Origin of the sequence: Colwellia sp. KU-HH00111 (genome assembly GCF_040362745.1) — a bacterium.
Taxonomy (GTDB): Bacteria; Pseudomonadota; Gammaproteobacteria; order Enterobacterales; family Alteromonadaceae; genus Colwellia.
This window is the reverse complement of sequence record NZ_BAABWO010000001.1, coordinates 230,687-346,029: the sequence shown is the minus strand read 5'-3', so window position 1 is coordinate 346,029 and position 115,343 is coordinate 230,687. Positions and strand designations below refer to the sequence as shown.

At 39.1% G+C, this 115,343-nt stretch carries 92 protein-coding genes, 2 pseudogenes and 2 riboswitches (2 of these 96 running past the window's edge); of the genes and pseudogenes, 54 read left to right on the top strand and 40 right to left on the bottom strand.

Translation table 11 applies throughout. The features are described 5' to 3' along the window. A protein-coding gene (gene murJ, locus ABXG98_RS01390; RefSeq protein WP_353536891.1) for a murein biosynthesis integral membrane protein MurJ crosses the window boundary here: on the bottom strand, positions 1-1,092 show its 5' portion. It extends 531 nt beyond the left edge of the window; 1,092 of the gene's 1,623 nt are visible here — the first part of the coding sequence; its start codon is at positions 1,090-1,092; the stop codon falls past the left edge of the window. A gap of 283 nt (positions 1,093-1,375) precedes the next feature. Here murJ and rpsT point away from each other — a divergent pair, with 283 nt between their 5' ends. Then, positions 1,376-1,636 carry a 30S ribosomal protein S20 gene (gene rpsT / locus ABXG98_RS01385; protein WP_353536890.1) on the top strand — a complete coding sequence of 87 codons (261 nt, stop codon included), beginning with the start codon at positions 1,376-1,378 and terminating at the stop codon, positions 1,634-1,636. Positions 1,637-1,883: 247 nt separating this feature from the next. Beyond that, positions 1,884-3,584: a dipeptidyl-peptidase 3 family protein gene (locus tag ABXG98_RS01380; RefSeq protein WP_353536889.1), complete on the top strand. Its 1,701-nt coding sequence runs from the start codon at positions 1,884-1,886 to the stop codon at positions 3,582-3,584. Positions 3,585-3,683: 99 nt separating this feature from the next. Here the strand turns inward: ABXG98_RS01380 and ABXG98_RS01375 are convergent, their stop codons facing one another. The 3 genes from ABXG98_RS01375 to ABXG98_RS01365 form a co-directional block, all read right to left on the bottom strand. Next, positions 3,684-5,261 (bottom strand): alpha/beta hydrolase family protein, encoded by a 1,578-nt coding sequence (locus ABXG98_RS01375; protein ID WP_353536888.1) that lies wholly within the window; start codon positions 5,259-5,261, stop codon positions 3,684-3,686. A 20-nt stretch (positions 5,262-5,281) separates the two neighbouring features. Continuing rightward, positions 5,282-5,551 (bottom strand): hypothetical protein, encoded by a 270-nt coding sequence (locus tag ABXG98_RS01370; RefSeq protein WP_353536887.1) that lies wholly within the window; start codon positions 5,549-5,551, stop codon positions 5,282-5,284. Between the two features lie 246 nt (positions 5,552-5,797). Beyond that, positions 5,798-5,986, bottom strand: coding sequence for a hypothetical protein (locus ABXG98_RS01365; RefSeq protein ID WP_353536886.1), 189 nt, complete (start codon positions 5,984-5,986; stop codon positions 5,798-5,800). A gap of 425 nt (positions 5,987-6,411) precedes the next feature. On the opposite strand from ABXG98_RS01365, the gene ABXG98_RS01360 reads away from it, so the two are divergent. Both ABXG98_RS01360 and ABXG98_RS01355 read left to right on the top strand, forming a co-directional pair. After that, positions 6,412-8,019 carry a GMC family oxidoreductase gene (locus ABXG98_RS01360; RefSeq protein WP_353536885.1) on the top strand — a complete coding sequence of 536 codons (1,608 nt, stop codon included), beginning with the start codon at positions 6,412-6,414 and terminating at the stop codon, positions 8,017-8,019. Between the two features lie 102 nt (positions 8,020-8,121). Beyond that, positions 8,122-8,622 (top strand): TlpA family protein disulfide reductase, encoded by a 501-nt coding sequence (locus ABXG98_RS01355; RefSeq protein WP_353536884.1) that lies wholly within the window; start codon positions 8,122-8,124, stop codon positions 8,620-8,622. Between the two features lie 72 nt (positions 8,623-8,694). Here the strand turns inward: ABXG98_RS01355 and ABXG98_RS01350 are convergent, their stop codons facing one another. From ABXG98_RS01350 to ABXG98_RS01340, 3 genes are all read right to left on the bottom strand, one after another. After that, the gene (locus ABXG98_RS01350) at positions 8,695-10,491 is read right to left on the bottom strand and encodes an acyl-CoA dehydrogenase C-terminal domain-containing protein (RefSeq protein ID WP_353536883.1); all 1,797 of its coding nucleotides are present in this window, start codon (positions 10,489-10,491) and stop codon (positions 8,695-8,697) included. A gap of 214 nt (positions 10,492-10,705) precedes the next feature. Beyond that, entirely contained in the window at positions 10,706-12,724 is a 2,019-nt protein-coding gene (locus tag ABXG98_RS01345; protein ID WP_353536882.1) for a BACON domain-containing protein, read from the bottom strand. 100 nt (positions 12,725-12,824) lie between these two features. After that, a complete protein-coding gene (locus ABXG98_RS01340; protein WP_353536881.1) occupies positions 12,825-13,250 on the bottom strand; it encodes a DUF3010 family protein in 426 nt (141 codons plus the stop codon). Positions 13,251-13,331: 81 nt separating this feature from the next. Between ABXG98_RS01340 and ABXG98_RS01335 the strand changes: the two genes are divergently transcribed. The 4 genes from ABXG98_RS01335 (at position 13,332) to ABXG98_RS01320 (ending at position 15,779) form a co-directional block, all read left to right on the top strand. Continuing rightward, on the top strand, positions 13,332-13,679 hold the full coding sequence (locus tag ABXG98_RS01335; RefSeq protein ID WP_353536880.1) for a putative quinol monooxygenase: 348 nt from the start codon (positions 13,332-13,334) through the stop codon (positions 13,677-13,679). A 61-nt stretch (positions 13,680-13,740) separates the two neighbouring features. After that, positions 13,741-14,265: an S-ribosylhomocysteine lyase gene (gene luxS, locus ABXG98_RS01330; protein ID WP_353536879.1), complete on the top strand. Its 525-nt coding sequence runs from the start codon at positions 13,741-13,743 to the stop codon at positions 14,263-14,265. A gap of 43 nt (positions 14,266-14,308) precedes the next feature. Then, complete coding sequence (locus ABXG98_RS01325; protein WP_353536878.1) at positions 14,309-15,076, top strand: NRDE family protein; 768 nt, start codon at positions 14,309-14,311, stop codon at positions 15,074-15,076. A 208-nt stretch (positions 15,077-15,284) separates the two neighbouring features. Beyond that, entirely contained in the window at positions 15,285-15,779 is a 495-nt protein-coding gene (locus tag ABXG98_RS01320) for a DUF4389 domain-containing protein (RefSeq protein WP_353536877.1), read from the top strand. A 25-nt stretch (positions 15,780-15,804) separates the two neighbouring features. On the opposite strand, the gene ABXG98_RS01315 is transcribed toward ABXG98_RS01320, so the two are convergent. Beyond that, the gene (locus ABXG98_RS01315; protein ID WP_353536876.1) at positions 15,805-15,978 is read right to left on the bottom strand and encodes a hypothetical protein; all 174 of its coding nucleotides are present in this window, start codon (positions 15,976-15,978) and stop codon (positions 15,805-15,807) included. A gap of 105 nt (positions 15,979-16,083) precedes the next feature. Here ABXG98_RS01315 and ABXG98_RS01310 point away from each other — a divergent pair, with 105 nt between their 5' ends. From ABXG98_RS01310 to ABXG98_RS01280, 7 genes are all read left to right on the top strand, one after another. Next, positions 16,084-17,310 carry a threonine/serine exporter family protein gene (locus ABXG98_RS01310; protein WP_353536875.1) on the top strand — a complete coding sequence of 409 codons (1,227 nt, stop codon included), beginning with the start codon at positions 16,084-16,086 and terminating at the stop codon, positions 17,308-17,310. A gap of 224 nt (positions 17,311-17,534) precedes the next feature. Continuing rightward, complete coding sequence (locus ABXG98_RS01305) at positions 17,535-19,601, top strand: M13 family metallopeptidase (protein WP_353536874.1); 2,067 nt, start codon at positions 17,535-17,537, stop codon at positions 19,599-19,601. Between the two features lie 384 nt (positions 19,602-19,985). Beyond that, positions 19,986-20,795 carry an ABC transporter ATP-binding protein gene (locus ABXG98_RS01300; protein ID WP_353536873.1) on the top strand — a complete coding sequence of 270 codons (810 nt, stop codon included), beginning with the start codon at positions 19,986-19,988 and terminating at the stop codon, positions 20,793-20,795. Further along, positions 20,788-21,774, top strand: coding sequence for a FecCD family ABC transporter permease (locus tag ABXG98_RS01295; protein WP_353536872.1), 987 nt, complete (start codon positions 20,788-20,790; stop codon positions 21,772-21,774). The genes ABXG98_RS01300 and ABXG98_RS01295 overlap by 8 nt, the downstream gene beginning before the upstream one ends. Before the next feature lie 50 nt (positions 21,775-21,824). Beyond that, positions 21,825-22,451, top strand: a complete 627-nt coding sequence (cobO, locus tag ABXG98_RS01290; RefSeq protein ID WP_353536871.1) for a cob(I)yrinic acid a,c-diamide adenosyltransferase — start codon at positions 21,825-21,827, stop codon at positions 22,449-22,451. Positions 22,452-22,500: 49 nt separating this feature from the next. Beyond that, positions 22,501-23,361: a cobalamin-binding protein gene (locus tag ABXG98_RS01285; RefSeq protein WP_353536870.1), complete on the top strand. Its 861-nt coding sequence runs from the start codon at positions 22,501-22,503 to the stop codon at positions 23,359-23,361. A 95-nt stretch (positions 23,362-23,456) separates the two neighbouring features. After that, positions 23,457-23,654: riboswitch (cobalamin riboswitch) on the top strand. 65 nt (positions 23,655-23,719) lie between these two features. Next, positions 23,720-25,534 (top strand): TonB-dependent receptor domain-containing protein, encoded by a 1,815-nt coding sequence (locus tag ABXG98_RS01280; RefSeq protein ID WP_353536869.1) that lies wholly within the window; start codon positions 23,720-23,722, stop codon positions 25,532-25,534. Between the two features lie 120 nt (positions 25,535-25,654). Here the strand turns inward: ABXG98_RS01280 and ABXG98_RS01275 are convergent, their stop codons facing one another. From ABXG98_RS01275 to ABXG98_RS01260, 4 genes are all read right to left on the bottom strand, one after another. Then, positions 25,655-26,071 (bottom strand): hypothetical protein, encoded by a 417-nt coding sequence (locus ABXG98_RS01275; protein WP_353536868.1) that lies wholly within the window; start codon positions 26,069-26,071, stop codon positions 25,655-25,657. A 13-nt stretch (positions 26,072-26,084) separates the two neighbouring features. Beyond that, positions 26,085-28,499: a reprolysin-like metallopeptidase gene (locus tag ABXG98_RS01270; protein WP_353536867.1), complete on the bottom strand. Its 2,415-nt coding sequence runs from the start codon at positions 28,497-28,499 to the stop codon at positions 26,085-26,087. Positions 28,500-28,608: 109 nt separating this feature from the next. Next, the gene (locus ABXG98_RS01265; protein ID WP_353536866.1) at positions 28,609-31,845 is read right to left on the bottom strand and encodes an efflux RND transporter permease subunit; all 3,237 of its coding nucleotides are present in this window, start codon (positions 31,843-31,845) and stop codon (positions 28,609-28,611) included. Positions 31,846-31,847: 2 nt separating this feature from the next. Continuing rightward, the gene (locus ABXG98_RS01260; RefSeq protein WP_353536865.1) at positions 31,848-33,071 is read right to left on the bottom strand and encodes an efflux RND transporter periplasmic adaptor subunit; all 1,224 of its coding nucleotides are present in this window, start codon (positions 33,069-33,071) and stop codon (positions 31,848-31,850) included. Between the two features lie 399 nt (positions 33,072-33,470). Here ABXG98_RS01260 and ABXG98_RS01255 point away from each other — a divergent pair, with 399 nt between their 5' ends. The 3 genes from ABXG98_RS01255 (at position 33,471) to ABXG98_RS01245 (ending at position 37,697) form a co-directional block, all read left to right on the top strand. After that, positions 33,471-33,938 carry a tellurite resistance TerB family protein gene (locus tag ABXG98_RS01255; protein ID WP_353536864.1) on the top strand — a complete coding sequence of 156 codons (468 nt, stop codon included), beginning with the start codon at positions 33,471-33,473 and terminating at the stop codon, positions 33,936-33,938. 74 nt (positions 33,939-34,012) lie between these two features. Continuing rightward, positions 34,013-34,879 carry a CvfB family protein gene (locus ABXG98_RS01250; RefSeq protein ID WP_353536863.1) on the top strand — a complete coding sequence of 289 codons (867 nt, stop codon included), beginning with the start codon at positions 34,013-34,015 and terminating at the stop codon, positions 34,877-34,879. A gap of 403 nt (positions 34,880-35,282) precedes the next feature. Further along, positions 35,283-37,697 (top strand): TonB-dependent receptor, encoded by a 2,415-nt coding sequence (locus ABXG98_RS01245; RefSeq protein ID WP_353536862.1) that lies wholly within the window; start codon positions 35,283-35,285, stop codon positions 37,695-37,697. A 74-nt stretch (positions 37,698-37,771) separates the two neighbouring features. Here the strand turns inward: ABXG98_RS01245 and ABXG98_RS01240 are convergent, their stop codons facing one another. The 11 genes and pseudogenes from ABXG98_RS01240 to dapA form a co-directional block, all read right to left on the bottom strand. Further along, the gene (locus tag ABXG98_RS01240) at positions 37,772-37,924 is read right to left on the bottom strand and encodes a hypothetical protein (RefSeq protein WP_353536861.1); all 153 of its coding nucleotides are present in this window, start codon (positions 37,922-37,924) and stop codon (positions 37,772-37,774) included. Positions 37,925-38,074: 150 nt separating this feature from the next. Next, the gene (locus tag ABXG98_RS01235) at positions 38,075-39,178 is read right to left on the bottom strand and encodes a M14 family metallopeptidase (protein ID WP_353536860.1); all 1,104 of its coding nucleotides are present in this window, start codon (positions 39,176-39,178) and stop codon (positions 38,075-38,077) included. Then, positions 39,175-40,656, bottom strand: coding sequence for a glutamate-cysteine ligase family protein (locus ABXG98_RS01230; protein WP_353536859.1), 1,482 nt, complete (start codon positions 40,654-40,656; stop codon positions 39,175-39,177). Before ABXG98_RS01230 ends, ABXG98_RS01235 begins: the two co-directional genes overlap by 4 nt. A gap of 137 nt (positions 40,657-40,793) precedes the next feature. Next, positions 40,794-41,357 (bottom strand): class I SAM-dependent methyltransferase, encoded by a 564-nt coding sequence (locus tag ABXG98_RS01225; RefSeq protein WP_353536858.1) that lies wholly within the window; start codon positions 41,355-41,357, stop codon positions 40,794-40,796. Positions 41,358-41,391: 34 nt separating this feature from the next. Further along, positions 41,392-41,859, bottom strand: coding sequence for an HAD family hydrolase (locus ABXG98_RS01220; RefSeq protein ID WP_353536857.1), 468 nt, complete (start codon positions 41,857-41,859; stop codon positions 41,392-41,394). Between the two features lie 187 nt (positions 41,860-42,046). After that, a complete protein-coding gene (locus ABXG98_RS01215) occupies positions 42,047-44,539 on the bottom strand; it encodes a TonB-dependent receptor (protein ID WP_353536856.1) in 2,493 nt (830 codons plus the stop codon). Positions 44,540-44,630: 91 nt separating this feature from the next. After that, positions 44,631-44,966: a hypothetical protein gene (locus ABXG98_RS01210; protein WP_353536855.1), complete on the bottom strand. Its 336-nt coding sequence runs from the start codon at positions 44,964-44,966 to the stop codon at positions 44,631-44,633. Positions 44,967-45,020: 54 nt separating this feature from the next. After that, positions 45,021-46,175: a succinylglutamate desuccinylase/aspartoacylase family protein gene (locus ABXG98_RS01205; protein WP_502901528.1), complete on the bottom strand. Its 1,155-nt coding sequence runs from the start codon at positions 46,173-46,175 to the stop codon at positions 45,021-45,023. 99 nt (positions 46,176-46,274) lie between these two features. Continuing rightward, on the bottom strand, positions 46,275-47,501 hold the full coding sequence (locus ABXG98_RS01200) for a PLP-dependent decarboxylase (RefSeq protein WP_353536853.1): 1,227 nt from the start codon (positions 47,499-47,501) through the stop codon (positions 46,275-46,277). Between the two features lie 35 nt (positions 47,502-47,536). After that, the gene (locus ABXG98_RS01195) at positions 47,537-48,286 is read right to left on the bottom strand and encodes a 2,3,4,5-tetrahydropyridine-2,6-dicarboxylate N-succinyltransferase (RefSeq protein ID WP_353536852.1); all 750 of its coding nucleotides are present in this window, start codon (positions 48,284-48,286) and stop codon (positions 47,537-47,539) included. A gap of 59 nt (positions 48,287-48,345) precedes the next feature. After that, a pseudogene (gene dapA, locus ABXG98_RS01190) lies at positions 48,346-49,224 on the bottom strand (4-hydroxy-tetrahydrodipicolinate synthase); the annotation flags it as partial. Positions 49,225-49,389: 165 nt separating this feature from the next. Further along, positions 49,390-49,645, bottom strand: a riboswitch (Lysine riboswitch). A gap of 161 nt (positions 49,646-49,806) precedes the next feature. Between dapA and ABXG98_RS01185 the strand changes: the two are divergent. The 3 genes from ABXG98_RS01185 to arcA all read left to right on the top strand — a co-directional run bounded on the left by ABXG98_RS01185 (position 49,807) and on the right by arcA (position 53,360). Then, positions 49,807-50,859, top strand: a complete 1,053-nt coding sequence (locus ABXG98_RS01185) for a methyltransferase (protein WP_353536850.1) — start codon at positions 49,807-49,809, stop codon at positions 50,857-50,859. Positions 50,860-50,907: 48 nt separating this feature from the next. After that, on the top strand, positions 50,908-52,536 hold the full coding sequence (locus ABXG98_RS01180; protein WP_353536849.1) for a sensor histidine kinase: 1,629 nt from the start codon (positions 50,908-50,910) through the stop codon (positions 52,534-52,536). Between the two features lie 116 nt (positions 52,537-52,652). Beyond that, entirely contained in the window at positions 52,653-53,360 is a 708-nt protein-coding gene (gene arcA / locus ABXG98_RS01175) for a two-component system response regulator ArcA (protein ID WP_353536848.1), read from the top strand. 31 nt (positions 53,361-53,391) lie between these two features. Here the strand turns inward: arcA and ABXG98_RS01170 are convergent, their stop codons facing one another. Then, entirely contained in the window at positions 53,392-53,748 is a 357-nt protein-coding gene (locus ABXG98_RS01170) for an Hpt domain-containing protein (protein ID WP_353536847.1), read from the bottom strand. A 274-nt stretch (positions 53,749-54,022) separates the two neighbouring features. On the opposite strand from ABXG98_RS01170, the gene folE2 reads away from it, so the two are divergent. From folE2 to ABXG98_RS01145, 5 genes are all read left to right on the top strand, one after another. Then, a complete protein-coding gene (folE2, locus tag ABXG98_RS01165) occupies positions 54,023-54,946 on the top strand; it encodes a GTP cyclohydrolase FolE2 (RefSeq protein WP_353536846.1) in 924 nt (307 codons plus the stop codon). Positions 54,947-55,492: 546 nt separating this feature from the next. Continuing rightward, entirely contained in the window at positions 55,493-60,100 is a 4,608-nt protein-coding gene (gltB, locus tag ABXG98_RS01160) for a glutamate synthase large subunit (protein ID WP_353536845.1), read from the top strand. 20 nt (positions 60,101-60,120) lie between these two features. Further along, positions 60,121-61,608 (top strand): glutamate synthase subunit beta, encoded by a 1,488-nt coding sequence (locus tag ABXG98_RS01155; protein ID WP_353536844.1) that lies wholly within the window; start codon positions 60,121-60,123, stop codon positions 61,606-61,608. 502 nt (positions 61,609-62,110) lie between these two features. Continuing rightward, complete coding sequence (gene gltB / locus ABXG98_RS01150) at positions 62,111-66,571, top strand: glutamate synthase large subunit (RefSeq protein WP_353536843.1); 4,461 nt, start codon at positions 62,111-62,113, stop codon at positions 66,569-66,571. 23 nt (positions 66,572-66,594) lie between these two features. Continuing rightward, entirely contained in the window at positions 66,595-68,025 is a 1,431-nt protein-coding gene (locus ABXG98_RS01145) for a glutamate synthase small subunit GltD family protein (RefSeq protein WP_353536842.1), read from the top strand. 220 nt (positions 68,026-68,245) lie between these two features. Here ABXG98_RS01145 and ABXG98_RS01140 read toward each other — a convergent pair whose 3' ends face one another. Then, complete coding sequence (locus ABXG98_RS01140; RefSeq protein WP_353536841.1) at positions 68,246-69,796, bottom strand: Na+/H+ antiporter NhaC family protein; 1,551 nt, start codon at positions 69,794-69,796, stop codon at positions 68,246-68,248. Further along, entirely contained in the window at positions 69,786-70,331 is a 546-nt protein-coding gene (folA, locus tag ABXG98_RS01135; protein ID WP_353536840.1) for a type 3 dihydrofolate reductase, read from the bottom strand. The genes ABXG98_RS01140 and folA overlap by 11 nt, the downstream gene beginning before the upstream one ends. Before the next feature lie 153 nt (positions 70,332-70,484). Here folA and ABXG98_RS01130 point away from each other — a divergent pair, with 153 nt between their 5' ends. Then, a complete protein-coding gene (locus tag ABXG98_RS01130) occupies positions 70,485-72,224 on the top strand; it encodes an ABC transporter substrate binding protein (protein WP_353536839.1) in 1,740 nt (579 codons plus the stop codon). A 5-nt stretch (positions 72,225-72,229) separates the two neighbouring features. On the opposite strand, the gene ABXG98_RS01125 is transcribed toward ABXG98_RS01130, so the two are convergent. Together ABXG98_RS01125 and ABXG98_RS01120 are read right to left on the bottom strand one after the other, a co-directional pair. Continuing rightward, positions 72,230-73,543: a M28 family metallopeptidase gene (locus ABXG98_RS01125; protein WP_502901527.1), complete on the bottom strand. Its 1,314-nt coding sequence runs from the start codon at positions 73,541-73,543 to the stop codon at positions 72,230-72,232. Positions 73,544-73,695: 152 nt separating this feature from the next. Next, positions 73,696-74,193 carry a DUF1353 domain-containing protein gene (locus ABXG98_RS01120; protein ID WP_353536837.1) on the bottom strand — a complete coding sequence of 166 codons (498 nt, stop codon included), beginning with the start codon at positions 74,191-74,193 and terminating at the stop codon, positions 73,696-73,698. Between the two features lie 127 nt (positions 74,194-74,320). On the opposite strand from ABXG98_RS01120, the gene ABXG98_RS01115 reads away from it, so the two are divergent. Further along, on the top strand, positions 74,321-75,667 hold the full coding sequence (locus ABXG98_RS01115) for a magnesium transporter (RefSeq protein ID WP_353536836.1): 1,347 nt from the start codon (positions 74,321-74,323) through the stop codon (positions 75,665-75,667). 122 nt (positions 75,668-75,789) lie between these two features. Here ABXG98_RS01115 and ABXG98_RS01110 read toward each other — a convergent pair whose 3' ends face one another. Continuing rightward, positions 75,790-76,758, bottom strand: a complete 969-nt coding sequence (locus ABXG98_RS01110) for a magnesium transporter CorA family protein (RefSeq protein WP_353536835.1) — start codon at positions 76,756-76,758, stop codon at positions 75,790-75,792. A 227-nt stretch (positions 76,759-76,985) separates the two neighbouring features. Here ABXG98_RS01110 and ABXG98_RS01105 point away from each other — a divergent pair, with 227 nt between their 5' ends. The 4 genes from ABXG98_RS01105 (at position 76,986) to ABXG98_RS01090 (ending at position 79,531) form a co-directional block, all read left to right on the top strand. Further along, complete coding sequence (locus tag ABXG98_RS01105) at positions 76,986-77,774, top strand: DUF432 domain-containing protein (protein ID WP_353536834.1); 789 nt, start codon at positions 76,986-76,988, stop codon at positions 77,772-77,774. A 10-nt stretch (positions 77,775-77,784) separates the two neighbouring features. Continuing rightward, positions 77,785-78,627, top strand: coding sequence for a mechanosensitive ion channel family protein (locus ABXG98_RS01100; RefSeq protein ID WP_353536833.1), 843 nt, complete (start codon positions 77,785-77,787; stop codon positions 78,625-78,627). 414 nt (positions 78,628-79,041) lie between these two features. Next, a complete protein-coding gene (locus ABXG98_RS01095) occupies positions 79,042-79,263 on the top strand; it encodes a hypothetical protein (protein ID WP_353536832.1) in 222 nt (73 codons plus the stop codon). A 22-nt stretch (positions 79,264-79,285) separates the two neighbouring features. Beyond that, positions 79,286-79,531: a hypothetical protein gene (locus tag ABXG98_RS01090; protein WP_353536831.1), complete on the top strand. Its 246-nt coding sequence runs from the start codon at positions 79,286-79,288 to the stop codon at positions 79,529-79,531. Positions 79,532-79,697: 166 nt separating this feature from the next. Here ABXG98_RS01090 and ABXG98_RS01085 read toward each other — a convergent pair whose 3' ends face one another. After that, positions 79,698-80,546 carry a LysR family transcriptional regulator gene (locus ABXG98_RS01085; protein ID WP_353536830.1) on the bottom strand — a complete coding sequence of 283 codons (849 nt, stop codon included), beginning with the start codon at positions 80,544-80,546 and terminating at the stop codon, positions 79,698-79,700. Between the two features lie 141 nt (positions 80,547-80,687). Between ABXG98_RS01085 and rimK the strand changes: the two genes are divergently transcribed. The 4 genes from rimK to ABXG98_RS01065 are packed head-to-tail and all read left to right on the top strand — an operon-like array spanning position 80,688 to position 84,019. Next, positions 80,688-81,593 carry a 30S ribosomal protein S6--L-glutamate ligase gene (rimK, locus tag ABXG98_RS01080; protein WP_353536829.1) on the top strand — a complete coding sequence of 302 codons (906 nt, stop codon included), beginning with the start codon at positions 80,688-80,690 and terminating at the stop codon, positions 81,591-81,593. Between the two features lie 14 nt (positions 81,594-81,607). Then, entirely contained in the window at positions 81,608-82,678 is a 1,071-nt protein-coding gene (locus ABXG98_RS01075; RefSeq protein ID WP_353536828.1) for a succinylglutamate desuccinylase/aspartoacylase family protein, read from the top strand. Positions 82,679-82,691: 13 nt separating this feature from the next. After that, positions 82,692-83,123 (top strand): ATP-dependent zinc protease family protein, encoded by a 432-nt coding sequence (locus ABXG98_RS01070; RefSeq protein WP_353536827.1) that lies wholly within the window; start codon positions 82,692-82,694, stop codon positions 83,121-83,123. Between the two features lie 23 nt (positions 83,124-83,146). Next, positions 83,147-84,019, top strand: a complete 873-nt coding sequence (locus ABXG98_RS01065) for a mechanosensitive ion channel family protein (RefSeq protein ID WP_353536826.1) — start codon at positions 83,147-83,149, stop codon at positions 84,017-84,019. Positions 84,020-84,354: 335 nt separating this feature from the next. Here ABXG98_RS01065 and ABXG98_RS01060 read toward each other — a convergent pair whose 3' ends face one another. Then, positions 84,355-84,966 carry a LysE/ArgO family amino acid transporter gene (locus ABXG98_RS01060; protein WP_353536825.1) on the bottom strand — a complete coding sequence of 204 codons (612 nt, stop codon included), beginning with the start codon at positions 84,964-84,966 and terminating at the stop codon, positions 84,355-84,357. Positions 84,967-85,061: 95 nt separating this feature from the next. Between ABXG98_RS01060 and ABXG98_RS01055 the strand changes: the two genes are divergently transcribed. Next, on the top strand, positions 85,062-85,958 hold the full coding sequence (locus ABXG98_RS01055) for a LysR family transcriptional regulator ArgP (RefSeq protein WP_353536824.1): 897 nt from the start codon (positions 85,062-85,064) through the stop codon (positions 85,956-85,958). A 91-nt stretch (positions 85,959-86,049) separates the two neighbouring features. Then, positions 86,050-86,442 carry a hemerythrin family protein gene (locus tag ABXG98_RS01050; RefSeq protein WP_353536823.1) on the top strand — a complete coding sequence of 131 codons (393 nt, stop codon included), beginning with the start codon at positions 86,050-86,052 and terminating at the stop codon, positions 86,440-86,442. Between the two features lie 53 nt (positions 86,443-86,495). On the opposite strand, the gene ABXG98_RS01045 is transcribed toward ABXG98_RS01050, so the two are convergent. Further along, a complete protein-coding gene (locus tag ABXG98_RS01045) occupies positions 86,496-87,398 on the bottom strand; it encodes a LysR family transcriptional regulator (protein ID WP_353536822.1) in 903 nt (300 codons plus the stop codon). Between the two features lie 99 nt (positions 87,399-87,497). On the opposite strand from ABXG98_RS01045, the gene ABXG98_RS01040 reads away from it, so the two are divergent. Further along, positions 87,498-88,247, top strand: a complete 750-nt coding sequence (locus ABXG98_RS01040) for a hypothetical protein (protein ID WP_353536821.1) — start codon at positions 87,498-87,500, stop codon at positions 88,245-88,247. Beyond that, a complete protein-coding gene (locus tag ABXG98_RS01035) occupies positions 88,247-88,528 on the top strand; it encodes a hypothetical protein (RefSeq protein ID WP_353536820.1) in 282 nt (93 codons plus the stop codon). Before ABXG98_RS01040 ends, ABXG98_RS01035 begins: the two co-directional genes overlap by 1 nt. Positions 88,529-88,672: 144 nt before the next feature. On the opposite strand, the pseudogene cgtA reads toward ABXG98_RS01035, so the two are convergent. The 3 genes and pseudogenes from cgtA to rplU form a co-directional block, all read right to left on the bottom strand. Continuing rightward, positions 88,673-89,803, bottom strand: a pseudogene (cgtA, locus tag ABXG98_RS01030) (Obg family GTPase CgtA); the annotation flags it as partial. Positions 89,804-89,969: 166 nt separating this feature from the next. Then, complete coding sequence (gene rpmA, locus ABXG98_RS01025) at positions 89,970-90,227, bottom strand: 50S ribosomal protein L27 (RefSeq protein WP_353536819.1); 258 nt, start codon at positions 90,225-90,227, stop codon at positions 89,970-89,972. Between the two features lie 16 nt (positions 90,228-90,243). After that, a complete protein-coding gene (gene rplU / locus ABXG98_RS01020) occupies positions 90,244-90,555 on the bottom strand; it encodes a 50S ribosomal protein L21 (RefSeq protein WP_242284241.1) in 312 nt (103 codons plus the stop codon). A gap of 294 nt (positions 90,556-90,849) precedes the next feature. Between rplU and ispB the strand changes: the two genes are divergently transcribed. The 3 genes from ispB (at position 90,850) to ABXG98_RS01005 (ending at position 92,789) form a co-directional block, all read left to right on the top strand. Then, the gene (gene ispB, locus ABXG98_RS01015) at positions 90,850-91,836 is read left to right on the top strand and encodes an octaprenyl diphosphate synthase (protein ID WP_353536818.1); all 987 of its coding nucleotides are present in this window, start codon (positions 90,850-90,852) and stop codon (positions 91,834-91,836) included. Between the two features lie 20 nt (positions 91,837-91,856). Continuing rightward, positions 91,857-92,261, top strand: a complete 405-nt coding sequence (locus tag ABXG98_RS01010) for a VF530 family protein (RefSeq protein ID WP_353537446.1) — start codon at positions 91,857-91,859, stop codon at positions 92,259-92,261. 117 nt (positions 92,262-92,378) lie between these two features. Further along, complete coding sequence (locus tag ABXG98_RS01005) at positions 92,379-92,789, top strand: bacteriohemerythrin (protein WP_353536817.1); 411 nt, start codon at positions 92,379-92,381, stop codon at positions 92,787-92,789. A 106-nt stretch (positions 92,790-92,895) separates the two neighbouring features. Here the strand turns inward: ABXG98_RS01005 and mdh are convergent, their stop codons facing one another. Continuing rightward, a complete protein-coding gene (gene mdh / locus ABXG98_RS01000; protein ID WP_353536816.1) occupies positions 92,896-93,831 on the bottom strand; it encodes a malate dehydrogenase in 936 nt (311 codons plus the stop codon). Between the two features lie 243 nt (positions 93,832-94,074). Here mdh and argR point away from each other — a divergent pair, with 243 nt between their 5' ends. Further along, positions 94,075-94,548: a transcriptional regulator ArgR gene (gene argR, locus ABXG98_RS00995; protein ID WP_353536815.1), complete on the top strand. Its 474-nt coding sequence runs from the start codon at positions 94,075-94,077 to the stop codon at positions 94,546-94,548. Between the two features lie 7 nt (positions 94,549-94,555). Here the strand turns inward: argR and ABXG98_RS00990 are convergent, their stop codons facing one another. Further along, positions 94,556-97,888: an ATP-binding protein gene (locus ABXG98_RS00990; protein ID WP_353536814.1), complete on the bottom strand. Its 3,333-nt coding sequence runs from the start codon at positions 97,886-97,888 to the stop codon at positions 94,556-94,558. A gap of 88 nt (positions 97,889-97,976) precedes the next feature. Continuing rightward, positions 97,977-99,386 carry a PhoH family protein gene (locus ABXG98_RS00985; RefSeq protein WP_353537445.1) on the bottom strand — a complete coding sequence of 470 codons (1,410 nt, stop codon included), beginning with the start codon at positions 99,384-99,386 and terminating at the stop codon, positions 97,977-97,979. A gap of 187 nt (positions 99,387-99,573) precedes the next feature. Here ABXG98_RS00985 and ABXG98_RS00980 point away from each other — a divergent pair, with 187 nt between their 5' ends. From ABXG98_RS00980 to ABXG98_RS00965, 4 genes are all read left to right on the top strand, one after another. Further along, complete coding sequence (locus ABXG98_RS00980) at positions 99,574-100,341, top strand: substrate-binding periplasmic protein (protein ID WP_353536813.1); 768 nt, start codon at positions 99,574-99,576, stop codon at positions 100,339-100,341. Between the two features lie 120 nt (positions 100,342-100,461). Next, positions 100,462-103,374 carry an RNA polymerase-associated protein RapA gene (rapA, locus tag ABXG98_RS00975; protein ID WP_353536812.1) on the top strand — a complete coding sequence of 971 codons (2,913 nt, stop codon included), beginning with the start codon at positions 100,462-100,464 and terminating at the stop codon, positions 103,372-103,374. A gap of 100 nt (positions 103,375-103,474) precedes the next feature. Continuing rightward, entirely contained in the window at positions 103,475-104,173 is a 699-nt protein-coding gene (locus ABXG98_RS00970) for a pseudouridine synthase (protein ID WP_353536811.1), read from the top strand. Positions 104,174-104,231: 58 nt separating this feature from the next. Beyond that, positions 104,232-105,206, top strand: coding sequence for a DUF3530 family protein (locus tag ABXG98_RS00965; RefSeq protein WP_353536810.1), 975 nt, complete (start codon positions 104,232-104,234; stop codon positions 105,204-105,206). Between the two features lie 2 nt (positions 105,207-105,208). Here the strand turns inward: ABXG98_RS00965 and djlA are convergent, their stop codons facing one another. Next, positions 105,209-106,030 (bottom strand): co-chaperone DjlA, encoded by an 822-nt coding sequence (gene djlA / locus ABXG98_RS00960; protein WP_353536809.1) that lies wholly within the window; start codon positions 106,028-106,030, stop codon positions 105,209-105,211. 153 nt (positions 106,031-106,183) lie between these two features. Here djlA and ABXG98_RS00955 point away from each other — a divergent pair, with 153 nt between their 5' ends. The 6 genes from ABXG98_RS00955 (at position 106,184) to ABXG98_RS00930 (ending at position 114,890) form a co-directional block, all read left to right on the top strand. Then, positions 106,184-108,457 carry an LPS-assembly protein LptD gene (locus ABXG98_RS00955; protein ID WP_353536808.1) on the top strand — a complete coding sequence of 758 codons (2,274 nt, stop codon included), beginning with the start codon at positions 106,184-106,186 and terminating at the stop codon, positions 108,455-108,457. Between the two features lie 30 nt (positions 108,458-108,487). Beyond that, complete coding sequence (gene surA / locus ABXG98_RS00950) at positions 108,488-109,798, top strand: peptidylprolyl isomerase SurA (RefSeq protein WP_353536807.1); 1,311 nt, start codon at positions 108,488-108,490, stop codon at positions 109,796-109,798. Then, positions 109,798-110,799: a 4-hydroxythreonine-4-phosphate dehydrogenase PdxA gene (gene pdxA, locus ABXG98_RS00945; protein WP_353537444.1), complete on the top strand. Its 1,002-nt coding sequence runs from the start codon at positions 109,798-109,800 to the stop codon at positions 110,797-110,799. The genes surA and pdxA overlap by 1 nt, the downstream gene beginning before the upstream one ends. A gap of 22 nt (positions 110,800-110,821) precedes the next feature. Further along, complete coding sequence (rsmA, locus tag ABXG98_RS00940) at positions 110,822-111,709, top strand: 16S rRNA (adenine(1518)-N(6)/adenine(1519)-N(6))-dimethyltransferase RsmA (protein ID WP_353536806.1); 888 nt, start codon at positions 110,822-110,824, stop codon at positions 111,707-111,709. Positions 111,710-111,759: 50 nt separating this feature from the next. Next, positions 111,760-112,593: a symmetrical bis(5'-nucleosyl)-tetraphosphatase gene (locus tag ABXG98_RS00935; RefSeq protein WP_353536805.1), complete on the top strand. Its 834-nt coding sequence runs from the start codon at positions 111,760-111,762 to the stop codon at positions 112,591-112,593. Between the two features lie 278 nt (positions 112,594-112,871). Further along, on the top strand, positions 112,872-114,890 hold the full coding sequence (locus ABXG98_RS00930) for a methyl-accepting chemotaxis protein (RefSeq protein WP_353536804.1): 2,019 nt from the start codon (positions 112,872-112,874) through the stop codon (positions 114,888-114,890). A 329-nt stretch (positions 114,891-115,219) separates the two neighbouring features. On the opposite strand, the gene ABXG98_RS00925 is transcribed toward ABXG98_RS00930, so the two are convergent. Beyond that, a protein-coding gene (locus ABXG98_RS00925) for a TonB-dependent receptor plug domain-containing protein (protein ID WP_353536803.1) crosses the window boundary here: on the bottom strand, positions 115,220-115,343 show its 3' portion. It continues 2,459 nt past the right edge of the window; the window shows 124 of its 2,583 coding nt (coding positions 2,460-2,583); its start codon lies off the right edge, out of view; the stop codon is at positions 115,220-115,222.

Genomic DNA, 115,343 nt, shown 5'->3' with positions numbered 1-115,343 from the left:
CATAATAATAGGTTGTGCCAATACCATTAACCCAGCTAAAGCCGGCCAACCAAATAGACAAATAACTTTAATTCCCCAGTCTAAGGTGGCTTTAAATTGCTTAGGATCATTTTTACTATGTAACTTAGATAAACTGGGCAACACCACAGTTGCAATACCGATACCAAACAAGCCTAACGGAAACTCAAGTAGTCTGTCAGCATAATAAAGCCAACTTATTGAACCTGTTATTAAAAAACTGGCAATTAAAGTATCTAGCAATAGGTTGATTTGTGTGACTGAAACACCAAATAATGCTGGCACAATTAACTTTCGGATTTTACTAACCCCTCGGCTATGCCATGACCAACAAGGCTTAACGAGCACATTAGCTTTATATAAAAAAGGCAGTTGAAAAAGAAACTGAATCAAACCACCTAAAAACACTCCCCACGCTAACGCATAGGCAGGGTTTTCAGTGTAATCTGCACCATAAATTGCCATTAAAATAATAACAATATTCAGTAGTACTGGCGTAAATGCAGCAACAGCAAACTTTCCCATAGTATTAAGCACTGCACCAGCAAGGGCGGTAAAACTAATAAACCATAAATAAGGAAAGGTAATTTTCAATAAGCTTGACGCTAGTTCAAACTTTTCGCCACCTACACTACTAGTACCATTATTGAGCCAATCAACAAACCAACCACCACCAAATAGAATAACAAACAAGGGCGAAGCCAGCATACCAAATAGCGTTACTAGCGTTACTATAACGCCTAAAGTCCCTGAAACTTGTGAAATTAATCGCCTGGTTTCATCAAGCGGCACAGCAGCTGAGGGCATGTGTTGGTTTTTAGCTAAGTGTTGAGCATTATTTTCGTCGTTGCTATGGTATTCACTTAATACAGGAACAAAAGCTTGAGCAAAAGCTCCTTCGGCAAACAAACGCCTAAAAAAATTGGGAATTTTATTGGCAAAGAAAAACGCATCTGCCATAACCCCTGCCCCCATCATATTGGCAATGACCACATCGCGCACTAAACCCAAAACACGAGACATCAGGGTCATCACGCTAACAATTACCCCTGATTTAATTAATTTTTTACTCAAAAACAACACCCTCGAAAAACTTTCTGACGAAATAACACTATTATGTGATGATTTTATCTATTTAAACAATGTATACTTAGCGTTGTTCACAACATATTTGGTTAACTATTTTACTAGTTGCACCAACAAAATTCTGTATTATTGCGATTAGAAGCGCTATTAGCGACTTTTTTCTGGCTAATTTGCTAGCGAGCAATTAAAACATTTGACAAACAGCTAAAAAACAGGCATATTTCGTCGCCTTAAATTTAAGCTTATATACTACATATTCTAGGAGTTCAACTTGGCTAACTCAAAGCAAGCTAAGAAGCGCGCAGTACAATCTGAAAAGCGCCGTCAACACAATGCAAGTCGCCGTTCAATGATGCGTACTTTGGTAAAAAAAGTAATCGCAGCAATCAGCTCTGGTGACAAAGAAGCAGCAACAAAAGAATTAGCGGCTGCTACACCAATTTTAGATCGTTACGCAAGTAAAGGTCTTATTCATAAAAACAAAGCTGCTCGTAGTAAGAGCCGTTTAAATGCTGCAATTAAAGCCTTATAAGACTTCGTTTTATATTGCTCTACTTTAACAGTAGGCACATTGAGTTTTTTGAAAACATTATACCGTTTAGGTGAATGTAAAAACCGACAATTGTCGGTTTTTTTATACCTAAAATCCGCTAAAACCAGCAAAACCCCCGTTTGTTTACACTCTCTTCATACTTTTATTTGGCTTTGCTATTGCACTTGCTAGCATTTTTTTTTAGTCTCCATGCCAACAATAAGTAAAATAACTGTTGAGAACCATCATGATCACGTTTAACACACAACGCACAACAATTGCTGCATTAGTACTAGCAGCCGTAACCACATTAACCGCTTGCAACAATGAACCTAGCTCAAACGCAACAACTGCTGATACCGCAACTAAAAACAAACTCGTTGCCCCACAACTATTGCCTGAATTTAAAAGCCGATTAGATATATATAAAGAAGTGACACTTTCTACTGATCTGAGTCACTTGTCCATGAATCAAAAACAAATGCTAGCGCTATTAATTGATGCGTCTAAAATCATGGATGATTTATTTTGGCAACAGGCGTTTTCACAAGATAAAAAAACATTTTTAGCCGCCATAAAAGATGAAAAAACACGTCGTTTCGCAGAAATAAACTATGGGCCTTGGGATAGATTAGACGGTGACAAAGTCTTTTTAACACAACATAAACCCAAAGCTCATGGTGCTGAGTTTTATCCTAGTGATATGACTAAAACTGAGTTTGAACAGGCAAAATTATCTGAAAAAGATGGCTTATACTCTGTCATCAGCCGCAATGACGAAGGGCAATTAATAACGATTGCGTATTCTGAAATCTATGAAGATGAGCTTAACCGCGCTGCCGCTATTTTAGAAAAAGCAGCCACCTTTGCAGAAGACAAAGAGTTTGCTAATTACTTGACCATGCGTGCAACTGCTCTTCGTACAGACAATTATCAAGTTTCTGACTTTGCTTGGATGGATATGAAAAATAACCCAATTGATGTGGTTATTGGCCCAATTGAAACCTATGAAGATCAATTGTTTGGCTACCGCGCAGCTTTTGAGTCCTATGTATTAATTAAAGATTTATCTTGGAGTGAAAAACTCGCTAAGTACGCGCAATACTTACCAGAACTCCAAAAAGAATTACCCGTCGCCAAAAAATACAAAGCCGAAGTGCCTGGCTCGGATGCTGATTTAAATGCTTATGACGTTATTTACTATGCAGGACACTCTAATGCTGGTAGTAAAACTATAGCGATTAATCTCCCTAATGACGAAGAAGTCCAATTAAAGAAAGGCACAAGACGCTTACAGCTTAAAAATGCCATGCGTGCAAAGTTTGATACAATTATGCAGCCAATTGCTGACACTCTGATTGTTCCTGAGCAGCGTGAAAACGTAACTTTTACCGGCTTCTTCGCCAACACTATGTTTCACGAAGTTGCTCACGGTTTAGGTATTAAAAACACCATCAATGGCAAAGGCACTGTTCGCCAATCGTTAAAAGAACATGCCAGTGCCCTTGAAGAGGGTAAAGCCGATATTTTAGGCTTATACATGATCCGCCAATTACTCGAAAAAGGCGCAATAACTGAAGGTAAGCTTGAAGATTATTACACCACCTTTATGGCCGGTATTTTCCGTTCAGTTCGCTTTGGCGCAAGCTCTGCACACGGAAAAGCTAATATGGTGCGCTTTAATTACTTCCAAGAACAAGGTGCATTTAGCCGAAACGAGCAAGGGTTATACAGTGTTAATATAGCAAAAATGACTGCTGCTATTGATTCACTTTCTGAACTGATTTTAACATTACAAGGGAAAGGGGATTATCAAGGTGTAGATGATTTAGTTGCCAGTAAAGGGGTTATTAGTGAAAGCCTGGCTGCTGATTTGGCGCGTTTAGAAACCGCTAATATTCCAGTAGATATTGTCTTTAAACAAGGCAAACAAGTGTTAGGGTTATAAGGTAATTATAGGCAAAGGTGTAAAACATACACCTTTGCCTTAGAAAAAGCATTCTTTATAAATAACTTTTAATTAATTCAACGCTTGATTTTGCTTCAGCTATACGCCAATGTGTTTACTTAAAAAAGAAAGTATTTTTTTATTGGCTTTCAATATATTAGCTTCATCGTAAAACCCATGTCCTTCTTTATCAATTACTAACCACTCATATTGATGATCAAGCTTATCAAGCCCTTCTTTTAATTTTTCTGCATGCTTCAATGGCGCTCTTTGATCGTCTTCACCATGGATAATTAATACTGGGGCTTTTAATTTATCCACATGATAGACCGGAGATTGTATGCGTTGTTGCTCCGCATCAGTACCTAAGGTTTTGTTTAAAAATGCATCTCCCCATTTAATCGAGGTTATATCTCCTTCTTCGTATAACATGGGCAAGTCATATACACCTGCGTACCCTATCGCACATTTAAATAGTTCAGGAGTTTGAATCGCGCTTTGCAAAGCGCTGTAACCGCCAAAACTTGTGCCAAAGATACATATTTTATCTTTATCCGCAACACCTTGTTGAACTACATATTTTGTGGCGAATACAATATCATCTTGAATTTTGCTTCCCCAATGTTTATAGCCTGCTTCCATAAAGGCTTTGCCATACCCTGTTGAACCGCGAAAGTTAACCTGTACAACCGCATAACCAGCATTAGCTAACATTTGCACTTGGGGGTCATATCGCCAATAATCTCGTGCGTGAGGGCCACCATGAGGTAAAATTACCGTTGGTAGTTTTTCTCCCTTATTATTTTTTGGGAGTGTTAAATAGCCATTTAAGATCAAACCGTCTGGGGTCTTCATTCTAAAAGGTTCAACTTGAGACATTTCTTGAGGTTTTATCCATTCTGCGCTATTAAATAAATGCTTTGCGCGCATTGTTTCGGTATTAAACAAATAAAAAGCACCAGGGTTAATATCACTATTAACTTTAACAACTATTTGCTTGCCGTCCGCTGTATCACTGGTAATGGCAACATTTGCCCCCTTAAAAGCACTGTATAAGGCTTTATGCAATTTAGCTTCTTTATTATTGTTATCAAGATAAAAATAACTAGGATAATCTTCATCTAAACGTAAACCATATACGCTATTGAGGTTAGATTTTATGACATAGGTGGGATCAACCATGTCACTTTGATAAAGCAATGTTTCTTTCTTGGTTTCAAGATTATATTTATATAAGCCTTTGGTTTCACCATTTTTAGATTTTAATGCATAGATGCTTTGATTATCTTGAGAAAAAGTAACTGGGGTAAACTCACCATCAAACTCATTTCCAAAGGCTTGCCACTTATCACCCTTGCCTTCTGAATAATAAAGCTTTGTTTTATAGTTTTTATCAATGCCTGCAACAAAGCGCGGTTGACCATGATTATCGATAAGAAATTGACTATAAGGAACAGGCGCACTTCGTATTTTTTTTTCTTTACCTGAATAAATATTTAGCTTAACTACTTTAGGTAAAACATCAGACTTACGCGATAAAAGTTGCTTGCGAATTAACACATGCTTATCATCTCCTTGTAAGGTATCAATTAAAAAACCAGCATCCCCTGATAGAACTATGCCGCCTTTTGAGCGATAACCAAAGATCATCCGACCTTTTCTGCCATCATAGTTCACAGCATACAACTCACCATAATTTAGTGGTTTTTCCAGTGAACCACGTAATTGCTCAACTTGAATGATGACTCGCTCATTATTAACCCAATAATAATCTGACGGTTGGCTTTTTTTCCTGAATTCAACGCGTATGTGATTTTATAAGTTTCTGCATCAAGAAAAACCAAGCTTTTACCACCATCAACATTGACCAATGCAGCCAAGTGCTTTCCATCTGGCGATATTTTTATATTGTAATATTGAACATGACGAGAAAAGTCATCAACAATTGCGGCGTTCAGTTTGGTCATATTTATACAAACAAGAACGAGTGATAATTTAAAAAAGTACTTTATAAGTGTGGTTAATAAAAAGCTTTCTGGTGTTCGCTTCCGCTGGCAATACATTGTTTACTTTCCTCTTTGATTTATAATTATAAAACTCTAACAACCCTTGAATATTAAGGATAAATGGCATTATCGCTTTACTGAAAACTTACAAGATAAACATAAGGCTCTTTTTTATGAAGTTTAGTTAGTTGTGTCAAAACAATACCTTCAACTCGCTGTCTGAGAACAAACTTCAGTTAAATTCTGCAAAGCCCCATTATCCAAGTGATAAACTTGCTCTGCCATATTAATCGTTTCTTGCCGGTGAGCAATCATAACTCGCGTCATTGGTAAGTGCTGAATTTTATCAACCGATAAGTTAGTCCCCATATCCCCAACTAATGAGTTGTAACCCATGGTCATTCTGTTTATATCGCCATGAATAGCCGTCAAGTGAGAACAGTTAGTTTAAGAAGGGTTGAGCTAAGGTGATAGCACCAGTTAAACGCTCACTTTGATGGGAAACAGCTTCCTTTCTAAATAACGACATATCAATACCTGAATATTTAATGCGGGCATTCTATTAAAGAAAGAAAACCTGTCAAGCACTTTTTTTAGAAAACATTGATTTATCCCTCCTCTAAAAAAAACAGTTAACAGGCTGTTTTAAATATAGTTATTTTAGATTTTTGTTTTTAATGAAAAATAATTTCAGGAAACATGGTGCTAGTCAATTTATCGCAATGAATATCATTGACATATCCAAGGTTTTTTATTGCGCTATTGAAAAGTAACCTTAGATAACTCATAGTAAGTGGTCTGACTTCTTTAAAGGAAATAACATGAACAATTTTGATTTTATTATTATTGGCGGCGGCTCAGCTGGTTGTGTATTGGCTGATAAACTTTCTGCTTGCGGTAAGTATCAAATTTGTTTGTTAGAGGCCGGCCCAGCCGATAAGCACTGGAGCATTCACATGCCAATTGGTGTGATCGAGTTAATGAAAGATAAAGTGCATAACTGGCAGTTTAACTCTGTACCAGAGCCTAGCCAAAACAACCGCAGAATCTTTAACCCTAGGGGAAAAACGTTAGGCGGCAGTAGTTCAGTAAATGCCATGCTATATACTCGTGGTCAAAAAGAAGATTATGATCATTGGGCTGAATTGGGCAACAAGGGTTGGTCTTTTGATGAGGTGCTTCCCTATTTTAAAAGCACACAACACCAAGAGCGTGGAGAAGATGAATTTCATGGTGTAAACGGGCCGTTGAATGTTGCTGATTCTCGCTCAAAACCGCCAGCTCATGACAGTTTTATTTTATCAGCCCAACAAGCAGGCTTTCAATTAACCGATGACTTTAATGGTAAAAACCAAGAAGGTGTCGGTTATTATCAAGTGACTCAAATTAATGGTCAGCGTTGCAGTGCAGCCAAAGCTTTCTTAACTCCAAATTTACACCGCACTAACTTGACAGTGATTACCAGCGCACAAGTCGAAAAGATCATCACTAAAGACAAAATAGCCACTGGTGTTTGTTATAAAGTTAATGGCAAAAGCCATCATATTTTTGCTAAAAAAGAAGTGCTATTAAGTGCAGGCGCTTTCAACTCGCCACAACTTTTAATGTTATCTGGTATAGGTCCCAAAGAAGAGCTAGAAAAACACGGTATCCCTTTAGTGCATGAGTTAGCCGGTGTTGGTCAAAACTTACAAGATCATCCTGATAGCGTAGTTGTGAATCATCACAACAGGAGTGATTTGTTAGCCTTTAGACCCAAAGCTGCTTGGTGGTCATATAAACAAGCGCTAAAATACTTTAAGAAAAAACGCAGTGGTATTTTAACTTCTGTCGTTGCTGAATCTGGCGGTTTTATCAAATCAAAACCTCATTTATCGCGGCCCGATTTACAGTTACATTTTATTCCGGCAGCCTTTGATGATCATGGCCGAAACTTAAAAATGTTATTTAATTACGGCATATCTTTGCATGTCTGCTTATTACGCCCTAAAAGCCGAGGTAGTGTTACCTTGTATGGTGATAACGCCAATTTACATCCTAAAATCACCTTAAATATGCTTGAGCATGAAGAGGATCAGCAAGACATGATCCAAGCGGTAAAAGTTGCTCGGTCAATATTATCCCAACCTCCCTTGAGCGAAAAAAACGGTAAGGAAATATTTCCCGGCAATAACTGTCAAAGCGATGCAGAGATATTGGCGTTTTTGAAAAACAAAGCCAATACTATTTATCACCCAGTAGGCACTTGTAAAATGGGAAATGATGACATGGCTGTGGTCGATATTCACTTAAGCGTGCATGGTATGCGTAATTTGCGTGTAATAGATGCCTCTATTATGCCAACACTGATTAGCGGTAATACCAATGCGCCAACCATCATGATTGCCGCTAAAATTGCCGATGAAATTTTGGCTGACTACGCCGATTAAATGGTAATTTGATATTAACATTATTACTTTTTGTGATTGCTGCAATATATCATTGAGTTGTAGGGTCTTATAGATAACATTCTATAGAGATAAAATTCACCAATGAATATGTTAATAGCACTTAAACCATTACCACTGTTGTTGCTAATCAGCCTAATATGGACGGTTAGCGCTAATTCCGCTGATTATCCAACGGCCCCAGCTTGGCAATTAACCACACAAACAGGCCAGAATATTTCCCTTGCCGATTACCAAGGAAAACCGATTATTTTGCATTTTTGGGCCACTTGGTGTCCATATTGTAAGAAGCTTCAACCTAAATTAGTGGAGCTTGAGCAGAAATATCAAGCATCTGGTATTGAAATTATCGCGATTAGTTTCAACGAGGACGATGGTGCATTACCTCAAGATGAAATAAAGGCCAGAGGCTATGATTTTATTACCGCGGTTAATGGTGAGTCTGTCGCAGCGTTATATCGTGTACGGGGAACGCCAACAACATTTTTTATCAATCGACAAGGTAAGGCTATTTATAAGTCAAGCAGCTCTGACATCAACAATCCCAAACTAGTGTTAGCTGTAAAAGAGATTATTAAACCCTAATTATCTACATTAAAGTCACGAAAAAGGGAAGCAAGTTGCTTCCCTTTTAATATAACTCTCAATTATTAATGACTAAAATTCAAAGTCATCTGCATCTAAAGCCATCATTGAGTCTGCTCCATTTTCAACACAGGCTGCATGACCGTTTGCACGTGGTAAAATACGTTGAAAATAAAAACGAGCTGTTTTAATTTTGGCTTCGTAGAACGCTTTATCATCATCACCAGCAGCTAACTTGTCTTGCGCTACTTTCACCATTTTCGCCCAGAAATAAGCTAGGGTTAAATAACCAGAATACATTAAGTAATCCACTGATGCTGCGCCCACTTCATCTGGGTTTTGCATCGCTTTCATTCCTAGTGTTTGAGTCATTTTTTGCCAGTCACCACCAAAGGTCATAATAGGCTGAATGAACTCTTGTATTGCTTCATTGCCGGCATTTTCAACACAGAATGCGGTAACTTCTGCGCCAAATGGTTTTAAAATCTCACCTTTTGAGCCTAAAATTTTACGCGCTAATAAATCAAGTGCTTGTATCCCGGTAGTACCTTCATACAAACAACTGATCTTAGTGTCACGCATCAATTGCTCCATACCCCACTCTTTGATAAAGCCATGGCCACCAAATACTTGAACGCCATGACTAGTACACTCTAAGCCAAGCTCAGTTAAAAAAGCTTTGGCAATAGGTGTTAATAACGCCATGTTAGTTTCTGCATTCGCTTTTTCTGTTTCATCAGTGCTAGCATGCCCAATATCAACTAACTGTGCTAAATAACCAATTAATGCGCGACCCCCTTCAGCAATTGATTTTTGTGTTAATAACATACGTCTTACGTCAGGGTGTACAATAATAGGATCAGCAGGCCCTTCAGGATTTTTCACACCTGATAACGAACGCATTTGTAATCTGTCTTTCGCGTAAGCTAAAGCACCTTGAAAAGACGCTTCTGCAGCGGCAACCCCTTCAGAAGCAACGCCTAAACGCGCAGCATTCATAAAGGTAAACATACAGTTTAAACCACGGTTTACTTCACCAATTAAATAGCCTTTGGCGCCATCAAAGTTAATTACACAAGTCGCGTTAGCGTTAATACCCATTTTGTGTTCAATTGAACCACAAGATACGGCATTTCTATCGCTTACTTCGCCCGCTTCTGTAACATTGAATTTAGGTACGATAAAGAGTGAAATACCACGACTTCCTTCTGGAGAGCCAGGAATTCTTGCAATAACAATGTGTACTATGTTGTCAGATAAATCATGCTCACCTGCTGAAATAAAGATTTTAGTACCGGTAAGTGAGTAGCTACCATCCTCATTAAGTTCGGCTTTAGTGCGCAACATACCTAAGTCAGTACCACAGTGAGGCTCTGTTAAACACATGGTACCTGTCCAAGTGCCTTCAACTAACTTCGGCATAAAAGTATTTTTTTGCTGCTCGCTACCATGGGCTTCAATAGTGGCTAATGCACCGTGACTTAAGCCAGGGTACATCGCAAAACTGTGATTAGCTGCTGACGTTAACTCACCAATGGCAATATTTAATGAATGAGGTAAACCTTGACCGCCAAATTCTTCTGATTGAGATAACGTTGGCCAACCGCCTTCAACATATTGTTGATACGCTTCTTTAAAGCCGTCAGGTGTTGTCACTACGCCATCGTTCCAGGTACAACCTTGCGCATCACCACTTTGATTAATAGGTGCAATGACTTGTTCAGTAAATTTTGCCGCTTCACTGATAATTGCATCAACCATATCAAGACTCGCATCTTCATAACCTAATTTTTGATAATGGCTATCGCAATCAAGTAATTCTTGCATGACAAACTTCATGTCTCTAATCGGCGCTTTATATTCTGGCATAGTATTCTCCATTATTAATTGAGTTGTTTTACGAAAATCAATGCAACCAGCAAGTGGTCAGACCTCCAAACAGGTGTTTGATTAAATCATGTTCTTAGCATTTTGAAAAGAAATTTTTTATGAATTTACAGATAGTGTAGTTTGAAAAACCAAAAAAGGAGCATAAATGCTCCTTTAAAATGCTACCGCGACACAAACTTTCGTTTAAAAAAACTTACTGTGACAAGGTTTTCAACTCAACGTGAGGTGTAACAGCTGCGTCATTTGAGGTATCAACATTGAGCAACAACCTTTGATTATCACCAGATAGCTTAATACGAGAAGGCTGACTTTGACCAGTGAAGGTAGTATGTAAAACCGTCTGTTGCGCATCATAACTATTCAAGTAAAAACCTAGCGCATTAGTGGTGTTAATTCGAAAATAATTAGGCTGGCTATCATTACCTTTTACTAAAAATAATGTCACCACATCGGAGTTGGCTTCTAACAAACCATTATCGACAAAATTTTCACCATCAAAGCTGATCCATTCACTAGTTTCACTAATTGCATAAATATTTTTTTCATCATTGGAGACAATAAAATCTCTAATATATTGCGCTTCACCTAATAGCTGAGGATGATACTCATCGGTTAAAGTGATAGATATTTTTTCATCACCAAAGTCATTTGCTTGAGGAATATAACGCTTTAAATTTGCAAATTTGGTGGTGGTATTGTTATCTAAAGCAAAAAAGGTATCCGCCTGCGCAGCAACGTCAATGTCACTGGCAAAATACGCATTAGCCCCATCCCAAAATAATACTTGTAGGTTTTCGTCTGCAAATTCTAATGCTTGAGTTATCACAAAATATCGCCCTGACAAACGAACAATAGCTGTTGGTTCATAAGAAACGCTTGTGTCAGAATCCGCTAATTCAGTTACGGTGTAATCAAGCAAGTTTACGCGATAACGGTGTGGTATTTCTTTGGTTTCCTCTTCCCCGGTATCAACGTTAGCTTCTGTGATTGTTTCAATGGCTTTTGCTAGCAAATAATCTCCCGCTGGATGCATTATCAATTGCTCTAAAACTGTGCCTTCTGGTGATACAACTAGGTTTGATTCAAGCTCCCCTGAATATTGATGATAGGTCTGTAATTGATTGCCCACAGCAACATAAAATTTAGGATATAAAGGAGAAGCCAGAATTTCATTGCTATTAATAGCTAAAGCATCAAGCACTTTATCTTCAACGACTACTTCAGTGTTGAAAAAATTCACCTTGATACTATCACTGATCACCTCTTGATTTTCACTTGCAGAAACAAGCACTTCTGCGAATGAATTTTCGTTCATCGGTGCACTGTTTGGATCAGCGGTAATGTGCAGTTGATTAGTATTTGTTTTTGTAACAGTGAGCCAATCTGCCGTGGTTGATGCTTGCCAATCAACCGCTGAAATTCCATTATTACTAACAGCAACAGTCGTTGATAAAACTGAAATATTTGGGGTAGATGTTAAGGCAACCGCAGGGCGTTCAGCAAATAAATAGATATTATCGAGCGCTAACTCAACTGGAAGCAATTTAGTGTCGCCTGAAGTCACTTCCGTTAACACAATATTAGCTTGTTGTAGGCCAGAGGCTAAAAACGAGCTAATATCTGGCGTTACCTCGATAGCGCCATCGCCGGTGCCAGAGATAACATCGAGTGATAACCAGTCAACATCAGCACTTGCTGTCCACACATTGCTTTCACTACTAATACTAATAGTTGTTGAGGGGATTTGACTAACGCCAAAGGTTGCACTGAAATTAATTTTTGCTCTATCCGTCGTTAACTCCCAAACAAATAATGAGACATCAATATCTTGAGCAGCAAACTTACTGGCATCATCATTGGTGGTGGCAATACGAATTTTGGTAGTGTGGGTATCAACAGCTAAAAACTGCGCATTAGTGACCTCAATATAAACAGTCGCTGAGTTATCAGTGACGTTTTCTGCACGATAACTTAACCATCCAACGGGTTGTTCATCAGGCGCAAATCCCACAATTAAACCATCACCCTCAAAGTTTACTTGTATGGCAATTGTGTCTGTAGATTCTTGTAAGAATTCATGACTAAACTCTGCTTTGGTCACATCAGCGACTATAGAAAAAACTCGTTTGTCTTCTGAGCTACCGCAGGCTTGTAGTAGCAGCGTTGTAATAACGAATACCACTACACCAAGGTGACGTAATTGTTCCTTCATAATAATTCCTAAGCTGAGTTCAAAATTGACATGATTTTTTTAGTATTGTCGTTGTGCCAATGACAAAAGTTAGCATAATCCTATATATGATAAAACTCTTTTAATGCTTCTCTAAAAAGGCAAATACAGTATCAAAGGCTTGTTCTTGATATTGCTTTAACCCTGTATCGCGAAAGTCTATATTAACTTGGCTTTTCGCTAGTTCTTTTTTTATAAAACTACCCGCAAGAATTTCAACTGTAAGGTCTGAAATCAACTGAATTGCCGCTTCTATTTTAAAGCCAATCGGGCCACCGGCAAATTTACCTTTTAACGCACGACCTTTAATAAAGACATGCGTAACCTGATAGTCTTGCATTAACTTATTGAAAGTAAACTGAAACTTTTGCACTTGCTCAGCATCACCTGCATTATCTAAACTTACTTTTTGTACGCGTGTATGAGGGATATCATACAAACCATTCTCTTTTGACATAATACAAATTATTGCATCATTACCTTTTATTTCTACACCACATGCTCTCATAACAAAATCTCTTTAAACTAAGTGGAAGTATTATATACTTAATCACTCTTTTATTTCACAACTTTTATATTGGAACACATCATGTCACAACGCGTTTATGTTTTAGCACAATTTCAACCCAAAGCAGGGAAAGAGCAAGCGCTTTTTAATACCTTAAAAGCTTTAGAACCCGACTCTTATCGTGAGCAAGGCTGCATTCAATATACCGTTACTCGACAAATTGACCATGAATCTGCTAGTCGTAATAACTTTTCGATAGTATTTAACGAAATTTGGGCCAGTGCACAAGACTGGGCGGCACATGGTCGTCGTCAACAAATACAACAGTTTTTTGAAAATGAAGTCACCAACCCTGAAGGTTTAGTCGCTGATGTTATGGTGACAGCGTACACTGATGAAGGTGTTGATTTTGATGCGCCAGTTTATTAGTCGTTTCCTGTACGACTGTGATAAAATCCCTTGCAATTGTTAACATTTATAGAGAACCACTATGCCTTTACTAGACAGTTTTACCGTCGATCACACGATTATGAATGCTCCGGCTGTACGTATAGCCAAAAAAATGAGCACACCTAAAGGTGACACCATTACAGTATTCGATTTACGCTTTTGCACACCTAATGTTGATATTATCAGCGAAAAATCTATTCATACCCTTGAACATTTATTTGCCGGCTTTATTCGCCAGCACCTTAATTGTGAAAACATTGAAATAATTGATTTATCACCAATGGGCTGTCGCACTGGGTTTTATATGAGTCTAATTGGCACCCCAACCGAGCAACAAGTAGCTGATGCTTGGCTTAAATCTATGCAAAATGTGATAGATGTTGCCAGTCAAGATGATATTCCTGAGCTTAATTTGTACCAATGTGGCACTGCTGCAATGCATTCCTTAGAAGAAGCTAAAGAAACTGCTGCACTTATTATTAAACAAGGTGTCGGCATCAATTTGAATAAAGATATTTCGTTAACTGACGAGCAATTAAAACAATTAGCCCAGAAAACACTTTAACAGAACAGCGCTTTACATAAGTTAAACACTAAACGGCTAATGTATGTGTATTTTATTTTTTGCCATTAACCAACATCCCCAATATCCAGTGATCATTTGTGCCAACCGTGATGAATTTCATCAACGGCCCACACAAATGATGCATTGGTGGCCTAATCATGGCAAGCAGTCTCCCATTTTAGCAGGAAAAGACCTGCAAGCCGGAGGCACTTGGCTAGGTTTAAATCAGCACAAACGTTTCAGCGCATTAACCAACTATCGCCAACCACAGCTTTTTGACAAGCAAAAACGCTCTCGGGGTGACTTGGTTTTACAAGCTTTAGCGCAAAACGATAATAAAATCACTACCCTGTTAAACAAAACAGCGGATCATTACAATGGCTTTAATTTAGTCTTTGGCCAGCTAAACAACTTAATATGCTTTGACAGCGTCACCAAAAAACAGCAGCCATTAACCACGGGCTTTCACAGTTTATGTAATGGCGCACTTGATGATATATGGCCGAAAATGGCACAAGGACAAAGCCAACTTGCTCATGCCATAGGTGCTGCTGAAGATCACCCATTAAACATCGATAAATTATTTGCTTTAATGCAAAATAGTCAACAAGCAGCAATACAAAACCTTCCCAATACCGGTGTCCCCTTAGATTGGGAACAATTACTCAGCTCAATTTTTATCGTTTCTTCCCAGTATGGTACGCGTACCACCAATATCATCGTTCAAGATATCAAGGGAAATATTTCAATCTTTGATCGTAGCTATAATGATCAAGGGCTCTGTATAGCGCAACAACAATTCTCGATATAATACCAAGTCAAAAAAACCAACTAGTAACCAAATTGACTACTTTTTAGTTTTCTCATTATTCAGGGTAATAACGAATGAGCTTAACCTGCTGAAAATAAAATACATTTTCTCTGGCATTGTCTTTGCTATAACTATATCAACCAACAAACCAAATTAATTAATCGTTTGGCAAATAGCACAAATTGAATGTCACAAAGAGGAAGAAGATATGAACCATAATGAAGATAAATCAACCACACCACAAGACAATGATGAGGTGACTCATAATGCAGCGCAAGCTGATGTGTCAAATGAATCAACAGAACAAAACACGGCTGATGCGCACGCAAAAGCACAAACTGCTAATAAACAAACTTCATCTGAGTCATCAATTAATGAACCTCAGCAAGCTACGGATTCGTTTGATGACACTAATACTGCTGATGAGGTTGAAAAAACCTGGCATAATAAAAATGCGCTTAAACGTGGTATTGCCATGCTTGGTTATGGTTTCATAGCAGGCTTTGTTCGCTTAGGTATTACTATTATTGCCGTTTTTCAATTTTTTTCTTTGCTATTCGCCGAGAAACCCAATCAGCCTTTGGTAAAATTTGGACAAAACTTAAATACCTTTTTATATCAAATCAATCAGTTTTTAACCGTGAATTCTGAAGTGTACCCTTTTCCTTTCGCTGATTGGCCAAACTCGGCACCTAAAGGGTAAACTATAATTACTATCATTCTCTCACTTACATCATTTCTCTGATAATGGCAGCGAGTAAAATAACAAATACTAATATCCATGATATTTTACTAAATTTTGCTTGTTGCCCTTCACTCATTGGCTTTGCATATCGCTCACCCAATATCACCATAAGTGCAACCACCCCAAAAACACTTGCTAAAATAATCAATAATGTCATTGTTACTTCCTGATACATACTTCCTGATAAATTTAAGGGAAAAACTATACAATTGCTAAAAATCAATTAACATTAGCAAAGCTATTCTCATTATTCATTATTTCTATGACTCAAACACCTGATTTTTATAAAAAGCGGCGATTTATTATTCGACTGGGTAAGGCGCTACATCAACTCGGTTCAACTGCTTACCGTTTAGAAGATAATTTACTCTCGATTGCCCACTTTTTGGATCTTCGAGCTTCATTTATTATCACGCCGACAGCCTTAACCTTTATTCTATCTGACGATGATGATGATCAACAATACAATCACTTATTGCGGGTTACACCTGGTGAAATTGATCTCGGCTCATTAGCGCGTATAGATGAATTAGTTGACGAATTAATTAATGGTGAACGTAGTTTAGATGAAGCACTGGAACGATTAAATGAAGTAAACGCAAAACCCGCGCCCTACGGTACTTTCTTAACATTTTTGGCTTTTGGCGCATCCAGTGGTGCCTTTGCCATGCTGATGCATACCAGTTGGCATGATGTTTTTTGGTCAACTATTTTAGGCTTCATTGTATTTATTTTTGTTAAGTGGGCTGAACGATCGCGTCGGGTTACTGAAATGCTAGAGCCAATGGCCGCACTGATCACCTCAATGCTTGCTTCATTAATCTCCATGTTTGATCCTAGCATCAACCTACCTATGGTTATTTTATCAAGCATTATTGCTTTCATCCCCGGTTTATCGCTGACAGTAGGTCTATCTGAGCTTGCCGCTCGACATTTAATGTCTGGCACAGCGCGCATTATGGACAGTGTTATGGTGCTATTTAAGCTGTATTTTGGTGCCGTGTTAGGCATGGCTTTTGGCAAACTCATTTGGGGTGAAGTCAGTTTTGTTGCCCCTGACACTATGCCGGTATGGACATCTTGGCTAGCTGTTACCACGCTTTCTATCGCGCTGGTTATTTTATTTAAGGTTCGTTTAAAAGATGCCCCTTGGGGAATGATCGCCGGTTACATTTCCTTTAGTGCGAGTATTTGGGCCAGTACTTATTTAGGTGTGGCTTTAGGTGCTTTTGTTGGCGCTTTTGCATTAGGTGTGTACAGTAATTTATTTTCGCGCATTATGAATTTACCCTCATCGATAGTACGGTTGTTAGGGTTAGTGGTATTGGTACCCGGTAGTAAGGTCTATATTGGCTTAAACAGCCTAGTCTCGGGACAACATATGTTGGCGGTAAATGATTTAGGCTCACAAACCTTTCTTATTTTTATGTCGCTTGTCGCCGGTATTATTTTTTCAAACGTGGCGATGCCGCATCGAAAAACACTATAGTAAAGTGATTAACACAGGTTAATTAATCAAGCGGTTACTTTTGTCGCTCTTACTAAATGTAAAAAATATGTAAATAGATGTTTCGTTCTCTAGAATTTACGGTCAATTCCCCGTAACATCAAAGCATAGTGCTTTTTTCGCACCTGATAATTAACATATTTTAAAAATAGACATTAAAAGTCACATTAATAACCATATTAAAAAAATACAACGAGAGCCAAATAATGAAAGCGATTTTAACAAGCGCAGTTTGTTCATCTTTACTACTACTGTCAGCATGTAGTAATAGCGATGACTCCACGGCAGCAACCAGTATTACTGCTCCACAAAAAACACCATTAGCATCAGGTATTGAACAAGCTAATATTGATAAAAGCATTCGTCCCCAAGATAACTTTTATCGGTATGTTAATGGTGGTTGGATGAATAGCAATGAAATTCCAGGTGATAAAACAGCAATAGGCTCTTTTTATGACTTACGTGACAAAGCCGATGATGATGTAAAAGCCATTATTGAAGGGCTTGCAGCAACTAAAGGGTTGAAAGTTGGCTCTGACGAACAAAAAGTTGCCGATTTATTCCGTTCGTACATGGACACAGAAAAGCGTAATGCTGACGGCATCACACCAATCAAGTCATTGTTAACTGAAATCAATAACATTAAAAGCAAAGATGATCTAGCTAGCTTCTTTGGTAAGCATTCAAGCACTGGGGTAAACAACCCATTAGCACTTTATATCAGTGTTGATGCTAAAAACTCATCCAGTTATGCCATTCACATTTGGCAAAATGGTTTAAATTTGCCTGATAGAGATTACTATTTTAATGACGCTGAACGTTTTGTAAATTTACGTAGTGGTTATCTTGCTCATATTGAAAATATCTACCAACTTGCTGGAATAGCAAAGGGTAAAGATGCTGCCAAAAATATTATGGCGCTAGAAACCAGTTTGGCTGAACATCACTGGACCCGCGTACAAAGCCGTGACAGTGAAAAGCGTTATAACAAATTTGCTACCAACAACTTAAACAGCATTACTGATAAATTTAACTGGCAAGCCTTTTTAACAGCAGAAGGCGTTGAAGCGCAACAAGACATAATTATCAACCAACCTGATTTTATTGCTGGTTTTGGTGAAATATTTGCTGAAACACCACTAGCTGTATGGAAACAATACTTAACCTTTAATACATTAAGTGCTTTTTCAAGCTACTTAACTGCTGATTTAGATAATGAAAATTTTGATTTTTTCTCTAAACAATTAAATGGTTTAAAAGAGCAACGTCCACAGTGGAAACGCGGCGTGAGCGTGGTAAACAGAAATTTAGGTGAAGTCATTGGCAAGGTTTATGTAGCCCGCCATTTCACCCCTGCAGCCAAATCTCGTATGAGCCAATTGGTTGAAAATTTACGCAGTGCTTACGGTGCAAGTATCAATGATTTAACTTGGATGTCAGCAGATACTAAAAAAGCAGCACAAGTAAAGCTTGCCGCCTTCACTCCTAAAATTGGCTATCCAGACAAATGGGAAGATTATTCTGCATTAACCATTGCTTCTGACGATCTGGTTGGCAATATTATTCGTTCACGTAAAGTCGCAAGTGAAAAAGAAATTGCTAAGTTAGGCGGTCCAATACGCAAGTGGGAATGGGGAATGACACCGCAAACAGTCAATGCCTATTACAACCCAACTGTAAACGAAATTGTCTTCCCTGCCGCTATTTTACAAGCACCATTCTTTAATATGCAAGCCGATGACGCGGTAAATTACGGTGGAATAGGTGCCGTTATTGGCCATGAAATGGGTCACGGCTTTGACGATCAAGGTAGTAAATATGATGCTACAGGTAATTTACGTAATTGGTGGACTGAGCAAGATCTTAAAGAGTTTGCCACACGCACTAAATCATTAGTTGAGCAATATGCCGGTTATCAAGTATTTGACGATTTACACGTCAATGGGGAATTAACCTTAGGGGAAAACATTGGTGATTTATCGGGTGTAACTATCGCTTATAAAGCATATAAAGCATCACTTAACGGTAAAGAAGCCCCGGTAATCGATGGTTTAACCGGTGATCAGCGCTTCTTTATGGGCTACGCACAAATTTGGCGTTCTAAAATTGTTGAAAAATCAATGCGTAACCGTGTAGCAACTGACCCTCATTCACCGGGCGAGTTCCGCGCATTAGGTTCGCTTTCAAACATGAATGAGTTCTACCAAGCATTTGATGTTAAAAAAGGCGATGCCATGTATATTGCACCAGAAAAACGCGTTAAAATTTGGTAGTAATTGCAATATTGGCAATGATAGAGTGAATAAAATTTGCCCTATCAGCACATACATTATGAAAATAACAAAAGCAGCTTCGGCTGCTTTTATTATTTTGGGTGTTTTGGTTGCTTTAAAACCTAGCTCATCTTTAATTTTTAGCCATCTAAACCCCTAAAGCTTGCTAATCAGCGAATCTAAGCGTAGAATCTCTGCCTGAAGCTAGGGAATGGGGTGTAATATCAACCTTGATATGAGTCCTCAACTGTACCCGCAACTGTAAGTTATTAATTTATTGAGCTTAATTTCAATAACCAGCAATAATAAGTCAGATAGCTAGACTTCAAATACTACTAACATTTACAACAATGAATTTTGTGTGCGGGAAAACACCAGCTAATTATGTCAATACAATTACAGATTGATCAGCTCTATTGGCAGATTAACAATAAAACCATTTTAAAAAACATCACCTTTGACATAAATAAAGGCGAAGTCATCGGGATTATTGGCCCCAACGGTGCAGGTAAAACCAGTTTATTACATTGTATAACTAATCAACAGAAACAAAACAAAACCTCTCAGCTTAACGGCACGGTTCGTCTTAATAATAAATTCATATCCAGTTACAGCGCTAAAGCGCTAGCACAGCACTTCTCTCATGTCGCACAAAAAGCTGAAGCTATATTTTCTTTAACGGTTATCGATATTGTCAAAATGGGCTTGTTACCCCACAAAACCTTATTTGCAATGAACAATGATCACGATCGACAACAAATCAAGCGAGCGCTGGATAAAGTGGGATTGGGCCATGCGCAGCAAATGCACTACGATCAACTCTCGGGTGGCGAACAACAGCGAGTATTAATTGCCCGAGCTCTAGTACAAAAAGCAAAGATTCTGATATTAGATGAACCAACAAACCACCTTGATGTGTATTATCAACATCAAATATTACAACTAATTAGTCAGCTCAATATTACCGTAATTATGACGGTGCACGATCTCAATTTAGCCAGTCAATATTGTCAACGTTTACTGTTATTAAACCAAGGGCAATTAATTGCTGACGGTAGCCCAAGCTCTGTCTTAACTGAATCGCAGTTAAGCACTGTGTTTCGGTTACCTTGTGTAGTTACGCAAACAGCTGATATGCAAAAACCTCGAGTGTTTTTCTCCTTACCATCTCAGCAAGGCGCTCACAATGCATAAAATAGCTATTACCCTACTGCTGCTATTACTCTTTACTGTTTTTTCTGCTATTACAGGGTTAAGTTTTGGCCCCGCAGCGTTGAGTAACTCGCAAGTGTTTGAGTGTTTGCTTGGCCACTGCCCTGATAAAATCGGTGATATGGTGGTTTGGCAAGTTAGAGTACCAAGGGTGCTTGTGGCACTCGTAGCAGGTATGGGTTTGGCTATTGCCGGCGCAATTTTGCAAAATACTACCCGTAACCCATTAGCTGACCCTTATTTATTTGGTATTGTCTCAGGTGCTGGTTTAGGTGCAACTATCGCTAATTTGTCTTTAGGCGACAATGTTAACATAGCACTACCGCTTGCCGCCTTTCTTGGTGCGCTATTTGCCATCACTATTGTCGTATTGGTTGCAAAAATTTTACAACGAATAGAGCAGTTACTTTTAGCCGGTGTAGCGGTATCTTTTATGTTGGCGTCAGTCACTCAGTTTATCCTTTATTTCGGCGAACCCTTTGCGACTAATCGGGTTATCTTTTGGCTGATGGGCAGCTTATCTCGGGTAGACATGAGTAATTTTTACGTGATCGGCTCCGTATTGCTAGTCACTATTTTGACGATTATTGCATTACATCGTCAAATTGATGCCTTACTGCTAGGCGACGAAAGCGCGGCCAGTTTAGGGGTCAACGTTGAAAAATTAAGGCTATTGATGCTTGGGCTTTGTGCAGCATTAACTGCCACAATTGTTGCTTATTGTGGTGGTATCGGCTTTGTTGGTTTGATGATCCCCCATATAGTTCGTCAACTCATAGGCGTCACAACGCTCAAATTAGTTTTAGGTAGTGCATTAATTGGCGGCAGCTTTTTAATCTGGGTTGACATTATTGCGCGCTCAGCACTAGCCAATGCTGAAATCCCAATTGGCATTATTACCTCAGCTTTAGGGAGCTTATTTTTTCTATTTATCATGGTTAAAACCAGACGAGTCAATTAGAGATAACCCAACCGCTAAAACTCACCACGTAAAGTAATGAGACTAAAAAAATGACAGATAAAAATATTGATAAAAAAGTAGCAGAGCGAAAAAGTACTCAACATAAAGCGCGTATGCAGTCAGTAAAAAGTAAAGTTGACCTGCGTATTGATGATGCACAGGAAGAGCGTGGCATTCTTATTGTTATTACGGGTAATGGTAAGGGAAAGTCAACGTCTGGCTTTGGCACTATAGCGCGTGCGGTGGGTCATGGCTTAACGGCCGCAGTGGTTCAATACATCAAAGGCACATGGACTTGTGGCGAACGTACCTTACTTGAGAATGCCGGGGTAAGTTTTGATGTGATGGCAACCGGTTTTACTTGGAATACCCAAGATAAGTCCCTTGATATTGCTGCAGCACAAAAAGTGTGGCAAAAAAATAAAGCATTATTGAATGATCCAAGTATCGATGTCCTGTTACTTGACGAATTAACGTATATGGTTGCTTACAAATATATTGATTTAGACGAAGTGATCACTGCATTGAAAAGTCGTCCTAAAGATCAACACGTTATCATTACTGGGCGTGGCTGTCATCGAGACATCATAGCGCTAGCCGATACGGTCAGCGAGGTACAATCAATCAAACATGCTTTTGACAACGGTATTAAAGCCCAGCAAGGGATAGATTGGTAATAAGCCAAACGCCTAATAGAAAGTTAAAAAAAGATCAAACGAGAGCCATATGCAAACTACAATTAAATATTTACTTTTGCTCACAATACTCATAGCTAGTTTTGCTAGCTCTGCTAATACTGAATCTAAACAAAAGCCCACTATTATAGCGTTAGCTCCACACATAGTAGAGATGCTTTATGACATTGGCGCTGGTGAACAGATCATTGGCACGACAACCTTTGCGGACTATCCTGAACAAGCGAAAAACATTCCCGTTATTGGCAATTATGTCCGTTTACAAATTGAGAAAGTCATCGCTTTACAACCCGACTATATCATTGCTTGGAAAAGCGGAAGCCCTAGTGACGATCTGGCTCGTTTACAACAGCTTGGTTTTAATATCGTCTACTCTCAGCCAAATAGCTTTGAAGATATAGCAGCAGAAATGCGTACATTTGGCGAGCTAACAGGACATACACAACAGGCACAAGCTCAAGCTCAACAGTTTTTAACAGAGCTTGCTCAGATCACCAAAAAATATCAAGATAAAACACCTATTTCAGCATTTTATGAATTAGGCTCTCGGCCTTTGATCACCGTCGCCAAAGGTAGTTGGCCACAACAGTTTTTAGATATTTGTCGAGTAAGCAATCCATTTGAACATGTTGCTAGCCCTTACCCACAGGTCAATATTGAGAAAATATTACAAACCTCTATTCAAGTCATTATTCAACCTGTTTCACTCCATCAAAGCAATAAACAAGGCTTTAATTGGCAAGATTGGCCGGTAATTCCGGCAGTGCAGAAAAAACAAATTATTCAACCTAATGCCGATGCTATGCACCGTATGACTATGCGCAGTGTAAAAGAATTAAAACGCTTATGCGCGGATATTGATAAAACCAGAGCGTTAATAAAAACGCTGTAGTACAAAATTCGTTAATGTCGTTATGCCAAGGTTGGCAGCACGTCATCAACATTTGCCCTTAATTAATTTATGAAAAAACAGATAAAGCATAAATCAATTAAGTCTATTTTTCAGGTGTTTGTGCTTGCATGGAACAAGCGAATGCAAATGAAACGGGAAGTTGGTCTCTAGTTATTGGTCATACTGATTATAGCTATTACTCCAACACTGCCCCCGCAACGGTAATAAATTGCGTTATTACATTTTATAGCGTGACTTTAAGTCCGGAGACCGGCCTGAATTAACCTTATACCGAGCAGGTATGACATTAAGTATTCACGGAGGGTGTTTACTTAATGCTATTAAGAAATAAACAAACATGAAAAAAACACTTATAGCGTTATCTATTGCTAGTACTTTAACACCAACGTTAGTATTCGCTGACACGTCACCAACGCGTGCACAAGACACCGAAACGATACTGGTTACTAGTAACCCATATAATCAGTCAATCGATGAAATTATGTCTACCGTGTCAATCATTAACCGAGTGGATATTGATCGCATACAACCCAAATCAGTTGCTGAACTTTTACAAACCACTGCGGGTATTGATATTGCAGCAAATGGTGGCCCTGCACAAGTAACTTCTGCTTTTGTTCGCGGCACAAATTCAACCCATACTTTATTTCTTGTTGACGGGGTACGTATTGATACCGTAACAGGTTCAGGCGGCGCTTCTGTTAATGATATACCAACTTATCAAATCGAACGAATTGAGATAGTTAAAGGCCCTAGAGCTGCAATGTACGGCTCAGATGCAGTAGGTGCTGTGATACAAATTTTCACACGAAAATTAGCAAGTGGTGAATTCAATGCAGCACTAGAGTATGGCTCAAATAATTATCAGTTTGCCGGGGTCGCCGCAGGAATTAGTCATGGCGAAGGTGCTTCAACCTTGAGTGTTAGTCGTGAGAAAAGTAACGGCTATGACGTAACAGACAATGCTTACTCAGTTGATGATGACAAAGATGAATATGAAAAAACCAATATTTCTCTTAAAGGCCAACAAGCATTGAATGAAGCCTTGACGCTAAATTGGGTTGGTCGTTACGATGACGGTAGCTATGATTACGATGGCAATAGCAGTTATACCGTTTTAGCACCAAAGCAAAAATATAAAAAACATTTATTATCAACAGGTTTAAGCTATAACCAAGCACAATGGTCACATAATTTATCCCTTGCGCAATACCAAGAAAAGCAACAACGATTGGGTGATTATCCTGCGAATAATCAAACCACTCGCAACCAAGTGAACTATGATAGTACTTATAACGCAGAGAATAATTTAAGCTATAATTTTGGCGGACAACTCTACCAAGATAAGTACGATGGTAATGGTTCGTTTGATGGCCAATCTCGTGACTCTTCAAGTATATTCTTGAGTGCTTTCTATGAAGAAGCTGACTTACTAACCGAGTTATCGGTGCGCTATAACGACGTAGAAGATACTGGCTCTGAAGTAACCTACAATGTTAGTGCAGGTTATAATATTAGTGAATCTGTCTTCGCGAGTATTAATTATGGTACAGGTTTCAAAACACCGACTTTTTATCAGCTTTATGATAGTTGGTCAGGTAATCAAGCGCTTAAGCTGGAAACATCTGAAAGTTGGGAGTTATTACTGCGTTCTACTATTGCGGGCGTAGAGACTGAATTATCATATTTCCATTTAGATTTCGATAACCTACTTGATTATGATTATAGCAGCTACACATATGCCAATATTGCAGATGCTGCAATAGCAGGTGTAGAACTAAACCTTGCTAAGCGCATAGATGATCTGAGTCTTTCAGCAAATTATGCATACACTGATACTGAAGATAAAAACACCGGCACTCAATTAAGTCGACGTGCAAGGCACAAAGCCAATGTTGAGGCAGTTTATACTTGGGAAAAAGTAACGTTTAGTACTAGTTATAAGTACCACGGCATTCGTTTTGACGCATATTCAAATTCTACGTTAAAATCCTATGGTACTGTCAACATCAGCGCTAATTACTTGTTAAATGAGAAATGGAAGTTACAAGTTAAAGCCAATAATATTACTGATGAAACATACAGAACCGCACCAGGTTATATCCCACCTGGCGCTGAAGTTTTCTTGCAAGTAAGTTACAGTAATCAATAAACCCAATAGAGTGGTAGCTAAGTAAAACCCTTTATATAATTAGGCTCAATACTTACGCTTTTTTACATAAGATTAAGTCTTAAATTCGCCATTAGCTCTGCAATGGCGAATTTATCAAAACTAATGACTTTGTAACGCTTTTTGACAAATAACCACCATTTTCTCATTATATTGACGCATAAATTCAATTTGCTTTTTTCGCTCAAGCCTTTGCTGTGGTGACTTAATTACATCTCCCACCGCTGAATTATAGTTTTTTCCACACAGCTCAAGTACGGCTTGATAGTCAGCTGATTGCACACCAGGTACGCTAATACTGCGCCCTGAAGTCACCAACAGCCGGTAATCTTTATTTTGTTTGGCAGCAAATAATGCTTGCTTTAACTTGGTAACATCTACTGCGTTAATTTTATCTACAGGTAACTCTTTTACTTGTTCGTCAATGGGCACCGCCTGTTCTGAAGCCGCATTAGTGCTGCAACCAACCGTAGATAAGATCATCAATGATGTGCAAAATATTAAGGTGATAAATTTCATCTTGAGCTGTTCCTTAGTAATCTTTTCTTGGCAATAAAAGTGACGGGGTTATGTGTTTTGTTGCCGCTGTTAACTGTAATACACGCCACGGTAATATTAAACCAATAAACAATAGCCAAAATACACTACCTGACGAGCTTGACTCAGGCTTCGTTGGCTCTGGCGTTGGTCCTGGTACTGGCTCAGGTTCAGGTTTTTCTTCGACTGTGATATTAACGCCATAAATCGCACTGCTAATTCCAGCTTTGCTAGCAACAAGATTAACGACTAAGTTACCCGTAAAATCACTGTCTGGGGTGATACTAGTATCAACAAAAGTGTAGTTATCACCGCTTTCAATGGTGAGTGTTGATGGTGTTTCACAGGCAAAATTAAATTGCGAGCTGGTGAGATTAATACTCTCCCCCTGCGTAACTGTAAGGGCTTGCTGATTGGTAATAGCAAGGTCTTCAGCACTCAACGCTTTATCAATACTAAATCTACCCTCATTAATAGCAAAGAAAATATTATTATTACACGCCAGTTTTATCCGCGCTTGACTGGTATTAATATCACTCGCACAAAAAGTACTTAAGCTAGTAGTATAGCTCCCATTATTAGCTACGTTTTCCGCTAGAGTGATATCAAAATTCTCACCATTATCTCTCGATAATAACACATCGACTGAAGTGCAATTAATAGGTTGAGTATTAGTGGCTGCCACTTGCCAGTTTATGCTCTGGCTATTAGTGCTCCACACATCATCAAGTGTTGGCGCTGACATTGCAAACGCTTGCCCAGTGTCAACAACCGTTAGTGTAACGTCATCAAAATTAACTCCGCCATCATAATCAAACACCATTAAACGAAAGTTCAATTCACGATCTGTGGTCGGTAATGATTCACCTATGCTAATGGTATTATTTAATACATCAGATAGTTTTGGCAAATAACGTTCTGTTTGGCTAGTAGGCAAAAATGCACGAAACAGTGGCCGGCTCCCATCGTCCACCTGTTCTACTAACGATGAGCTTGGAGTCCCTAAATCAAATTGTTGCCAACTATAACTCAAACTTTCACTGTCTGTGTCACTGGCACTGCCTGATAATACAAAGGGCGTATGGGCAGGAATAGTATAATCAATGCCAGCATCAACTGTAGGTAAATTATTGAACACACCAGTTACTGTGCCGCAGGTACTGCCCGTACCTGTTTGAGTAAAGGCTTTGATTTGATCGATAGAGATAGCATGAAAAAAGTCGTCAGAATGAGATTGTAAATTTTGATCACCACAAATTCCAGCATAAGCCATGATGGTTGAACCACTACCTACTTCATAAGCCGCATTATTTACTCTGTGACCAGAGCAAGATTGTGCAGTACCATTAAAGGTATGTTCCGCATTAAATTGATGACCTATTTCGTGCGCAACATAGTCAATATAAAAGGCATCGTTAATAGGATTAGCACTCCCTGTCAGACCATCACCTTTAGAAAAAGGATCACAAACTGCGCCAAGCACAGCTAAGCCCCCACCATCGGTATTAACTACATGACCAATGTCATAATTTGTGCTGCCAACAACGCTATTAATAACGCCAGTATTAAGTTCGCCGTCATCACCATCATTATTAAATGGGTCGGTATTAGCATCGGTATAAACTAATAAGTCATTATTTGATACTAACTCTAGCTTAATCGCCAAATCGCGTTGATACACGCCATTTAAACGATTCACTAAGGTAATAATTTCTGCCATAGTGCTATCGACAGTACCCCCATGAAATTGTGTATATTCACCGGTGGCAGATATTGCAAGTCGATAGGTTTTCATCGCACTCTCTGTTGATTTACTTGCGGTTTTATTAGCACTAGCAAACAAGCTTGGTGTTTGTTTGACTATTGTTTTTGGTTGGTGATAATGATGCTTTTGACGAGCTTTTATCGGCCGATCATAACTAAAATAACTGTTATATTCATTAGTGGAGGTAATATAAGCGCGGCCTGCCTGTGCTAATCTATGGCTGTTTTCTGTCGCAATATTTTCACTTTTAGGCTCAAGGAACACCCTTTGCCCGTTGTAGTAAAACATGCCGTGAAAACCGTTTGGCGTTATATCGAAACGCCCGGTACTATTGGTTTGATTAAGCGCTACACCGCTAAATGTTCTGATGCTAGGGTATTTTAGCGCTAATTCTTCTGCCATCACACGGTCTGGAGTTAATTTAAAATGGACCATTTCTCCAGTAGGCAGAGGCAAGGCCATGACAAATGCAGGTTTATCACTGAGTAACAGCGATCGTAAACCATCTATCTCAACAGCTACCTTTCCTTTATTGCCTATAGATTGCAGTAAATTTTGATGCACAATTTCAGGGGTTTGAGAAAGCACAACTGAAGAAACAGATAACAATAACCCACTAAAAAACAACTTCGCCAATCTATTCATATTCACATCTTTATTAAATAATCAATGACCTAAGGTTAGCCCTTATACTATAAAAAAACCACTGCTAATGCAGTGGTTTTACAGTTTCAATGACTCCCCTCATAGGCTTCTAGTTAGCAGGTAACTCTGGTGCTTTAAGGGTTGAAGCTTTGGATGAAGTTTTTTTCTTTTTACGGCTAAAAACGCCACGCAAGTCTTCGATGATCATATATAAACTTGGGATAAATACCAAGGTCACTATGGTTGCAAACAATACACCAAACGATAGTGACACCGCCATAGGTATCACAATTTGTGCCTGTGCACTGGTTTCAAAAAAGATAATAGGTACTAAGCCAATGAAGGTGGTGATAGAGGTTAACATAATTGCTCTAAAACGCTTAGTTCCCGCATGTATAACAGCATCTTTTAAACGTTCACCACGTTTTCTTGCACGGTTAACATAATCAACCATTACCAAGGAGTCATTTACTACCACCCCAGATGCGGCGAGTATGCCCATCACAGATAAAGCACTTAAGTCCATGCCTAAAATAAAGTGACCGAATACCGCCCCAATGATACCAAAAGGAATAACCACCATGATCATCACAGCTTGTGAATATGATTTTAGAGGTATAGCAAGCAATGAAAAAATTACCATTAATGAAATCACAAAGTCTCGTAATTGGCTATCTGCACTGTCCATTTCTTCTTGAATACGCCCTGAAACTTCACTTTTAACTAACGGAAATTCCCTTAATAATTTAGGTATATAATTATCACGTATATCTTTTGCTACCTCAAATGGTTCAACTTGTTCGGCATCAACACTGCCCCAAACATTAATGGTACGGTTACTGTCTTCGCGGCGAATACGAGTAACACCATCAACTAATGTGATATCGGCTAACTCAGACAAAGGTAATTCAGCGCCATTAGGAGCCTGTATCATTACATCGTCAACATGACCAACACTGCTTCGTTGCTCAAGCGGATAGCGCACCATTACCTTAATCTCTTCGCTGTCTCGTAAAATACGTTGCGCTTCTAAACCATAAAAGCTGTAACTCACTTGTGAGGCAATTTCGGCTAATGACAAGCCTAAACTGTGTGCTAACGGTTTTAATGATAATTGCACTTCTTTGGCACTGGTTTGGCGAGAGTCATTAACATCTCCCACCCCTTTGAGCGTATTCAATTTTTCTTTTAGTGCTTTAGCAGCAGCCAATAATTGTGCATCATCGGTACTCTCTAACCTGAATGCAACATCACCATCATCTCGGCCACCGCCAAATAAATTATCATCAATCGCTAATGATTTAACCCCAGGATAATTTGGAATTGCATTGCGCCATAAATCAGCGAGTTCAAAGGTATTAATGGCGCGCTCTTTAGGAATAACCAATTTAACCATTACCTGACCTCTAGTGCGGCTTCGCAGGTCAACTTGCATATCAGAAATCATTGAGCTGCCATATTGTGCAACAATATCTTCATCAACCTTATAGAGAATATTTTCTATATTAAGCAAGGTTTCTAAGGTTGATTTTTCAGATGCATCTACATTCATTTCTACTGTAACACGCGGAAAATCATGAGGTATTTTAGGTTGTCCGATAAATCGAACAAAACCACCGCTATACAAACCTGCACTCAATAGCATTAAACTAATAAAAAACATTAATACCGCATAGCGATACTCTAAACACACAGCTAGAGCAGGTCGGTAAGTATTCTCGATATAGTTTTTCAGTTTAGTATCAACCCAACGACGAATTCTATCCAATGGGTTTTTCGGGTTGAATTCTTTAATTTTCATTTTGACCAAATGCGCAGGTAAAATAAGCTTTGACTCAATCAAAGAGAAAATCAAACAAAGTACAACCACTGAGCCTATGGCTTTACCAAAGGCTGATGAAGGGCCTTCGCCGAATAAAAAGGGCACAAACACTGCGATAGTAGTTAATACACCAAAGGTAGCAGGCATTGCCACACGTTTAACACCACGAATAACATTATCGGTACTGTGACCATGTGCTTCGATTTCATCATGGGCACTCTCGCCCATCACAATAGCATCATCAACGACAATACCCAGTACTAAAATAAAGGCAAATAAGCTAATAACATTGATAGTAACGTCAACAAACTCCATCGGCATGATAAGTAAGGTACCTAAGAAACAAACCGGTAAGCCCATCATCACCCAAAAAGCTAGGCGAACACGTAAAAACAGCGCCAACATTAGAAAAACCAATATAGCACCACTTTTCATGTTGTCGACCATCATGTTGAGACGACCTTCTAAGTAGTAAGTCATATCAACCCAAGTTTCTAACTTCACTCCGCTAGGCAATGTTTCTGCCTTTTGCGCAACATAATCTTTAACTTGCTCAGCAACATCAGTGATACTTTGATTATCCGCTGCACCAATAAAAATAGTTACCGAGTTTTTACCATTAAATTTGGAATATTGTAGCCCTTCTTCAAAGCCATCAATAATGGTTGCTACATCCCCTAATAACACCTTAGTACCGTCATTTAAGGTGATAACTGGGATTTGCTCAAATTCGTAGCCACGATAAGCTTGATTTTCTACCCTAAGGTTTATATAGCCATTTTCAGCGCGAATTTGCCCTGCTGACATATTGCGTGACGAGCTACGTACCGCGTTTGCAACGTCTCTAAAACTTAAGCCATATTCTCTAAGTTTATCTTTACTAACTTCTACCGATATTTCATAACCTAAGCCACTAAAGAAATCAGACACATTAACTTTAGATAACTGTTGAATTTCATGATGAAGCTTGCGCCCCAACTCTTTTAAATCTCCATTAGTTAAATCACCATACAGGCTTATGTACATTACCTCTTGACGAAATTTCTCTCGTTCGACCTTAATACGCTCCATGCCATCAGGGAAACTTGAAATCGAGTCAATAGCCGATTTAACTTCCTCAAGCACCACTTGGGGATCATAGTCTAATTCAACTTCAAACCAACCGTTTGAGTAACCTCGATTAGAATAGGTAATAACTCGTTTAAGACCTTGCACCGTTTTAAGCGCTTCTTCAATCTTAATAGTGATCCCTTCTTCAACCTCCTGCGGTGCAGCACCTGGGTATGGTGCAGCATAAGAAATCCAATTTATTTTTACCTGTGGAAACATCTGCTTATCAATAGTTTGCATGGTCAAATAACCACCCAATAAGATAAACACCATTAATAAATTAGCAGCGATGGCATTACGGGCAAACCACGCGATAATACCGGTATTGGTATCAATGGTTTTATCTACCTGTAATAAATCTGTCGCTTTGGTGTTGTTCTTTTCACCAGCCTTGTTGTCAGAAAGTGAACTCATGGTTACTCTCCTTTAGTCTCGGTGTTGGCTACTTGCGTGTCATCTTCACCATCAGAGCTTTTATCTGGTGTTTCTTGAGTTTCAGTTTTATCATCCGCTAAGGCTAATTTCATCCCATCTACTGGGTAGTCTAATGCTGAGACAATCATTTGATCACCATCGACTAAACCATTAGAGACAATGACATTACCATCTTGTTGGCGCACAATATCAATCTTGGCGTAGTGAAGTTTTGACTCATTATCTAAAATAGCTAAGCGATCATTAATGACTAAATAACGAGGCACTACACTGGCGTTGGCGATTTCCAAACCTAAAACTTCTGCCTGCACATAAGCGCCAAAGCGCAATGGCATAGTATTTTGTATGTTGTTACTTTTTAAATGATAAGGGTCTTGAATTTCTGCCACCAAATAGCTCATACGGCTTTTATCATCAATAACCCCTTCACTTCTGGCGATCTGCGCTTGCCATTGAATGTCTTTGCCAGCAAAGCTTCCGGTAAGATTAACTTTTGCTTGACGACCTTGATCGATTAAATACTGTAATTCATTATCGGCAATGGGTAACCTAACTTCTGCAACTGCAGTGCCCAATAGTTTACCAATTTCATTACCTATCCCAACAAAAGACCCTAAACCGATATTGCGTCTTTCAATCATCGCGTCATATGGAGCTCTGATTTCAGTACGTTGTAAATTACGTTTAGCACGTAAAACAGCAGCTTGCGCTGACTTTACCCGAGCTAGTTCTTGAGCAAGTTGGGGTTTACGTAAACTTAATTCAGTAGGTGAAGTGTCGGTAATATGTTTCCACTCACGTTCGGCAACCTTTCCTTGCGCCACTTCTTTTTCAAGAGAAGCACGAGCAGACGCCATATTCGCCTCGGCATCAATTAAAGCCGCATGATAATCGTTAGGGTCGATACGGGCTAAAAGCTGATCTTTTTTGACCAAACCACCACGTACAAAGGTATCACTGAGCTCAACAATTTCTCCAGTTACCTGAGCCACCATAGTAGTTTCATATTTAGGCTTAACCACACCATATGAGTTTACTTTCAGTGTCATTGGCGCTACTACAATGTTTTCAATAGCTACAATTGGGGTGTTGTCCACTTCAGGTTTTTCTGCCGGTGGTTTTTTCATGCTTGAAAAACCAATAAGTGAAACAATTCCAACGGCTAAAATGGCGATAGGTATTATAATTTGTTTTTTGCGAACCACTTTCTTATCCCTTTTAAATATCTAATTTTATTATCTAATGTCACTGTCTAATGATTTTTTCAACTGACCGGCTAAAAATAACCGCCTGCAATGTAGATCATAAAACATTATTAGCTGATGATATGTAGTAAATCATAACCAAAAAAAGGTTAAAACATACGACAAAGTTGTAACCGTCTATTACAAAATATGCGCCATATTACAAAAAAACATAAAGACGCCTTTAAAAAACTAATTTTACCAATATTAATCAGACAGTTACCACATTATTTTTTTTATCTGTTTTTTTCTGTTAATTGTCATACACTGAATACCAAAACCTTTTATTGGTTTATTTCACCAGTTTTTATAGTTTTTGAAATTATAATAAACAAATTCACCATTTTTTTGGAACATGCCATGCTCAATAAAATAACTACATTTTTTAATGATTTGCTTGCTGTAAACCAGAGTGATACACCATGCACTATTTCGGTTGAAATAGCCTGCGCGGTATTACTATGTGAAGTGATGCGCGCAGACAATATTTTTACGGAACAAGAGCAAGAAGAACTAAGTGCCATTTTAGTTAAACACTTTACGTTGTCGAGCATAGAAGTAGAAACCGTCCTAGAACAAGCCTTTGAATTAAGCGAGAACGCCAGCGACTTTTATCAATTTACCTCTAAACTTAACCAACAATTATCACTAGATCAGCGAATAGAAATTGTCAGCCTGTTATGGCAGGTTGCATACGCCGATGGCGAGTTGGCAAATATTGAAGAGCATATTATTCGTAAAATTGCTGATTTATTGCATTTAAGACATAACGAATACATAGCCACTAAAATTTCAGCACAACAGTTTTATGCAAGCGCAAGCGATTGAAAATAGATAGTGAAGCTTTGCATAATCGGTTAAACTAGCACCTGAATCAATCCCCCTGATAAAATGGCCTTTCAATGACAAATTCAAGCGAACAATCATCTCATCTTTCTCATGCTGAAATTGGTAAATACAATACCCTCAATGTGATTGCAGAAACCGATAACGGTGTCTATCTTGATGGCGGTGATTTAGGTGAAATTTTACTACCTAAACGCTTTGTCACTGCTGATTGTAAGGTGGGAATGAGTGTTCAGGTTTTTATTTACTCAGACTCTGCTGACAGACTAGTGGCCACCACAGAAACTCCTTTAGGCCAAGTGGGCGAGTTTGTTTCCTTAAAAGTTGTGCAAGTCAATAAAATGGGTGCTTTTTTAGACTGGGGCTTACCCAAAGATTTGCTGGTGCCTTACAACCAACAACATAGCACCATGGAAGTTGGCAAGTATTACCTCGTGCGAATATTTCTCGACCAACATACTGATCGTATTGCTGCTTCAAGCAAGTTAGATAAGTTTATTGATATTTGGCCGGCCGAATACCAACAAGGTGACAAAGTTAAATTAATTATTGGCGGCAAAACCGATCTCGGCTTCAAAGCGATAGTCAACGATTTGCACTGGGGATTATTATACGATAATGAAATTTTTCAACCACTGCGTATTGGCAAAAAAGTTGACGGTTATATTAAACAAGTTAGGGCTGATGGTCGCTTAGATCTACTATTAACTCGCGGCAGTAAAAATAAAGTGAATAGCTTTTCAGATACCTTAATTGCCCATTTAGAAAAAAACAATGGTTTCTTACCTTTGCACGATAAAAGCGCACCAGAGTTGATACAAAAACGCTTAGGTGTCAGTAAAAAAACCTTTAAAGCAACTGTTGGCAATTTATTGAAAAATGGCAAGTTGATCATTGAAAAAGATGGTATAAGATTAAAATAATTTGGTTATGCACGTCACTTAGGAAAAAGTATCACAGCCAATATTATCCTGAGTATAAACAAATCTAACCTACTGTGACTGCGCATTATGCTTGTGGTTATCAGTGAGCAAATGAGATTGAAGTAATCATGCTCGTTGTTTACAAGAAAACGTTTGTTAAAGGTCTGAGGTGATAAAGCTGACGTTAGTAACTCAGAGGTTAACTTCTGCTCTTGGCTATAATTGAGTATTAAGGTTGCTACCTAACATCAGATATTATTGATTAAAAAACAAACAAAACAATGAACTCTTACTTGTTTTAGGTTTTTAATTAATCCTCGATAAATCAGGAAAATTTGATTTTGCTCAACAAAGCGCAACTTAAGTGGAGCCTTGTCTATCATTTTTAAGTAAGTGCGACATTTTGTCACTTTTACCGGTTTTTAATTCTGCTAGAGTGACGCCACTTTCAATTACACTTCCCTTTATAATGCAACCACTTAATCAATATACACTGACAAGTACCCTATTACTTTTTGGTCTAGCTTTACCTGCTATGGCCACTAACACCGAAATCAGCACAGAATCTAATGCTGATATTACAGTCGCAGCAAATAACTCTGATGAGCATGAAACAGAAGTTATGCATGTTTGGGGCAAAAGCCTAAAAGCCAACGAACCGGGATATACTAGCCCAGAAAGTTTGTTGCTACCCTCAGATATGCAGGCTATTAATGCCGTTACCACCGAAGACCTCGTTAAATATGAACCTAGTTTAGTGATTCGACGCCGTTTCATTGGTGATGCTAACGGTACGATTGGTATCCGCAGCGCTAATATGTTTCAAACGGCTCGCTCTATGGTATTTGCCGATGGCGTTCCTCTGCATTATAACTTACAAACTCGTTGGTCAGGCGCTCCCCGTTGGACTATGGTTTCTGCCAGTGAAATAGCGCAGGTGAGTGTACTGTACGGCCCATTTTCAGCACAATACGGCGGAAACGCAATGGGCGGCGTAATCAACATTGAAACGGCGATCCCCCAAGAACGTGAGTTTAATGCTGATATCAGTACTTTTATACAACAAGCACAAGCCTACGATTTTAATGAAGATGTTAGTGGCTACAAGGGTTTTGTTTCCTTTGGTGATAAAGTTGATAACTTAAGTTACTACCTATCGTTTAACCATTTAGATAACGATGCGCAGCCGCAAAGCTATCGCAGTGCTAAAGCCTCAGGTACAACTGAAGCCAACACCGCTACTGGTGGCTCTTTAGGACCTGACGCGCGTAATCGTACTGTTTATTGGTATGGCGATACCGGGATTGTTAACAGCCAAACCGATAACTACAAAGTAAAACTAGGTTATGACGGAAATAACTGGCAAGCATTACTCAATGTAGCTTATGAAGACCGTAGCAGTGAAAATACCGGAGATAGCCATATTCGTGATATCAATGGTGATAAAATATGGAGTGCAAGTAACGAAGTCATCGATGGTTCGCTATTCTCATTTAATTCAGCACGTTTAAATGAAAGCCATTTACTTAGAGAAACTCTCTCTATTGGTTTACGAGTAAAAGCCGAGCTTAATGATAACGTAGCGCTTGAAGCCAATATCAACCAGTTTGATATTCTAAAAGATGAAACACGCTCCTCTGCACTGAACCCAAATGATCCCGCCTTTTTGGGAAATGGTAAAATAAAAGATTATGACAATTCTGGCTGGACCACCTCTGATTTGGTGATGACAGTATCAGATATTGCAATACCGAGATTAAACTTAATCACCGGAATACGTCACGAAAATTATGAACTTAACCTTAATGTGTTCAATACCGAGGATTACTTACGTGGCATCAAACAAAATTACAGCAGTAGTTTTGGCGGTAAAACTGCGCTAAATGCAGTGTTTGCACAGTTAAACTGGAGTGATAACCAGCAGTGGGATATGACATTAGGTTTGCGCTACGAGCAATTTGAAAGTAGTGATGGCTATTACAGCATAATAAACAGTGACACTAGTGCGCTTGAATTAGTCAATGCACCTAGCGTTGAATACAACAAAACATCGCCTAAATTAACGCTAGGTTACTACCCTAACGATAACTGGCTGATTCGCTACTCGGTAGCTAAAGCGTACCGTTTTCCTATTGTTGAAGAGCTATTTCGCCAATACCAAGCCTATAATAGTATTAATGAGTCTAACCCTAACTTAGCACCTGAAGATGGTTTTCATCAAAACTTAATGATTAACAGAGAATTACCTTCGGGCTATGTGCGTGTTAATTTATTTTATGACCAAATCAAAGATGCCATTGAATCACAAAGCACCACTATTGTTGGCGGAATAAACGACGGAACGAGTCTGAGTACGTTTGTGCCATTAGATAAGACGGAAACCAAGGGGGCTGAATTTATTTTAAATCAAACGGACCTATTAACCGATGGGCTAGATTTACGTTTTAATATGACCTATACCCACGCACGCATTGTCAAGAATGCGCCAAACCCAGAGTGGCAAGGCAATATCTACCCGCGTATGCCTAAATGGCGTGCAAATATACTGTCAACCTATGCATTGACCGAAGATTGGAATATCAGCTTCAATGCCCAGTATGCCAGCGACGTACATTCGAGACTACAAAATGACGATAACGTGGATAATGTTTATGGCGCAGCAGACAGTTACTTACTGTTTGGTATCAAAAGCCAATATATTATTAACGACAATTTAAAAGCAAGTATTGGTATTGACAATATCACCAATGAACTCGCTTACATTGCTCACCCATGGCCTCGTCGTACCGCTTATTTCAATATATCGTATCAGCTATAATAAACGAAAATGCCCAATTCATTACACTGAGTGAATTGGGCATTGATATTAAATCCTAGCGATTTCAGTGTTAATTAACGAAGTATATTAAACCAACCCATTAACATAGGTAAAAGCGGTAAGGCTACCAACGCAGCTATCGCTAATAAAATTTGGCCTGCGCCTGTACTATCTTTAAATTCTTCATTGTTCGGTGAGGTATTGTTTGATGAGATATTGTTCGACATGGTAAAAACTTCCAACTACATTTTCAAAATATGGCGCGCATTTTACTCCCAAATACATTGCTTGGATAGTTTTGTTTGATCTATATCAAGTATAAATATTCTGTATATCAAAAAGTGATCAATAAAAGCTTCAGAAACTCATCGTTATGCTTATTCGGTTTCAAAAGTGGCATAAAACAGACAGTCATTGGTAGCGATACTTTGATCAGTAGTTGCCATGAAAATTTGCAGTGACTGTTTGGTAAAGATACGACCATTTTCCAAGCTCAACATATTGGCAACTTGTTCTTGACCTTGCTCATTTTTAGCAGTCAGCGGCAAACGCCCTTCACCGCCATACCAACCAATAAACTCCCCTGCGGGGGTCAGTTGATTATTTAATTGCTCAGCGTCAGCACGCAGGGTTACATCTGCGGTTGGTAAATGGTTATGACCAAATGCAACACTCACATGGGGTAACAACTCAACTCGGCAAGGGTGCTGATGAATATCCACTTGACGGGCACGTCGATCAAAAATATTCGCTTGAGAAACAAATTTTGATAAACCGGCATAGGCTAACTGATGTGATTGTATTTGCTCTGCCCCACCGCATTCAATTGTGACAATCGGTGCTGAAAAATCTTGCTCCATAATAGCGCCAAATCGCAAACCAGTTAAGATGACCTTATTGGTAAATAATGAGATTAAATCAAGGGTTTTAGGTTTATCATTAATTGCAACACCAAAGGCAGGACTTAAGCCAGAGGTATTATGCAAGTCAATTACCGCTTCAGGTGCCACAGCATTGACCGCGTGTTTAATTTGTTCGGCTCTATGAATAATATCAGTATTTTCTAAAAAACCTATTTCCGTTGTAGCGTTTTCCCCAACCGTTTTGACTAGGGCTTTGGGTGTGCTTTTATTGCTAATATCTGTAGCGCTGGTGAAGAAACGATTTAAGTCTTGCCCTTCATTTAAATAACGATGAGAAAATTCAGGTAATAGCTGTGCTGCTTCGGTATTACAAACAATGACACGAATATTAACTTCAGGCTTACGCCGTTTTTTCAACCAGCGATGCAAGGCAATAAACCCTGAAGGTTCATTACCATGAATTAAAGTGGTCATAACTCGGGTTTGACTGGTGTGATGACCTTGAATGTCAAAAACACATAGCCCTCTGAGTTGACGCAGAAATGCTAGCGGTGTATCTGGTATATTCAATAAATCCGCTTCACTATAGTAATGAATCTGATTAACAAAAGCGTTCATCGCCAACATTGCTCCCATTCACTCAGCGGTAGCCCTGATAACTGATTTTGATAATACATTGCCAACATCTTCTCACAGGCTTTGTCATTAGATAAGGTGTTACGTAAGTGTTTTAATGTTTGTTTGGCCCAACTGCCACCAGTAATATTAGCCGCTAACCTTTGTTTAATTATGGTTAAATATTTATCTCGCTCTTCTCTATCGACACCTAACGAAGTTAACCCATCATTAGCGACTAACAGCATATCTTCAATAATACTTCTTATAGGGACTTCTACAGGTTTATTTTGATAGTTTTGCGGCCACAAAATAGTGGCGTCTAAGCCGTTTTTTGCCGCACGATAAAAATTATAATGAGCAAATTGGAATGGTATGCGAGACAGGTATTGCTCTATGCGAGGAGCTAAACCAACCGCCATACCAATAGTAAAAGCAGCATTTGCTGCCATATCTAAAGCGGAAGGCCCCGCAGGCAGTGCCCTAAATTCAATACGTATATGGCCTTTGCCTGCAGGAGAATATATTGGTCGGTTCCACGGCCAAGTTGTTCCCATATGAAAGTCTAATTCGGCTAGCTCTGGGTTTTCACCGGGTTTAAGTGTTTTTGCTTCAAACAGCTCAGGCATAATAGGTTGGTATAAATTTACCGTCTCTGAAAACAGCTCCCATGCACCTTTTCTAACCCAGCCATGTCCAAAAGTGACTCGTGCAGGCTCACGCCAATTATTATTGTCAGGTATGCGATTATCGGTAGATTGCTTAAATAATGCGATTCGGGTTTCATCCCAAGCGCAATTTCCTAAAAAAACACCTGAATTGGCAGCAATTGCCAGCGACATCGGCAAGGTTAATTGTGCGGCATTGAAAATATCAGCAAATTTATCTTTAGCCGTCATTAAATGTACTTGAAACGAGGTATTTGCCCCCTCAGCACACACTTGTGAGGTATGAAAGTTTATTGGTTCATCGCCATCTATTTTAATGTGAAAAGGCGCACCGCGTAACTTACTTAGCTCTCTTGCAAGTAATTTATAGCGACCTAAATTGGTCATATAGTCATTAGATAAATGTTGTTCTTGCAATGTTGGTAATATGCCAATTGCCACAGGTCGAGCGCCAAGCTTGGCGGCTTCGGTGTTTAAATGCACAAACTTAGTGATGATTTCTTGAGTTAACTTGCTAAAAGGCTTGCCTTTGGCTTTTACTGCTTGCAAGTTTAACTCTATATTATACTTGTTTAGCTCTGCTTGAAATTGGTTATCGTCAAGCAAGCTCAGTAACTCTAAGTTCACTGGACTCACTTGTTGTTGTGCATCCATCAGGTATATTTCTAACTCTGCACCAATGTATAATTCACCCGTGTCAAAGTCAGGTTGGGTCATAACCTTGTTTAATTGATCAAGCTGATCATGAATACGATGATTAAATTCATCATAAGCATCGGCTGTAAAGTCCTGCTCTGTTATCTCACGTCCCATAGTGTCCTCTCTAAGCAATTACCGAGATTAAAAGCTACACTCATAGTATAAGTAGATTATTAAACAGGCAAATTTTCTATGGTTCTAGTTTACTGATCATTGCGCTAGGTCATCATTATGATCCTGTTGCAATGATCCTAACAGTTGGGTTTTATCGCGATAATTTGTGCAATAGCTTGCTGTGTACCGATATGTTCTGAAGTATTTACAACCCCTTCAAAATGGTGCTCTATGATCCAATCAGAGAAAATATCGACCAACTCTCCAGACTTAAGAAGAAAGTTTGGGTTTTTAGGTCGCCCAAATTGCGCTTGTTGTTCAGTGAAGGTTTCATAGATAATGATTCCGCCCGGCTTAATAGATGCTTTAATTTGTTCAAACAATGGCCGATGTAGATAACGAAACACCATAATTGCACTGAAGCATTTTCCTTTTAGTGGCTCTGTATTAGATTGTTCAAAATCAATGTTCCAACACTTTGCTAATTGTTGCTGAACTGCGTCCAGCTGATTTAATGATTGTTCAATATTTTTTAGTGGCTCGCTATTAACATCAGCAAAAGTAACGTTAATACCATTTTCAATCAAATATAAGCCATTTCGCCCGTTACCACAGGCAAGATCTAGAACAGGCGTTTGCTCATCTACTTTTAAGACGTGAATGGAGGGTAGGTATTTTTCTAATAAGGCTGAGTGTTGCATCTTACCTGTTCTTTTATAATGAAAAGCGTATTAATTAGTACAATTCGCTCAAGTGTTTTATTACTTTAACATTATCAGGCAATGGCACAGTATTATTTTTTGTAACCCAGATTGGTTGAATACCAGCAGCAATTGCAGGCTTTATATCTTTATCGAAATTATCCCCCACCATGGCCACATTAGCAGGTGCTATTTTCAAGTTAGCTAAAATAGTATTAAGAAAATCAGGCGTACCTTTTGATAAGCCTATATTCGCTTTACAAAAATAACCTGAGATGAATTGATTTAAACCGACACGAACAAATGCTTTTTTAATTTCCAACTCTGTTGAATCTGCTGCGCCAGTAGCGATATATATTTTAGCACTTTCAGACAACGCTGCTAACGCTTCTTTAGCGCCAGCTACTGCTTGCACTGTTTCCCATTCACACATTTTTCCTTTAGCATCAGGGAAGTCGACCATCAAGGTATCACCCCAGTCAAAAAGATAGACGTTTATCATTAAAACTCCTTGTAATCATTGACCTATAGAATACTTCATTTTTAGTATTATTCATCAACAAAACAAGTGCTATTTCTAACCGAGTTACCGTGCATTTATGGGCTGTATAATTAGTCACTATTGTGGATGATAAATGGGCGGAGCAAATTGATCCGCCCATTTTGCTAGTTAGAATAACACATCAAATTTAAAAACTGCCGCGTATACCAATACTAAAATTACGTCCTGGCAATGGCGAAACATCTTTTAAGAATGAGGAATGCACTTTTGCCACTTCATCGGTTAAATTATTACCCTTAGCATAAACCACTAAGTCATTACCAAAACCATCAATATAATAATTCATGTTTACGTCTAGTAAAGTGTAGCTATTGGTTTTGGTTTCTAACGAGGCAATATTATCTTGCTCAAAATAGTGATTTACACTGAACTCACCATCGTAATTACTGCCTTGATATTGCAAAACACTACCAATACGCATTGGTGGGGTTCTGGGTAAATATCCGCCATCAGACAATTGTGCGTTAATATAATCCCCGAAGATACTAACTTTAAAAGGCGCAGATATTTGGTAGACAACTTCAGCTTCAAGCCCATACATGTCAACATTGTCTTGTTGATACACTAAAATGGGTAAGCCTTCTTCTTCTATAGCTGTCTCATCTTCCGCATCATGATCATGTTCAGTTTCATAAATCAAGCCAGTATCTTGCTGATAATAATAATCTTCAACATGATTATAAAATGCACTGATGACAAAACCAAAGTCACCTTCAAACTTACGCCATGTTAAATCTAAACTGTAAGATGTTTCGATTTCAGGCTTTTGCCAAGATGATTCTACATGCACTTCATCACCTTCTTGTTCAAGTGAGTAGAGTGCCCCCACTTCAAAGGTGTTGGTACCAATATGTGGACCAAATGAAAATAGCTCTGCTGCGGAAGGGGCTCGTTGCGATGCAGCTACTGAAATACCTAAGTTATAGCCTGTTTGATAATTCCAAACCAAACCTGCAGAAGCACTTACTGGGGTGAAATTTTGCTTACCAAAAGAAACCGCTTCTTCGTGTTCATCATGCTCTGCTTCGTGTTCGCTCTCATGGCCTTCGTCATGTTCAAAAGCCGACAGATCCATTCCATCACCTTTTTCAGTAATGCTAACTCGCTCTACCCTCGCACCCAGTTGCAGTAAAACACTATCAAAATGTTTTTCTTCTAACCACGCAAAAGCAAAACTTTCTGTTGTAGAAGGAGGTGAAAAGGCTTCGTCTCCTATCGCCTCAAAATCTGAATGTTTATAATGGAGCGTCCAAGCGCCTTGCCATCCATTCACTTCTTGGTGGTATAAGTCTGTTTTAATTTCAGTACTTTCATTTGTAAATGTGGTGCCAACAGCGCCATTTTCAATTTCTTGATGTTGATAATCGGTATAAGCGACTTTAGCAGCTAGCTGATTAATAAACGCATGATCAAAATTCACTTCACTTAGCAGCTGAATTCTATCTTGTCTCATTTCAGCTTGAGTTCCCTCTTCGTGCTCTTCTTCATGCTCATCTTCATGGCCGGCTTCATCATGCTCTTCTTCATCATCATGGCTGTGCCCAGGAATACCATAATCACGGCTCATTTTGCCATATGAGAAACCGATAAATCCTTGATCAAATAAGTAACTAGAACCCAAGGTGAAACCATTCGACTTTGATGCAGAATTGGCTAAATGGCTCGGTGTTTCTTCATGATCTTCCTCATGCTCTTCGCCTTCTTCATGTTCCTCTTCTTCATGAGCATGGGCATCGAAATCACTTGGTAAACGATAATCACCTGCATCTCGCCAAAAGCCATCTAAATGCACCGCAACGTTTTCATTGCCTGTTTGCATAGAAAAAGAACCCTGCTTCTCTTCAGAAACATCGTTATACTGTAACAACCATTCCGCTATAGTATCACTTGAAGTAGGTACACGGTTATCAACCACGTTCACTACCCCACCAATTGCGCCACTACCATAGAATAAAGTGGCTGGGCCTCGTAATACTTCAATTTGTGTTGCGGTACTTGTTTCTGCTGATACCGCATGATCAGCACCTACACGTGACGCATCGCCAGCGTCTAAGCCATTTTGGGTGATTAACACTCTAGGCCCATCTAAACCACGAATGATAGGGCTACTGGTAACTGAACCATAAAAATTAGAATGCACTCCCACTTCATTTTTTAAGGTTTCCCCTAAAGTAGAAGCTTGTTTAAGTTTTAAATCGTCACCTGACAGTACGTTAACGGGCAGAGCTGACTCAATAGTTGAAGTATGTAACGGTGTCGCGTATACATCTAACACCTCTAATACTGAAGGTGATAGCCTAATAGTGACATTAGAGATATCCGTTTGACCAAGGGTAATGTATTGATTATTGTGTGCGTAGTTTTTAGCCGTAGTATGCAATTCTATACTACCTGCTCGTAAGCCTGAAAGGGTGAAATTTCCTGCTTCGTTAGTGGTAAAAATTTGATCTGTGCCATTAATATTAACGACTGCAGAATGAACGGGTTGTCCTTTTTGATCAACAACTTTTCCCGATATTGTTTGTGCTAACGCTACCGAGCTATAACTAAGTGCCGTGACAAGCGCGCTTAATGTCAAAGTAGCCGAAAGCTTCTTTGATAAAAAAGAATGAATATACATGTATGTTTCCAATAAAATATAATTTTGTTTGTCAGCAGCACGTTTAAGTTTACAAACTTAACCGTGCTCTGCATCTAATTGAGATAACAACTTATGGAAGCAAAGGAGGCGCTCTTAATTGTGGCTGAACATAGTCTCTGCTCTTAACCTCGACAGAGGTAACTGTTTGAAGACTAATAAAATGACTAGTTACTGCAAACAATTGAATTTGTGGTAATTCAGGTGGGGTATCTAACCCTTGATGACATAAATAGCATTCTATCTGTTCAACATTTGTGCCTTGCTCAATTAAATGATCAGCGTGAACAAGCGTTGAGGCGAAAAATAGCAGCAAAAAAACCATGAGTGCTCGCGCGTTCATGGTGGTAATTGGAGTTGCAACTTTTTTATGAAGAGTAAAAAAGCCTATAGGAGCAGATAATGTCATAATGATTGTGATAATATAACATTACAATATCTTCTTCAAGGGATATTCTATTGACTATAACTCAAAATAATCGGTGAATACCTTATATAGTTCAGTTCCTTGGTTAACACTCGCAGAAGCAAAATGCAGTATTGGCAGCACTTGCCTGTCTAAACTAATAAGGTGCAGAGGGTCGCCTACTTCATGCTGATCATTGTGTTCACTAGCACAGTAATTATCCATTCGTAAAATACGTGCTAATGGCTCCCCTACTGGCAAGGGTTTGCCAAATTCAGCCAAATAATCAACCATGCCGCCCATGGGGGCATATAAAGCACGATAATTCTTAAGGTAACAGGCATAACGGATCATTTTTTGTGGTAAAAATGCTTGGCCTTTTTGTGGTGTTACAACCCCTTTGTGTTGTAAATAACTTAAAATCCCTAAAGCATCGTGGTGAGCAACCGCTAAATCAATTTGCTCTTGTGAGCCCAGCTCCACGGTAAAACTTTCTTTGGTAAAAACCCCTTCCCCCATAACAAAATTTCGTCCCTGCGCTTGAAAGGCTTGTTGTAAATGCCACCAAGGACAAAAAGTTGACTCATCCATGGCGCCATCAAACTCATTAGGTATTAAAATAGTATGAGGAATATCAAAATAGCTAGCACTGGCTTTAGCATACTCTGGGCAATATAAGTGCTTGCTAGAAATAGGGCCGGTATGAAGATCAAGTACTAGGTCAGCTTGATGCGCCATATGCTGAAGTTGGTAGGCAATGCGCTGGCCTGTGGTTAACCCCCATATATTATGATCGAGTTTTTGTTCAATTTGCGCTAATAATAACTGTTGAAACTTCAGCTGTATTTCATCCTCGGTCGCATCAATATTTTGCTCAGCAAACGGTGCAATAACGGTTTCATCAAAGTGATACATTCGGTTCCAGTTCACCCCAGTGATGGGATCAAAACGCCCTAACGTATATTCACCGTTTTTATGATTACACGCTACCGGGTTAGCATAGGGAACCAAGGTGATATTCCCTTGAATATCACAATCCTTCAACAATTCAAGCAATTGAAAAATAACGGCATTACCTTGAACTTCTGCGCCGTGCATATTCGCTTGTATGTAGACATTTGGGGCTTTTGGTTGTGCATCAGTTTGCTGACACTCAAACGAGTACACCGGCACAGTTAGCTTTGCACCACTGGCCATTTCACCCACATGCATAACACGTTTGTTAAATGTGTTGCTATTAAAGGATGTATTTTTAGATGCACTGTGCTTAAAGGTATTCATAAATTCTCCAGTGTTGTAATCTAGACGCGCTTAAGCGAGATAAGTGCTAGCAGGTTGAGCCGCTCTTACTTCAACTAATTTGCCATTATCAATAACATATTCCGCAGCCAACTGATGACATAAAAAGAATGGCATACTTTCAGTAAAGCCATAGGCACCACAGTAGCCAAATACGACTTGATCACCCACGTCAATATCTTGAGGTAAAGGTAACTGCCCTAATTTATCCATACTAGTACACAAAGGTCCATGAATATCGAATGCTTGCTCGGCGGCATTCGATTGTCTCAGCAAGGTCACAGGAAAAGGTTGGTCTGTTATCGCCGGGCGAATAATATGATTGATACCCGCGGCCAATACTAATTGCGCTTGCTGATAATTAATTTTTCTATCAATGACAGGGACAACATAATAACCACACTCTGCCACAGCAAAACGGCCAAGCTCTAACCAAAGCTCATTTACGCCGGCTTGTGCCTTAATATCAGCTAAGTCCGTTATAATTTGTTGCCACGACAAGGTGTTGCCATCACCAAGGTAGTCGATACCCAAACCGCCGCCTAAGTCGAGGATTTTTAACTCCATACCGATATCATCTGCCAGCTTGGTTAATGGCATCACCATTTGCCCCCAAAGTGAGTACATTTTTTCATTACTGAGCATATTGCCCCATTGAAAAATATGTAAACCACAAATATCTAGGGCTGGATAATCACTAACCCGAATGCTTTGCCATTCTTGGGTTGATAGTCCAAATGGCGTTAAACTATTTCCTCCTAAGGGGTTTTTTTCACCTTCAGGCCATTGCAATTGCACCCTAAGCAGTACTGTGGGTGTATCTTTAATGACTTGCTCACACACCACCTCATTCAACCAAATGAGTTGATTGATGCTTTCTACTACAAAAGTACGAACTCCCTTTGCTATAAAGGCTTCTAGTTGTTTTTTTGATTTGGCTGGGCCGGTATTTAATACCCGTGCTGGACTGATCCCCTGTGCTAATACTTGGTGTAATTCACCTGAGCTAGCAACATCAAAATTAAATCCTTCACTGTCAAGCGTTTGAATAATTTTAGACAAGGGATTAGCTTTCACAGCAAACCAGAGTTTAATGACATCTTGCTGTTGTAGTTGTTTAAGGTGCTTTTTTAACGCATCCAATTGATAAACAAAATACCCTTGCTCATCGTTGGGCGACTCATGAGCAAGCAAGGTAGTTTCGATACTGGTATCAAACCAAGTGGGTTTAGTGGTCATAATTTACTTCTATTCATTTAAAGGTAGCAAGGTGCTTATCTTAAGATTGATTCTAACTCAAGTGACGCATCACTTTGCTCATCGCGATATTTAACAATCAAGGCACAGGCCATGTTTAAACCTTGAGCTTGTGCCCATGCACCCTTTATAGGACGAGTGCCCGGAACAACCACAGCCCGTTCAGGAATTTCAGCCCCTTTTTCACGCATGACTTGATTCACACAATCATAAACAGGCACTGATTTAGACAATGAAACTCCTGGAGCTAACACAGCACCTTTTTTAACAACAATACCTTCTACCACAACAACACCCGCACTTAAGAAAGCGTCGTCTTCAATAATTACCGGACTTGCACCAATAGGCTCTAATACCCCACCAATTTGCACTGCTGCTGATACATGCACATTACGGCCAACTTGTGCACATGAACCAATTAAGGCGTGACTATCTACCATAGTTCCGCTATCCACATACGCACCCACATTAATATAAGCCGGTGGCATAATAATGACCCCCTCAGCTACATAAGCACCTGCTCGAACAGAGGAACCACCTGGCACTAAGCGTACACCATCTTCCGGTGTAAATTGACGAGCGGGTAGATTTTCTTTATCAACAAAACCTTGATAGTTGCCGTCAAAGCTTACATTTTTACCCGCTTTAAAAGCCGCTAAAATGCCTTGTTTTACCTCAACATTAGCGTGCCAATGTCCATTTTCGTCTTGATTTGCTGCACGTAATGCGCCGGTTTCCAACTGTGCTAATACATCTTGCCAGTTCATGCTATATTCCTATTTGTAAGATTAGTGTTATGAAAAGAAGTGTGATTAGCCTGAGCTAACCATTGATTTATTTGTTCATTGCACGCTAATAGTAAGGTGCTATCAGTTACCTCCAAATGTGTTAACGGTGGGCGTAACATTGAAGATTGAATGGTGTTTTGCTGCTGCATTAATACTTTAACCGGAATGGGATTAGCCGCACTAAATAACGCGTCCACCGCATCATGCCATACCCCAAGCAAGCCCTGTGTTTGCCCAGCTAAACATCGCTGCACGTAACAATGGGTTGCTTGTGGCCAGGCATTAGCACAAACCGACACTAATCCTCGTGCTCCTGCTGGTACTAAATAAGGCAGCATCGCATCTTCACCGCTGTACAACTCAATATTGGGGCATTGTTTGCGGTAATTAAGAAATTTATTTAAATCTCCACTGGCTTCTTTCATCGCCCAGCAGTTAGGATGATTTTGCAACGTTTTTAAGGTTTCAATCGGGATTTCAATACCGCTGCGAGATGGCACGTTATATAACATACAGGGAAATTCAGCCGCATCTAACAAAGCATTAAACCATTGAGTTTGACCAACGACTCCGGGTTTGGCATATAAAGGGGTTGCCAGTAAAAAACTGTCAATAGCTAAGCCATTACAACGTTTTATCCAGTTTACTTGTGCGACTAAATTATAACCACCAACTGCAACCATCAAAGGCACATCTAGCTGGAGGTCACAAACAAACTCAACGATACTTAGCTGCTCTTCACTGGTCAAGGCTAAACCTTCACCTGTACTACCCAATAATAACAACCCATTACCGGCAGCAGCTTGTGCTTTGGCAAGTTGTTTTAAACTGGTAAAGTCAATCTCTGAATTTTCTAAAAATGGCGTCACTAATGCGGTCCACAACGGGTAGGCACAAAGACGGTTTTCAGCCGGCACTTGCGTGTCTAGGCTGCAAGATATATTAGTAGTGGATGATTTTATATTCATTACTCTCGAACTCATTAAAACCTGCATTAGGCAGATTAGTTCAGAGAGCTTGTAGGCATTTACGTTGAGCCGAGCAATCACCGTAAGTCATAGGTGTATACTGGCTGATATGCAAAGGCCAGAAGCTCTCCACTCAATTACTAAACAACCTTAGGTCAGTTAGTAACAGTGACAATCGTTGGGATTCAGCCCACATTGATAAGAAATATCTCTCATCAAAAACGACCGACAACAACTTCATCAAATAAGTTATTGCCTCGGCGTTAATCCCCCTCATTATCATTAGCAGAGTTTGATCTCTGGGTTTTGATTTAGTTTAACTAAGTCAAAACAATGATAACTACCTGGTTAACGCTCCTCTTCTGACCCCTTTAAAATCTTATGGCATAGCACCACAAGATTAGAATTAGGGACGGGGTTATTTAAACATTTTCCACGCTTTTTTGTCAATGTGGAAAAATTCTAATTGTTGAATTGAATGGCTATCTAGTAGAATAGTATCTTCTATCTTATTCATCGTTGTTTCTTTTTATGTCTATATCCTTGTCAAATGTTAGCCAACTATTGTTACGCAATGACACATTACTATCTGCCAAAACCCCATTATTTATTAACTTAATGGCAGATGGATTTATTGAACATTATTTGTCAGATAATTCTAACGCCAAAATAAGTTGTTATAACACCAATTATATTGACCATCAGGCACTAAAAAAACAATATAACAACAGAATAACGTCAAGCTTCACCAGTGAATATCATACTGAACTAACACATGACTTAGTCGTGATTAATTTCCCTAAAAGTAAAGGTGAACTCGCATTCACCTTGGCAATGATTGCACCATTTTTAGATATCGACGCTAAAATCTTTCTGGTTGGAGAAAAAAAAGGGGGGGTACAGTCTAGCCCTAAATTAACTCAAGCTTTTCTTAACAATTGTCAAAAAGTCGATGCTGCACGTCATTGCTTGTTGTTCGTGGGAATAGTCAAAGCGGAAAGTTTAAATAAAGCTTTCATCCTTAATGACTGGTTCGAAAAATATCAACTTAGTGTTGGGGGTATAACACTTACCATAGCTTCATTACCTGGTGTCTTTAGCCAAAAGAAACTAGATGTTGGTACTGCCTTATTGTTAGAAAACTTACCTAGGGTGATGAAAGGCAAGGTGTTAGATTTTGGTTGTGGCGCTGGTGTGATCAGCTGTTTTATCGGAAAAAAATTCGCTGATACTGAACTATGTTTACTTGATGTCAGTGCGCTTGCCATAGCGTCAGCAAAGAAAACCTTAGCATTGAACCACATACCTGGGCATGTATTTGCTTCAAATAGCTTATCTGAGGTATCCGAAAAATATCAACATGTCGTATCTAACCCTCCTTTTCATCAAGGCACAAAAACCAGTTATCTAGCCAGTGAAGAATTTCTGCGCGGTATAAAACCACATCTGCAGCACAACGGAAATATCACCATTGTTGCTAATAGTTTTTTACAATACTTACCGATAATGCAGCAACATATTGGCAATAGTCGCAGTTTGCTCAGCAAACAAGGTTTCAGTATTTACTACGCAGATCGTAAATAATAGCGAGCCAAACTTGATAAAGTTACTTTTTTCAGCGATGGTTATCTGATGAATACAATAAAAAAATTAATGTCTAATCGTCGGTATTTACTGACGAGTATTTTCAGCGTTTCCTTTTTAGTGCTAATAATCATCTTAGCCACTATTATTTATCTGGTTGAAGCAAAAGAAAAAATAAATTTAGAAACTAACACCACGGCTTGGGCAAACTCTTTAGCGCACACCAGCGTGAATTATTTATTAGACAATGATAACAACGCACCAAGAGAACTTAATACGCTATTGAAGCAAATAATCACACCAAGTTTTATTAATTATATCCATATATACAAAATCGATAATGCCGATGTAACTCAGTATTTTACAGGTTTTAATAAAAGCATGTATTATCCTTCCATCGCCGATAAAATTGATCAAATTGCACCATTATCGACACTTCAATATCAAACGGACTATGCTGAACTTATTGTTAATATAATGCATAACGAACAAACCATAGGTTATTTATATATTCAATCAAGCACCAAACACATAACTGATTATCGTCGGTTACTCTATTTTACTGGCGTGCTGTTGTTGTTATTAGGCTTAGCTTTAGCTTTATTGTTAGCCGTTGTTATTCAAAGAAGAATAAGTAAGCCTATTGCAACTATCGTGGGTGCTTTACAGACAATTGCGCAAAAAAAAGACTATCAAGCACGAATTCAGCCACTGCCTATTATTGAATTAGATATTCTTGCTAGAAATATCAATATATTACTAGCAAGAACTGAAAAGTACCTACAGAAAAAAGACGAGAATCACCAACAAGCATTACAACAAAATAATCACTTAGCCGAAAAATTACAGGCAAGAACAGACGCCTTAAAAGAATCAAACCAAGAGCTACTATTAACCCTAGAAAAATTGCACCAGTTTCAAGGTCAATTAGTTGAAACCGAAAAAATGGCCTCACTCGGGGATATGGTTGCCGGTATTGCTCATGAAGTAAACACCCCTATTGGTTTGGGAATTACCGCTTCAACACTGTTAAGCGATAGTCATAGTGAAATAAAACAAGCTTTTGAAAACAAGACGTTAAAATCAAGCCAGTTGAAAAAATTCTTAATTCAAGGTGAAGAAAATATTGCTATTATTTACCGAAACTTAGAACGCTCTGCGCAGTTAATTTCAAGCTTTAAGAAAGTTGCCGTTGATCAATCAACTGCCGATAATCGTGTGTTTAATGTAAAAGAACTCATAGAAGAGGTGATGCTTACTTTGCAAGCAAAACTCAATGAAGAGCAAGTAGTAATCACCATAGATTGTCCAGAAAATCTTGTCATTGAAAGTAAGCCTGGCCCTATTAACCAAATTTTAATCAACCTTATTTTAAATTCCATTATTCACGGTTTTGAGCATAAACCAGCTGGCGCAATCAATATCTCTGTCATGCATTTAAGTGATCAACTTCACCTTTGTTATCAAGATGATGGTGAAGGTATGGATGAAAATATCAAAGCAAAAGTGTTTGAGCCTTTTACCACTACAAAACGCGGCAGTGGTGGTAGCGGTCTTGGCTTACATTTAGTTTACAACTTGGTCAACCAAGCATTAAATGGGCATATAGAATTTGAAAGCAGCGCTGGACAAGGTACAACATTCAATGTCACCTTCCCTGTTTTTTTAGTGCCATAACAATAAATTATTAGAACTTTACACATTATATACGCAATATAATTGTTATTTAATTAAGACTTAGTTACCATAGTTAACCAGATGTTAATTACTATAATAAAAACACCGGAAATAGTATGGAAAATTATCAAATTCTTATTGTAGAAGATGAAGACGTTACTCGTTTTAGTTTACGTAATTTATTTGAAGCAGAAGGATATGATGTCTATGAAGCTATTGATGGTGATACTATGACCTCAATACTTGCTAAGCAAGACATTAACCTTGTGATAATGGATATTAACCTCCCAGGAAAAAACGGCTTATTGCTTGGTAGAGAGCTTGCCAGTAATAAAAATTTAGGTTTAATATTTTTAACTGGGCGTGACAGCGATATTGATAAAATTTTAGGGCTAGAAATTGGTGCCGATGATTATTTAACCAAACCCTTTAATCCTAGGGAATTAACTATTAGAGCGAGAAATATTCTCAGTCGTATCGGTCAAAACCCATCTGAAACAGAAGAAGAGCAAGCCATAGTTAGCTTTAATCAATGGACACTCAATGGCAACTCTCGTGAAATGACCAGTCCAAGTGGTGAAATCATTCCAATCCCACGCGGTGAATACCGTGCGTTACGCTTATTAATTAAAAATCAAGGTAACATCATCTCAAGACAAGCATTAATTAAAGAAATGACGGGACGAGATTTACGCAGCAATGACAGAACGGTAGATGTCACAATCAGAAGATTACGTAAACACTTTGAATCTGACACTAATACGCCAGAATTAATTAACACCATCCATGGTGAAGGTTATCGATTCGTCGGTCAAACCGACTAATTGCCAAACAACTTAAGTGTTAATTTTGCCATTAAAGGCGCGTAAACCAATGCTCAAAGTCTGCGATAGCCGCACTATTATGAGTTTTAAGCGCCGTTAACTGCTCTGCTTTATCCGCATGATCTTTTGTCGATTTTTCCATAACCTTTAATCGACCATGCAATGCTTTTAAGCCAATACTTCCAGCAGCACCTTTCATTTTGTGGCAATTCTCTTGCCACAACTTGGCATTTTGATGAACCAATGAATGTTCAATATCCTCAATATATCCCACCACTTGTTGGCAATATAAGTCAAACATTTGTTTAACCACTACACTCCCTAAGCTTTGTATATAACTGTCTAAAAGTTCGGTATCTAATTGTATCAAATCAGTATTCTCACTCAAAATAAAGCCCCATACTTCGTTACTACTTGATGTTTTATCCTTTTGAGTCTATCAATATTTAGTTCAACTACCAATACACACCGCCATTAAATTTAACTGTATTCACCTTTTTAATACCCCATATTGCTATTTTTTTTTAACTGCCCAAATAACAATAATGATTCCTATTAAAAAATAAGATAGAATGTGCGCCCTTGAATTTACTTGTTGCGTGATTACTTAGCTATCATCGCGCAGCCTTAGTTAAGTAGCTATAGCTTAAAGCGGAGTCGTAATGCCGACATCAATGCCAGATATTGCCAACCATACCACAGCCCAAACAGAGGGAACACTTGACTGGGTGGGTATGAGTAATATTGAAATGCCAATTATGGTCGCCTCAAAAGGTGAGACCGAACGTATGGTTTCTGCCCATGTAGATGCTTTCGTCAACCTAACAGAAGCACAGGCTAAGGGCATTCATATGTCGCGCCTATATTTACTTCTTGATGAATTATCTACCAATAATGTACTGAATTATCAAAGTTTAGTTACCTTACTCGATGGTTTTATTAGTAGCCATAATGATTTAAGTGATCAGGCTAAAGTTGTTTTCAGCTTTGATTATCACTTACGAAGAAAGTCTTTAATCAGTGGTAAAGAAGGCTGGAAGGCCTATCCTATCACCCTAACAGGCCACTTAAATCAGGGAAGCCTGGCGATAGAAATGGTCATTGATGTACCCTACTCATCAACCTGCCCTTGTTCTGCCGCCTTGGCACGACAACTCATTCAAAAGGCATTTCAGCAAAAATTTGATGAAAATAATTTTGATTTAGCGACGGTTCATGAATGGCTTGGTACTACCGAAGGTATTGTAGCCACCCCACATTCACAGCGCTCTATTGCTGAAGTCAAAGTGAAACTTAATAATAATATTAGTGACTTTCCGATTACCGATTTAGTTAATTTGGTTGAAAACTCACTTCAAACGCCTGTGCAAGCTGCTGTTAAACGTGAAGACGAGCAAGAGTTTGCCCGCCTAAACGGACAAAACCTGATGTTCTGTGAAGATGCAGCGCGTCGCTTACAATACAGTATGAATTTGGCCGAGGGCTATGATGATTTTTGGTTAAAAATAAATCATCTTGAATCTTTACATGCCCATGACGCGGTGAGTATTACCACCAAAGGAATTGTTGGCGGTTATCAGCCATAAAAGCTAAACACAAAGAGTGTTTAGTAGCTCTTCTTGTAACTGAGTTCAAAACAAGCCTCTACAGCAATGTAGAGGCTTTTTTATTGGTTCTTCGCTACCTTTTACAACGTAATGCCAAGTTGATTAAGTTCTTTCCCAGCTCAAAGCTAACTTAATAGACTTGCTATGCCCCTAATAGAAAATGAATAATCCACTTCAATAACCTCTATAACCAAAAAAAAACACTAGAAAACAAAAAACCTTCTACTATTGACATACAGACTAATTTAGAGTGATTACTATTAATTTATTAATAATAAATTATCGACCTATATATTCAAATATTATGCATATATATTCACAAAAAATTTGACTATTAGTCATTTTACGGGTAATTTTGCCGGCCGCTTAACGTTTTAACGTTTCATGCTCGCGAGGTTCAAAATTATATTCTGAAGGATCAGCTAGATAAATTTGAGTATTAAAGATATATAACTTAATTAGCAAATAGCCTTACTGTTAAGCACAAAAGCTAATATAAATAGTTTGATGATATAGGAATAAGCAATGAATAATATGAGTAACAAATCCCAAGGTCTTTACCGGTCAGAGTTTGAACATGACAGCTGTGGTATAGGTTTTGTCGCTAACCTCAAGGGTAAAAAATCTCACGATATTATTGAAAATGCACTCACCATGTTGAGCTGTATGGAACACCGTGGTGGTACAGGCTTTGATGTTAAAAGTGGTGACGGTGCAGGTATTCTTATTCAAATTCCTCACGAATTTTTCCGCCAAGAAACTGCAGCGTTAGGTTTTAACTTACCAAACGCTGGTGAATACGGCGTAGGTATGATTTTCTTTCCGGCTGATGACACACAAAAGGAAGCATGCCGAGGCATATTAAATAAACACATTGATGAATTAGGATTAACGTTATTAGGCTATCGTCAAGTTCCAGGTGATAACTCAATGTTAGGTGCAGCCTCATATGAAACTGAACCCAGTATTGAACAAGTATTTATTGCAAAACCTACAGCATTAACGTCACAAGAATTTGAGCGTAAATTATTTGTATTACGTAAATATACTTCTCATACACTCAATGCAACAATTGCTAAAGAGCGTGACGAATTTTATGTTACCTCGATGTCATCAACTAAGATTGTCTACAAAGGACAATTCACCACCGAACAAGTGCGCCAATATTACTTGGATCTGCAAGATGAGCGTACCGTTTCAGGTTTGGCAATGTTCCATTCTCGCTTCTCTACTAATACTTTCCCTGCGTGGCGTCGTGCTCAACCATTTCGTTATATTGCTCATAATGGTGAAATTAATACCGTACGCGGTAACATAAACTGGATGAATGCCCGTGAAGCATTATTTAGCTCGGTTAACTTTAGTGACGCTGAATTAAAGATGCTGAACCCGATTTGTAATAATGACAATTCGGATTCTGCTAATCTTGATATGGCAATTGAATTGCTCGTATTAAGTGGTAGGCCGCTAGCACAAGTGATGATGATGATGGTGCCAGAGGCTTGGCAAACTCAAACCGATATGGATGAGACTAAAAAAGCATTCTACGAATACTATGCATGCATTATGGAGCCTTGGGATGGCCCTGCTTCATTATCATTTACTGATGGTAACATTATCGGGGCTACACTTGATCGCAATGGCTTACGTCCTTCTCGCTACCTATTAACGGACGATGGCACCTTAGTGATGGGCTCTGAAACCGGTACTTTATGTGTTGATCAAGCCACTGTGGTCGAAAAGGGTCGATTACAGCCAGGTAAAATTTTCATTGCCGATTTAGAGCAAGGTCGCATCATCAGTGATGATGAAGTAAAGGCAAAAGTTAGCTCAGCTCAGCCTTACGGTAAGTGGCTAGCAGACAATAAAGTTGAGTTAGATAAATTACCCGTTCCCATTGCGTCTATTGCCCAACCGCCACTAGCAGAGCTGCGTAAAATGCAAAAAGCCTTTGGTTATACCAATGAAGATCTTAATTTGATTTTAGCTGGTATGGTGGGCACATCAAAAGAGCCGCTTGGTGCTATGGGTACAGATACACCGTTAGCCGTTTTGTCCGATCGTCCACAGCAATTATCCCATTATTTTAAACAATTATTTGCTCAAGTCACCAACCCACCAATAGACCCTATTCGTGAAGAATTAGTTATGTCATTGCGTGGTTATATTGGTAAGTCATGTAACTTACTCGATGAAACACCAGAGCATTGCCACAAAGTTGAAATTGAACAGCCTGTATTAACAATCGATCAATTACGCAAGTTACAGTATATCGATAATAATCATCTGCAATCAAAAACTATTGCGATTACCTTTAAAGCTAGCGGTGAACCGGGTGCACTTAAAAAAGCACTTGATCGCGTTTGCTTTAACGCAAAAAGTGCCGTTGAAGATGGTTATGAAATCCTAATTTTAAGTGATCGTGAAGTTGATAGTGACCATGTGGCTATTCCATCTGTGTTAGCAACCGCAGCTGTTCATCATTACTTAATTCGCGAAAAATTGCGCTCTGGCGCTGATATTATTTTAGAGTCAGGTGACATCCGTGAAACTCATCATTTTGCTACTGTTATTGGCTATGGCGCAGCAGCGGTAAACCCTTACTTAGCGTTAGAAAGTATGTATGGCTTGCGTGATGAAGGCGTACTTGACAGCAAATTAACTGATGACGATATTGTTGCTAAATATACCGCTGCAGTAGGTAGTGGTTTATTAAAAACCTTCTCCAAGATGGGGATTTCTACCTTACAGTCTTATTTAGGTGCGCAAGTTTTTGAAGCCTTAGGTATTAACTCTGACGTTATCGATGAATATTTCACAGGTACCGTGAGTCGTATTGAAGGGTTAAGCTTAGATCAAATCGCTCAGGAAGCCTTATTACGCCACCGTGAAGGTTTCCCCGAGGCAAACCGTATTGCTGTTGAAAACTTACTACCAACAGGGGGTGAATATTCATGGCGAAATGATGGCGAGCGTCATTTGTTTAGCCCAACCGTTATTCGATTATTACAGCATTCAACGGCAAGTAACAACACTAACCAGTTTAAAGAATATACAAAGCTAGTAGACGAGCAGAGCAAAGAAGCATTCACGCTTCGTGGTTTGCTTGAATTAACTAGCGACCGTCCATCAATTCCATTAAGTGACGTTGAACCGGTAGAAAACATCTTCAAACGTTTTGCCTCTGGTGCGATGTCTTTTGGCTCTATTTCTTGGGAAGCACACACCACCCTAGCGATTGCAATGAACCGTATTGGCGGTAAGAGTAATAGCGGTGAAGGTGGTGAAGACCCTATTCGCTTTACGCCAATGGAAAATGGCGACTCAATGAATTCAAAAATAAAGCAAGTAGCTTCTGGTCGTTTTGGTGTGACTAGCCATTACCTTAGCAATGCAGAAGAGTTGCAAATTAAAATGGCGCAAGGAGCTAAACCCGGCGAAGGCGGTCAATTACCGGGTGATAAAGTGGATGCTTGGATTGGTAAAACCCGTGGTTCTACCCCTGGCGTTGGTTTAATATCTCCACCACCGCATCATGATATTTACTCTATTGAAGATTTATCACAATTAATTTTTGATCTTAAAAATGCCAACCGAGATGCCCGTATTAACGTTAAGTTAGTGTCTGAAGCAGGTGTTGGTACCATCGCATCTGGTGTATCTAAAGCTTACGCTGACGTAGTGCTCATTGCTGGCCATGATGGCGGTACAGGCGCATCGCCATTAAGTTCAATAAAACACACTGGTTTACCATGGGAGTTAGGTTTAGCTGAAACGCATCAAACCTTAGTACGTAACAAATTACGTAGTCGTATTACCGTACAAACTGACGGTCAACTTAAAACACCCCGTGATTTAGCCATTGCCACTTTGCTTGGCGCAGAAGAATACGGTATGGCAACCACAGCACTAGTGGTTGAAGGTTGTATTATGATGCGTAAATGTCATCTAAATACGTGTCCGGTAGGTATTGCCACCCAAGATAAAGAGTTACGTGATCGCTTCACTGGCCGTGCTGATATCTTAGTTAACTTCTTCACTATGATGGCAGAAGGGTTACGAGAAATTATGGCTGAACTTGGTTTCAAAAGCATCGACGAAATGGTGGGTCAAACCCAATGTCTGAAACAACTCGATGATGTTGACCATTGGAAATATCAAGGTGTTGATTTAACGCCATTACTTCACAAAGAAGAAGGTGATGCTGAGCAAACTCTTCATCAGTCGATTGAACAAAAGCATTTGATCCACGATATTATCGACCACGCTATGATTAAAGATGCACAAACAGCATTAACTAATCAAGAAAGCGTGGAACTTGAATACGATGTGATTAATACCGACCGCACCATAGGTGCGATGATTTCAAATGAAATATCTAAACATTACGGCGCAGAAGGCTTACCAGAGAACACCATCAAAGTTAAATTTAATGGCTCTGCAGGTCAAAGTTTTGGTTGTTTCTCAGCTAAAGGCTTACGTTTTGAACTTGAAGGTGATGCCAATGATTACTTTGGTAAAGGGCTATCGGGTGCAAATTTAGTGGTATACCCAAGTAAACAAGCAAAGTTCGCGGCCAATGAAAATATCTTAATTGGTAACGTTGCATTCTTTGGTGCTACTTCAGGAACCGCATTTATTAACGGTATTGCGGGTGAGCGTTTCTGTGTACGTAACTCAGGAGCCACTGCGGTTGTTGAAGGGGTTGGCGATCACGGCTGTGAATACATGACAGGTGGTAAAGCGGTAATTTTAGGCGCAACGGGTCGTAACTTTGCCGCAGGTATGTCTGGTGGTATAGCTTACGTGCTTGATACGCATAATGACTTTGCTGCGAAATGTAATATGGAAATGGTCGCGCTAGAAACTGTTAACACTGAAAGCGAAAGCCAAGAATTAAACGCCTTAATTACGCAACACTTTGAAGCTACCGGCTCAAAAGTAGCACAGAGCCTACTGCAAAACTGGGAACAAAGTGTCACTCGTTTCGTTAAAGTCATGCCGGTAGATTTTAAACGCATGCAAGGTTACATGGATGACGTACGCAAGCGCGGGAAACATCAGTCAGAATATGACATTGCTGTTGAAGCTTTCGACATTCACTTAACTAACATTGCAAGCGCCAAAGCTTAAGCGTCACAGGAGAAAATATTATGGGTAATCCAACAGGATTTATCAACGTAGGTCGTAGCTTACCAACTCAACGTCATGCCGGTGAGCGCTTAATTGATTGGTTAGAAGTCTATGAAGACATGCCAACAGCGGACATTGAAAAGCAAGCGTCGCGCTGTATGGACTGTGGCGTGCCATTTTGTCAGTCAGCTAAATCAGAGTTCGCTCCTGCAGTAGCAGGGTGCCCGGTAAATAATGTTATTCCTGAATGGAATGACCTCATTTATCGCGGCCGCTGGAAAGACGCCGTTGACTTATTGCATAAAACCAACAATTTTCCAGAGTTTACAGGACGGGTATGTCCTGCGCCTTGTGAAGGTGCTTGTGTATTAGGTATCAACTCAGATCCAGTTACCATTAAACTGCATGAAAAAGAAATAATTGACCGTGCCTTTACTGAAGGTTGGGTTAAGGCACAACCACCAAAAGCACGCACTGGTAAAACCGTTGCGGTAATTGGCTCAGGCCCAGCAGGACTTGCCGCCGCCGCTCAGTTAAATAAAGCGGGTCATATGGTTACCGTTTATGAGCGTGCCGATCGTATCGGTGGCTTGTTAATGTATGGTATTCCTAATATGAAGTTGCAAAAAGAATTAGTGCAACGACGTGTAGACCTTTTAGCGGATGAAGGCATTGTTTTTGTCACCAACACCGAAGTAGGTAAAGATATTAGTGTTGCACAGCTTGAAGCTGATTTCGACTCTATTGTCCTTTGTATCGGCGCAACTGTTCCACGTGACTTACCCGTGGAAGGCCGTGAACTTGAAGGCGTTCATTTTGCCATGGACTTCTTGAAAGCTAATACCAAAAGCTTACTTGATAGCGAGCATCAAGATGGTCAATTCATCAATGCAAAAGGAAAAAATGTGGTGGTGATTGGTGGTGGAGATACAGGTACTGACTGTATCGCAACTTCATTACGTCACCAATGCAGCAATGTTACTCAACTTGAAATTATGCCTCGTCCACCTGAGCAACGTGAAGCAAGTAACCCTTGGCCACAATGGCCTAAGCGTTTACTTGTAGATTACGGCCAAACTGAAGCAATTGAAATTCAAGGTCAAGATCCTCGTCAATACTTAGTAATGACGAAAAAAATCGAAAGCGATGGTCAAGGTAAGGTAAAAGCAGTTCATACTGTAGATATAACTTGGGAGAAAAACGAGCAAGGTCAAATGTTCCCACAAGAAGTTGTAGGTAGTGAAAAAATACTTCCCGCTGATATCGTACTTATTGCCATGGGCTTTATGGGACCTGAGGGTGGTTTAATTGAGCAATTTGGTCTTAAACAAGATAACCGCTCTAACATTGCCGCTGATTACGACAAGTTTGCTACTAGCAAGCCAGGTGTTTTTGCCGCAGGTGATGGCCGTCGTGGTCAAAGCTTAATTGTATGGGCCATTGATGAAGGTCGCCGTTGTGCGCGTGAAGTGGATACTTATCTCATGGGTAAGAGCTACTTGCCTTAAGTGGTTATTAATTAGCGCAAGCAAGAGCTTGCGCTAATAAAGCAAAATTAAAGCTCGCCAGAGCAATCACGCTAATGCTCAATGACTCCCTGACCTACTTCAAGCCCAAACCACTTCCATAAAATCTAAAGCCTCACTCTTCACATATTGATTGCATAATGAATAAATAAACACTATCTTTTTGTTAGGTAGTAATAAACAAAAAATGTAATTAACTTTCACGAATGTGACTCCAGTCATGTAAAACAGCAATAACAGAAGACAAAATAGCATAAAAACAAATAATTACTCCTAATAATGAGAATTATTCACATTATCCTCTAAGTGAAATGTAAAAAATTTACGAGCAAATGCTCTATTTTTATTGATTTCCACTTTATGAGTGAGTAATGTAAGCACCCCTTCTTGGACTGAAACAGGATGGTTATGCGTTTTTTTCATACCTTTATTCTTTATATTTTGTATATTCTGTTCACCAAGCGGCATTTATTAGGAGAGTGTAATGCAACTTTATGATCATAGCGTTCAACGCGAAAACTGTGGTTTTGGCTTAATTGCCCACCAACAAGGTGAAACCAGCCATAAACTTATTAAGACCGCTATCTCAGCCCTTGATCGTATGCAACATCGAGGCGGTATTGCTGCTGATGGCAAAACTGGCGACGGCTGTGGCTTGCTACTACAAAAGCCTGATAGCTTTTTCCGTGCGGTTGCCGAAGATAATAGCTGGAAGCTAGGTAAAAAATATGCCGTTGGTATGATCTTTTTAAACCCTGATCCTGTTGCTGCTGCCTTATCAAAAAAAATATTAGAAGAAGAGTTAGCAAACGAAAGCTTAACCTTAGTGGGTTGGCGAACGGTGCCAATTGATACTTCAGTACTCGGTGGCGCTGCTATCAGTAATATGCCTACTATTGAACAAGTATTTGTTAACGCTCCACCGGGTTGGCGAAATCGAGACCTAGAACGACGTTTATATATGGCGCGTCGGCGCGCTGAAAAACGCATCACTGATGATGTCTTCTATATTGCAAGCTTGTCATGTTTGGTAACCATCTATAAAGGCTTAATGATGCCTAAAGATTTATCAAACTTTTATTTAGACTTAGCCGATATTCGTATGCAAAGTGCTATTTGCGTATTTCATCAACGCTTTTCTACCAATACTTCTCCGCAGTGGCACTTAGCACAACCTTTTCGCTACCTTGCTCACAATGGTGAAATCAATACCATTAATGGTAACCGTCAATGGTCTCGCGCACGTACTTATCGCTTTAAGTCACCACTACTACCTGACTTACATGATGCCGCTCCGTTTGTTAGTCAAAGCGGCTCTGACTCATCATCATTAGATAATATGCTCGAGCTTTTCCTTGCTGGAGGCATGGATCTATATCGTGCCATGCGCTTACTAATGCCGCCTGCATGGCAAAACAGTACCTTAATGGATGACGAACTACGCGCTTTTTATGAGTTTAACTCAATGCATATGGAGCCGTGGGATGGCCCTGCTGGCGTGGTGATGACCAATGGTCGACATGTGGCTTGTAACTTAGATAGAAACGGATTGCGCCCTGCTCGTTATGTAATAACTCGTAACGGATTTATTACCCTTGCCTCTGAAGTTGGTATTTGGGATTACGGCGAAGATGAAGTGATTGAAAAAGGTCGCGTTGGTCCCGGCGAGATGCTCGCACTTGATACTTACACTGGCAAATTATTCAGCTCTAATGATATCGATAACGATTTAAAAGTACGCCACCCTTACCGTGAATGGCTCAACAAAAACATTCGTCGATTGGTGCCATTTGATGAATTAGAAGCCAATCAAATTGGCATTCGGGTCTTCTCAGATACCGAAATGAACCAATATCATAAAATGTTTAATTACAGTTATGAAGAAATTCAGCAAGTGATTAAAACATTGGCTGAAAATGGTCAAGAGGCGACAGGGTCAATGGGCGATGATACGCCAATGGCGGTACTTTCCAGCCAACCTCGAACCTTGTACGATTATTTCCGCCAACAATTTGCGCAAGTGACAAATCCGCCTATAGATCCCTTGCGGGAACGATATGTGATGTCACTAGGAACCTGTATTGGCCGCGAACACAACGTATTTAATGAGACCTCTGGACATGCCGATCGCATGTTGTTTTCAACACCTGTACTCATGTATACCGGTTTAAAACAACTACGTGAATTAGACCCTGAACATTATCGCTCTGATACCCTAACTTTATCCTACGATGCTGACGAAGGCTTAGAAGCTGCCATCATTCGTTTATGTGATGAAGCAGAAGACTTAGTACGCAATAAAAGTACCGTTATATTAGTGCTTTCTGATAGACAAATTCATCCAGGTTTACTGATTATTCCAGCAGCAATGGCAGTAGGTGCGGTACAAAAACGCTTAGTTGACCAGCAACTACGTTGTGACTCAAATATTATTGTTGAAACCGCCTCTGTACGCGATTCGCACCAATATGCCGTGCTACTTGGTTTAGGGGCAACGGCAATCTATCCATACCTTGCCTTTGAAACCATTGAGCAATTAGTTGAACAAGGACAAATTAAGCTAAGTGCGCGTGATGCAGTAGTAAACTATCGTGAAGGCATTAATAAAGGTTTATTGAAAATACTCTCTAAAATGGGTATTTCAACGATTGCCAGTTATCGCTGTGCTGGCTTATTCGAAGTGATCGGTTTAAACGAAAATATCATGAAGTTATGCTTTAGCGATTTACCTAGTCGCATTCAAGGTGCTGATTTTAATGATATTGAACAAGACAATATCAACCTTGCCCGTAAAGCGTTTTTGCCGCATCAGGCCGTTAAACATGGAGGCTTATTGAAGTACGTACACGGCGAAGAATATCACGCCTTTAACCCAGACGTAGTCAATTATTTGCAAAAAGCAGTGCAAAGCGGTAACTATGAAGATTATCGTCAATATGCTGATGAAGTCAATAATCGACCTGCTGCTATGTTACGCGATCTACTGGTTTTCAAAGATAATTGCCAAGCCATCGATATCAGTGCTGTTGAGGCAGAGAGTGAATTATATAAACGCTTTGACTCTGCGGCTATGTCTATTGGCGCATTAAGTCCTGAAGCACACGAAGCCCTTGCCATTGCCATGAACCGTTTAGGCGGCTTTTCAAACTCAGGTGAAGGTGGCGAAGATCAGCGCCGCTTTGGTACGGTGAAAAACTCCCGCATCAAACAAGTCGCTTCTGGCCGTTTTGGGGTAACGCCGCATTACTTAGTTAATGCCGATGTTTTGCAAATCAAAGTAGCACAAGGAGCAAAACCGGGTGAAGGTGGTCAACTACCCGGTGATAAAGTATCGCCTTTAATAGCCAAGTTACGTTATTCTGTGCCGGGGGTTACCTTAATTTCACCACCACCGCATCATGATATTTACTCGATAGAAGATTTAGCTCAACTTATTTTCGATCTTAAACAAGTTAACCCAAAAGCCGTTATTTCTGTGAAACTGGTTTCTGGCCCTGGGGTTGGAACTATTGCCGCAGGTGTGGCTAAAGCTTATGCTGATTTTATTACAATTTCTGGATACGATGGCGGCACAGCAGCTAGTCCACTGACTTCAGTTAAGTATGCGGGTTGTCCTTGGGAGCTAGGGTTAGCTGAAGCGCATCAAGCATTAGTGACTAATGGTTTACGCCATAAAGTACGTTTGCAGGTTGATGGTGGCTTAAAAACCGGTGTCGATATTGTTAAAGCTGCCATTTTAGGTGCAGAAAGTTTTGGTTTTGGTACTGCGCCTATGGTGGCATTAGGTTGTAAATTCTTACGAATTTGTCACTTAAATAATTGCGCTACCGGTGTTGCCACACAAGATGAAGTGTTACGCGATCAATTCTTTAAAGGTTTGCCTGAACAGGTAATGAATTACTTCAAGTTTATTGCTCACGATGTGAGACAAATCCTTGCAAGCTTAGGTGTTGAAAGCCTGACCGCAATTATTGGTAGAGTCGATTTGTTAACGCAAGTCGAAGGTATTAGTGCCAAGCAACAAAAATTAGATTTATCTCCCATCATTGCCCCTATTGTTGCCGGTGAGAATACTGCTGTCCATCAAATGGAAGAAAACAATCCCTTTGATGAAGGTCAATTAAATTTACAAATGCTAGCGGTTGCTCAAGAGGCTATTGCACATAGTAGTGGCGGTGAATTTAGGCTTACGATACAAAACACTGACCGCTCAGTGGGCGCAACCTTATCAGGTGAAATAGCCCGACATCATGGCGATCAAGGCATGTCTTCCGCTCCTATTACAATGCATTTATCAGGCACTGCGGGGCAAAGTTTTGGCGTTTGGAATGCGGGTGGTTTACATCTTATCCTCACTGGTGATGCTAACGATTATGTCGGTAAAGGTATGGCTGGCGGTATGATTACTGTTAAGCCCCCCAAAGGTGTTGAGTATCTCAGCCATAAAACCATGATCATGGGTAACACCTGTTTATACGGCGCTACCGGCGGTAAATTATATGCTTGTGGTCGTGCGGGTGAACGTTTTGCTGTTCGTAACTCAGGTTGTCATGCCGTTGTCGAAGGTACTGGCGATCACGCGTGTGAATATATGACTGGCGGTATTGTTACTATTTTAGGTGATATTGGCGTTAACTTTGGCGCGGGTATGACAGGTGGTTTTGCTTACGTATTAGATGAACAAGGTGATTTAGATACACGTCTAAACAAGGAATCAATTGAAATGCTATCCGTTGACGACATAGCCATTCATCGTGAACATTTACGTGGCATTATCAATCATCATTTTGAGCAAACAGATAGTTTACGTGCTCAAGATATATTGCAGGACTTTGATCGGTTCGCACCATTATTTAAGCTAATTAAGCCAACCGCTATCGATGTTAAAACCTTATTAGGTCATCGTAGTCGTTCAAGTGCTGAATTACGCGTGCAAGCACAATAATTAATTGATAAGGAAAAAAAGCAATGAGTAAAAATGTTTATCAATTTATTGATGTAAAACGAATAGAACCAGCTAAAAAACCTATCGATGAACGTAAAATCAACTTTGTTGAAATTTACCAACCTTTAGGTAACGAACAAAGTGCGGGCCAGGCCGATCGCTGTTTAGATTGTGGAAACCCTTACTGTGAATGGAAATGCCCCGTACATAACTACATTCCACAATGGTTAGAGTTGGTGACTGAAGGCCGTATTTTAGAAGCTGCTGACTTATGCCATCAAACCAATAGCTTACCTGAAATGTGTGGACGTGTATGTCCACAAGACAGGTTATGTGAGTCAGCTTGCACCCTAAATGATGAATTTGGTGCCGTGACTATCGGTAATATCGAAAAGCATATTACCGATACAGCAATCGCCCAAGGGTGGAAACCCGATTTATCCCAAGTAGTAAAAACCGGTAAACGAGTTGCTGTCATTGGCGCTGGCCCCGCAGGTCTTGCTTGTGCTGATGTGCTAACGCGTAATGGGGTTGACGTTGTTGTTTATGACCGACACGCACAAATTGGCGGCTTACTGACTTTTGGTATTCCCTCATTCAAGCTTGAGAAAGAAGTCATTCAAACCCGCCGTGAGATTTTTGAAGGCATGGGGATTGAATTTCGATTAAATACCAATGTCGGTGTTGATATCAGCTTTGCTGATATCAGTGATGAGTACGACGCGGTATTTTTAGGTTTGGGTACATACAAAGACATGAGTGGTGGTTTTGAAAATGAAACGGCTAATGGTGTATTTAACGCGCTCGATTTCCTAATTGGCAATACTCAAAATGTTATGGGCATAACTGCCAATGAGTCTAATCAAGTTAAACCTTACGTTAGCTTTAAAGACAAAAAGGTAATAGTACTCGGTGGCGGTGATACTGCCATGGATTGCGTTCGTACTTCAATTCGTCAAGGCGCTACCACAGTGACTTGTGCTTATCGCCGTGATGAAGCCAATATGCCGGGCTCACCACGCGAAGTTCAAAATGCCAAAGAAGAAGGTGTCAATTTTGCGTTTAACCTTCAACCACTTGATATTGCTGTAAATGAACAAGGTGAAGCTATCGGTGTGAAGTTTGTCAAAACCGAGCTTGGCGCACCTGATGCGAATGGTCGTCGTAACCCTCAGCCAGTGAAAGACAGTGAATTTGTTATGGAAGCTGATGCAGTAGTGATTGCGTTTGGTTTCTTGCCGAGCCCTCCACAATGGATGATAGATGCAGGGGTTGAATTAGATTCACGTGGCCGTGTTATCGCTGCTGATAACAGTGATTTTGCCCTGCAAACCTCTCAGCAAAATATTTTTGCCGGTGGTGACATGGTGCTTGGCTCTGATTTAGTAGTTACCGCCATTGATCAAGGCAGAAAAGCAGCCATGGGGATTTTGGACTTTGTTATGAGCAAATAACTAATTTTGCGTTGTGAGTAATAAAGAAGCCGTTATTGTTTAAACAATAACGGCTTCTTTATTATATACCTTATATACCTCAAGGTAGGTGAGAATTTATCCTGACAACGCGGAATGAATTCCGCCCTATCTGGTATCCCATACCCTCAAGGTAGGTTAGAATTTATTCTGACAACACGAAAAAAATTCCGCCATACATGGTATTTAATGCCAACTCTATTTAAGCAAAGATTAAGACTGTTAATGTCCATAATATCGCAGCAAGCCCTGCTGCATAGGTTGCCGGTACAATTTGAGATTTAACATGATCCATCATGTCACAGCCAGTGGTCATCGAACTTAAAATAGTGGTGTCAGAGATAGGTGAGCATTGGTCTCCATAAACACTACCATTAAGGACTGTAGCAAAACAAATCATCATAAACAGTTCAGCATTCTCAATTCCTGCGGTTTGTGCAATAGCCCAAGCTAGAGGCATTGCAAGCGGAAAAGCAATTGCAAAGGTGCCCCAACTTGTGCCTGTTGAAAAAGCAATCAGCATCGCCATGAATTGCAAAATAACGGGTAATAACCAGTACGGCACTTGCGCTGATAGCAGTGAAACCAAGTACACACCACCACCAATTTGTTTACTGATAGCGCCTATAGTTACCGCCAACATTAAGATAACAGATGCTAGCACCACACCTTTTAAACCATTACCAAAGCCATCAATCACCTGACTTAGCGACATGCCTTTTGCTAAAGCGATTATGGCACTTAATAGGAGTGCAGTACCAAATGCCCAATTAATTTTCGGAGAGCCCAATAAAATAAAGGTCAAAACAGCAATAGCAATTAAGGTAACTAAGGGTAAGATAAATTCAAGCACGTGCGCCCGATAACCTTGCGGTACATTACACACTTGTAATTCTTTAGCGCTCAAAGGTTTCGCGCCTGGCGCATCTAACTCGCCTGTAGTTGCCGCACGTTGATGAGCCTCACGTATACGCTTGCCAGAAAAAGTAGTGATATTCAAACTGAGTAGAAAGGTGCCAATCACAGCAATAATGCCGTAAAAACTAAAAGGTACCGCAGCAAAGAAAAACGCGATACGATCGGCCTCGGTTGCTAAAAAAGCAACGCCGGGTACAAATATTAAGGCTTGCACATAAGCAGGCCAGGCATTAAAGGCGATTACAATTGCTATTGGTGAGGCTGTGGAGTCAACAATATAACTCATTTCTTCATGGCTAACCCCAGCTTTATCGGCCAATGGCCGCACCGTTGTACCCACAAGCACGGTACTCATGGTACCGCCCTGAAAGAAAAGTATACCGAGCAACCAAGTCACCAATTTAGCTGAGCGTTGGCCGCGAACAAAGTGTTTGATCATATAATCAGCAAAAGCCTGTGCTGCACCAGTTTTTGACCAAATACCTAACAGGCCACCGAGTAACCATAAGTAGAGTAACAATAGCCCTGCTGTGCCAGCTTGAGCGATAGAAGGGATCAATATTTGATCGGTTAGATCATATTGCCCCATCATAAAAGCGCCAACCGCTATACCGCTTAATAATGCCGTCAATGGCTCCCGCGTAAGCCATGACAGAGCAATAGTGACAAAAGCAGGCATCAATGACCACAAGCCATAATGATAGGCTGTTCCTACGCTAGTTGCCTCAACAAAGTAATTAACATACAAGGCTGAGAAAATAGCCAACATTAAAACCACTAATGCGAGTATGTTTTGAGTGAAAATTCCCTGGTTCAATGAGATGTTATTGCGCATTGACGGCTCGTTGATAAACACAGAAGTCTAAATCATAAGCATTATGTTCATCGCTTGGGCGTGACTCACTCGCTATTTTTTGCCAACTACCGTCATTATAATCAGGAAATTTAGTGTCGCCATCGATTGCTGCATTAATATGGGTAATGTATAAACGATCTGCATTTGGTAAACAATGTTGATAAATTGCACCGCCACCAATCACCATGACTTCATCTATTTTTTCTTCGCTGGCCCCCGTTTTATTAACCTGTTCAATTAATGCTAACGCTTGTTCTACCGAAATCACCACATCAACACCTTCAGAGCCTTTGCCTTGGGGGGCGTAATTTTCATCACGAGAAATAACAATATTTCGACGGCCCGGTAATGCCCGACCAATAGACTCATAGGTTTTTCTTCCCATGATAATAGGCTTGCCTAAGGTCACTTTTTTAAAATAAGCTAAATCTGCAGGTAAATGCCATGGCATGTCATTATCTTTGCCAATTATATTATTATCAGCTGTGGCTACTATCATGGAGAGAATGGTCATGGTGTTCCTATAATTTAATGTCTTAGTTGAAATTCATTGCATATGATGGAATATGCTGAGTTTGTCGGTTAAAAAGGTTTTTACTGGCAAAACAAGTACTTTTAACCTATAAATAAAGACAAATACACTTCAAGAAATATTGGTATTCAATGAATGCTAAAAATATATGCGAAATATACTGGCTTTTATCAGATTTTTTTACTGAGTGCATTCACATTAATATGCTTTTTTAATCACCCTGCCCATAGCGCAAATAGTAAAAAAAGTGTTTTGGTTTTGCACTCTTACCATCAAGGATTAGAGTGGACTGACAATATTTCAAAAGGTATTCAATCAACTTTTCGTCAGTATCATAACCAATATGAATTGTTTTATGAATACTTAGACACCAAAAGAAATTTTGGTAAAGAATATACAACAAAACAACTAGAGTATTTACTGACCAAAAACCAGAAAAACAATTATGACGCCATTATTGTTTCTGACAACAATGCCTTTAATTTTATCAAACGTAATCGCAATCAGCTTTTCCCAAACCACACCCCGATTATTTTTTGCGGGGTTAACAATTTTCAAGACGCTTTAATTGATGACATGAACAACGTCACAGGTGTCGTTGAAGCAACGGACTTCAAAGCAACCATTTCCTTGATGCAAAAGCTTCATCCAGAAAAAAACAAAGTTATGGTTATACTCGATAAAACCCCTACAGGGAATGCTATATATAGTGAAATTAAAAACACCGAATCAGTATTTAATGGACAAGTAGAGTTTGACTACTATCGAGATTTTTTACTTAACGACGTGGCGGACCGAGTGTCAAAACTTGATAACAACTACCTAATTTACCTGTTGGCCTTTAATCGTGACAAAAATAATAATTTCATTTCCTATACTGATGGCGTTCATATGATCAGCAAACACACCAACACACCTATTTATGGTTCATGGGACTTTTACATGGGCAAAGGCATATTAGGTGGAATAATTACTTCTGGTTTTTTACAAGGGCAACAAGCAGCCAAAATAGCATTAAGAGTACTCAATGGCGAAAACGCCAATAATATCCCAGTCATTAAGGACTCACCCACCCAAGCTATGTTCGATTACCAACAACTGCAAAAGTTTGGCATTAAGACGCATCAATTACCTTATAATAGTACTATTTTTAATCCTCCGCCCAGTAATTATGAGACATATAAAGGGGTATTAGTAGCTATCACTGCACTAACTTTTTCAGCTTGCCTTATCCTTTTTTGGAAATATACAAAACAAAAAATGCGTTTAAAAATCCACCAAAATGCAAATACTCGGCTTGAAATAATAGTAAAAGAAAGAACATTAAAGTTAGAAACAGCGAATAAAGTGCTTGAACGAATGTCAAATCAAGACGGCCTTACCAAACTCTACAACCGGCGTTATTTTGACTTACAGCTGCAAAATGAAATAAAAAAACTACAGCGAGTTCAGCTACCATTATCAGTATTGATGTGCGATCTAGATTATTTTAAAGAATATAACGATACCTACGGGCATGTGGCAGGAGATATCTACCTTAAAGGGGTTGCACAGGCTATTAACAACAATTGCCAACGCATTTCAGATACGCCAGCTCGTTACGGTGGAGATGAATTTGCCATCATTTTGCCAAATACAAAGGCCAAAGACGCGTTAAGAATAGCCCAAATGATTGCTGCTGACTTAGAAAAACAAAATATTTTACACGCTAGCTCGCCAATCAAGACAGTTGCTTCTGTAAGTATAGGTGTTGCCACCATAATTCCAGCAATGACAACATCGCCGTCAAGTGTGTTAATACTTGCCGATAAAGCCTTATATGAGAGTAAAGAAAATGGCAAAGACCGAGTCACTGTGCATGACCAGACCCTTTGAAAAATTTATTCACCAAATGAACCCGCGTCACCAGGAAACACCACAGGACTTTCAAAGCCCTCTTTGCTCACACTTGCTACGCCAAAAAAATAGTTATCGATAACAATATTTTCTAAGGTGTACTCAGTTACGTTGCCAACAAATCGACTATATTGCCACTGTGAAGCATCGGTTAATCGCCAATAAACCTTATAACCTGCAATGTCATTGACTTCCTTGCCAGTTGCTTTTGCCCAAGCAAGTTTAGTACTAGGTTGAACCGCACCGCTAATTTCAACATTAACAGGGGGATTAGGAGCCCAAGCCATGCCAGCTAAAGAAACCGCATTAAGCGCAGTCAATTTAGCGGCATAATCAAAGTTAATACCGTCGATAGTATCGCCGTATTGAATGCCATTTTCAGTTCTAATATCTTGATGTTGTCTGTTGTAATTTTCATTGGTTTCCATGATACGCACTGCAGGATAACCAAGATCGTTAAAAGGACGATGGTGACCACCTCGGCCAAATCGGTCTAAACGGTAAATCATCATGGTATCTAAATTAGGAATATATCGGTCTGCCATCCAATCAATGTAGCGTGCTAAATTCCGCGTAGGAGAATCAACTTCACCTCCGGTAAAGCGTCTTTTAATTGCTTGTTTTTTGGTTTCTGTTTGTCGAGTACCTTCAGCAAATATGCGCGCTGTAGTGTTATTAATTACGCCGTTAACCCCTTCAATATTACCGATCATGTCATTATTTAAAACAGCTTTTATCCGCCAGCCGTCTTTTTGCGCTTGCGCTGCCATAATTTTGCCACCAAAGAGTCCTTGCTCTTCTCCTGCTAAAGCAGCAAACACAATGGAGCCATTAAATTGATACTGTGATAAAACTCGTGCAGCTTCCAAAACGCCAGCAACACCAGACGCATTATCATTAGCCCCAGGAGAATCTGAAGTAGCATTCATTACATCACTCACTCTCGAGTCAATATCACCTGACATAATGACATACCTATTGCTGTCTGTTTTACCTTTCAATACTGCAATAACACTGACCACTTCAGTTGGCTCAGGTATACGTTTTTGCCCCGATATCACGTCACTTTGAAAATAGACCTCAAGGCATCCACCACATGCTTTTGAAATAGCGTCAAATTCAGATTTTATCCAACGTCTGGCTGCGCCTATTCCTCGGGTACTAGATTGGGTTTCTGACAACGTATGTCTGGTGCCAAAGCCCACCAGTTTCCGAATATCTTTTTCAATATTATCGGCAGATACTTGCTCAGCAATTTGGTGCAGTTTTTGTTGATCTGTGTATTTAACCTCAGCCATAGCCGAAGACAACGTTAATGTTGAAAGCAATAAGCTATTCACAGCCCTCAAGCTCAAATTTCGCAGAAGTTTCGTCGATGGAAGTTGTGTGTACATGACAAGAGTTCACTTATAACAAATAATTCATTGTTTATAGTGTATACCATATATGATTACTTGTGTTTAATAATCAAACCGTCGGGCACCAGCTCTTGTTTCTCTCGTCTTTGAAAAGACAGCCAATTTATCCAACCAAAACATACACCCATCAACCAAGTAAAATAATCTATAAAGCGCAGTTCGTTCCTTTGAATACCCACCTGGCGAATTAATGCAGACCATTTAAAAAAACCATTTCCTTGCTTAAATTTAAAGGCTTGGTTGCCTTGTACAGCCCATAAATAATTATATTGAAAACAGAAATCATGCAAAATCACCGGAATTAATAACAGCCCGGTAGGTGAAAAGAGCCACCAAACAATCGCTGGATATGAACTCCCATCAAAAACAAACCCTTTTGGAATAATAATAGTTCTTTGATTGGGCAATACATAATGCCAATCAGCTATAAGTTGCCATTGACGTTTTCGAAAAAGTAAACGACATAATTTAGAATAAAATGAAAATTTTTTAGTTTTTATCGCAAATGGCTGTAATTTAGGCATTTCCATAAAATATACCAAGTTAATGGTGAGTGAATGTGTTAATTTTATAATGAAATAAACCTGTATTAAAAACGCAAAATTTTACAGTGACTAATCCAATTTTTTTATCACACTTTTTTTATCAGGAAACACTATGTCATTAGAATTATTTACTGAATATATAGAAAAAACCAATGAGCGATTTGAAAATGAATTAGATCTAGGTGACATAGCAACATCAATCGAAAATGACTTATTACCGGAACAGGTTGCTGTTTTTTTAGAAGCCTTCCCGCTAAAACCACGCTTAAACTTATGGAAATTATTTAGTAATGAGTTTCAACAAAATATTTTTCTAGAAATGAAAAATGAGTCAAGGCAAATGCTGCTCAGTGCCATGGATGATGATGCCTGTTTACCACTATTTGATCGCCTAGATGCCAATAGTTTACTTGAACTTACCGAAGGTTTAAGCGAGCGTTTCATTGAGTATGCGGTCACTAAAATGACCGCGAAACAAAAAGAACACTTTAAAAAAGCACAGGATTATTCTGATAATGAACTAGGTCACTGGCAAAGTTTTGATGAAATTAAGGTCTCTGAAAAATTAAAAGTATCATCGGCAAAAAAGCTTTATTTAAAATCGCAACCTATGCTGACGGATTACATTTATATTATCGATAATCAATCTAAATTATTAGGAGGATTACCATTAACACAGCTTTTAATACTGGACGACGACACAATTTTAGCCGATGTTGATTATCAAGAAGTACAATGTTTAGAAGCTAGCAAAGATGTTGATGAAGCGTCAGATGAAGTCATTAGCTCAGGAAAAGCGGCTTTACCCATCATCGATGAAAATGGCTGTTTAACTGGGCGTTTGGATTTACATTCGGCTTATAAGTTCAAAGAAGAATTAAAAGATAACCAACTATTTCAATCTGCTGGTTTAAGTGAAGAAGAAGATCTATTTTCCAGTGTCTGGTTGAGTAGTAAAAACCGAGCCATTTGGCTGGGTATTAATTTACTAACCGCTTTTTTAGCCTCTTGGTTTATTGGATTATTTGAAGCTACCTTGCAACAAGTAGTCGCTTTAGCTGTACTAATGCCCGTGGTCGCTTCTATGGGAGGAATTTCAGGATCTCAAACATTGACCTTAATAATTCGAGGATTAGCATTAGGGCAAATTACCGAAGTAAACAGACAATCCATTTTGAAAAAAGAATTAAAAGTAGCGGCAATAAATGGCGTGTTATGGGCCACTGTGATCGGTTGGATCACTTATGGCTGGTTTAGCAATCCTATGCTGTCTATCACTATTTGCATTGCCATTTTAGGTAATATACTAGTGGCATCACTGTCAGGCGTATGGGTGCCTTGGCTATTAAATAAATTAAATATAGATCCTGCATTATCAGGAGCGGTAATTCTTACTACCGTCACTGATATTTTTGGTTTTATTGCATTCCTTGGCTGTGGAACATTATTGCTCCTCTAGACAGCGTGTCATTTTACAAACTATAAAAAGATGCCTTGAGTAAGCACTAATACCTGTTTCATTTAACGGCAAAGCCTATAGTTTAGTGAGATAGATATTCATGATTTCACTAAACTATCATTTTAAAGCCATCGCTTTTTCTTAAAGAGCACAATCAAACTGATCGCTAGCAAAGCCATAAAACCGAGTAAATAGAAATAGCCATAAGTAAATTTTAACTCAGGAATATACTCAAAGTTCATACCATAGATACCCGCTAGAAAACCTAAAGGAATAAAGATAGCAGTGATCACGGTTAACACCCGCATAGTTGCATTTAATTGATGTGAGGTCACGGATAAATAACCATTGATTAAGTCTCCGCAAATTTCATAATGCATTTGAGACAAACTTAATAAACGCTCGATTCGTTCATGTACATCAATGACCGTATGCAACTCAGCCTGATTGATAATAGTGGTTTCATCTTCCACCAATATTTTTAATTCGGCTCCAATGTTACTGTGGTAATTAAATGTGCGTTTGAGCTTAGTGAGCCTAGAGCGATATAACGTTATTTCTTGCATCATTTTGTCATCACCGCCTAATTGAAACTGATCTTCAAGCGATTCTAGTTTATCTTCAAACTCAAAAAGTTTTTCTAAATAAATACCACAGCTATAATGAAAAATTCTTAATGCTAAAGTAATAGGGCTTTTAGCTAAATATTTTTCACCCTCGGTACTTAATAGCTGTTCAATTGACTTAGATGCTTTCCCATGACTCGTAATTAAAATATTAGTGCCAACAAACATACTTATTTGTAAATGTTCGAATAACAAATCATCCTGTGGTTGATAAATACCCCGATAGAGCATAAAAATGTAATTATTAAACAGTTCTATTTTAGGGGGATGGTGATCTCTTTGTGCATCTTTTATCGCTAGAGAGTGGCATCCTAATTGTTGAAAAATCAGACGCTCTTGTTCTTTATCATGGCAATCAAGATCTAACCACAAATACGAGCCTGATTGCTCACGCCAGCTAGCTATTAATTCTTCACCGCCATAGATACAGGTTTTATCATCATTCAAAAGCATACATTTTATCATTGGTCATCTTCTTTAGTTATCACGCGTTATGTTTGTCAAATGTCTTATAATAATTCATTATCTTTACGTGACTATAGTCTATAAACTTCTCTGACTAAAACATATTTATTTAACCTTGATTACGGACCTGTTAAATACTTGATTTTTACTCTTGTTAGTTGAGTGCACAGTGGTGTTATTATCTGGTGTTTGATTGACAAAACTAATTCATACTTAGGTAGTTCTTTATGTCGCACACACAATGGTGGGGAACGATAAATGTTCCAGAAAAAAACAGTTTTTTGTTAAATAGCTCTGCCTTTACCTTAGCTGTTGAACATAAATCAAATGAATGGTGCTTGCACGTAAAACGAAATAAAGTACTAGATATTGACAGTGTTGATAATCATTTCAACCAAACCTTGGGAAAGTTTTCTCCCGTATATTGTGGAGAGCTTAGCCGGCACATTGTTAATTCAAACACCAATACGTTAGAGATTAAACCTAGCTTGGCTGATAGAACGGTGGTATGCCGCCCCAAATCTCCGATAACCCTTGTTCCTCAAGCCAGTGTTATTATCTATTTGAGCACTCCTGTATGGGTAACCATTGGCGTGACTGACAGCAAATACCGCTTATTAAAAGAAGTAGCGACACAACAATTGTCTGACACTTGGTTTGGTTCCTCTACTCGTGAAGGTGAGTTATGCTATGCTAGTCAAACCCTAGGTAGACTCGATAGTGCTAACTTACCCTATAGAATGCAACGGGCAATAACTCCATTACTTATTGAAAACAAAGCAGATAATGATTTGGTTTTTGAACGCATAGCACTCCCTGTGCCAAGCCTTTCGCTCTATATGACCAAATCGGGGCAGCTATGCACACAAAATGTTACCTTAGTAAGAGAGAATGATGGCGATTTTGCAAAATTAAAATTAGGCCAACCTAAACCTGAATTAACCTTAATTAATGGTCCCAGAATGGTAATAAGCCATGGACAACTAATACGTGCTTTTAGCGCAATATTTAGTTAAAGGATAGACGATGAACGAAATGTGGATTTACCTTAACCATCTGTTTAATGCTGACATGGTGGTTAAGCTTATTAGAGCGGTTGCTATCTTAATCGTTGGCTATAGTCTTGCAAAATTATTCAGCCGATTTTGCTTACAGTTTATTAGTAAGCTTTTTACTCAACAAACCAGTCAACTAATTCAACGTGGCACCTATTACCTTATTTTTACCTTGTTTGTTTTTTCTGCCTTACTCGAATTAGGCTTTAATTTAAATGTTTTATTGGGTGCCGCAAGTGTACTGACAGTAGCTATTGGCTTTGCCTCTCAAACCTCAGCATCAAACTTTATCAGTGGTATGTTTTTGATGGCTGAACGATCATTTATCATTGGCGATGTTATAAAAGTGGGTAATACCGTTGGTGAAGTATTGTCTATTGATCTGTTATCAGTAAAAGTGAGAACTTTCGATAACCTTTTTGTTAGACTACCCAATGAAGTATTAATTAAATCAGAAGTAACTACCCTTACTAAATTTCCAATTCGACGGTTAGATCTAAAAATAGGGGTTGCCTACAAAGAAAATATCAACCGAGTAAAAGGCATTTTAGAAAAAGTCGCTTTTGATAATCCTCTGTGCTTAGAAGAGCCTAAACCTTTATACATTTTTCAAGGCTTTGAAGATTCTTCACTGTCATTACAATTTTCTGTTTGGGCAAAAAGAGAAAACTTTTTAGACTTAAAAAACAGCATGTATGAAGAAATAAAGCATGCCTTTGATAATGAGAATATTGAAATACCATTTCCGCACCTTTCTTTATATGCCGGAAATAATACCGACCCTTTTCCTATAAAAATAACCAAAGATAAGTGATAACTTAAATATCATTATTTATAATTACTAGATGGTGCTATCTATTTCTAGGTAACTAAAGAAAACGTTTTTTCTATCCTTGCTTATACCATCAATTGAATTAAATATATGCAAAAATCAAAGCTATGCTCGATGTTCAATAACAAGTATTACCAAACGGATTAAATAAAGCGCTAACCCAAGAATCTGTATTTTTCATTTAGTGTTAGCGAACCATTTTTAATTTTTTTTGTCTTACTTCCCCCTCAGCCTTCCTCTAAGCTATCCAGAACAACACCAACTAAATAATTAATAACAAGTTACACTTTAATAAATATTTTTGATTAAAGAAAGCAAAATTTTTCGCTTTCCTATCGTCACAATTAAGCACATTATCTTAGAAAATTAATCACTAATTTTTGATAAGGCAAAGTAATGAGTGTTGATACATTCGAAGATACTGACGTAGATATTGATAATAATCTAGAGGTTGATATTGACGATTTTAAAATTTCTTATGGCTCTAGCAATAAAAAAGCTATCAGAAAAACCTTGAAACAAAAATATCACATTAGACAAAAACTGGACTCAATTAATGAAAAACGAAACCTTAACAGGCAACTAGATTCGTTTAACAAGTATTGGGATCTTCAATAACATTATTGTACAGAGAAAAAAAATGAAAAAAATACTTTTCGCATTAACCCTATTATCACTTTCTTCTAACTTAGCTTTTAGTGAGGAAGCCGAGACTGAATTGATGGAAGCATCTGCCGATTACGTACTTAATCTTATGGAGTTATGTAAAGGTGACGCTATTGAAGATGAGGTTGGGGCACAAGATTTAAAGCAATACTTATTAACGTGTATAAATGACGAATTAGCCGTTGCATACTACAAACCAATTTCGGTGTTACCAGAGTAAACCTGTTTATCATGTTTTAAGTCACTCAAATTATGTTGTTCATTTGTGATATCATAAGTGAACAATTCAATTTGAGTTCACTTATTTTATTGACGGGTTCTTTTCTTGGCTATAGCTCGCTATCTTATAGCCCCATTCGTTTACTTGCTAACAAGGGTAAACAAAGTTAAATAGTGATATGTGGGAATAGTTGAAGTGTTTGAACAATAATGTCTGCTTTTTGGCTTTTTGCTAAATAAGAGGCAAAAATTTCTCTCGAATAAACGGGTGCCTCTTCAACAATAAACAACTTGTTTTTTTCAATATATTCAAAGGTCATTTGTCTTGGCAAATAGGCACTTCCCCCTGCATCTAATAAAAAATCCAACGCAATTCTTGGTTGACTCATATAATGCTTTGCTGGTGGGGCGTCTTGAAATTCACGTCGGTGCTGGCTGTTAACAGACTCACCGTAATCTACCATAATATAATTATTTAAAGACGCCATTACCGCTTTGTCGTGCTCTTCAGTGGTCACTAGTTGCAAAGGCACTGTCGCAACTTTTTCAGAAATTAAGTCTTCCACAAATGGCGGTTCAAATAAAAAGGCAATATCAATAACTCGGCTCAGTAAGCTTTTTCTGAGTTCATGTGGAGCAAATGTATTAGTGATCAGACTAATGTCATCAATATTTCGATGAATTTTTTTTAACCAGTCTTGTAAAACAATATCCCATATAGACATCATAGAGCCGATAACCAATTGATGATTATCGCTATCAGCAATTCCAACGTCTTGTTTAGTCTTCTGCCACATAAAGAGTAATTCATTGGCATGTTTAATTAGTCTATTGCCCTCAGGGGTTAACTTAAGGTGTTTTTGACTGCGGTCAAACAGTAATACCCCTAAGTCATTTTCTAACAATTTTATTCGGGCGCTGACAGCAGACTGAGTAATAAATAAATTTTCTGAAGCCACTCTAAAGTGCAAGGTTCGACTTACCTCTAAAAATGTCTTTAACAATTCAATCTTCATTTTACCCCTCAATAAGCTAATCGATTTTTTTAATCAAAGCCTATAAATTTTTGAACTTTATTATTTAATGGCTAAACTATACACTTAAGTATAACTATTTCATCATTTTAGCAAAATAAAATGATACTCAAGGTACCTATTATGAAAATTGCCATTTTATCAAGAAACAAAAACTTATATTCAACTCGACGCCTAAAAGAAGCAGGTGAAGCCATGGGGCACGAAGTTGATATTATTGATACCCTACACTGCTATATGGATATTACCAGTAGTCGGTCAACGGTGCGTTACCACGGTAAAGAGTTACCTGAATATGACGCTATTATTCCGCGCATTGGTGCTTCAGTAACTTTTTATGGTACTGCGGTTGCGAGACAATTTGAAATGATGGGCACTTTTAATATTAATGAGTCGGTCGCAATCAGTCGCTCCAGAGATAAATTGCGTTCTTTACAGTTATTATCTCGTAAAGGCATTGGTTTACCTAGAACAGGCTTTGCCAATAAACCCGATAACATCAAAGATTTAATTAAAAATGTTGGCGGTGCTCCCGTAGTAATTAAATTACTCGAAGGTACTCAAGGTATTGGGGTAGTGTTAGCAGATACCGCCAAAGCGGCAGAATCAATAATTGAAGCCTTTATGGGTTTAAAAGCGAATATATTAGTGCAAGAATTTGTCAAAGAAGCGGGCGGCGCTGACATTCGTTGTTTAGTTGTTGGTGGTAAAGTAATTGCGGCAATGAAACGACAAGGGGCTGAAGGCGAGTTTCGCTCTAATTTACATCGTGGTGGCTCTGCTGAAGTCGTTAAGTTATCTAAGGCCGAACGTGAAACCGCAGTCAATGCCGCAAAGGCAATGGGATTAAACTTCTGCGGGGTTGATCTTTTACGCTCACAAAATGGCCCTATGGTGATGGAAGTAAACTCATCTCCTGGCTTAGAAGGAATTGAAACCGCAACAGGAAAGAATATAGCAGGCATGGTTTTTGAGTTTTTAGAAAAAAATGCCAAACCAAATAAAACCAAAACACGCGGAAAAGGTTAATAAAAGGCACTCAAATGGCTCTCAAATGGCATAAATTAATGATCGGTGAATTTGAAATTCAACCCGGCGAACACCGAAAAATAGATTTACCTGTGGCGAAATTATATACGGATGCGGATGTTTCCTTACCTGTTCATATTATTCGCGCTAAAAAACCAGGTCCAACTATATTTATCAGTGCTGCAGTTCATGGTGATGAATTAAATGGCATTGAAATTATTCGCCGTTTAATCAACCAAAAGAAATTGAAGATTACTAAAGGTACGGTGATTGCTGTACCTATGGTCAATGTTTATGGTGTTGTTAACCAAAGCCGCTATATGCCTGATCGCCGAGACCTTAACCGGTGTTTTCCTGGTTCTGCAAAGGGCTCTTTAGCTGGACGGGTTGCACATATTTTTCTTAATGAAATTGTCAAACATTGTGATTACGGTATTGATTTACATACGGGTGCGATACATCGCTCTAATTTGCCACAAATAAGAGCCGACATGTCTGATAGTGAAACGAGGAATCTAGCGGAAGTGTTTGGCGTACCCGTAATATTAAACTCTAACTTAGTTGATGGCTCATTAAGAGAGTCTGCGGTCAAAAACCAAACAAAAATACTGCTATATGAAGCTGGAGAGGCATTACGTTTTGATGAGTTTTCGATTCGTGCTGGAATGAAGGGCATATTAAATGTATTACAACATTTAGGCATGACCCGGAAGGCTTCAGCATCTAGAAAGAAAAAAGTGGCACCATTTATCGCTAATGGCAGTCAATGGGTAAGAGCCAATGCCAGTGGTATCGTACATAATATTGTCAATTTAGGTGATCAAATCACCAAGGGCCAAGTATTAGCGGAAATCGGTAGTCCTTATGGCGAAATTATTGACCTTGTTAAGGCAACACGCTCAGGGATTTTAATTGGTAAACAAAATATCCCCTTAGTACAAGAGGGTGAAGCTATGTTTCATGTTGCCTACTTTAGTGAAAATGATGAAGATATCGCCGGACATATTGAGACTGTACAGGAACAGTTAGAACAAGAGCAATTAGTGCAAGAACAAGTATTACCTACAACAAGTGATCAACAATAAAGGTTGTTTTTAAATGAAAAATAAAATAGTGATAGGTAGGCTCGAGTCTATTGCCCTGCCTGATTTAAAGATTGAAGATTTACAAGTCAGAGTAGATACTGGGGCAAAAACCTCCTCATTACATGTCGACAACATCAACAAATCTAAAGTAGACGGTGCGTTTCATGTAACCTTTGATATTCATCCTGATGCACATAACGTTGATCGTATTGTCACTTGCAGCGCGCCCATCAGTGATATTCGCAAAGTAAAATCATCAAATGGCACCTCTGAGCAACGGTATGTCATCGAAACCAGAGTTGTGCTAGGTGGTGAGTCATGGCCAATTGAAATTACCTTAACCGATCGCTCTGACATGAGTTACTTAATGTTATTTGGTCGTGAAGCATTAGGCACTCGATTTTTAGTTGACCCATCGAAAGTATACTTAGGCTCAAAACAATAAAATAACCAACAAAAGACCACATTATGGAATTTGCACAGATTAAAGCGCTTTTATCCTCAGAAATTTTCACCGCTTCAGGCCAATCTATCACCTTGGGCGATATCTTGATGATACCGCTCTTTTTGCTGGTCGGAATTATTGTCACCCGATGGATAGCAAGACTTATTACTCAACGTTTAAAAGCGAAGCAAACAGACCCTAACATTATCCATTTATTACAACGGGTCTTTTATATTATCGCTATCGCCGTTATCGTGATCACCACCCTAGACTTAATCAATATTCCAATTACTGCTTTCGCCTTTTTGTCTGGGGCAATCGCTATAGGCTTTGGCTTTGGTGCGCAAAACATTATTAACAACTTTATTAGTGGTTGGATCTTAATGTGGGAGCGACCTATTCGTATTGGTGACTTTTTAGAAGTAGAAGACGCAAAAGGGATTGTGCAAGAAATAAACACTCGTTCTACCAGAATCAGGCGAGTAGACGGTGTTCATTTACTAATTCCCAACAGTAAATTACTTGAAAACACGGTAGTCAACTGGACCTTAGTTGACAAACTTGCGCGCACCTCTGTTCGAGTAGGAGTTGCTTATGGCTCGCCTGCCAAAAAAGTTGCCGCTCTGATTTTACAAGCTGCCGAAGAAGAAAAAGATATTTTAAAAGACCCTAAACCATTAATAACCTTCGAAGATTTTGGTGATAACGCGCTTGTTTTTGAAGTAACTTATTGGATGCACTCGAGTGTAGAAGGTGGCTTAAGAGTGTCGCGAAGTAATATACGTTTCCGCCTAGACGAATTATTTGAACAACACAACATTGTGGTTGCTTTTCCACAACGAGATATCCATGTTGATGGTGCTATCACGCTTATTAACGATAAGATTGGCAAATAAATACCAAGTTCTCGCTTAACTTGCAATGGTATCAATGGATTTATCTGTTGGTGTAGCTGGTCTCTCAATAGGGTTCTTAGAAGTTTAACTTGCAGCCATTGCCACGCTAGCTAGAAATATGCTGAGCAGAATGAATAAAATAGTCAGCAAATTTACATTTCTTTGGTATGTTTTTTTCATTTTTATTCTATGACAATTATTATTATGACAATTGTAATGAGAGAATAAAAACAAGCAAGCGTAATAATTTGTTTTTACTAATTAAAAAAATTGATTGCGCTTTATTTAGCCACTTTCGCTCAAAGAGTGATGATTTAACACGCACAAATCAAATGCTATATTGAAATGATAAGAGATAGAGCAATTGACCACATAATAAGTGCAACGATCAAATCTATCCAACGTTGCACATGTTGCTGACTTAACCAAGGTGCCATTTTTGCCGCAGCAAATGACAAGGTATAAAACCAGGTAACTGAAGCTAGGATTGTACCGCTAAGAAACGCCCACTTATCCGCACCAATAAATTGATTACCAATACTGCCGATAATCACTAATGTGTCTAAATAAACGTGTGGATTAAGTAAAGTTACCGCTAAGGTTGTTAGTACGACAGTTTTTCTTGAGTGCAGCGGTGGCACGATATTATTAACCTTATCTCGGGTAATCAATGCTTTTTTGAAGAATGATCCACCATAGATGAGCAAAAAGGCAATTCCTCCCAAAGTGATCACTTGTACTAACACTTCATTTTCAGCGAATAAAGCACTACTGCCAAAAATACCCGCAGACATTAAGAGTAAATCGCACAGTATGCAAATAGTGGCGGCAATAAAGTGCGAGTTTTGTTTAATGCCTTGACTTAATACATAGGCATTTTGTGCGCCTATTGGGATAATCATTCCAGCACCAATAAAAAAACCTTGAAACACTGCAACTGCTGACATTTTACTAACCTCATGTATAATTTTTGTAGCGCTAAGATACCCAAAGCCTTATCATTAGTATAATTAAATAATTTCACTTCACATTAGCAAAACTTATGAAGCCGATAGACTACAAACTTATTCATGCCCTAGATGCAGTGGTAAAAACTAAAAGTTTTGATAAAGCTGCCTCGCTGCTGAATATAACTCAATCAGCTGTTTCGCAGCGCATCAAACAACTAGAGAGTTTTGTTGCTCAACCAGTGCTAGTCAGGGGCAGCCCTTTATCTGCTACGATTTTAGGACAGACACTATTACGCCATTTTGCTCAGGTAAAGCTGTTAGAAAACGAATTAGCCGATCAGCTATTTCCTAATGAATCGACCAGCATAGTCCCCATTTCTATTGCCGTTAATGCAGATTCACTGGCTAATTGGTTTATACCGTCACTAGCTGTTGTGCTAAAAAAATATCCTATAGAACTGCATTTACAAGTGTGTGATGAGCTCAGAACCAAAGAATTGCTGCGCAAAGGTGAAGTTTACGCGGCACTAAGTTGCCAAGCTGAAACGTTTACCGGCTGTAAAGTTCAAGAAATAGGAAAAGTTGATTATATTTTATGTGCTACACCTGACTTTGTTAGGCATTACTTTAAACAAGGGCTGACCCAAGCATCGTTGCAACACGCACCGGGTGTAGAGTTTGATCAACACGACACAATGCACTGCGATTATATTGCAAAGCATTTTGGGTTAAGATTAGGAGATTATCCCTGTCATGTGGTGCGATCATCGGAAGCCTTTGTCACTATGGCGCTAGCTGGCGTTGCTTATTGTTTATTGCCTCATTTCCAGGCACAGCCATATCTACAAAACGGCACCTTGGTAGATTTGATGCCAGCGCATCATTTATCTCGCACTATGTATTGGCATACTTGGGTGCTGGAGCGCGGTGTTTATAAGATGGTTTCTCAAAGCGTAGTAGAGTATGGGCGTACTATTTTACATAGCTGATAAACTGCTCGATAACAAAACAATTTCAACTAAATATTTGTATTTAATATAATTGTAGACAATACTTACGTCTCTATCATCGGAGTATTTAATGCAAAAAACAGCTATTACCCCAGCAAAAGCTATTACAACCAGTGAACTCATTTGGCAAGATATGCAGCATCAAGAGCTGTTTAGAATTCTTGCTATTCTGGCTACAGCGCCAGAAAAAAGTGTGTTACAGCGTTTAATAAACTACGGTAACGATCATTTTGCAATTGAAGAAGCTTATATGAGAAAACTGAATTACCCTGAGTTAGCATCACACATAAAATCACATAAATATTTTAACAGTAAAATAAAATCTTATATGGATTCACAATGTATATTTGATGAACAGTCTGCTATTGAGTTATCGAGTTACTTAACCGACTGGCTAGCAAGCCACATTTTTACTGTTGATAAAGATTTTGAAGCTTTCGTTTTACAGTCTGAGCAAAAATAATGCTTTACCTGGAAGTATGTATCAAACCCACCTTCTATCGCTGAAGGGATGATTCAACGGCTAGACACTTTGACTTCCTTTAGTTTAGTTATTAATTGATTCAACCAGCCATCAGCTGTACTTGCTCGATACACTAAATAATAACGCTCTTGATAATCTAACGTTATGCTTGATATATCAATAGCTGTTACCGATTCTCTATTAATAACGGTATCAGGGACATAAGCAAGTGCGTTACCTTGGCTGACCATGGCAAGCAACGAATTTAAATCATCACTTCTGTAGATGATTTTTCTCGGATGGATATGATCTTGCCAACCGTCTGAACCAACACCTTGAACGGCACCACAAAAAGGCGAAGTTTTAGGGCAAATAAAGCCAAATTCAAGCAATGTTTTCAAGCTCACTTTACCGTCAGGAAACTGATTAAATAGTGCATGTTGAGGAGCGGCGATCACTTTACTTCGAGTTGCTCCTAAGAAAACATACTGTAAGGCAAAATTTTTAACCTCTACTAATGCCTCCTCAGTAATAACGGCCAGATGACACCCACCACTGACCAGCTGTTTAATTGCATCACCTTCATATTGTGCCTCAATGGAAAGTTCAATATTTTTAGTGACTAGCATCGGTGCTATTTTGGCTAAACTTGCTCCCAACAGCACCGACGGCCCTGTTAGTTTGATTTTTGATTTAACGCTATTGTCAGTAAATTCACTACACATTTGTTCATAGTCATGAATTAGCTGAACAGCATAAACGATAAACTTCTTTCCTTGACCGTTAAGTACAATGTTTCGACCGGTACGATCAAATAACGATGTACATAACTTGTGTTCAATTTTTTTTAACGTTTTCGATAGTGCGCCAGGGGTAATATTCAACGAAAGCGCGCTTTTTTGAATACTAGTAGTCTGTGCTAGATGCACAATTTTCTTTAAATCACCAATTTGCACATTGTTTCCTATATGGAAATAATAATAACGTTTTATTCGATTATAACTCAATAATTATTATTCTACTATAATACTACTTTTTACTTAAAAACGATCATTATGCATATACATTCATTCAATATCATCACTCGTGCTATAGGTTATTTTAGCTTGGTAACCATTCTGCTATTCTCCTTTAATGCTCTAGCAGACAATCAAGCGAACAAGCACGAACATCACAACTTAATGGGTTCACATGGTATGGTGCTCATACATCATAAAGATCATGGCTTTTTTGTCAGCCACTTGCCCTTATATGTATCACCTCACCACTATCAGCTGATTTATAAGGTTAAAATAGCTGATAGTGGTGAGTTAATTCATCGACTGCAAAAAAAAATGGTCACTGTTGTACCCGAGAATTTCGATTTATCAAGGTTAATCAATAATGAAAGGTTCTCTATCGATACAAAATTCTATCAAGGACATTTTGAACGGGGTGGAAAGCATATATTTAGTGCTAAAATGACCTTTGAAAAGTCAATTCTGATTGAAAAAATTTCACCCACATTTACAAATAAAACCGCAATTTTTCAAACTGTTGCCATTAGTAAACACACGGCGATTTTTGCTCACAAAATTCAACAATCACCTTCTTTTGATGCGGTCGGTTTTATCAAAAACAAGGCAATAAAATCCCAAGTAAGCAATAACAAGAATAAAAAAATAAAGACCCCTAACTCAATTATGCATACTGACAAAATAGTTTGCCAAAAACCTTCAACACTAGACGCACGAACCATCAAGCAACAATTAAAGCGTTGTGCTCAATTTGATATCAAATATATAGAAACTAAGGACTTTAGTTAATGTCTAAAAAAGAATTTTTAACGTGTTTGTTTACGCTAATGATAGCTAGCAGTTGGTTTAGTATTTATGCAGAAGCTTCAGCAACCTCTATCGATCAATTAAAACAGAAGACTTGGTTCGGTGGCGCTAAAGATTGTCTTTCTGATCAAAGCCCAGAAATAGAGGTTTATCAATATAATCTAGATACTTATATATTACGTCAAAATAAATGTATTCATTATGAGGCACCATTTATTTATTTGCTCTTTGGTGTAAACCAATTACGCGGTTGTTTAAAATAATAAGTAAGCTGAAACTGTCAAGCTTACTTATTATTGAAACAGTTCCCATTATTTATCAGTTGTATCTGCTTCATCATCTTCAGGGTTGTTAGTTTCAAGTTTCTTGACGTTTTGCTCGTCTTTCGCATAGAAAGTATTGGGGTGCTCGTCCCAATCCTCATCATCAAAGTCATCGTCAAAATCATCAGCAGCTAAGGCATCTTCATGGTAAGTATCCCATTTAAACTCAACCTCTTTTCCATCAATAATACTTTCTTCCTCTTCTGGAGGAAGCTGCTCAATAAAAGTCATTACTCGTTGCGTTAACTCTTCAGTACCGAGTCTATTAAAAGCAGAGATACTATGCACCTCTCCTTGCCAGCCAAGCCCCTCAAGAATAGCATCAGTGATTTCTTTAGCTTCTTCTTCAAGAACTAAATCAAGCTTGTTAAAGACAATCCAGCGTGGTTTTGAGGCTAATGCTGCATTATGTTGCTCTAGCTCGTTAATGATAGTTTTAGCATTTTCCAACGGATCAGAGCCATCAACAGGTAGAATATCAATAACATGTAATAAGATGCGACAACGTTCAAGGTGTTTTAAAAATTGTGTACCCAGCCCTGCGCCATCAGCTGCACCTTCAATAATCCCTGGAATATCAGCAATAACAAAGCTTCGCTGTGAGTCTAAACGCACTACACCTAAATTAGGCACTAGAGTGGTAAAAGGGTAATCAGCCACTTTAGGTGTTGCTGCTGATACACTACGAATTAATGTAGATTTACCTGCATTAGGTAACCCCAGTAAACCAACATCTGCCAATAATAACAGCTCTAATTTCAAGTGACGAATTTCACCTGGGGTACCATCAGTTCTTTGACGTGGTGCTCGGTTAGTACTACTTTTAAAGCGCGTGTTTCCTAAACCATGCCAGCCACCTTTAGCAACTAATAGTTTTTGGCCTTTTTTAGTTAAATCGCCTAATTGCTCACCAGTTTCGATATCTATGGTGCGGGTGCCAACAGGTACTTTAAGTACTAAATCAGCACCACCTTTACCGGTACAATCACGACTTTGACCATTTTGGCCTCGCTTTGCAGCGTGAAAACGCTCAAAACGATAATCAATCAGGGTATTTAAACTTTCATCGGCAATTAAATAGACATCACCGCCATCGCCGCCATCGCCGCCGTTAGGACCGCCGTATTCGATATACTTTTCTTTACGAAAACTGACACAGCCATTGCCGCCGTCTCCAGCTTCAACTCTGATCTCAACTTCATCAACAAATTTCATGGTCTTTAAACAATCCTAAATAACGGGAGGTGAACTAATGCTAGTATAAACTATTTTGACTAAACATTGCGCGCATACAGCGATTAAAAGTATGGGGTTGGCAATATTTTTGTTACCCAAAAAAAAACCTCGCATGATGCGAGGTTTTTATAAATCGACGCTAAGATTAGTCAGCAATAATGCTAACAAACTTACGATTTTTTGGACCTTTAACATCAAACTGAACTTTACCATCAGCTAATGCGAATAATGTATGATCTTTACCAATACCCATGTTGCTACCAGCGTGGAAACGAGTACCACGTTGACGAACAATGATGTTACCGGCTAATACTGATTCACCACCAAAACGTTTAACACCTAAACGTTTAGCTTCTGAATCACGACCATTTCGTGTACTACCTGCAGCTTTCTTATGTGCCATGTTAAAATGCTCCTAATTAGCCGTTAATACCAGTAATCTTCACTTCAGTGAACCATTGACGATGGCCCGCTTGTTTACGTGAATGCTTACGACGTTTGAATTTTACAATAGTAACTTTATCAGCACGACCTTGGTTTACCACCTCAGCCACTACTTTGCCACCAGCAACATAGGGCGCGCCTACATTGATGTTCTCGCCATCGGCGATCATTAAAACGTTATCAAATTCTACTGCTGCGCCTACTTCAAGCTCAAGCTTTTCTAGACGAACTGTTTGCCCTTCGGTTACACGATGCTGTTTACCACCGCTTTGGAATACCGCGTACATAGCTACTCCGTACTGCGTCACTTCTTTTATAAGTTAGTTGACGCTAAATTTAAAAATATAGGGCGCGAATTCTACGTGAAGAAACACATTAGAGCAAGTATAAAAACGATCATTTATTAAGTTTTTAACGCCTTTGTTAAATTAACGCGATAAATTAACAACAAAGTACTGATAAACCGTTTGCCTAGGCTTTAATATCAACCAATATAGTGTAGAATTTAACGAAGAAAAGCCCCCATCTGACATAGTGGTTAGATTTAAACCACCAAGCCATAACAGTGGAAAATAAATAACGTGGATATAAAAGCAATTCAAGCACTATCACAAGACGATATGACCAAAGTTAACGATCTCATTTATGGGCAGTTACACTCAGATGTTGCGTTGATCAATCAATTAGGCATTTATATTGTAAATGCTGGCGGCAAACGCATGCGCCCTATGCTGACCGTACTATGCGCTCAGGCGTTAAACCAGGGTAGTGCTAATAATTTAAACAATGAGCATTGCACAATAGCGGCAATTATTGAATTTATTCACACCGCAACCTTATTACATGATGACGTCGTTGATGAATCAAATATGCGCCGCGGTCGTGAAACAGCCAACGCTTTGTTCGGCAATAGTGCGAGTGTTTTAGTAGGCGACTTTTTATACACCCGTGCCTTTCAAATGATGACTAAACTTGGCAATATGCGCATTATGGATATTTTGTCTGATGCTACCAACATAGTGGCTGAAGGTGAAGTATTGCAATTAATGAATTGTAATGATCCAAATACGACTGAAGCAAGTTATATGCAGGTTATTTACTGTAAAACCGCCAAACTTTTTGAAGCTGCAACCCGCCTTGCTGCGGTAATAACAAATCAAGACAGTGCCACCGAAACCGCTATGGCTGACTATGGCAAATACTTAGGTACCGCCTTTCAGTTAGTGGATGACATTATGGACTATACTGCTGATGCAAAAGAAATGGGCAAAAATGTTGGCGATGATTTGGCCGAAGGCAAACCAACCCTGCCCTTACTTTATACTATGGAGCATGGTACTCCAGAACAAAAGCAGCTAATAAGTGATGCCATTGAGCATGGCAATGGCATGGAGCATTTAGACCAAATACTATTAGCGATGAAGCAAACAGGGGCCTTAGTATACACCCAAAAAAGAGCTGAAATAGAAGCAGATAAAGCCATTAATGCCTTGTCGGTATTACCTGAATCAAATTATAAACAGGCTTTAACCGCTTTAGCCCATATTGCTGCAAACCGTTCAGTATAATTAGCGAAGAGAACACGATGATGAATTCAGATAATATTTACGAAAACAACCCACTTCATGGTGTCGGCTTAGAGCAAGTGCTCACTGAGTTAGTGGATCACTATGGTTTTGAAATTTTGTATGCTTACTTAAATTTAAATTGTTTTAAAACTAAGCCGAGCATCCAATCTAGCATCAAGTTTCTCAAAAAAACTGACTGGGCAAAAGACAAAGTGGAAGGCTTTTATTTATATCAATTTAAAAGTTTACCTAGAGCTGATGACAGTCAATTTCAATTGCCACCGCGTGATCGCATCATTCCCGCACATCAAAAGCCTGGAGCACCCGCTGAATTAAGTTTTGAAGACGCTGAACGGCTACGTCAAAAAAGAGCTAAAAAAACGCGTGAACGCTCTGCTACCCCAAATAATCCTTGGGCAAGATAACCACGCAAGCTTTTTTACTTAAGCTGTATTACATACACTGATACTTGTTTATTGAAGCAAATAGCACTAACTTAGCAATTAAATGTTAACGAAATAATGATACTTTAGGAGCCAAATATGCCACTAATAGAATGGACAGCAGAATTAAGTGTAGGTATAGATAGTATTGATGAACAACACAAAAAATTAGTCAATATGATTAATGCGCTTAATGAAGCGATGTTAACAGGCAGTTCAAATGAGTTATTAGGAAAGATATTTACCGGTTTAGCGGCTTATACGCAAAAACATTTTGCCTATGAAGAGGCTTTGTTTGCTGAATACGGCTATGCTGATTCAAAACAACATAAACGTCAACACCGTGAGTTAATAGCGCAAGTCGTAGAATTAAAACAAAAGTTTATTGAAAATCCCCAGCAAACAATGACAGCTGATTTAATGCTATTTCTCAAACGTTGGCTGACTAATCACATAATGAAAACGGATAAAGCTTATGCTGAATGTCTAATTGCCAAAGGTGTGAAGTAATAAAAAGATGTGAAGGAATAAAGCGGAGTACACTGTTAAACATGACGAGTTAAAGATACGAGCTACGAGGTTCAATACTCGCAACTCGATACTTTTTCGCTAACTTTTAGCTAGCCATAAAGTCAATGCCTTCTTGAATATCTTTATTCAAAGTCGCCAACATATCATCTTTGGCTTTTTGTTCAAACGCACTCAACTCACCGTAAGATAAGATTTCGCTAACACCGTTAACACCTAAACGTACAGGGTGAGCAAAATAAGGAGCATCGCCACCTTCAACAGCAACATAAGCGTAATCAACAACATCTTCACCTTGTAAGCCTTTCACTAATGAAAGACAGAAACGTGCTGCTGCTGCGCCCATTGATAACGTAGCAGAGCCGCCACCAGCTTTTGCTTCTACGACTTCAGTGCCGGCATTTTGAATACGTGGTGTAAGGGCTGCAACTTCTTCATCAGTAAAGCTAGCACCTTCAACTTGTGAAAGTAATGGTAGAATCGTTGTACCTGAGTGACCACCGATAACAGGCACTTTAACGTCAGCAACGTCTAAACCTTTTAATTCAGCAACAAATGCTTCTGAGCGGATAACATCTAAAGTAGTAATACCAAATACGCGGTTAGCATCATAAGTACCTGCCTTTTTAAACACTTCAGCAACAATTGGTACCGTACCGTTAACTGGGTTTGTGATAATACCCACTAACGCTTTTGGACATGCTGCAACAATGCCTTCTGCTAATACTTTAATGATACCGGCGTTAACATTAAACAAATCTGCACGATCCATACCTGGCTTACGTGGCATACCTGCTGGAATTAAAACGATGTCAGCATTTAATAAAGCAGCATTTAAATCATCACGGCCAAAACCAGCAACTTTCACATCCGTAGGGATATGAGATAAGTCTACCGCTACACCTGGCACAACAGGTGCAACATCATATAGTGCTAACTCTGAACCTGCTGGCAATTGAGTTTTTAATAATAAAGATAATGCTTGACCGATACCGCCTGCGGCACCTAAAACTGCTACTTTCATGTGATCTCTCCGAGATGTTAATGGGGGTTAAACTAAGGCCAATCGACCTTTGTTGTATTTTAACAAAAAAATTTGAGTAAATACGTAAAAATTTGCTGCGCAAAAGATATAGCATAGACAACAATAATACAATTAATATTCAGTTATAGCGTATATTTGTATAGATGATAGCGTATAATACCCATTTTCAGTAACTCAACTTTAGTATTACTTATCTTTAAAAAAAGGTTTTGATATCAAACAATGAATGGCCAACAAAAGCAAGAAACGCTGGTACAGGCGTTTAAAGATTTACTAAAACAAGAACAATTTGGCTCGCAAGGTGAAATTGTCGACGCATTAAAAATGCAAGGTTTTGATAACATTAGTCAATCAAAAATATCACGGATGTTAAGCAAGTTTGGTGCGGTCAGAACCCGTAATGCAAGACAAGAAATGGTTTATTGTTTACCCGCAGAGCTTGGTGTTCCCACAGCACAAAGCCCATTAAAACAATTAGTACTCGAAATTGAACACAATGGCATCATGATCATTATTCAAACAAGCCCAGGTGCAGCACAATTAATTGCGCGATTGCTCGACAGCTTAGGTAAAAGCGATGGTGTACTAGGTACAATTGCTGGTGATGATACTATTTTTATTGCACCTACCGATGTCAACAATATTCAAGACACCATAAACCGATTAGAGCGCCTTTTCTCTAAAAATTTAAGCTAGCTCACCTTTACTGCTCAAGCTCTAACGCTTGTAATATACTCGCTAATAGTACTTTGGCTGTGACCGGTTTAGAAATATGCAGATTCATTCCTGCCGCTAGACTCCGTTGTACATCTTCTTCACGGGCGTGCGCTGTCATCGCAATAATAGGTAACGTATGATACTGCGGCTGCTTTTTAATTTCTGCTGCCGCAGTTAAACCATCCATAACGGGCATTTGGATATCCATAAGCACTATATCAAAAACCTGCTCTTTCAAAGCATCTAATGCTAGTTGACCATTTTCAGCGATAGTTACGCTGGCATTCATGCTCAACAATAACTCTTTAGCCACCAACTGATTAACCAAGTTATCTTCTACCAATAGTATGCTAATTTCTGATAAATCCGTCTTACCTTCAGTTGTATCCATGTTAGGTAAAGCTAAGGGGTTGTGTTTATTCGTTGAGATATCAGCCTCTAAGGTAATGCTTGTTTGGCTTTTACTCGCTAACGCACGAGCCACTTGATCTAATGAATAACGGTAAAGCGGGGTATCCAGTAAAATATAATCAAGGCCCATCTTATCTAATAGTTGGCAACTCTCGCTGGATAATTCTCGCATAGTTGGTTGACATAACGCGATTAAATCGATCCATTGATTACAATTATCCTTGGCATTTTCAAGACTCGTTTTTTGTTGTAAAAACTCAGCTTCATCTAGCAAAAGTACTATTTTGGTATTTCGCTTTATTTGCGCTGAAAATTGCTGATAAAATTCTGGTAAATTAGTAACGGGGTGATAGTGCCACGCTAAACTGCTAATAGTTTCAATACAGCTTACAGATAGCGATTGATTAACCACCACTAAATGCACTGTTCCAAGTTGATTATTAACCGCATTGATGAGGGTAAGTTGTTGAACAACTTTTTTATCGGGAACTGGAAAAGGGATCACAAAGCTAAATTCACAGCCACCACCAAGCTCACTTTTTAAGGTGATTTCACCACCGAGCAATTTAACTATTTGCTGGCAAATAGATAAGCCTAAGCCTGAACCACCGTATTTTCGGGTCATAGAAATATCGGCCTGAGTAAAAGCTTCAAATAGCTGTCCTTGTTTATCTGTTGCGATGCCGATCCCGGTATCAGAGACTATAAAGCGAATCAACGCGGTTGTTTCATTCAAGTCAATAGTATCTATCAATAACGAGATTTCACCTTGTTCAGTGAATTTAATTGCATTATTCAATAAGTTTGAAAGTACTTGCACCAAGCGCATTTCATCGCTCATCAACACATGTGGTACAGAAGGTGATAATGCTATTTTCAAAGAGAGTTGTTTTGCATAAAGCGAGCTAGTATTGAGCTTAATCGCTTTATCAATAGTGGCAGGAATGTCAATCACATCTTTAATAATAACCAATTTACCGGCTTCAACTTTAGATAAGTCTAGCAACTCATCAACAAGGTGTAATAAAGAATAAGCCGCTGTTTGTGCATTTTGTAAGTAATGTTGCTGACGTGAATCTAATGAGGTTCTTGTCAATAAGTCCATCATACCTTGCATCGCATTGATGGGGGTTCTAATTTCATGACTCATATTTGCTAAAAACTGTATTTTAACCTGATTAGCATATTCGGCTTGGTTTTTAGCTTTCACTAACGCTGACTGAGTTGCTTGTCGTTCGGTGACATCTTGCAAAATACTAATAGTGCCTAACATCTCGCCTTGGGCATTAGCGAATTGATTACAATAGCCTTGATAACTCTTATCTCCCGCTTTTAGCAGCTCGTGTTGTGGGTAGTTATTGTCAAATGCAATGTTAGAGGCATGAATGGCTTTTGCCAGTGCAGAAGGCATAAATTCACTGGCTTGAAACCCTAACATTTCATTTTCAAGATGGCCACATAACTGTTCAAAGGCCTGATTACAGCCCATAAGTTTTCCATCTGGGTCGTTAAATATAATCAAATCAGGTATCGCATTCATCACCGAACGTAGCAGTACATAGTCACGTTGATGCTTTGCACTAGTATCTGCTAAGGCTTGAGTTTTCTCTAATACTCGGCTGTCGAGTACTTCATTTTGTTCTTTTAGCTGCAACAATAAACTGCGGTTTTGAGTAAAAATATCTTCAACTAATTCAAACCAATGTAACCAATCTTCGGTGGCTTTTACTTTACCAGGGTCGCCTTGTGCGCAGTATTCAATATGACTGATAAAATTATGGGTAGGCTTGATAAAACTCCGTTTTGTCATTGAATTAACTAACATCAAAAAAGCGAGTAAGCCAATAAGTAAAATAGTGAACATAAACACAAAGTGATTACGTAAAGGCAGAATATATTGGGAATAAGGTTGATACTTTAATAAGGTCCACCCATTAATTGGTAAGGTTTGTTTTTCAACTAACCAATCTCCAATATGAATTAAATTGGGCTGCTTCGATAAAGCTTCTTGGGTTAAATGGTGAAGCCCCTCAGGTAATAATTGCTGCCAAGATGCACGATATCTTAACGGCTCTTTGCCTTTTTGTTTAAAAATTAAAATATCATTGTTTTGGTTAAATAATACCAAACCTTGATCTTCATGTGTCAGCGTTGGCAAGCTATCCTGTAAGCGTGCCAAGCTAATATCAATAACTACCGCACCTAGCATTTTTCTGTCGCGGTAAACGCCCATCCCTAACGAGGTATTCATGCCAGTGCCCGCAGCATCAATATAGGGGGCAGACCAAATAACCTTATTGTTATCCACCCCTAATTTTTGTATTTCTTTGGCATGAACATTAGTAAGCATGCGATCACTAAACCGCCAACTGTCACGACCTATCCAAGGGAATATACTGACAAACTTATCTCGAGATACATAATAAAACCAGTTAGCCTCATCGAGTACTTTTTTTGCGGTAACAAAAGCTGGCGTTAACATATTCGCCATCACTATTTCTTGTTTTTTCAATAAAGAAAACTGCTCGATGTTACCAAAGCCAGTGATATTACCACTGATACGCCTATGCTGCTCTGGTGAGGCTCTAGTGGGCTTATCAAGAAAAAATAATGAATTGTCTTGCCTTAAGACTGGTAGCTGGGCGTTAAGTTCATCTGGGTATTTTAACATATACTCGGCAAACTCTTGAATACCGGTAATGGCTTGCTCGCTTTGAACTAACATGGTGTTGAGTTGCAGTGCTTGAGCTGTTAATTGCTGCAAACCTTGCTGTTTATGCGTAGCTAACTCACTGTAGTAACGTAATGAGGCTGCGGCTAGTGCGACAAAAAAGATAATAAAAAAGGTAACAACAACAGCTGTATTGTATCGTCTAAATACGGTGTTTTCTGCACTTTTAAGTAACACTAGTTTGCCTTAGCTACGCTCAATACGGATAAATATAACGTTAACATAACCAAGACAAAAGCAGATAGAGATTTTACTATAATTTATCCTATAAGTTCTCTTCGGCAAAAGACGCAAGCCTGCTACGCACCACACCATTTAAGTTAATAGTCGCTGAGCCAGGAAAATCTTTAAAGCGCTCGACAATATAAGTTAACCCTGAGGTAACTGCGGTTAAATAATTACTGTCAATTTGTGCCAAATTCCCGCTGCATATTAGCTTAGTGCCTTCACCACAGCGAGTAATGATAGTTTTAAGTTGTGAAGCCGTTAAGTTTTGACATTCGTCTAACAGTACCATTGAATTTTGAATACTTCGACCACGCATAAAGTTAACCGACTTAAACTGAATATTCGCTTTTTCCGTAATATAATCTAAGCTACTCGACATGCTTTCGTCTTGCTTGTGCAGCACTTCCAAGGAATCGGTAATAGCTGCTAGCCAAGGGGCCATTTTTTCTTCTTCGGTGCCAGGTAAAAAACCAATAGACTCAGCAATTTCAGGGGTTGAGCGAGTGACAATGATTTTATCGTACAAACCTCTTTCAATCACCTGCTCTAAAGCCGTAGCAAGGGCAAGTAACGTTTTACCGCAACCTGCGGGGCCTGTTAAAATAACCAAGTCAATTGAGGGATCGAGCAAAGCATCCATTGCCATACCCTGATAAATATTTTTTGGGTGAATGCCCCAGGCAGTTTTACCCAATAAACGTTCATATCCTAAATCTTGTATCGCAATTCTTTCATCATCCCAACCAGTGACTTTTCCGGCAAACGTCTCTTCTTCGTCAATTAAATACTCATTCATATAACTGAGTGGGACAATATCTCGATTGACAAAGTGAGTGGTATAGCGCCCTTCTGTTTCACTATCGCAGTTTTTAATATGTTGCCAGAAGTCGCCTTCAAACTTGTGGTAGCCTTTGGTTAAAAATTGGATATCATCAATTAATTGATCCGTTCTGTAGTCTTCAACGTGCGCAAGCCCAGCTCCTTTGGCCTTTAAACGCATATTGATATCTTTGGTAACCAGCACAACTTTTTTATCTGAATGTTTGTCTTGAATTTGCAGAGCAGCATTAATAATTCGGTTATCATTTTCATTAAAAGAAAGCGTGTTAGCGGTTTGTTTCAACGCGTAATCATTGATAATCGCTAAATTGCCACTGGGATGTTGTTCATCGTTTTGAGGGAGTTTAACACCTGATAAAACCTGTTCAGGAGTAGCATCAGACAAGGTATCTTCTAACGCTCGAATTGCAACTCTGGCATCTCGGCTAACATCCTTGTGCCTATCTTTAATCGAGTCTAACTCTTCTAATACTGTCATTGGCACTACAACATCATGTTCTTTAAAAGACAAAAACGCGAAGGGTTCATGCAGTAAAATATTGGTATCTAGAATGTAGATAATTTTTTCTGGACAGCTAGACGTTTTAATTGGCTTTTCATAATTCATATTTTCTTCAGTCATAAGTAATCTCCATGATTAACCGACAAACAACAAATACAAACAGGTAACACTTTATCTATAACTTAACATTGGCAGTTTAATAAAGACTTGGCAAGTTATTCTTAGCTATTTCACACAGGCGTCAAGTATTGTCTATACTGATATAGATTAGTTATGGATAAAGGGAGGATTAATGATAAAAGTTGCTTTGATAGTGTGTTTATTATGCGCTACTTCTGCGGTTTCAAAAGCGTGCGATGAAACTCAAGCAAAAGTGATCTTAAGCAACATCCAGTGGTACACAGAAGACTACCCTCCTTATCACTACCAAAACCTACAAGGTCAACTTGCAGGAATATACCCAGAGCTATTAACCCTTATTTATCAGTCTATTGGTCATAAGGTCGATTTAACAAAGGTTGCTATTGTCTCTTGGAGTAGATTGTTATACACCTTAGAAAACTATTCTAACCATGCCGCTTTTAGTATGATTGAAACTCCGCAAAGAAAAGAGGAATTTCAATTAGTGCCTTTGCCCTTGTTTTCAAATGTTACCGTTATGGTATTAGAAGAAAATAAAGCGATTCTCTCTAAAAAGCCACTTGAAAAGCTGAAATATGCGGTTGTAAGAGCCGATATAGGTGAGCAGTTACTGCAAAAACATACTTCTGCAAAACAAATAAAACAAACAACATCACCAAAAAGTATGCTGAATATGTTAGTAAATGGTCGCATAGAAGCTATCGCGTATAATGAACTAGTTGCTCAATTTTATTTAGCTAAAATGAATGCAACAAAGCAGAAATTAGTGACTATTCATACCTTAAGTGACAAATTACAAGGTAATTTCGCATTCCATAAGAATACACCTGAGTGTGTTATTGCCTTATTTGCACAAACAATCAACACACTTGAACAAAAAGGAGACATTGCTCGAATAATGAAAAAGTATCGCCTCTGATTTACTGAATTTTTTAATGATCCTGACTATGATTAAGAGTACTATAGCGCCTTTTTCCTTCTGCCTTAAGTGTACATCAGGAGGAGCGCATTATTATTTAGTTCTCGGAGAGTTTAGTTTATGCCATTTCAGCCCGGTCAACGTTGGATTAGTGACAGTGAATCAAATCAAGGATTAGGAACCGTTACAGGTATAGAGCATCGATTCGTCAATATCGTATTTACCGCCACTGGTGAGGCACGCCAATATGCGAAAGCAAATGCCCCTTTAACACGGGTTATTTTCAACCCTGACGACATTATCCCAAGCCATGAAGGCTGGCAGTTAAAGGTCACTTCTAGCACTGAAGAACATGGTATTATTATCTACCACGGTATCAGACAAGACACTCTTGAAGAAACCTCGTTAAAAGAGGTAATGATCGATCACTTTATAAAATTTAACAAACCTCATGATCGTTTACTTAACAGCCAAATTGATAGGCTTGATTGGTTCCGTCTACGTAAAGATTGCTTACATCATCAATACCAGCAACAACAATCAGAGTTATTAGGCTTAACAGGTGCCCGAGTTAGCCTGATCCCTCATCAACTTTATATTGCAGATGAAGTAGGTAACCGTTTTGCTCCTAGGGTTTTATTAGCCGACGAAGTGGGATTAGGTAAAACCATTGAAGCCGGTTTAATTATTCACCAACAACTTGTTAGTGGTCGCGCACAACGCATTTTGATCATAGTGCCTGAATCATTAATGCACCAGTGGCTTGTTGAAATGTTGCGCCGCTTTAATCTTAAATTTAGTATTTTTGATGAGGAGCGCTGCGTTGAAACGGCAGGTGAAGATGCTACTAACCCATTTAGCACCGAGCAATTAGTACTGGTTAACTTAAACTTTATCACCAACAATCCTGCTTGGTATGAAGCACTCGTTAACGAAGATTGGGATTTAATGGTGGTTGATGAAGCCCACCATTTAAAATGGCAACAAGATAAACCAAGTCTTGAGTACCAATGCATTGAGCAATTAGCACAAGTGATTCCTGGGGTGTTATTATTGACTGCAACCCCAGATCAATTAGGACATGAAAGCCATTTCGCTCGTTTACGTTTGCTTGACTCTGACAGGTTCTACGATTATGAAAAATTTATCGAAGAAGAATCGCACTACAGCGAAGTAGCCGATGCAGCTAATGCCTTAGTTGCTGGCGAGCCATTATCTGCTGAGCAAGAGCACACACTAACGCAATTGTTAAAAGAATCAGATATTAGCAAGCAAATAACTGACTTAAACAATAACGATCAAGCGACCCAAAATGAAGTACGTCAGCAGTTGCTCAGCCAATTACTTGATAGACACGGCACTGGTCGTATTTTATTTAGAAACTCACGTAATACTATTAAAGGCTTTCCTGCTCGTGAAATTCACCCTGTAGCTTTAGCAATGCCAGAACAATACCAAGACACACTCAATGAATTTATGCTCAGTGGCTGCCCTGAAACATTGGCTAGTGCTCAACAAGCCAAATTTATTTTTACCCCTGAAATGCTTTATAGTCTAGACCCACAAGAAGAGCAATGGACAGATTTTGACCCTCGGGTTGAATATTTAATAGACCTACTCAAATCACTGAAAAAAGAAAAGGTGTTGGTAATATGTGCTCACGCCCAAACAGCTATTGACCTAGAAGCAGCGTTACGTGTTAAGGAAGGTATTCGCGCAGCTGTATTTCACGAAGGTTTATCTATTTTTGAACGTGACCGTGCCGCCGCCTACTTTGCTCAAGACGAAGACAGCGCCCAATTGTTATTATGTTCAGAAATAGGTAGTGAAGGTCGAAACTTTCAGTTCTCACACCACTTAGTATTGTTTGATTTACCGAGTAACCCAGATTTACTCGAACAACGCATCGGTCGCCTAGACCGTATTGGTCAAACAGAGATTATTCGTCTGCATATTCCTTATTTTGAAGATTCAGCCCAACAGTTATTATTTGACTGGTATCAGCAAGGCATGCAAGCGTTTGAGCATACTTGCATCACTGGCAGAGTGGTATTTGAAACCTTTGGCGAGCAATTGATGACCTTAGCCCTAAGCGCACAACATTTCTCAAAAGATGCTGAACAGCTCATCAGTGATAGTTGGCAAAAACACTGTCAAATAAAAGCAGAGTTAGAATCAGGTAGAGACAAATTACTTGAGCTAAACTCTTCAGGTCAAGGCCGAGCGCTTGAATTAGTTGAAAAAATAGCGCGAAATGATAGACAGATAGACTTGCCTCAATTTATGTTTCAAGCATTAGATGTTTTTGGTGTTCAACAAGATGACAAGGCAGATAATGCTATAGCATTAAATCAAAGTGAACATATGCTTAACAGCAACTTCCCTTGCTTACCCGAAGATGGTACCACGGTAACTTTCGATCGTGACACTGCTTTAATGAATGAAAACTATCAACTATTAACCTGGGATCACCCAATGATTCGTGGGGTGATGGACTTGGTACTCAGCGATGAAATCGGTAACGCTAGCATGGGTTTATTAAAGAATGAAGCACTACCTGTTGGCACCTTCTTTCTAGAATGTATATTTACCGTTGAAGCAACCGCGCCAGCAAAATTACAACTTGGACGATATTTACCAACAACCCCTATTCGAATCCTTGTTGATAAAAACGGTAATGATCTCGCGGAGAAGGTCAGTGAAGAGGTATTAGATAGACAATTAACGCCCGTTAAAAAACAAATGGCGTCGCAATTGATTAAAGCACTGAAATCACAAATAGGACCGCTAGTAGCTAAAGCCGAAGTTCATGGCGAACAGCAAATAGCTGCCATACAAAGCAAAGCACTAGCTAATATGACCAATAAACTTGAACAAGAGCAGCAAAGGTTAACCGCATTGAAAGCTATTAACCCCAGTGTTCGCCAAGCTGAAATTGACTTCCTTATTCATCAGCAAAGTGAATTAAACCACTATATCGACAAGGCACAATTGACTTTTGAAGCAGTGCGCATGATAGTGGTGACGCATTAATACCATTAAGTTGATTAAGTTAGCTGCCCATACAAGGTTCAAATACAATCTAAAGCTAGGGTGAATACCCTAGCTGCTATCACCCCATTAAGAGATCACCATGAGTGCAAATCCTGACTTTATCTATCAACCCCCGATGTCGCCCTATCTAGACGTTATTTTTCATGACGATGACATTTTAGTATTGAATAAAAGCAGTGGTTTACTTAGTGTACCCGGGCGTTTGCCAGAGCATCAAGACTGCTTACAACACAGAGTACAGCGCGTATTCCCTAGCGCAACCATTGTCCACCGTTTAGACATGGCAACATCTGGCATTATTATCATGGCTTTAAACAAGCCTGCACATGTAGCCATTAGTAGGCAGTTTGAACAACGCAAAACAAAAAAAAGCTATGTGGCTCGTGTTTTTGGTCATATTAAAGAAGTACAAGGCAGTGTAGATTTACCGCTGATCTGTGATTGGCCAAACCGACCCAAGCAAAAAGTAGATCACGACAATGGCAAACCATCACTCACCCATTATCAAGTATTAGATCATAGTGACTATGGGAAACAAAGCGCTCTTTCAGCTTGTGAAAGTACCTTAGTTGAGTTAACTCCTATCACCGGACGTTCACATCAACTCAGGGTTCATATGCTCGCCTTAGGTCACCCTATTTTAGGAGACCGATTATATGCCCAAGGTCAAGCATTAACCGCCAGTGAACGCTTACAATTACATGCGAAAACCTTAAGCTTAGCGCACCCCGTAACTAACAAGTGGCTATCTTTTGATTCGCCTTGCCCATTTGATTAAACCTTTTCAATTATTCGCCGATAGAGTGATTGAATTAAAGCGAAAGTTAAGGAACATCGTGCAAGTGCAGCTACAATTATCCTCTTTTAAAATAGTCATCACATTTTTACTGTTTTTAGTGGTAAACGTTATAGCTGTAGCACAGCAAAAAGATCAACAAACAACATCAACACCGGCAACCGATAAAGTACAATCAGAGCAAAACACGCTCACAGCGCCTGAGCCTCAAGCAGAAAACCCGGTTTCCTCGACACCATTACCTTCACCCTTGACCCAACAATATCAACAAGACTTAACCCACTACTTACCTGCTGAGCAAGTCAAACCTTTACGCGTTGGTACTGATGATTACATCACTTTAGTCACTGAAAACACCAGTATCAACGATAAGGGTGTAGCAATTTTACTACCTGATTGGCAGCAAAGTGCAACCAACCCAAAAGCAATTAATTTTTTACGCAAAGCACTGCCATCACAAGGCTGGACAACCATTGCTATTCAGCCACCAAGCATGCCTGAAAACTATCCATCTAAGGCAATAGAAGTCAGTGAACAGCAACAACAAAACGACCAGATCCTTGCTGACTATAAACTTATATTTACTGCCATGATGAATGCGGTCCTTGAGCAAACGAATCGCTATCCAGGCATTAAGGTTGTTATCGCTCAAGGACATCATGGTGCATTATTAGTCGAGTTCTTTGAACAACAAGCGGCTAAAGCAAACCCTATTATGCCCAACGGAGTTATTTTACTAAGTAGTTACTTAACAACAAATGAAGCATTAATAGATGAAGCTCATACCGATTTGGCCAAAAAAATAGCTGCAAGCAATTACCCACTATTAGACCTCTACTTAACTTTTGATCACCCCATAGTATTAGCCAAAGTAAAACAACGCCGAGCCTTAGCAAAAAAAGCAATGAAAGTGTATTTTCGTCAGCGTCAGCTTAACAGCCTAGCCGCGGGCTATTACCCCGAGCAAGCCTTGCTCAGGATAATAAACAGTTGGTTGAAATCAATTGGCTGGTAAATCTATTTATATTGCTTAGCAATCAAATCATAAGCCGCTTGAATATCTTGGGTTTTCTCTTTTGCTGCATCCATCATTGCTGGCGGTAAACCTTTAGCAATTAATTTATCAGGATGATGCTGAGACATGAGTTTACGATAAGCTTTTTTAACTTCTGCTTGAGACGTATCTTTGCCCACGCCTAGAATTTTATATGCATTGTCGAGTTGTCCGGCTGAGGTAGTAGCATTATCACCATTAAACTGCTGATAACCTTGCCCTCCTTGATTGAAGGCAGCACTGGCAATAATCATTTCAAGCAAATTATCTAATTGACGAGCAGAATAACCTAAAAATTTAGCGGTAGTGTGTAACACCTCTCGCTCTTTAATATCTAATTCACCATCAGAAAACGCCACTTGAATTTGTATTTCTAAAAACATCAACCGTAAATCGTGACGATTTCCACAAATACGTTTAAACTGTCTCAGGCGTTCTTTTAAAGGAAAGGTAGCTGTTTTACCTTCACGAAAAGCATCTTGGGCTTGTTGGCGTAATTCACTCGATAAATTGAGTTTATCCATATAAGCACTTGCAAAGGCAATTTCATGATTAGTCACTTGTCCCTTAGCTTTAGCTACATGTCCCATCACTGAAAAGGTCGTATAAAAGAACGCCGCCTGACGAGCCACATCATCTTCTTTTCCTCCTGACGTGCCGTCAAAATCAAAGCCTCTACCTCGGTCAAACATGTGCCCTAGCCACATACCCAGCAAGGCGCCAAAAACATTTCGGCTCAGCATAAAACCAAATAAAAAACCTAAAACTTTCCCCCATATCCGCATATTCTTATTACTACCCTACTGTTTGTTAAATTTCTACTATTGATAGTGAGCCAATTGCTATATCATATACGCTTCATCGTGCACATTTAAGATAACATTTACAAATAAATGCTTTTTTCCCGAAATTTTTTTTCCTTTATAGTTTTATTAAACTTGGCCTATACCCTGCCAGTAATAGCTAAAACTGAGGCCCAACCAACTGAAACAGCGCAATTTCAATGTGCCATACCATCGTATACGCCAATGGTTATCAATGCACCAACAATCACCGACGATAGCATCAGCATTACCTCGAAATACGCCAGTATAGAAAAAGATCAAGTTGCTCATTTTAGCGGTGGCGTTATGCTAATTGATAAAAGCCAGATAGTTAAAGCCGATCAACTCGCTTTTGATCGCTTGTTAATGACTTTTAACGCACAAGGTAATATTCATTACCAAAACCAAAGTATTGATATTCTTGCAAGTGAGCTAAACGCCAATAAAAAAGATAAAAAAAGCGCTATGCTTAATGCTTCCTATCAACTGTATGGCAATCCTGGTCATGGTAGTGCCGACGAGTTACAAATTAGCTCGGCAAAAGGCTTAAGCTTATTAGACTCTACCTTCACCACCTGTGTGGGTGATGAGCCTGATTGGCAAATAAAAGCCTCTGAAATCATCATCTCTGCTGATGGCAGTGTTGGGGAGGCTTATCATGCTCAAATTCGATTTTTTGATACGCCCATTTTATACATCCCCTACTTTACTTTTCCTGTGTCTAAACAACGTAAAAGCGGGTTTTTGTATCCTAAAATAGGCAGTTCTAGTAATTCAGGCTTAGAGATAGAAACCCCATATTATTGGAATATTGCCCCCAATATGGACGCCACTATCACCCCGCATTATATGTCTAAACGTGGCATGCAACTAAAAACCGAATTTCGTTATTTATCGGCACTGCAAAGCGGTAGCATTAATTTAGAATACCTTCATAAAGACAACGAAATACAATCTAATAATGATGCTCGATATCTTGCAAGAATTCAGCATGTTGGTACCTTTTCAGATAACTTTCGTGCCTACATCGATTACACAACCATAAGCGATGACAACTACTTAGTCGATATTGGCTCCAGAGAGTATAATTCCAATGATGCTTATTTATACCAAATTGGTGAGCTTTCATACTTTGGTGAACAATGGCAAACAACGCTAAAGCTTCAAGATTTTGAAGTGTTAGGTAATCATCAAACAAGCTATAAAACCTTGCCTCATATTGAAATTTCTAACCAGCAGCCTTTTGAGTTACTGCTGATCAACGAGATACCTGCACAATTATCACTCTATTCAGAGCTTACCAGCTTTAAAGCTGAAACCAAGCAACAACTCAGTGCTAATCGTTATCATGTGGAAGCAGGATTAAGCTACCCTATTTCTACTCCAGCATGGTTTATAAATTCAGAATTAAAGTTAATGCATACCTATTATCAGCAAGACAATGTTCAAATAGACAGCAGATTAACAAAAACGGTTAACCGTACACTGCCTAAAGTGCGCTTTCACAGCGGTGTTAACTTTGATAGAAACCTCACCTTATTTGGCTCTAGTTATACGCAAACACTAGAGCCTCAAATACAGTATTTGTATATTCCAGAGAAAGATCAATCAAACATTGGCTTGTACGACACCACTAATTTACAAGATGACTATAGTGGTTTATTCAGAGATAGACGTTACAGTGGCTTAGATAGAATCGCTGGTGCTAATCAATACACTTGGGGTGTTACTAGCAGAATATTGGACCAATCAAATTTAGAAATATTTCGGTTAAGCGCCGGTCGCATCCAATACTTATCTGATAACAACACCTTCGATGAATTAATTAACACATTTAATGTCAACAGCTTAACTAGCCAACAATCATCAGTAGCTGCAAATTTGTTTTATCGATTAAATCATAAGTGGCAAATTAGTAGCGATATACAATACAATACCAAAGCAAGCTTTACCAATAAGAGTCAGGCATCGTTAAACTATCAAATTGATAAATATAATTCAGTTCAATTGAACCATAGGTATACTCGTAATGTCTCAGGTAATAGTTTAGAGCAAGTATCACTGTTAGCTAACTACGCAATTAGTAAAGACTGGGCTTTTGTTGGACGCTTAACCCAAGACATAAAATCTAAGCACAGTATTGAAAGCTATGCAGGCTTACAATATGAAAGTTGTTGCTGGGCAGTACGTTTAGCTTATCATAGGTATATAAACTCAAACTTAAGTGATGATGGCTTTTTCAATGAAGATCGCGATGCGTTTAATAGCGGCTTTGAACTAGAGTTCATCATCAAAGGGCTAAATGGTAAGCAAGCAGCCATTGGCACCCAAGAAATGTTTAATGCAAGTATTTTTGGCTATAAACGCCCTTATTACTTGCAAAACTAAAAATACACAACCACTAAGACGTAATAATTCATGAAAAATATAGTTACCTTTTTACTTAAAACGTTAATCATTACCAGTGTATTTTATGCTGGATTAGCACTGCAAGCACACGCCAAAGAAGAGCAACTAGATAAAGTAGCCGCCATTGTAAATAGTGGTGTTGTACTTGAATCTGAAATACAAGATTTGCTTGCTAATATAAAAAAGCAAGCAAAAGCAAATAATCAAGCACTGCCTTCTGACAACGCATTACGCACCCAAGTTATGGATAAGTTAATAAACGATAGCTTGATTTTACAATTGGGTGAGCGCATGGGGGTGCAAGTCAGTGACGCTCAGTTAGATCAAACCATTGAAAACATGGCACGAGAAAATAAGTTAACCTTGTCGCAATTTCGCCAAGCAATTGTTAACGATGGTGAAGACTATGAAAAATACCGTGAGAATGTAAGAACTGAAATCATTGCTGGTGAAGTAACTCGCAACAGTGTTCGACGCCGCATCTATATTTCCCCCCAAGAAGTATCTAACTTATTAGCACTAATGAAAGAACAAACCAGCAACGATGTTGAATATCAGCTTGGACATATTTTAATTGAGTTTCCTGCTGAGCCAACTCAAGCCGACATGACTGCCAGTAAAAATCGTGCAAACAAGGTGATAGAACTCCTCAATAACGGCTCTGACTTTAAAAAAATTGCTATTGCTTCATCAGGTGGTGCTAACGCATTGGCTGGTGGTGATTTAGGGTGGAAAAATATCAATGAAATGCCCACACTTTTTTCTGAATTAATTGACGGGAAAGATAAAGGTACCGTGGTAGGGCCAATTCGCACCGGCCTAGGTTTTAGTATTGTGAAAGTGTTAGACATTAGAGGCCGCAAAGTAGTTGAAGTTGAAGAGGTGAAAGCCAGTCATATTCTGATTAAACCCTCTATTATTTTAAGTGAAGAAAAAGCTGAAGCTCAATTACAAGGCTTGTTGGATAAAATTGAAGCCGGCGAAGCGACTTTTGCCGAGCTTGCTAAAGAATATTCAGAAGGCCCAACATCAGTAAGAGGTGGTGATTTAGGCTGGGCTGATCCACAAAGTTATGATCCTGCCTTTAAAGAAGCATTGGCAACCATGAAAGTTGGTGAGTATCACAAACCATTTCGTTCATCGTTTGGTTGGCACATTGTTCAGTTAAATGATCGCCGCATGGTTGATGCCACATCACAAATGAACCAAAACCGGGTTTATCAAATTTTACACAATCGAAAATTTGGCGAAGAAAGCGCCCGCTGGATCAAAGAAACCCGCGACGAAGCTTATATCGAAATTTTTGAACAGGACAAATAATAATGACTAAACGCATTGCTATCACCCCTGGAGAGCCTGCTGGCATAGGTCCTGATTTAGTTATTAATATCGCTCAACAACCTTGGCCTGTGCAAATTGTTGTCGTAGCTTGTAAAGCACTAATTATTGAGCGTGCTAAGCAATTAAATTTACCGATTTCGCTTATGGATTATGATGCCAACAATGAAGCTACTCCCCAAGCTAAAGGCACATTAACAGTAATAGATGTTCCCTTGGGGCAACCCAGTGTTGCTGGTACCTTAGATATTAATAATGGAGCCTACGTAGTTGAAACATTGAAGGTTGCTTGTGACAAAAACATGTCTGGCGAATTTGATGCTATCGTAACAGGACCGGTACACAAAGGTTTGATTAATAGGGCTGGTGTGCCATTTAGTGGCCATACTGAATATTTTGCTAATCAAGCAAATTGCTCCGATGTTGTTATGATGCTTGCTACCGAAGGTTTGCGCGTAGCACTAGTGACTACACACATTCCACTCGCCTATGTTGCCAAAGCCATAACTTTTGAGCGTTTACAAAAAGTAACGCGTATTCTGCACCAAGATTTACAACGTAAATTTGGGATAGCAGCACCAAAAATTTATGCTTGCGGCATTAACCCTCATGCGGGTGAAGATGGGCATTTAGGTCGTGAAGAAATCGATGTTATGGAGCCTGCTTTTGCTGAACTAAGAGCAGAAGGTATGAATATAATAGGTCCATTACCCGCTGACACCATTTTTCAAGAAAAATATTTACAAGACGCTGATGCTATTTTAAGCATGTACCATGATCAAGGTTTACCCGTTTTAAAATTTAAAGGCTTTGGCTCATCGGTAAATATCACTTTAGGATTACCTTTTGTTCGTACCTCAGTTGATCATGGCACTGCGTTAGAACTTGCAGGAACCGGCCAAGCCGACTCTGGCAGCATGATGGCTGCCATACAATCTGCCATCGAATTAGCAAAAAGCAGTAATAATGTCGCGCAGGGTTAACTCTGACACATAGAGAATATTTATGAATAGTAAAATGCACTTAGGTCATCAAGCCAAAAAACGCTTTGGTCAAAATTTTCTGCACAACGATGCCATCATCAGTGATATTGTTGATGCCATTAATCCAGAAGTGGGTGAAAATTTAGTTGAAATTGGCCCCGGTCTTGGCGCATTAACTGAGCCTGTCGCTGAGCGCGCCAAAAAACTCTCGGTAGTAGAGTTAGACCGAGATTTGGCGCATCGATTACGCCATCATCCTTTTTTAGCACCGCAATTAACCATTTATGAAACCGATGCCTTAAACTTTGACTTTTCTCAGCTGTTGACTCAACAAGATGGTAGTGAACGTCCGTTACGTATTTTCGGTAATTTACCATATAATATATCTACCCCTTTGATTTTTCATCTATTAACCTTTAAAGATAAGGTTAAAGACATGCATTTTATGCTACAAAAAGAAGTGGTTGAGCGCATGGCTTCTGGTCCTAACTGTAAAGCCTATGGCCGCTTGTCTATTATGACTCAATACCAATGTGAAGTGATTCCAGTGATGGAAATAGGTCCTGAAGCATTTAATCCTGCGCCTAAAGTAGACTCAGCCATCGTACGTTTAATCCCTCATAAAACAATAAAAAATCCAGTCAAAGACATAAACGCCTTAAACACAGTGTGTTTAGCAGCGTTTAACCAACGTAGAAAAACCATCAGAAATGGTTTCAAAAAACTCATCAGTGTCGAGCAACTAGCGAGCCTTAATATTGATGCCAATTTACGCCCTGAAAATTTAACCATTGATGATTACATAACGCTTGCCAACTTTATTGTTGATAACCCCGTTGAAGAAACAGAGCAGCCAAGTGATAAAAAACAATCTCGGCGAGCAATGAAACGAGCACAACAGCAAGAGTAGCGCTCTTTTAATGCTTTCAACATTGATTAACAAAAAAGGGTAGTAGCTCAATGGCTATTTATTTAGTTGGCGATATTCAAGGCTGCTTCAGCGAACTTAGAGCGCTATTACAGCAGGTAGCCTTTAACGCTAACGCAGATCAATTGTATCTGGCTGGCGATCTTGTTGCACGAGGTCCCGACTCGTTAGCTACCCTGCGGTATGTTAAATCACTCGGGCAATCGGCTAAAATAGTGCTTGGTAATCATGATCTCCATCTGTTAGCTGTTCATGCCGAATTAAAGAAAGTAAAGAAGCAAGATAAACTCGATGCCTTGCTCGCAGCACATGACATCGATGAATTAATGCATTGGTTAGCCCAACAACCCTTATTACAGCAAATTGGCAACGATAATGCTTATATGAGTCACGCCGGTATTTCCCCTCAGTGGACTTTGCAACAAGCTATTAACCAAGCGACTTTTGTTCAACAACGGCTGAGTTCAAGCAGCAGAAAAAGATGGTTATCAGCCATGTACGGCGAAATGCCCAATGATTGGCAGCAAGCAACCACACAGGAAGCGAAATTTCGTTATACTGTCAACGCCTTTACCAGAATGCGCTATTGCTATGCCAATAAGCAGTTAGAATTTGAACATAAATTAGCGCCGCCAGTAGTATCATCCTCAGAAAGTAATAATTGCCACTTACAGCCTTGGTATGAGCTTAGCCCTACGCTTAATAAGGTTCCATGGGTGTTTGGACACTGGGCCGCGCTTATGGGTCAATGCTCTCACCCAAATGCTTATGCATTAGATACTGGCTGTGTTTGGGGTAACCATTTAACCCTGCTGCGCTGGCATGATAAAAAAGTCTTTACTGAGCCTGCACATAGAGCTGAATAATAACCAAATAATTAAACCCTAGAAAGGGGGTGAAAAACTTGTAGAGCTTGATATACTCAAATAGTTTATCTGGTTATTTGTCCTTTTTATTTTTTTCTATTAAAAAGGTTGAATAAATAACAAAAATGGTCGATACAAGGTAATACGATTAATAATTAACAACATAATAATTAATATCAAACCATAATAAATATAAAAATGAACTTACTCTGCATAGGGCTTCCTAGCCAAGTAGTTCAACAACTAATGCATTTGCTCAAAACTAATCGGTGGTATATATGAATTTAACTGTAGCTAGAAAAATAATTGGTGGCTTTACCATCATTACCATTCTACTTATTTCAACAAGTGCTATTTCATGGCTCAATTTAAACACAATAAGTGATTCAACCGATCAACAAAATCAGCTCGCTATTCCAACCTTAAAGGGCAGTAACAAACTCGCTTTACAACTCAGTCAGATGTCAAACTCGACACTTAAAGGTTTTTATCAATCCGATCTTAATTTACTCGCTAACAACTTAAGCGCATATAAGGCGACAAGCGCGCAGTTTTCTCCAGCCTTGACCCAACTTAAAGCGCTGGTCCAAAATGAAGGCGAATTAAATAGCAACTTAAGCCAAGCAACTAGTTTTTTTAATCAATTTGAACAGCAAGCGTTAGCAGTATTTGACAATAGAAAAACATCCATAGAACAAAAAAACAGCTTAAGTACTAAAGTCTCTGATCTAGAAGAGAAAGCCGATGATGCAGTAACGTTGTTATTAGATTTAGCCGATCACCGATTAGCAGAAACTAAACTGCAACGCGCTATTAACTTAAGTGAACAATTAGAAAATCAATTTAATGCCATTGTGTCATCGTCATTAGAATATCGCGATACCTTATCGGATAGTACAGCCGAGCTTATTAAAAGTGAAATATCCTATAGCTTGCAAGGTGCTCAAAGTTCAGTTAACGAAATTATTGCTGAGTTAAGCATGAATAGTATTGATGATGTTGCTGAAGAATTATCTGAATCTTTTACAGATATAGAAGCCTTACTCTCAGTTGATACCGGCATTTTGTATCATAAAAGTCTACAACTTTCAGCTAACCAAAAAGCCATAGACATGCTGGCCGCTGAAGAGAAAAACACAGTAAAAGTGAACAAAATTTTAGATAGGCAAGTAGAGTTAGCCAATCAAGCAACTCTTGAAGCAAGTGAACGTGTCAAAGATTCAGTTTCTAGTGGTAACAGCAAAACTATCGCAATTGCTCTTGGTTCAATCCTAATTGCTATTGTAATCGCCAGCTTCACTTTAGTGAGCATTACGCGCCCATTAAGTCGTGTTAATGATATGCTTAAAGTCATTGCATCGGGTGATCTCTCTTTGAAACTTGATGAAAGCGGCCGTGATGAGTTTGCCCTATTATCTAAAAATTGTAACCTACTGATCGATAGCTTACGCAACTTAATCGAAGGGATCGTCAATCGTTCCTCTCAACTGGCCGCGGCCGCAGAGCAAACATCAGCAGTAACGACTGAAAGCACTACTGCCATTGAAGAGCAACGCAATCAAGTTGAACAAGCAGCTTCAGCAACCACAGAAATGAGTAGCACTTCTCAAAGTGTACTAGCGAGCGCTAACGATGCCTTAGGTGAAATCAAACATGCAGACGATGAAGCCGAGCGTGTTAAAACCATTTCTGGTCGTAACCGTAATACCATTGAGCAATTAGCTAGTGAGGTTGACTCAGCAGCTCAAGTCATTCATCAACTACAACAAGATAGCTCTTCTATAGGTGGTATATTAGATGTTATTAGAGGAATCTCAGAGCAAACCAATTTACTAGCTTTAAATGCAGCTATTGAAGCAGCTAGAGCTGGTGAGCAAGGAAGAGGTTTTGCCGTTGTTGCTGATGAAGTAAGAACCCTTGCTAGTAGAACACAAGAGTCTACCTCTGAAATACAAACCATGATAGAGTCCTTACAAGTTGGTGCAGGTAAAGCAGTATCTGTGATGGATGTTGGTAAAGCTAAAGCGGCCGATTGTGTCAGCCAATCAGAAGAAGCAGACAAAGCACTAGAAACCATTACTCATGCGGTTCATGAAGCGTTCGATCGTAGCTCACAAATAGCCACCGCGGCTGAAGAGCAAAGCCTAGTAGCCCATGAAATCAGTGAGAATTTAGAATCAATAGTCGCGATTGCTGAGCAAACTACCGCGGGAGCAAAACAAACAGCAGAGTCAAGCAGCGAAGTGGCTAAACTCTCTGAAGAGCTACAACAGTCTGTAAGAGAGTTTAAGTTATAATCCTGGGCATAACCTTCTTTCAGTTATGAACCACAATCAATTTAATATAAAAACCTGACATTGTTCAGGTTTTTTATTGCCGAATAAACGGTAGTTGATGGTGGAAATTCGTATCTAGGCTAGATTTATCCTTCACCCATAACCTGAGAATACAGCAGAGCATCACACAGTTTTAGGACAAATACCCCAAGATGAGTGTCTCAGAAAATCTGTTTACAGGCAGGGTGAGTCAAGCATAGTCCTGCTACAATCGACTTGTATGGAATGCCACTTACAAAAAACCCCAACGTGTGTTGGGGTTTGATTTCTACCAGCTAAACAGAGTACGTTTAGAAGTTATATTGAGCTTTTACGTAGTAGAAACCACCATTGTAGTCAAATGGTCCACTTTCGTAATATTTAGCACTAACAACCCCGTATGCGCCACCATTCTTTTGTAGCTCTTGCGCTTCA

Bases quoted from the DNA above. Each gene is read 5' to 3' on its own strand.
- ABXG98_RS01380 (WP_353536889.1), top strand. From the start codon at position 1,884: ATGATCACGTTTAACACACAACGCACAACAATTGCTGCATTAGTACTA.
- ABXG98_RS01370 (WP_353536887.1), bottom strand. From the start codon at position 5,551: ATGACCAAACTGAACGCCGCAATTGTTGATGACTTTTCTCGTCATGTT.
- ABXG98_RS01365 (WP_353536886.1), bottom strand. From the start codon at position 5,986: ATGGGTTACAACTCATTAGTTGGGGATATGGGGACTAACTTATCGGTT.
- ABXG98_RS01360 (WP_353536885.1), top strand. From the start codon at position 6,412: ATGAACAATTTTGATTTTATTATTATTGGCGGCGGCTCAGCTGGTTGT.
- ABXG98_RS01355 (WP_353536884.1), top strand. From the start codon at position 8,122: ATGAATATGTTAATAGCACTTAAACCATTACCACTGTTGTTGCTAATC.
- ABXG98_RS01350 (WP_353536883.1), bottom strand. From the start codon at position 10,491: ATGCCAGAATATAAAGCGCCGATTAGAGACATGAAGTTTGTCATGCAA.
- ABXG98_RS01345 (WP_353536882.1), bottom strand. From the start codon at position 12,724: ATGAAGGAACAATTACGTCACCTTGGTGTAGTGGTATTCGTTATTACA.
- ABXG98_RS01340 (WP_353536881.1), bottom strand. From the start codon at position 13,250: ATGAGAGCATGTGGTGTAGAAATAAAAGGTAATGATGCAATAATTTGT.
- ABXG98_RS01335 (WP_353536880.1), top strand. From the start codon at position 13,332: ATGTCACAACGCGTTTATGTTTTAGCACAATTTCAACCCAAAGCAGGG.
- luxS (WP_353536879.1), top strand. From the start codon at position 13,741: ATGCCTTTACTAGACAGTTTTACCGTCGATCACACGATTATGAATGCT.
- ABXG98_RS01325 (WP_353536878.1), top strand. From the start codon at position 14,309: ATGTGTATTTTATTTTTTGCCATTAACCAACATCCCCAATATCCAGTG.
- ABXG98_RS01320 (WP_353536877.1), top strand. From the start codon at position 15,285: ATGAACCATAATGAAGATAAATCAACCACACCACAAGACAATGATGAG.
- ABXG98_RS01315 (WP_353536876.1), bottom strand. From the start codon at position 15,978: ATGACATTATTGATTATTTTAGCAAGTGTTTTTGGGGTGGTTGCACTT.
- ABXG98_RS01310 (WP_353536875.1), top strand. From the start codon at position 16,084: ATGACTCAAACACCTGATTTTTATAAAAAGCGGCGATTTATTATTCGA.
- ABXG98_RS01305 (WP_353536874.1), top strand. From the start codon at position 17,535: ATGAAAGCGATTTTAACAAGCGCAGTTTGTTCATCTTTACTACTACTG.
- ABXG98_RS01300 (WP_353536873.1), top strand. From the start codon at position 19,986: ATGTCAATACAATTACAGATTGATCAGCTCTATTGGCAGATTAACAAT.
- ABXG98_RS01295 (WP_353536872.1), top strand. From the start codon at position 20,788: ATGCATAAAATAGCTATTACCCTACTGCTGCTATTACTCTTTACTGTT.
- cobO (WP_353536871.1), top strand. From the start codon at position 21,825: ATGACAGATAAAAATATTGATAAAAAAGTAGCAGAGCGAAAAAGTACT.
- ABXG98_RS01285 (WP_353536870.1), top strand. From the start codon at position 22,501: ATGCAAACTACAATTAAATATTTACTTTTGCTCACAATACTCATAGCT.
- ABXG98_RS01280 (WP_353536869.1), top strand. From the start codon at position 23,720: ATGAAAAAAACACTTATAGCGTTATCTATTGCTAGTACTTTAACACCA.
- ABXG98_RS01275 (WP_353536868.1), bottom strand. From the start codon at position 26,071: ATGAAATTTATCACCTTAATATTTTGCACATCATTGATGATCTTATCT.
- ABXG98_RS01270 (WP_353536867.1), bottom strand. From the start codon at position 28,499: ATGAATAGATTGGCGAAGTTGTTTTTTAGTGGGTTATTGTTATCTGTT.
- ABXG98_RS01265 (WP_353536866.1), bottom strand. From the start codon at position 31,845: ATGAGTTCACTTTCTGACAACAAGGCTGGTGAAAAGAACAACACCAAA.
- ABXG98_RS01255 (WP_353536864.1), top strand. From the start codon at position 33,471: ATGCTCAATAAAATAACTACATTTTTTAATGATTTGCTTGCTGTAAAC.
- ABXG98_RS01250 (WP_353536863.1), top strand. From the start codon at position 34,013: ATGACAAATTCAAGCGAACAATCATCTCATCTTTCTCATGCTGAAATT.
- ABXG98_RS01240 (WP_353536861.1), bottom strand. From the start codon at position 37,924: ATGTCGAACAATATCTCATCAAACAATACCTCACCGAACAATGAAGAA.
- ABXG98_RS01235 (WP_353536860.1), bottom strand. From the start codon at position 39,178: ATGAACGCTTTTGTTAATCAGATTCATTACTATAGTGAAGCGGATTTA.
- ABXG98_RS01230 (WP_353536859.1), bottom strand. From the start codon at position 40,656: ATGGGACGTGAGATAACAGAGCAGGACTTTACAGCCGATGCTTATGAT.
- ABXG98_RS01225 (WP_353536858.1), bottom strand. From the start codon at position 41,357: ATGCAACACTCAGCCTTATTAGAAAAATACCTACCCTCCATTCACGTC.
- ABXG98_RS01220 (WP_353536857.1), bottom strand. From the start codon at position 41,859: ATGATAAACGTCTATCTTTTTGACTGGGGTGATACCTTGATGGTCGAC.
- ABXG98_RS01215 (WP_353536856.1), bottom strand. From the start codon at position 44,539: ATGTATATTCATTCTTTTTTATCAAAGAAGCTTTCGGCTACTTTGACA.
- ABXG98_RS01210 (WP_353536855.1), bottom strand. From the start codon at position 44,966: ATGACATTATCTGCTCCTATAGGCTTTTTTACTCTTCATAAAAAAGTT.
- ABXG98_RS01205 (WP_502901528.1), bottom strand. From the start codon at position 46,175: ATGCATGTGGGTGAAATGGCCAGTGGTGCAAAGCTAACTGTGCCGGTG.
- ABXG98_RS01200 (WP_353536853.1), bottom strand. From the start codon at position 47,501: ATGACCACTAAACCCACTTGGTTTGATACCAGTATCGAAACTACCTTG.
- ABXG98_RS01195 (WP_353536852.1), bottom strand. From the start codon at position 48,286: ATGAACTGGCAAGATGTATTAGCACAGTTGGAAACCGGCGCATTACGT.
- ABXG98_RS01185 (WP_353536850.1), top strand. From the start codon at position 49,807: ATGTCTATATCCTTGTCAAATGTTAGCCAACTATTGTTACGCAATGAC.
- ABXG98_RS01180 (WP_353536849.1), top strand. From the start codon at position 50,908: ATGAATACAATAAAAAAATTAATGTCTAATCGTCGGTATTTACTGACG.
- arcA (WP_353536848.1), top strand. From the start codon at position 52,653: ATGGAAAATTATCAAATTCTTATTGTAGAAGATGAAGACGTTACTCGT.
- folE2 (WP_353536846.1), top strand. From the start codon at position 54,023: ATGCCGACATCAATGCCAGATATTGCCAACCATACCACAGCCCAAACA.
- gltB (WP_353536845.1), top strand. From the start codon at position 55,493: ATGAATAATATGAGTAACAAATCCCAAGGTCTTTACCGGTCAGAGTTT.
- ABXG98_RS01155 (WP_353536844.1), top strand. From the start codon at position 60,121: ATGGGTAATCCAACAGGATTTATCAACGTAGGTCGTAGCTTACCAACT.
- gltB (WP_353536843.1), top strand. From the start codon at position 62,111: ATGCAACTTTATGATCATAGCGTTCAACGCGAAAACTGTGGTTTTGGC.
- ABXG98_RS01145 (WP_353536842.1), top strand. From the start codon at position 66,595: ATGAGTAAAAATGTTTATCAATTTATTGATGTAAAACGAATAGAACCA.
- ABXG98_RS01140 (WP_353536841.1), bottom strand. From the start codon at position 69,796: ATGCGCAATAACATCTCATTGAACCAGGGAATTTTCACTCAAAACATA.
- folA (WP_353536840.1), bottom strand. From the start codon at position 70,331: ATGACCATTCTCTCCATGATAGTAGCCACAGCTGATAATAATATAATT.
- ABXG98_RS01130 (WP_353536839.1), top strand. From the start codon at position 70,485: ATGCTAAAAATATATGCGAAATATACTGGCTTTTATCAGATTTTTTTA.
- ABXG98_RS01125 (WP_502901527.1), bottom strand. From the start codon at position 73,543: ATGGCTGAGGTTAAATACACAGATCAACAAAAACTGCACCAAATTGCT.
- ABXG98_RS01120 (WP_353536837.1), bottom strand. From the start codon at position 74,193: ATGGAAATGCCTAAATTACAGCCATTTGCGATAAAAACTAAAAAATTT.
- ABXG98_RS01115 (WP_353536836.1), top strand. From the start codon at position 74,321: ATGTCATTAGAATTATTTACTGAATATATAGAAAAAACCAATGAGCGA.
- ABXG98_RS01110 (WP_353536835.1), bottom strand. From the start codon at position 76,758: ATGATAAAATGTATGCTTTTGAATGATGATAAAACCTGTATCTATGGC.
- ABXG98_RS01105 (WP_353536834.1), top strand. From the start codon at position 76,986: ATGTCGCACACACAATGGTGGGGAACGATAAATGTTCCAGAAAAAAAC.
- ABXG98_RS01100 (WP_353536833.1), top strand. From the start codon at position 77,785: ATGAACGAAATGTGGATTTACCTTAACCATCTGTTTAATGCTGACATG.
- ABXG98_RS01095 (WP_353536832.1), top strand. From the start codon at position 79,042: ATGAGTGTTGATACATTCGAAGATACTGACGTAGATATTGATAATAAT.
- ABXG98_RS01090 (WP_353536831.1), top strand. From the start codon at position 79,286: ATGAAAAAAATACTTTTCGCATTAACCCTATTATCACTTTCTTCTAAC.
- ABXG98_RS01085 (WP_353536830.1), bottom strand. From the start codon at position 80,546: ATGAAGATTGAATTGTTAAAGACATTTTTAGAGGTAAGTCGAACCTTG.
- rimK (WP_353536829.1), top strand. From the start codon at position 80,688: ATGAAAATTGCCATTTTATCAAGAAACAAAAACTTATATTCAACTCGA.
- ABXG98_RS01075 (WP_353536828.1), top strand. From the start codon at position 81,608: ATGGCTCTCAAATGGCATAAATTAATGATCGGTGAATTTGAAATTCAA.
- ABXG98_RS01070 (WP_353536827.1), top strand. From the start codon at position 82,692: ATGAAAAATAAAATAGTGATAGGTAGGCTCGAGTCTATTGCCCTGCCT.
- ABXG98_RS01065 (WP_353536826.1), top strand. From the start codon at position 83,147: ATGGAATTTGCACAGATTAAAGCGCTTTTATCCTCAGAAATTTTCACC.
- ABXG98_RS01060 (WP_353536825.1), bottom strand. From the start codon at position 84,966: ATGTCAGCAGTTGCAGTGTTTCAAGGTTTTTTTATTGGTGCTGGAATG.
- ABXG98_RS01055 (WP_353536824.1), top strand. From the start codon at position 85,062: ATGAAGCCGATAGACTACAAACTTATTCATGCCCTAGATGCAGTGGTA.
- ABXG98_RS01050 (WP_353536823.1), top strand. From the start codon at position 86,050: ATGCAAAAAACAGCTATTACCCCAGCAAAAGCTATTACAACCAGTGAA.
- ABXG98_RS01040 (WP_353536821.1), top strand. From the start codon at position 87,498: ATGCATATACATTCATTCAATATCATCACTCGTGCTATAGGTTATTTT.
- ABXG98_RS01035 (WP_353536820.1), top strand. From the start codon at position 88,247: ATGTCTAAAAAAGAATTTTTAACGTGTTTGTTTACGCTAATGATAGCT.
- rpmA (WP_353536819.1), bottom strand. From the start codon at position 90,227: ATGGCACATAAGAAAGCTGCAGGTAGTACACGAAATGGTCGTGATTCA.
- rplU (WP_242284241.1), bottom strand. From the start codon at position 90,555: ATGTACGCGGTATTCCAAAGCGGTGGTAAACAGCATCGTGTAACCGAA.
- ABXG98_RS01010 (WP_353537446.1), top strand. From the start codon at position 91,857: ATGAATTCAGATAATATTTACGAAAACAACCCACTTCATGGTGTCGGC.
- ABXG98_RS01005 (WP_353536817.1), top strand. From the start codon at position 92,379: ATGCCACTAATAGAATGGACAGCAGAATTAAGTGTAGGTATAGATAGT.
- mdh (WP_353536816.1), bottom strand. From the start codon at position 93,831: ATGAAAGTAGCAGTTTTAGGTGCCGCAGGCGGTATCGGTCAAGCATTA.
- argR (WP_353536815.1), top strand. From the start codon at position 94,075: ATGAATGGCCAACAAAAGCAAGAAACGCTGGTACAGGCGTTTAAAGAT.
- ABXG98_RS00985 (WP_353537445.1), bottom strand. From the start codon at position 99,386: ATGAATTATGAAAAGCCAATTAAAACGTCTAGCTGTCCAGAAAAAATT.
- ABXG98_RS00980 (WP_353536813.1), top strand. From the start codon at position 99,574: ATGATAAAAGTTGCTTTGATAGTGTGTTTATTATGCGCTACTTCTGCG.
- rapA (WP_353536812.1), top strand. From the start codon at position 100,462: ATGCCATTTCAGCCCGGTCAACGTTGGATTAGTGACAGTGAATCAAAT.
- ABXG98_RS00970 (WP_353536811.1), top strand. From the start codon at position 103,475: ATGAGTGCAAATCCTGACTTTATCTATCAACCCCCGATGTCGCCCTAT.
- djlA (WP_353536809.1), bottom strand. From the start codon at position 106,030: ATGCGGATATGGGGGAAAGTTTTAGGTTTTTTATTTGGTTTTATGCTG.
- surA (WP_353536807.1), top strand. From the start codon at position 108,488: ATGAAAAATATAGTTACCTTTTTACTTAAAACGTTAATCATTACCAGT.
- rsmA (WP_353536806.1), top strand. From the start codon at position 110,822: ATGAATAGTAAAATGCACTTAGGTCATCAAGCCAAAAAACGCTTTGGT.
- ABXG98_RS00935 (WP_353536805.1), top strand. From the start codon at position 111,760: ATGGCTATTTATTTAGTTGGCGATATTCAAGGCTGCTTCAGCGAACTT.
- ABXG98_RS00930 (WP_353536804.1), top strand. From the start codon at position 112,872: ATGAATTTAACTGTAGCTAGAAAAATAATTGGTGGCTTTACCATCATT.